A 111,213-nucleotide genomic window follows, 5' to 3' on the forward strand; every position below is an offset into this window, starting at 1 on the left:
CCGCGGCGACATCCCCTCGACGGCCCAGCCGTCCTTCACCGAGATGGAAGAAGCTCTGGCGGCGGCGCCGATGGACGCCTGACCCGCGACAAACACGGATCAATCACGCCCGATCTCCAGGGCTCACGAACGCGTGCGGGCCCGTCGCGCCACCCCGGCGCTTACGAAGAACAAGGGTTGCCGTCGCCCCTCTTGTCGCGTTACGCCTGTCGGCGGCGGGGTTTTCCGCCAATCCATGGATCTCAAAGAGGGTATGTCATGACTATCCGTCGCCTGATGATCGTCGCCGCCGGCCTGAGCGCCCTGTCGCTGGCCGCCTGCCAGAAACCTGCCGAGAAGAAGACCGAAGAAGCGGCTGCGGCCGCTGATGCCGCCGCCAATACGGCCGGGACCGCCGCCGACCAGGCCGCTATGGCCGCCAACCAGGCCGCCGGCGCCGCCACCGACGCCGCCGCTTCCGCCGGCGCCGCCAGTGAAAAAGCCGCCGACGCCGCCGGCGCCGCCATGACCGCGGCCCCCGCCGCCGAGAAGGCCCCCGAGAAGGCGCCCGCCAAACCCGCCTACTAAGCCGGTTCAGACGAACGCAAAGGGCCGCTTCGACATCCGTCGAGGCGGCCTTTTTTCATGGGCGTAACGCGAGTTCACGAACGCGTGAGAATTTCGCTTGCGGTTTCGCTCACGATCCCGTTATCTCCTCCCAGCGAGGATTCATGATCTCGCGGTTCCCTTCTGAAGGATAAAAACTATGCGCATCACCGCTCTGATCGCCGCTTCGGCCGCCGCTCTGGCCCTGGCTGCTTGCCAACCGGCCGCCACCGACAAGGCTGAAGACGCCGCTGCCGACGCCACGGACGCCGCTGCGACCGCTACGGACGCCGCCGCCACCGCCGACGCCGCCGCCACCGACGCTGCCGCCGCTGCTGGTGAAGCCGCTGCCGCCGCTCCGGCTGCTGACGCCGCTGCTGCTCCGGCCGCCGCTGCTCCGGCCGCTGCCGCTCCGGCTGCTGCTCACTAAGACTTACGTCTTGGATCGCGGCCTCCGGGTCGCGATGCGGAAAGGGGTCGCCTTCGGGCGGCCCCTTTTTTCGTGCGCGCTATCCAGTCGCGCCGGGGGCGGTTAAAGCCCGGCCATGGCCGATGAACTGCCCGACGACGTAACCGACAACGCCTCTCCCAAGCTGTTCTGGGCCGAGGACGGCTCGCCGCGCTCCGGCCGTTTCGGCGACGTCTATTTTTCCAGGGACGACGGCCTGGCCGAGACCCGCGCCGTCTTCCTCGAGGGCTGCGGCCTGCCCGAGGCCTGGGCCGGACGCGCTGACTTCACCGTCGCCGAACTGGGCTTCGGCACCGGGCTGAACATCGTGGCCCTGCTGGACCTGTGGCGCCGCGCCCGACCGGACCACGGCCGCCTGCACGTCTTCTCCATCGAAGGCTTCCCCCTGACCCGCGACGAGGCCGCGCGCGCCCTGGCCGCCTGGCCCGAACTGGCCGAGACCGCCGCCGCCGTTCTCGCCGTCTGGCCGGAAGGAACGCCCGGCTTCCACCGTCTCGACCTGCCGCAATGGAACGTCGCCGTCGATCTGGCCGTGGGCGACGTCCAATGGGCGTTGGCCCAATGGTCCGGCCCCGCCGACGCCTGGTTCCTGGACGGCTTTTCGCCCGCGCTGAACCCCGGCATGTGGTCGGCCGAGATCATGGCCCTGATCGCCGCCCGCTCCGCGCCCGGCGCGCGGGTCGCCACCTTCACCGTCGCCGGCGCCGTGCGGCGCGGTCTGGCCGAGCAGGGCTTCGTCGTCGAAAAGAAGCCCGGCCACGGCCGCAAGCGCGAACGGCTTGAAGCGCGCCTGCCCTCGCCGCCCCCCACGCCGGCGCCGCCGCGCCATGTCGCGGTGGTCGGCGCCGGGATCGCCGGGGCCTCGGTCGCGCGCGCCCTGATCGCCGGCGGGGCTCGCGTCACCGTCATCGAGGCCGACCGCCCCGGCGCGGGCGGCTCGGGCTTTCCCGCCGCCCTGGTGACGCCCCGCCTCGACGCCGGAGACGCGCTGATCGCCGGCTTCCACGCCCAGGCGCTGGAACGCGCCCGCACCCTCTACCGCGCCCTGCCCGAGGCGGTGATCGCCGAAGGCGTGCTGCAACTGGAACAAGCTCCGCGCGACGCCGTCCGCTTCGACAAGATCGCGGCCCAGGACCTGTGGCCGGTCGGCGCCATGACCCGGCTGGACGCCGCCGCCTGCGCCGAACGCCTGGGCGAGCCGGTCCAGACCGGCGGCTTGCTGATGCAGAGCGGGCTGGCGCTGCGGCCCTCGGCGGTGCTGGAACCGTGGCTGGCGGGCGCGGCGCGTCGGCAGGCGACCGTCGCCGTGGTCGAACGCGGCGAGGACGGCTGGCGGCTGCTGGACGGCGATGGCGAGCCCATCGTCGAGGCCGACGCCGTGGTGCTGACCGCGGGATGGGGCGTCGCCGCCCTCGCCGAAACGCCGCTCTCGCCCGTCGCCGGTCAGGCGGACTGGGTCGAGGGGCCGACGAGCGCGCCGACGGCCTGGGGCGGTTACGCCGCGCCCACCGGTTCGGGCCTGCTCTTCGGCGCGACCCACGAACGAGGCGTGACCGACGTCACGCCCGACGACGCAGGTTCGGCGCACAATCTGAGCGCCCTGGCGGCCGCCCGCCCGCATCTGGCCGAAGCCGTCGCCAGGGCCCCTGACCGTCAGCGTCGCAAGGCCGTGCGCGCCACCACGCCCGACCGCCTGCCGATTTCAGGCCGTCTGGAACACCATTCCGGACTGTTCATTCTGGGCGGCCTGGGGTCGCGCGGCTTCTGCGTCGCCCCCCTGCTGGGCGAGGATCTGGCGGCCCAGATTCTGGGCCGGCCTTCGCCCCTGCCACAGGCGGCCCGGCAACGACTGTCGCCTGCGCGTTTCGCGTCCGCCGAATGCAACCCCCAGGCCGGTTCGGACGCTTAGAAAGCCAAGGTTCATCATTCCGACAGTAGGAAACGCACAGCTTTCACGGAGCTCCCCCATGTCGCGCCTCATCCCTTTGCTTCTGGTCGCCGTTTCCGGCGTCGCCGCCCTGGCCGGGTGTGCTCCGACCACGTCGACCGAACGCGCGACATCGGTCGGCCCGGAACGCCAGTGCATGTTCCAGGATCAGATCCAGAGCTTCCGCATCCGCTCGCCGGATCAGACCATCTTCATTCGTGGATCGGGCAAGACGGTGTTCGAACTGGAGACGGCCGGCTATTGCCCCAACCTGGAAGACGCCATGGGACTGGCCTTCCTGCCGCAACGCGGACTGGATCGCCTGTGCACCGGCGACTGGACGATGGTCGTGCCCTCCGGCGCGACGCCCCCGGTCACGCCCTGCCGCGTCCGCATCGTCAAACGCCTGAGCGAGGCCGAGGTCGCGGCCCTGCCCGAGCGCGACCGCCCCTGACGACGGAATTTTCCTGCGCCCGCAGCCGGCGGATTACTTCGCGGTAATGGTGGCGTGCGAGGTTTGAGGACGCTTCACGCAAACGCTATGAAGCGTGGCTATCAAACTCGCGTCCGGCGCCGGACAGAAGGTTCGCGCCCTCCCTGCACCGACCCTTCAAGGATCCTCGCACGTGGCGAACACCCTTCGTATTCCGGGCGCCGCCCCGGCCCTGCTGCTGGCTGCGGCCGCCCTGGCTCTGACCGCCTGCGGCGGACACGGCGATGACAAGAAGAAGGCCGGCGACAAACCCTCCGGCGCCTCGCGCCAGACCGTCAGCGCGGCGACCGCCACCCTGACCGCCCTGCCCCGCGCCATCGTCGCCTCGGGCACGGTGTCGGCCTGGCAAGAAGTGCCTGTCGGCGCCGAGACCGGCGGCCTGACCGCCGTCGGCGTGTTTGTCGACGAAGGAACCTACGTCCGTCAGGGTCAGACCTTGGTCAAGCTGAACGACGCCCTGCTCCAGGCCCAGTTGCGTCAGCAGCAGGCGGCGGTCCAGACCGCCGAGGCCAACGCCGCCCGCGACGACGCCGCCCTGGCCCGCGCCCAGGAGCTGAAAACGCGCGGCTTCCTCAGCCAGGCTTCGCTGGACATCGCCCTGGCCAATCAGCGCGCCTCCCAGGCCAATCTCGCCGCGGCCCGCGCCTCCCTGTCGGAAACCCGCACCCGCCTGGCCCAGAGCGAGATCAAGGCGCCGGTCTCGGGCCTGATCATCAGCCGCAGCGTCACGCGCGGCCAGATCGTCTCGGCCGGAACCGAGCTGTTCCGCATGGTCCGCGACGGCCGGCTGGAACTGGACGCCCAGGTGCCGGAAACCGACCTGCCCGCCATCCGCGCGGGGCAAACGGCGACCGTCACGTCGAACGAAGGCCTGACGACCACCGGCACGGTCCGCATCGTCACGCCCCAGGTTGACGCCCAGACCCGGCTCGGCGTCGCCCGCATCACCCTGTCGCCTGCCAGCGGCCTGAAGACCGGCATGTTCGCCCGCGCCACCATCGACGCCGGCGCCCAGCCCGCGACCGTGGTGCCGACCGGCGCAGTCCTCTATCGCAACAACAAGGCCGGGGTCTTCGTGCTGGACGCCGACGCAGCGGCCCATTTCCGTCCCGTGACGGTGCTGTCGCGCCGCGACGACCAGACCTCGGTCAGCGGCGTCGAGCCCGGCGTCCGCGTCGTCGTTCAGGGCGCCGGCTTCCTGAACGACGGAGACAAGGTGACGGTTTCGACTGGACAGACGGTCCGGACGCCCGTCGTCACGGCCGCCCCGGCCAAGAAGTAAGGCCCGGCCATGAACCAGATCTCCTCCTGGGCCATCAAGAACCCCATCCCCATCATCCTGCTGTTCATCCTGCTGACGATCGGCGGGGTGATCGGCTTCATGGGGATGCGGATCAACAACAACCCCGACATCGACTTCCCCCTGGTCAACGTCACGGCCGTCCGCCCGGGCGCGGCGCCGAGCGAGATGGAGGTGCAGGTCACGCGGCTGATCGAGGACTCGCTGGCTGGCCTGTCCGGGGTGCGCCACATCACCTCCCAGATCACCGACGGCGTCTCCAACACCCAGATCGAGTTCGAACTGGGCACCGACACCGAACGCGCCACCAACGACGTGCGCAACGCCATGAGCGGCGTGCGCGCCTCCCTGCCCCAGGACATGCAGGAGCCGACGGTCCAGCGCATCGACATCACCGGCGACGCCCTGATCACCTATGTGGTCCGTTCGCCGACCATGTCGCCGGAACAGATCAGCTGGTTCATCGACAATGAGGTCAGCCGCTCGCTGCTGGCCCTGGGCGGCGTGGGCGAGGTCAACCGCTCCGGGGGCGTGGACCGCGAGATCCGCGTCGAACTGGACCCCGACCGCCTCGCCGCCTACGGCGTGACGGCAGCGGCGGTCAGCCAGGCCCTGACCAGCGTCAACACCGACCTGCCGGGCGGCCGCATCACCGTGGCGGGTTCTGAGCGCGCCATCCGCACCCTGGGCTCGGCCGGTTCGGTCGACCAGTTGCGCCAGACCCTGATCCCGCTCGGCGGCGGCCGCAACGTGCGCCTGGGCGACCTGGGCCGCGTCGAGGACAAATGGACCGAGCCGCGCCGCCTGGCCCGCTACAACGGCCAGGAAGCCGTGACCTTCAACTTCCTGCGCTCGCGCGAGGCCAGCGAGGTCAAGGTGGCCGAAAAGGTTCGCCGCGTCGTGGCCAAGATCGACGAGGCCCACCCGGAGCTGACCATCGAACAGGTCACTTCCAGCGTTAAGTATATCGAGGAAAGCTATGTCGCCTCGCTGGAGGCCCTGCTCCTCGGCGCGGTCCTGGCCGTCATCGCCGTCTTCATCTTCCTGCGCGACTGGCGGGCGACCCTGATCGCGGCGACCGCCATGCCGATGGCCCTGATCCCGACCTTCGCCATCCTGGGACCGCTGAACCAGTCGCTGAACGGGGTGACGCTGCTGGCGCTGTCGCTGACCATCGGCATCCTGGTCGATGACGCCATCGTCGAGATCGAAAACATCGTGCGCCATATGCGCGATGGGAAGACGCCCTATGACGCCTCGATGGAGGCTGCCGACGAGATCGGCCTGGCGGTCGTGGCCACCACCTCGACCATCATCGCCGTCTTCGCGCCCGTCGGCTTCATGCCCGGCATCATCGGGCAGTTCTTCAAGGCCTTCGCCCTGGCGGCCTGCGTCTCCGTCGCCTTCTCGCTGATCGTGGCGCGGACCCTGACGCCGCTGATGGCCGCCTATCTGCTGAAACACACCAAGCACGAAGACAAGGACCCCATGTGGATGCCCGGCTATCTGCGCGCGCTGCGCTGGTGCCTAGGCAACCGCTGGAAGGTGTTCGGCGGAGGCGCGGCTTTCCTCGTCGGCTCCATCGCCCTGGCGGTCGTCGCCCTGTCGTTCGAGTTCAGCCCCTCGGGCGACCAGTCGCGCGCCGCCTTCCAGATCGAACTGCCGCCCGGCGCCACCTTGCGCGAGACCGACGCCGTGGTTCAGCGCGTGACCCACGCGCTTGAGGACCGGCCCGAGGTCCTCTCGGTCTATGCCGCCATCGGCGGCCAGGACGTCAACAAGGCCAGCGTCTATGCCGACATGGTCAAGAAGGGCGAGCGCCGACTGAGCCAGCAGGAATTCGCCCGCGTAATGGTCGACCAGCTGAAGACCATCCCCGGCGCCCGCATCAGCGCCGGCATCGCCCAGCAGGGCGGCGGCCCCAGCGACGGCACCCGCTACACCTTCGCCATCCTGGGCGACAATCCCGTCGCCCTGAACGCCGCTGCCCGCAAGGTCGAGGAAGAGATGCGCGGCGTGCCCGGCCTGGCCAATGTGGTCAACACCGCCGCCATCGCCCGTCCCGAAATCATGGTCACGCCGCGCCCCGACGAGGCGGCCCTGGCCGGCGTCTCGACCGGGACCATCTCCCAGGCAGTGCGCGTCGCCACCCTGGGCGACGTCGATCAGAACCTGCCGAAATACAACCTCGGCGACCGTCAGGTGCCGATCCGGCTGCAACTGACCGAGAAGGCGCGCCAGGACCTGAACGTGCTCGAGACCCTGCGCGTCCCGACCGCCTCGGGCGCCGCCGTGCCGCTGAGCGCCGTGGCCGACATCGAGTTCGGCGCCGGCCCTGCCGCCGTCAGACGTCAGGACCGGTCGCGCATCGCCTCGATCACAGCCGAACTGGACGGCATCCGCACCGGCGAGGCCGCCCAACGGGTGCAGAAGCTGCCCTCGGTCCAGAAACTTCCCGAGGGCGTCCGCCAGGTTCCGGCAGGGGACGCCGAATTCATCCAGGAAATGATCACCGGCTTCGCCATCGCCTTCGGCACCGGCATCCTGCTGATGTATGCGGTTCTGGTCCTGCTGTTCAAAAGCTTCGCCTATCCGATCACCATCATGGCGGCCCTGCCCCTGGCCGTCGGCGGCGCCATCATCGGCCTGGTCGTGGGGCAATCCAGCTTCTCGATCTCGTCGCTGATCGGGGTGCTGATGCTGATGGGGATCGCGGCCAAGAACTCCATCCTTCTGGTCGACTATGTCGTCATGGCCGAGAAGAGCGGGATGACGCGCTTCGAAGCGATCATGGACGCCGCCCACAAGCGGGCGCGGCCCATCCTGATGACCACCTTCGCCATGGGGGCAGGCATGGTGCCCGTGGCCATCGGCTGGGGCGCCGACGTCGAGTTCCGCTCGCCCATGGCCATCGCCGTGCTGGGCGGTCTGATCTCCTCGACCTTCCTGTCCCTGCTCTACATCCCGGCCATCTTCACCATCATCGACGACGTCGCAGGCTGGGGCCGCCGCCGCATCGGCAAGGCCTTCGCCGGCCAGCGGCGACTGGCCGAAGACCCGCCCGTCACCACGGAATAATCGAGGGAAGGCCCGTGACGACAAGGCCCCCGGAGAGCGATCTCCGGGGGCTTTTTCATGGGCAGGACGTATGGCATGCGGGCGACCTCGGGTTCCAGGGCCTCACGACCGCAAAGAAAAAGGCGGACCGGATCGCTCCGGCCCGCCTCGCCTCTGCCCGAAGGCGGAGGATCGATCAGTATTTGATGCGCAGGGTCGCGCCGTAGGTGCGCGGCTGGCCCAGGAAGGCGTTGTAGGTCTGGGTGTCCAGCGCCGGGTTGAAATAGGTCCCGTTTGGCTGGAGCGTGGTCTGGAAGGCCGAGCCCTGAAGCGGGGCGTTGATGGCGACCTGAACATATTCCTCGTCCGTCAGGTTCTGGCCCCAGATGTCCAGCGCCCAACGCTGATTTTCCGCGCCCAGGGTGATGCGGCCGTTCAGCAGGGTCATGGAGTCCTGCATCTTGAAGGGCAGCAGGTCGGACCCGGTGTTGTAATCCGTCGTATACTTGGCCGACAGGTTGAAGCCCACCCTCAGGCCGGAACCGATCGAACGGTCGAACGCCACCGAACCCGTGGCCGACCATTCCGGCGCGAACGAGGCCCGCGCCCCCGGCAGCAGCGACAGCTGCGGGAAGTTGCCGGGATTGGTCAGGTCGGCGGCGGTGAAGCTGCCGTACTTGGTGTCGGTGTAGGTCAGGCCGCTGGTGAACGACAGGCCCTGGATCGGCGTGAACCAGACGAAGTCGGCGTCGAAGCCGTGCGACTTAAGCACAGGGATGGATTCGACCACGAAGGCCGTGCCCAGGAAGGTGTTGAGCTGGAAGTCTTCGAACTTCTGGTGGAAGTAGGTGACGTTGAGCAGGACGCTGCGGTTGAACAGGGTGTTCTTCAGACCCAGCTCATAGCTGTCGACCGTTTCGGCCGGGAAATACAGCGACGACGTCGGGGTCACGCCGTTCTGCACGCGGTCCAGATTGTAGCCGAACGACTTGTAGCCATGCGCGTAGGAGCCGTAGGCCATGACGCTGTCGTTGAAGCGATAGGCAGCCTTGATCGTGCCGGTGAACTCTCCTCCGGTGTTCTCTTCCGACAGAGTGCGATTGTCGAACAGCGGGTTGGCCCACGGCAGGCAGATGTTGCCGATAAGGCGCGGTCCGGTCGCGGGGCCGAAGACGCCCTGGATGGCGGCGGCGTTGGCCAAGGTCCCGCCGCAAGCCGCGCCGTTCGTGCCGACGTTGTCCTGCAACGCCAGCAACTGCTTGTGGTCCTGAGTGTACCGCAGGCCCAGGGTCAGATCGAGCTTGTCGGTCAGATGCACCGTGTTGTTGGTGAACAAGGCGAAGGATTCGGTGCCCTGGCTGTAATGGTCGCGCACGCCCTCGCCGACGCCGAAGCCCGGTCCGGTCGCGGCGGTCGCCCCCGAGGGCGTCATGCCGCCTGTCGCGAGGCAGCCGCTCAGGCCGGCGGCCGACTGGCCCGGCCGGCTGAAGCAGCCGATGTCGTTGGGGCTGACGGGGAAGACCGGATTGGCGGCGTTCAACTGCGACGAGAGCAGCAGGGACAGGAAGGGCGTATAGCCGGCTCCATACCAGTAGCTGTCGGCCCGGCTGATGTCCTCCTTGGTGAAGAAGGCGCCGAACAGCCAGTCCAGGCGGTCGGTGGAGCCAGCCAGGCGGAATTCCTGGGTCAGGTTGTCGAGCTTGAAACCATAGCTGCCGTCATTCTGGCGATAGAGCAGGTCGGCGGTGGTGTAGTCGAGGTCCATCCCGTTGACCCCCTCCCAGTTCCGCCAGGAGGTGATCGAGGTCAGGGTCGCGTTCCACGACGGGATGTCGATATTGGCCTCGGCCGAGAAGCCCATGTCTTTCATCTGCTGGCCGGTGCCGCGATTGGCGTAGGCCGTGCGCGAGAAGGGCAACGGGCCGAAGCCGGCGGCCGGCGGATGTTGTTGCCCACCGACGGCCGTGACGGCGCCATAGGTCGGGCCGGTGCGGAGCTGGGTGGTGACGCAGCAGTATTCGTCGCGCTTGGAATAGTCGGCGATCAGACGGATCGACACTTGGTCCGAGGGCAGGATCAGCAGTTGGCCGCGCGCGGTCCAGAAGTTCTGGTTCTGGTCGTCGGTCTCGGTGCGCGGACCGGCGCCGGTGATCACGTCGTAGAAGCCGTCACGCTCGCGCTTGGCCACATAGAGGCGGCCGGCGATCTGATCGGTGATCGGGCCGGTGACCGAGCCCGCCACGCCCCAGGCGTTGAAATTGCCGTAGGTCGCCTCGGCGTTGAAGCCCGGCGTGAAGGACGGCGCCTCGGTGATGATGTTGATGACGCCGGCCGAGGTGTTCTTGCCGAACAGGGTGCCCTGCGGCCCCTTCAGCACTTCGATGCGGCTCAGTTCGCCGAGGTCGCCGAAGCCGACGCCGTTACGCGAACGATAGACGCCATCGATGACCACGCCGACCGAGCTTTCCAGGCCCGGGTTGTCGCCGACCGTGCCGACGCCGCGGATGCGGGCCGTGGTCGAGGCTTCCGACTGGGTCGAGGTGACGGTCATGCCCGGCGTCAGGATCTGCAGATCCTTGATGTCGCGCACCCCGGCGCCGTGCAGTTGTTCCTGCGACAGGGTCGTGACCACGATCGGCACGTCCTGCAGGCTTTGCTCGCGCTTCTGGGCGGTGACGATGATGTCGTCGACCGTGGTCGGGCCTTCCTGGGCCGACGCGGCGCCGACGAAGCCGAACGCCACGGCGCCGACGACGGCGGCCGACGCGGTGCAGCGAAGAATTAGGTTGAAACGCATAAGGCGGCTCCCCGGCTCTATGGCCCGGCCGCCCGCGGCGACCGTGGCGATTCCTGTCCCAGTCGATCCGCGCTCATTGAACGACGCGAATTCTCCATGGCTTTGGGTAAGCTAAGCCTGAGACAGCGACAAGAAGCCGCCAAGCTGCGAACGGCGATTTCAGCCAACGCCGCTCTACGTGTGGCGGGAAAGCGACAAAAACCGGTTACGCAAGGTCAATATTACCGGCGTTCAGGACAATATTTTAGCAGATGACGCATCTTCTCTTTGCTGCTGACGCCGCCCGGCCAGGTTCAAAATCCCGGCTGCGACGAGGGCCGACAGCACTGATCCGCCGATCACGCCCAGTTTGACCTCGACCTGTTCGGGCGAATCCACGGCGCCGGGGAAGGCGAGGACGCCGATGAACAGGCTCATGGTGAAGCCGATGCCGCACAACAGGCTGACGCCGTAGAGCTGCAGCCAGCTGGCGCCCGAGGGCTTGGCGCCGATCTTCAGCTTGGCGGCCAGCCAGGCGGCGCCGAAGACGCCGATCTGCTTGCCGATGAACAGACCCAGGGCGATGGCGATGACCAGGGGCGCAAACGCCTGCTCCAGCGACAGACCGGCGAACGACACCCCCGCCTTGGCGAAGGCGAACAGCGGCAGGACCAGGAAGGCGACATAGGGGTGGAGGTCGTGCATGGCCTCCTTCAGCGGACTTTGCGAGGTTTCGCGGCGCGGTTCGACCGGCACGATCATGGCGAAGGCCACCGCGGTCAGCGAGGTCGACAGGCCGGACTGGACCGTCAGCCACCACACCGCCGCGAAGCCCAACACCCAGAAGGGCCCGGCCAGACGACGGCGGCCCAGAAGCGCGAAGGCGGCCAGCAGGCCCGCCACGCCCAGCAGCGGCAGCCACTGCACGCCCTGGCTGAACAGGACGGCGATCAGGGCGATGGCCCCCAGGTCGTCGACGATGGCCAGGGTCAGCAGGAAGACCCGCAGCGAACTGGGCAGGCCCTTGCCCACCACCGCGAAGACGGCCAGGGCGAAGGCGATGTCGGTGGCCAGGGGGATGGGCCAGCCCTGGCCCGGCCCGCCCAGCATCTGGGCGACGGCCAGATAGACCAGGCCGGGAACCGCCATCCCGCCGATGGCGGCGATGATCGGCAGGGCCAGCTTCTTGGGATTGCTCAGTTCGCCCTTGAGAATCTCGTATTTGATCTCCAGCCCGACCACGAGGAAGAAGACCGCCATCAGGCCTTCCTTGATCCAGTTGGAGATCGTCTCCTCCAGCCGCAGCGGGCCGACCTGAAGCACGTGGACGCTCTTCAGCCAGGCGTAATAGTCGCCGGCCCAGGGCGAGTTGGCGACGATCAGGGCCGCCAGGGCCGCCAGCCCGAGGGCGGCGCCCGAACCAGCTTCGGTCTTGAGAAATTCGAGGGTGGTTTTTCTGGCCACGGCGGTCTCCGAAATCAAAGGACTGTCGTGGCGTCAGGTTATCGACGGACGCCGGACCGGATTCGCCCGTCGGATGACGGCGCCGGCCTGGCCCCGACGCGCATTTGGCGAAGCGGGACCTGATCTCTGCCGTTGAAAATACGCGACCCAGCCCGCGATTCAACCCCGGCTTCGCGGTTGCGAAAGACGCTGCGAGCGCGCATCTGCCGACCATGCCCGTCTCCCCCGCCTATCGCCCCGACCCGCGCTTCATCGACCTCGGCCCCGACTACGGCGATCCGGTGCAGGCGGCGGACTTCCCCCAGACCATTCTGCGCGTCCGCAACGACCGGGCGGCGGCGAGCGTCGGGCTGGAGACGCTGACGGATGCGGAATGGCTGGCCCATTTCGGCCGTTTCCAGCCCCTGCCCGGCCAGCCCGCCCCCTTAGCCATGCGCTATCACGGCCATCAGTTCCGCACCTACAACCCCGACATCGGCGACGGGCGCGGGTTTCTGGCGGCGCAACTGCGCGAGATGGTCGGCACTCAAGCAGCGAGCGACCGCGTCGCGAGCGATAGCGCCCTTCCAGGCCGACTTCTCGATCTGGGCACAAAAGGCTCGGGCCAGACGCCCTGGTCGCGACACGCCGACGGGCGGCTGACGCTGAAGGGCGGAGTGCGCGAGGTGTTGGCCGCCGCCATGCTGGAAAGCCTGGGCGTGCCGACCTGCCGCATCCTGTCGCTGGTCGAGACCGGCGAAGCGCTGGAGCGTCACGACGAACCCTCGCCCACCCGCTCGGCCGTCATGGTGCGGCTGTCGCACAGCCATATTCGCTTCGGCACCTTCCAGCGCGCCGCCTATTACGGCCGCAAGGATCAGATCGAGGTCCTGCTGGAGCATGCCCGCAGCCTGTATCATCCGTCGGTCGCGACCGGCGACGCGCCGGGCTTCCTCGCCGCCGTGGTCGAGGCCTCGGCCCGGCTGACGGCGAAATGGATTTCCGCCGGCTTCGTCCACGGGGTGCTGAACACCGACAATCTGAACGTGACAGGCGAGAGCTTCGACTACGGGCCGTGGCGCTTCCTGCCCCACTACGAACCCGGCTTCACCGCCGCCTATTTCGACCGCGAGGGCCTCTACGCCTTCGCGCGTCAGCCCGAGGCCGTGTTCTGGAACCTGACCCAGCTGGCCGGCTGCCTGAAGCTGATCGCAGAGCCGCAGGTCGCCGCCCTGACCGAGGCGCTGAATGGTTTCGGTCCCGCCTATATCCGTCATCTGCGCGCCGCCTTCCTCAACCGCCTGGGGGTCAAGAGCCTGGGCGAGGCGGCGGACCAACGGCTGCTGGACGCGACCCTGGCCCTGGCGCGGGACAAGGGCGAGGCCCTGCGCTGGGAGCCCCTCTTCTTCGACTGGTTCGGCGGGTTCAGTTCCGGCGCGCGGGCGCTGGGCGGGCTGCGCGGCAAGACCTATCAGGGCGAGACTTTCGACGCCTTCCGCTTCGCCCTGCTGGAGCACGAGCCCGACCGGCCCGAACGGCTGGAGCATCCGATGTTCGCCGCCCCCGAGCCGGAAGAGATGCTGATCGACGAGGTCGAGGCCCTGTGGTCCGCCATCGAACAGGGCGACGACTGGGCGCCGCTGCATGCCAAGCTGACCCGCCTGGACGCCGCGCGGGACGCCTGGGCGTTCTAAGTCATCAATTGATGTCATCGACCGTTGACGAACGCTTTCGACCGGCCTAATGCCGTTTCGTGACCGGCGTTGGGTTACGAGAAATTGTGGTTTCAGCCACGTCTCCGCCGCAGGTCGCGCGTACCTCTGTTCACAGTTTTGTTACAGTTCCTTGAATCGGGAGCCAAGCAATCTGATCTAGTGACTGTTACCAATCAACCCCCTTGATGCGGCCATGACCTCCACCACCCTCTCTCCCCGTTCCCGCGCGAAAGCCGACTACCTGAACCTGACGCTGTGGACGTTCCAGGGTTGGATCGCGATGTTCTTCATCGCCGCCGGTTACGCCAAGCTGACCGAGTCGATGGAGAACCTGACGGTGCTGATGCACTGGCCAGCCATGGCCAGCGTCAGCTTCGTGCGCGGCCTGGGCATCGCCGAGATCGTATTGGCGGTCATGGTTCTGACGCCGCTGATCTCATGGCGCTTCGGCCGCCCCCTGCTGCTGACGGGGGCTGCAGGCCTTCTGGCGCTCGAGACCATCATGCTGGGCGTGCATGCTCTGAACCTGGACATCGGCTTGGCCCTGACCAACCTCTTCCTGATCGCCATCACGGCGCCGGTGCTGTGGTTCCGCCGCGCCTGATCGCCCGACAGATTTCCTCCCCGGATCGGCCGCGGCGGGCGCAAGCTCTCCGCGGCCGATTTGCGTTTGAGCGCCGCTCCCGCCGACGACGTTCACAAGTTGTCGAAGCGGACAGTGAGAAGCTTCCCTTTACGTCCGCGTCAAGTTATGTGTGACGTATGGCGACCGCTGACGATCACCGCACCTATTCCATCCGGCACCTGTGCCGCGAGTTCGGCGCCACCGCGCGCGCCCTCCGCTTCTATGAGGACAAGGGTCTGCTGACCCCTGCCCGCAAGGGCCAGACGCGCGTCTATGACGCCCGCGACCGCGCCCGACTGAAGCTGATCCTAAGGGGACGCCGCATCGGCTTCACCCTGCAGGAGATCCAGGAGATGCTGGATCTGTACGATCGCAAGGATCACAACGTCCATCAGATGGCAGTGGCTCTGCGTCGTCACCGCGCCCAGGTCGAGGCGCTGAAACAACAGCTCGAAGACATCGAAGGCGCCATCCAGACGGCCGAGGAGGCCTGCGCCTGGATGGAGTCCAAACTGGGCGAACACCGCCCCGACCTTCTGCCGGGAGCCGAGGAATACGCCACGCTGCTGAGCGAACGGCTCAACCCCGACACCCAGTTCCAGCCCTTCAAAGCGAGAGCCTGACCATGGCCTACAAGGCGCCTGTCCGCGACCTGTCCTTCGTCCTGCACGACGTGCTGGAGGTCGAACGCTACGCCAACCATTTCGCCGACGCCGACCTGTCGCGCGACCTGATCGACCAGATCATCGCGGAGGGCGGCAAGTTCGCCGAGGAGGTCATCGCCCCGATCAACCGTGCGGGCGATCAGGAAGGCTGCCATATCCAGGGCGACGTCGTCACCACGCCCAAGGGCTGGAAAGAAGCCTATCGCCAGATGGTCGAGGCCGGCTGGACCAGCCTGTCCTTCGGCACGGAATTCGGCGGCCAGGGTCTGCCCGCGATCGTGTCGATGGCGGTGGGCCAGTTCACGGCCGGCGCATCGGCCGCCTTCTCCATGTATCCCGGCCTGACGGGCGGCGCCTATCACGGCATCGAGGCCAGCGGGTCGGACGAGCTGAAGCAGAAATACCTGCCGAAGATGGCGACCGGCGAATGGACCGGCACCATGAACCTGACCGAGCCCCAGTGCGGCACCGACCTGGGCATGGTCCGCACCAAGGCTGCGCCGAACGGCGACGGCTCCTATTCGATCACCGGCCAGAAGATCTGGATTTCGGCGGGCGAGCACGACTTCGCCGACAACATCATCCACACCGTGCTGGCCCGCGTCGAAGGCGCGGTTCCGGGCATCAAGGGCCTGAGCCTGTTCGTGGTGCCGAAGTTCCTCGTGAACGACGACGGCTCCGTCGGCGAGCGCAACGGCGTGAGTTGCGCCGGCTTGGAGCACAAGATGGGCATCCACGGCAACGCCACCTGCGTCATGGCCTATGACAACGCCAAGGGCTGGCTGATCGGCGAAGAAGGCCGGGGCATGAACAACATGTTCGTGGTCATGAATGAGGCCCGCCTGGGCACCGGCCTGCAGGGCCTGGCCATCGGCGACGCCGCCTATCAAGCCGCCGTCGAGTTCGCCAACGACCGCCTGCAAGGCCGCGCCCTGACCGGCGCCAAGAATCCAGACGGCCCCGCCGACCCCATCATGGTCCACCCCGACGTGCGCCGGATGCTGCTGGAGTCGAAGGCTTTTGTCGAAGGCGGCCGCGCCTTCATCCTGTGGACCGCCCTGCAAGCCGACCTGCAGAAGTCCTCGGACGAGGCCACGGCGACCAAGGCCAAGGACTACATGGGCCTGATCACGCCCGTGCTGAAGGCCTACCTGACCGACAAGGGCTTCCACGTCGCCTCGCTGGCCATGCAGGTCCACGGCGGCTCGGGCTACACCGAGCACTTCCCCGCCTCGCAATATCTGCGCGATGCGCGGATCACCATGATCTACGAAGGCACCAACGGCATTCAGGCGCTCGACTTGGTGGGCCGCAAGCTGCCGTCGAACGGCGGCCGGGCCATCATGAGCTGGTTCGCCGACATCGACGCCTTCACAGCGGAGAACGGCGACGACGAGGCCATCAAGCCTTTCGTCGACGGCTTGGCCGACACCAAGAAGAAGCTGCAGGACGGCACCATGTGGCTGATGCAGAACGGCATGGCCAACCCCGACAACGCCGCCGCCGCCTCGACCGACTACCTGCACATCTTCGGCCTGACGGCCCTGGCCTATATGTGGGCGCAGATGGCCAAGGCCGCCCAAGCCAAGATCGCCGCCGGCGACGCCGATCCCTACTACCTCACCAAGCTGCAGACCGGCCGCTACTTCGTCGAACGCATCCTGCCCGACGCCGCCGCCCATCTGACCAAGATGAAGACCGGCGCCGAAGTGCTGATGCAGATGCCCGCCGAGGCCTTCTGATGAACCTGGCCCTCTCCCAATGGGAGAGGGCTTGAGCCTCCGAGAGCGAAGCGATCGGCAAGGCGAAAGGGTGAGGGGCGGCGTTCGCCGACTTCACGCACCGACCCTCATCCGGCCCTCCGGGCCACCTTCTCCCAGCGGGAGAAGGAAAGGAGTTGCCATGAACATCCTCAACGTCCCCGAACCCGATTTCATGCAGGACGAGGAGATCGTTCTCTTCTCCGACAGCGTCGGCAAATGGATCGACGAGCACGCGCCGCCCGAGAAGTTCCAGCAGTGGATCGCCAACTCGTCGGTGCCGCGTCAGTTGTGGAACGACGCGGGCGACGCGGGCCTTCTGGGCATCTCCCTGCCCGAGGAAGACGGCGGCATGGGCGGCGACTATCGCCATGAAGTCGTGCTGATGCGCCAACTGGGCTGGAAGGGCGCGGACCACTTCGGCATCAGTCTGCACAACGCCATCGTCATGCCCTACGTCTGGCATTATGGCACCGATGAGCAGAAGGCGCGCTGGCTGCCGCGTCTGGCCTCGGGCGAACTGGTCGGCGCCATCGCCATGACTGAGCCGGGCGCCGGGTCCGACCTGCAGGGCGTCAAGACCACCGCCATCAAGTCGGGCGACCACTACGTCCTGAACGGCTCCAAGACCTTCATCACCAACGGCCAGCTGGCCAACTTCATCATCGTCGTCGCCAAGACCGACCCGGCCGAGGGCGCCAAGGGCACCAGCCTGATCGTGGTCGAGACCGATGGCGCGGAAGGCTTCGAGCGCGGCCGCAACCTGCACAAGATCGGCATGGAGGCCAACGACACCTCCGAGCTCTTCTTCAACGACGTGAAGGTGCCGCTGGAGAACGTCATCGGCGGCGGCGAGGGCCAGGGCTTCGTCCAGCTGATGCAGCAGTTGCCGCAGGAACGCCTGAACATCGCCGTCCAGGGCGTGGCCGCCGCCGAGCGCGGGCTGGAGGCGACGCTCGACTACGTCAAGCAGCGCAAGGCGTTTGGGAAACGCGTCATCGACTTCCAGAACACCCAGTTCAAGCTGGCCGAGGTCAAGACCAAGCTGACCGTGGCCAAGGTCTTCGTCGACCACTGCATCGGCCTGCACCTGAAGGGCCAGTTGGACGCCGCCACGGCCTCCATGGCCAAATATTGGGTCACCGACATCCAGGGCGAGACCATCGACGAGATGCTTCAGCTCTTCGGCGGCTACGGCTACATGAACGAGTATCCGATCGCCCAGCTCTACAAGGACGCCCGTGTCCAGCGCATCTACGGCGGGACGAACGAGATCATGAAGCTGCTAATCGCGCGCACGCTGTAAAGTCATCCACTTTTCAAATCGGGGAGCATGCAATGTGGGAATGGCTGGCGGCGGCGGTCGTTTTACTCGGCGCCTTGTGGCTGTTGCCCCGGGCGGTAGGCGCAATGCAGGCGGACGCCCGGCGTCGCGGCGGCGGTGGCGGCATGGCCGGAGCAATGGTCGAACTGCAGAAATTCGTCAGCCCATCAACTGAACATGTGATTGAAGCGCGCAAGGAAAAGACGCAGGAGCAAGCGGGTCGGGGAAATCCTCCCGATGATGACACGCCCCAACGATGATCCGCCTCCACGTCACCTCCGACCTCGCCCCCGGCCTCGCCGTCGCCCCGACCCTCGACCAGTCGCGCTACCTGACCCAAGTGATGCGGCTGAAGGCGGGCGACGACCTGCTGGTCTTCAACGGCCGTCACGGCGAGTGGCGCGCCAGCGTCGCCGAGGTGCTGAAGAAGGGCGTCGTCCTGCGCGCCGAGGAGCAGGTGCGCGAGCAGACCCACGGCCCTGATCTGGAACTGATCGTCGCCGTAGTGAAGAAGGCCCGCGTCGAAACCATCGTCGAGAAGGCGACCGAACTGGGCGCCAAGCGGGTGCGTCTGGTCCTGACCCATCGCACCAACGCCGAGCGGCTTCGGCTGGACCGGCTGGACGCCATCGCCGAGGAGGCCGCCGAACAGACCGGGCGCCTGGACGTGCCGCCGGTCGATGACCCGGTCAAGCTGGACGCCCTGCTGGACGGCTGGGACGCCTCGCGCCGCCTGATGTTCTGCGACGAGACCGGCGGCGCGCCCGCCATGTCGGCTCTGGCGGCTGCTGGCGAACGTAAATGGGCCATCCTGATCGGTCCCGAGGGCGGTTTCTCGCCCGAAGAAGGCGCGCGTCTGCGCGCCCTGCCCTTCACCACCGCCGTCTCTCTCGGCCCGCGCATCCTGCGCGCCGACACCGCCGCCATCGCCGCCCTGACCCTGTGGCAGGCTGCGATCGGCGACTGGGAACGCTAGAAGTTTGCCTCTCCCCTCTTGAGCGAGGCCGTTTCGTCGCCCATCTAGCCGCGACAGCAGGGGTTACAGATGTCCGACACGGCGCCGCTTTCCAGAGATGACCTGATCCACGCCATGTCGAAGGGCGAGAAGCCCGCCGACCAGTGGCGCATCGGCACGGAGCACGAGAAGTTCGGCTTCGACAAATCCACCCTGCGCCGCCCCGCCTATGAGGGCGACAGCGGCATCCTGGCTATGCTGACCGGGCTGCAACGCTTTGGCTGGGCGCCGGTGGAAGAAGCCGGCCACGTCATCGCCCTGGAGCGCAAGAACGCCGAGGGCTTGACCGCCTCCATCAGCTTGGAGCCGGGCGGTCAGTTCGAGCTATCGGGCGCGCCGCTGCAGACCATCCACGACATCTGTTCGGAAACCGGCCAGCACCTGATGGAGGTGAAACAGGTGGCGGATCAGCTGAACCTCGGCTTCCTCGGCGCCGGCTTCGACCCCCTGTGGCGGCGCGAGGACATCCCCGTCATGCCCAAGGGTCGCTATGACATCATGCGCGCCTACATGCCCAAGCGGGGCACGCTGGGCCTCGACATGATGCTGCGCACCTGCACCATCCAGGCCAATCTCGACTTCGAATCCGAAGCCGACATGGTGATGAAGTTCCGCACCTCGCTGGCGCTTCAGCCCATCGCCACCGCCCTGTTCGCCTGTTCGCCCTTCATCGAGGGCAAGCCGACCGGCTTCCTGTCGGCGCGCGCCAACGTCTGGACCGACACCGACCCCGACCGCACGGGGATGCTGGACTTCGTCTTCGCCGACGGCTTCGGCTACGAGCGCTACGCCGACTACGCCCTGGACACCCCCATGTATTTCGCCAAGCGCGGCGAGACCTATGTCGACTTGTCGGGCCAGTCGTTCCGCGCCTTCATCGAGGGCAAGCTGGACGCCCTGCCCGGCGACCGCGCCACGGATAAGGACTGGGTCGACCACCTGACCACCCTCTTCCCCGAAGTCCGGCTGAAACAGTATCTTGAGATGCGTGGCGCCGACGGCGGCCCGTGGAGCCGGATCTGCGCCCTGCCCGCCCTGTGGGCCGGGATCCTGTACGATGCGCCGTCGCTCGCGGCGGCCTGGGACCTGTGCAAGGACTGGGACATCGCCGACCACGAGCGCCTGCGCCGCGACGTGACCCGTCTGGGCCTCAAGGCCGAGGTGGCGGGCCGCAGCGTGCGCGACATCGCCGTCGATCTGGTCGAGATCGCCAAGCACGGCCTGAAGAACCGCGCCCGCTTCAGCGGCGGCATGGTCGACGAGCGCGGCTATCTGTCGGAACTGGAAGACATCGCCGACAGCGGCGTGACCCCGGCCGACCGGCTGCTGGAGCTGTATCACGGCGAATGGCAGGGCGACGTCAGCCGCATCTATCGCGACTTCGCCTACTGAGACGCAAGGCGGCCTTAACCGACCCGGTCTAGACAGGGCGTCGAGTTCGTAAGGATCGCCCATGACTTTCGCCCCCGCCGCCGCCCCATCGCTGACGGGACAGCCGCAGCCGGCGCGCGACGTGGCGGCCGATCTGGCGACCTTTTTCGACGTGTCGCTGGACCTGCTGGTGATCCGCGATCTGGAGGGGTTCATCGTCCGGGCCAGCGCCTCATGGTTCCCTGCCCTGGGCTATCGGCCGGAAGATCTGGTCGGCCTCGCCATCCTGACTCTGGTTCATCCCGACGACCTGCCCGGCACCCACGACAGCGTGGTCGAGGTCGAGACTCGGGGGCCCGGCGCCCCGGTCCTGGGCCACATCAACCGCTACCGCCACCGCGACGGCCACTACGTCACCCTGGAGTGGCGCGCCCAGAGGTTCGGCGACCGCATCTACGCCGTGGCCCGCGACGTGACCGCCAAGATCGCCGCCGAACAGGCTCTGATCGAGGCCAAGGCCGCCGCCGAGGCCGCCAACCGGGCCAAGTCCGACTTCCTGGCCAATATGAGCCACGAGATCCGCACCCCGCTGAACGGCGTGATCGGCATCGTCGACGCCCTGTCGCGCACCCCGCTGTCGCCCGATCAGGCCGAGATGGTCGCCCTGATCGCCACTTCGGGCATCACTCTGGAGCGGCTGGTTTCGGACATGCTGGACGTGTCGCGGATCGAGGCCGGCAAGCTGGAGTTGGAACTGCGGCCCTTCGATCTGGACGAGGCCCTGGGCGCCCCTTTGGACACAATGCGGATGCGCGCCGAGGTCAAGGGACTGGCCTTCCATGTCGAGCGCGCCCCCCATGCGCGCGGCGCCTTCATCGGCGACAGCGTCCGCGTCGGCCAGATCCTGGGCAACCTATTGTCCAACGCCGTCAAATTCACCGCCGAAGGCTCCGTCTCTGTCCGCTTCGCCCTGAGCGAGGACGACGGCGCCCCGACCCTGCTGTCGTTCGAGATCGAGGACACGGGCGTCGGCTTCGACGCCGACCACGCCGCCCAGTTGTTCCAGCGCTTCTCCCAGGCCGACAGCAGCATCACGCGGCGCTTTGGCGGCACGGGGCTGGGCCTGTCGATCTGCCGCTCCCTGGTCGAGATGATGGGCGGGCGGATTGAGGGGGCCTCGACGCCCGGGGTCGGCAGCCGCTTCCGGGTCGAACTGCCCCTGCCCCGCGCCCATGGCTTCGAGCAAAGCGACATCGCCGTCGCCCCGCGACCGTCGCGGCCCTTGCGCGTCCTGCTGGCCGAGGACCATCCGATCAACCAGCGCCTGGTCCAGTTGATCCTGGCTGACCATACCAGCGAGCTGGTGATCGTGGACGACGGCGCCCAGGCCGTCGTCGCCTTCGAGACCCGGCCGTTCGACGTGGTGCTGATGGACATGCAGATGCCCGGCATGGACGGGCTGACGGCGACCCGCGCCATCCGCGCCCTTGAGGCCGCCCGCCCCGCAGCCCAGCGCACGCCGATCCTGATGCTGAGCGCCAACGCCATGGCCGAGCACCGCGACGCCGCCCGCGCCGCCGGCGCCGACCTGCACCTGGCCAAACCGGTCACCGCCCGCGACCTGCTGACCGCGCTGGCGATGCTGATCCCCGGCTGAGCCGCCTTAGAAGCCCGCCAGGAACCCGGCCACGTTGTCGCCCAGAGCGCCCACCGCATAGCCGCCTTCCATGACGATCAGGGTCGGTCGGCCGAGCGTGGCGATGCGCGCCGCCAGCTTCGGAAAGTCCTCGGTGGTCAGCTTGAAGTGCGAGATCGGGTCCTGCTCCCAGGTGTCGGCGCCGAACGACACCACCAGCAGCCCGGGGTCAAAGGCGGCGATCGCCTCCATCGCCCGGTCCAGCGCCGCCAGATAGGGCTCGGCAGTCGTGCCGCGCGGCAGCGGCAGGTTGAGGGTGGCGCCCTCGCCGTCGCCCTCGCCGTGCTCGTCCGCATGGCCCCAGAAGAAAGGATACTCGGTCCTCGGGTCGCCGTGGATCGAGGCGAAGAAGACTGAGCCGTCCTCCCAGAAGATGTCCTGGGTGCCGTTGCCGTGGTGGTAGTCCACGTCGAGGATCGCCACGCGGTCGATCCCGCCATCGCGTGCCGCCCGCGCGACGATGGCGGCGTTGTTCAGGTAGCAGTAGCCGCCCATGTAGTCGGCGCCGGCGTGGTGCCCCGGCGGACGGCACAGGGCGAAGGTCGCACGCTCGGTCCCCTCCAGCAGCGGCTGCAGCGCCGTCAGCGCCGTCTGCGCCGCCCAGTAGGCCGCGTCCCAGGTCTGGGCGGTGATCGGCGTCCCGGCGTCGTAGCTGAACCGGCCCAGCTGGGCGTCGATGCGGTCGAGGTTCAGCGGTCGGCGCCGCACCACGGGCCAGACGTAGCCTACGGCGTCGCCCTCACGGCCCGCGGCGATCCAGCGGGCGTGGGCGTGTTCAAGGAAGTCGAGATAGTCGGGCGCGTGCACCCGTTCCAGCGGCCCCCGGCCGAAGTCCCGGGCCGGCGCCAAGGGCCCAAGCCGCTCGCGCAACAGCAGGGCGCGCGACGGGGTCTCGTTATAGGCCGTCCAGCCGCCGTTGTGCATCTCCTGCGCCGGCGCGTGCGCCAGCTGCCGCTCGTCGAACACCTTGAACATCGGGGCCCCTCCGCCATTCCATCGTCGTCCTTCCCCACAAACGGACCAGAAACCGCCTAGGAAAGCCAGCCCGTCACCATGACCCGCAACGGGTTGGCCGGGTCGGACAGCAGCCGAGCGGTGATGGCCAGGGAGATGATCACCAGCAGGGGCCGGATCAAGCGCGGCCCGAACCGCATGGCGGCGTGCGACCCTAGCCGCCCGCCGACGAACTGGCCCACGGCCATGATGCCCGCCAGGGCCCAAACCACGTGCCCGCCGGCCGCCAGCACCACGATGCCGACGACATTGCTCATCAGGTTCAGCGCCTTGGTGTGCGCCGTCGCCCGCGTCAGCCCCATGCCCAGCAACATCACCAGACTGAGGGCGAAAAAGGAGCCCGTCCCCGGCCCGAAGAAGCCGTCGTAGAAACCGATCCCGCCCGCCACGAAGGCGTAGGCCAGGGGGGTCAGCCGGGCATGGGCGTCCTCGTCCGACGCCTTGGGACCGAACAGAAAATACAGGGCGATGCCGATCAGCAGCACCGGCAGCAGGATCATCAGCCAGCGCGTGTCCACCAGGGTCACGGCTACGGCCCCCAGCCCCGCGCCGACGCCGACCAGGATCAGCGGCCAGCGGATCAGGCGGAAATCCACCCGCCCCTTGCGCCAGAAATTCCACAGGGCGGAGGCCGTTCCGACGCTGCCCTGCACCTTGTTGGTGGCGATCGCCGCCACAGGGTTCAGCCCCACCGACAACAGGGCGGGCAGGGAAATCAGCCCCCCGCCACCCGCGATGGCATCGATGAAACCGGCGACTGCCGCCGCAAGACCCAACAGGCCGATGACTTCAGGCGTCAGGTCCAACACGCGCACAATACTCCAGCAACGGCGGCGCTATAGACCCCGCGGCCGGAAACCGCCACCGCGCCGACAGGCTTGGATGCGCGGTGGGGAAAAGCTCTATGGACCGCCCGCTGACTAATGTCGGGCTTCTGCGGCTGAGGGAATGGGCCCAATCCTGGCTACGATTGGAAAGCGTTATGTCGACGAACATTGTTCGTGTAACCTTGGCTTTACACGGCGAGCGTGACGCGCGTCGATGTCTTCCGGAGGAAATCCATGATGAAACTGGTTCTCCCGTTCGCGTTGGCCGGCCTGCTCACCCTGACCACGCCAGCCTTCGCCCAGAGTGCCTTCGACGGCGTGTGGAAGGTCGACCTCGCATCGGCCCAACTGCCGGACAAGCCCTACGTCCAGTCGCTCAAGGACGGGGTCTATACCTGCAGCTCTTGCGTGCCCGTCTATTCGATCCCGGCCGACGGCAAGATGCACAAGGTCGAGGGCTTCTCGTATTGGGACGAGACTTCGATGCGGATCGTGGACGGCCAGACGGTGGAGGAGGCCCAGAAGCTGCGCGGGCGGCCAGTGGCCACGTTCCGGAGCCAGGTCTCGGCCGACGGCGCTACGCTGATCACGACCTGGACGGACACCAGCGCGCCCGACGGCACGACCGGTTCCGGCGAAGGCACGATGAGCCGGATCGCCGCCGGCGCGACGGGCGCCCACGCGATTTCGGGGTCGTGGAAGAGCGAAGCCGTGTCCAGCGCCTCGGAGGCCAGCCTCACCGCGACCGTGCATCTGGCGGACGGCGTCTTCAGCTTCACGTCGGGGACCGGCTACCGCTATGAAGCTCGCCTCGGCGGCCCGGCGGTTCCGATCATCGGCGACCTGGCGGGGGCCACAGCGACCGTACGCCAACTGGCGGACGGGAGCATCGAAGAAGCCGAACACATCAACGGCGAGGCGACTTCGATAACGACCCTGACGCCGCCGGCGGACGGGGCGATGACGATCAAGTATGAAAGCCTGAAAGACGGCACGACCACGACCTACAAGGTGATCAGGCAATAGGCGTCTGTCGCCAGGGTTGATCGGAGAACGGCCCCGCCTGACGTCAGGCGGGGCCGCGTTCTTGTCGGGTCGACGCGACGAAGGTCCCCCAGGTCCGCTTCCCGTAGCGAAGGCTCGAAATTCCTGCGATCAAGGCCGGAGCAGGAGGACATCATGACGGGTGCGATCAGGATAGGCGTCGGCGGCTGGACCTTCGAGCCGTGGCGCGGAGTCTTCTATCCCGAGGGGCTGACGCAGAAGCGCGAGCTGGAGTTCGCCAGCCGGGCGCTGACCTCGATCGAGATCAACGGGACCTACTATTCCACCTTCAAGCCCGACAGCTGGATGAAGTGGCGCGACGAGACGCCGGACGGCTTCGTCTTTGCGGTCAAGGCCAGCCGGTTCTGCACCAACCGCAAGGTCCTGTCCGAGGGCGGCGAGAGCTTCGACCGCTTCCTGTCGCAGGGACTGACCCTGCTGGGCGACAAGCTGGGACCGATCAACTGGCAGTTCATGGGCACCAAGAAGTTCGACGCCGAGGACTTCGAGGGCTTCCTGAAGCTGCTGCCCCAGGAGAAGGACGGCGTGCGTCTGCGCCATGCCCTGGAGGTCCGCAACCCGACCTTCGCCTGTCAGGAATTCTATGACCTGGCCCGCCAGTACGGCGCGGCCATCGTCTATGCCGTCGATGACGAATCCCCGACCTGGCCGCAGATCGACGAGGCCACCGCCGACTTTACCTACGCCCGTCTGATGTCCAGCCGCGAGGACGAGCCGACTGGCATGACCTCGGCCGAACTGGACGCCGTGGCGGTCCAGACCCGCGAATGGGCCAGGCGCGGCGATGTCTTCGCCTACTTCATCTCGGGGGCGAAGGTGCGGAACCCCGCGGCGGCCCAGGCGCTGATCGCCAAACTCAAGGACTGAGCCTCATGGCCATCAAGACCCGCGCCTTCGCCGCCACCGCTGCTGACCAGCCGCTGGCCCCCTATAGCTTTGACCGGCGCGATCCGGGGCCGGACGATGTGGCGATCGAGATCAAATACTGCGGCGTCTGCCATTCCGACCTGCATGCGGTTCAGAACGACATGGGCGGGACCGTCTATCCCATCGTGCCGGGCCACGAGATCGCGGGCGTGATCACGGCGGTCGGCGCCAATGTCGTCCGCTTCAAGGAAGGCGACCGGGTCGGCGTCGGCTGCATGGTCGACAGTTGCCGCACCTGTTCCTCGTGCCAGTCGGGCGAGGAGCAATACTGCGTCCCCGGCCTGACCGGCACCTATGGCTCGCCGGACCCCAAGGGGGCGGCGGTCGGCCAGACCATGACCCAGGGCGGCTATTCCGACCACATCACGGTGGATCAGGCCTATATCCTGTCCATTCCCGACAGCCTGCCGCTGGATGCGGCCGCGCCCCTGCTGTGCGCCGGGATCACCACCTACAGCCCCTTGCGTCACTGGAAGGTTGGGCCGGGGTCCAAGGTGGCGGTCGTCGGCCTGGGCGGTCTGGGTCACATGGCCGTGAAGCTGGCCGTCGCCATGGGGGCCGAGGTCACCGTCCTGTCGACCTCGGATCGCAAGAAGGCCGACGCCGAACGGATGGGAGCCAGGCACTTCCTGATCAATTCCGACAAGGCGGCGATGAAGGCGGCGGGCGAGACGTTCGACCTGATCATCAACACGGTGTCCGCCACCCACGAGATCGCCCGCCACGTGGGCCTTTTGGCCCGCGACGGGACCATGGTCATGCTGGGCCTGACCACCGAGGGTCTGCCGATCTTCGCCCTGCCGCTGTTGTGGCGTCGCCGCAGCGTCGCCGGCAGCCTGATCGGCGGCATCCGCGAGACCCAGGAGATGCTCGATTTCTGCGCCCAGCACGGCATCGTCTGCGACATCGAAACCATAGCCCCGCATCAGATCAACGAGGCCTATGCGCGGATGGAGAAGTCCGACGTCCGTTATCGCTTCGTCATCGACATGGCCCAGATGGGTCAAGCCGCCTGACGGCGTCTTCTCGCGCAAGCCTTGCCAAGCTAAGGCTTGTTCCAGAGGGTAGGCTGACGTCCAAGCGGGCGTCGTCAGCACAGGGGAGCGGATCATGGCGCGAGTGGCTCTGGTGACCGGGGGAACCCGGGGCATAGGCAAGGCGATCGTCCAGCGGCTGAGGGAAGACGGCATGGCCGTCGCCGCGGGCTATTCCGGCAATGACGAAGCGGCGGCCGCCACGGCGCGCGAACTGGGCGTCATGGTGATCAAGGGCAATGTCGGCTCGTTCGCGGATTGCGAGCGCGCCGTGAAGGAGGTCGAGACCGAACTGGGTCCCATCGACATCTTGGTGAACAACGCCGGCATCACCCGCGACGGCTTCTTCCACAAGATGAGCGCGGACCAGTGGTCCGACGTGATCCGCGTCAACATGGACAGCGTCTTCAACATGACGCGTCAGGTGATCAACGGCATGCGCGACCGGGGCTTCGGCCGGATCGTCAACATCTCCTCGATCAACGGGCAGAAGGGCCAGATCGGCCAGACCAACTATTCCGCCGCCAAGGCCGGGATGATCGGCTTCACCAAGGCGCTGGCGCTGGAAAACGCGCGCAAGGGCGTGACCGTGAACTGCATCGCGCCGGGCTATATCGACACCGAAATGGTCGGAGCCATGGATCAAAAGGTGCTGGACGCCATCATCTCCCAGATCCCCGTTGGAAGACTCGGAAAAGGCGAGGAAATCGCCGACATGGTGTCGTGGCTGACCGGCGAGCGTGCCGGATATGTCACAGGCTGCACCCTGTCGCTGAACGGCGGCCAGTACCTGGTTGGCTAAGCCTGCTTCGCCCAAAATCCGCCGTTCGGGCGTTCCACCACTTTCCTCATGATGGGAACGGTCGAGGTCGAGGCGGAGAATCCGTCGTGCTTCGCCGTCGCGGCGCCGCGCGCCACGACGGTCGCGGGTCTGCGCCTGGACGCCGCCTGCCTGCTGGTGCTGGCCGCCTGCCTGACGGCGGGCGCCGCCGGCGCGGCCGAGGCTCAGACCCGCTCCAACGTCCAGGTCGAACAGAGTCGGGTGATCCGCGACCAGTCGGTGACCCGCACCCTGCCTCCGCCGGGACGCTATGTTTCCGAAGCCGGTCAGAGCTTCATGCTGGACCGTGCGGGCTCCCTGACCCTGCTGCGCTTTGAACGGTCGAGCGAGACCTGGGCCCTGCGCCCGTCTTCGGCCCCGCGCGGCGACACCATCTATCGCAACGACGCCGGGGAACAGGTGCTGCGCGTCACGGCCAGCGGCGGCGTCACCGTCTATACGAGCCGCAGTCCGGGCGGTTCGCCCGTGTCCCTGTCCGGTCCCGCCGCCAGCCTGGAGCCCCCCACCCTCGGCCCGGTGCAGATGTTCAATCTGATGACCCGCCGAAGCGGCGTGGTCAGCGAAGCCATGGGCCGGCTGGTCCGTATCAACGTCTTCGGCGAGGAATCCGAGGCCCTGTGCATCGAGGCCCTGATCGTCACCACCGACGCCGTGGTCCGCATCGCCCGCTCGCCCAGCGCCCGCCCCTTCCTGGAACGGCTGCGCAGCATCACCATCGTCGAAGGCTCGCGCGCCTCGGTCAGCTACGCCCAGGGCGACCTGCGTGTCGTCGTCGACCCCAAACGCGGCATCGCCGGCCGCCCCTCCTCGGCCCGCGTCATCCGTGCAGTGATCCCGCAGGACTGAGGCCGCCGCCTGCGCGGTCGGTTGCGGACGCCGGGAGGGTCCGCTTCCAGGCCCTCCACACGCCCGCTAGTGCGGCGAACACCTTGGTCATCCTAACCCGCTTGCCAAAGTCGCTTTCGGATATGCATGTTCTGCGTATGATCGATGCGCACACGTTGAACATACTAACCCATGTCGCGACCGGGGCCCTGGCCCTGCTCATTGGCCTTATACCGCTGTTCAGCCGCAAAGGCGGCCCGCTGCATCGCTGGTCTGGGCGAGCGACCGCAGGGCTGGGGCTGGTGGTTCTGTCCTGCGCGGTGCTGGCGGTGATCCTGTTCCAGCCGCCCGCCCCGCTGGTCGCCGCGACCCTCACGGCCGGCTATCAATATTTAAGCGGCCTGCGCAGCCTGTCGCTTACCCGTCGCGGGCCGCGCCTGCCGGACACGCTGCTTTCGATGCTGGGCGTGGGATTGGCCTTGCTCGTGGCGTTCCAGATGGGCCAAGGCGATGCCTCGTGGACCCCGGCCATCGGTTACTCGGCCATCGGCTACCTGCTCACGATGACCGCCTATGATCTCAGCCGCCCGCTGTGGGTCGGGGTTTGGTATCGCCGGGTTCGGCCGCTGGATCACGGCGTCAAGATGATCGGCTTCTACTTCGCCATGCTCTCGGCTGCCTCTGGCAACCTTCTGGCCGAGTGGCAGCCACTGAGCCAGGTCCTTCCTTCGGCCGTTGGCATGGCGGCGATAGTCGGTTTCATCATTTGGTACAGTCTGCGCCCTATCCGGCTCAGCCGCGCTGGCGCGCTTGGACGCCAAGGCTTCATCGCCTAGCCGCCCATCCCCTTGATGTCCTTGGCGGACACTCGCCCTACCCCGTGAACCCGTCCTTTGCGGCGCGCCGCGCGGCGAAGTCGGCGGCGTTCGCGGCGCGAAGGAAGGGGTTGAAGCGGCGCTCCAGACCGACGCGGGTCGGCACGGTCGGTTGGCCACGTTCGCGGGCGGCGAAGATCGCCTCGGCGTGGGTCTGCATTTCCGGCCGGTCATCCAGGCTGAGGGCGAAGCGGGCGTTGGCGGCGGTGTATTCGTGAGCGCAATAGAGGGTCGTCGATTCGGGCCAGGCCGCGATGCGGTTCAGACTGTCCCACATCTGGTCCGGCGTCCCTTCGAACAGCCGGCCGCAGCCGAGGGCGAACAGGGTGTCGCCGACGAAGGCCAGATCATCCTCGACCGACCGATAGACCACATGGTCCAGGGTATGGCCGGGCGTGACCATGACCTCCAACGCCGTCTGGCCCAGCATCACCACGTCGCCGTCGACCACGACGCGGTCCAGAGGCGCGGCGCGACGGACTTCCTCCGGTCCCACGATCTCGCAGCCGGTCTCGGCCTTCAGCCGTTCGTTGCCGCCCGTGTGGTCGGGGTGCCAGTGGGTGTTGAGGATCAGGTCCAGCCGGCCCCAGCCCGAGGCCGCCAGATCGGCGAGGATGGCCTCGGCGTCGGGCGTGTCCACAGTGGCGACCAGACCGGTCGCCTCGTCCCGAATCAGGAAGCCGTAATTGTCCGACAGACAGGAAAATTGGCGCACGGTCAGGGTCATGGACGCATCCTAGCAGCGGGGGCGGTCAACGGACTATAGTGCGTCCATGCGGCGCAGCATCGACGATCTTCGCACCTTCTACGGCGAGCCGACCGGCGCGCTGGTGCGGCGCATGCTGGCGCGGCGGCTGGACGACGCCTGGGGCGAGGCGACGGGCTGCGACGTTCTGGGCCTGGGCTACGCCACGCCCTGGCTGGGCGGCTTCGTCGGCGCGCGGCGGGTGATCGCCGCCATGCCGGGGGCGCAGGGGGCCGAGCAATGGGCGGCGGCGGGGCGAAACCGCACCCTGCTGGTGGATGAGAAACGCCTGCCCTTCGCCGCCGGCGCCTTCGACCGCATCCTGCTGGTCCATGCGCTGGAGGAGGCCGACGATCCCCTGGCCCTGCTGACCGAGGCGGTGCGGGCCCTGGCCCCCGCCGGACGGATCATTCTGGCCACGGCGGCGCGCGGGGGCCTCTGGGCGCGGGCGGAAACCACCCCCTTCGGCCATGGACGGCCCTTTACGCGCGGTCAGCTGGAGCGGCTGGTGCGCGAGGTCGGGCTGGAGCCCGCCGCCTGGTCGCAAGCCCTCTATGTCCCGCCGTGGCGCCTCCTTCTTCCCATGGCTGAGGGGTTCGAGCAGGTCGGAAGTCGGGTCTTCCCCGGCGCGGCGGGCCTGATCATGCTGGAGGCCACGCGTCAGGCCTATGCCCGGGTGCGGCCGCAGGGACTGGCCCAGGCGGTGCTGGCCGCGCGGCCGTCGCTGACGCCGTCGCCGGCTTCGCGCGACCACGGACCGCCCGCCCATGCGGCCCAAACCGCCCACGCCGCTATGGGCGCCGCGCCCAAACGGCCTTAAGGCGAGCCCCATGCAGCGACTGATCCTGATGCGCCACGCCAAGGCCGAGAAGACCGCCCCCGGCGGCGACATCGACCGCCCCCTGTCCAAGCATGGCCGCGACGACGCCCTGGCCATGGGCCGCGCCCTGGCGGAACGCGGTCTGCGCCCCGACACGGCCCTGGTGTCCAGCGCGCGTCGCACCCACGAAACCTGGGACGCGGTCAGCGAAGCCATGGGCGACGTCGAGGTGCATCTGCTTCCCTCCCTCTACAACGCCTCCACCGCAACGCTGCGCCGGGCGGTCGAAGCCGCCGAGGACGAGGCCGGCTGCCTGCTACTGGTGGCGCACAATCCGGGGGTGCATCAGCTGGCTGTCGAATATCTGATCGAGAGCGCGGCCTCGCCCAGCGTGCTGGACAAGATGAGCGGCGGCTTCCCCACCGGGGCGGCGGCCGTCTTCGCCGTCGATGTCGCCGGACGCCCTTCCTATGAGGGTTGGCTGACCCCGCACGACGTCGAAAAATGACCGCCGACCTGCCGACCACGGCCTTCAAGATCCTGAGCCGCGCCGATTGGCGCGCCGCCCTGGCCGAGGGCGGCTATGACGGTTCACCCGTCGACCATGCTGACGGCTATATCCACCTGTCCGCCGCCGACCAGTTGGCCGGCACCGCCGCCAAGCACTATGCGGGCCAGGACGACCTGATGCTGGTCGAGGTCGACCTGACGGCCCTGGGCGACGCCCTCGTCTGGGAACCGTCGCGCGGCGGGGCGTTGTTCCCCCACATCTACGGCCCCCTGCCCGTCGCGGCGACGCGGGGCGTGCGCGCCCTGTCGGTGACGGACGCGGGCGAGATGATCCTGAGCGAGACCCCATGAGCCTGACCGACCTCGGCGCCATCGCCCTGCGCCAGCTGGACCCCGAGACCGCGCACCGGTTGGCGATCCGCGCCCTTCAGGTCACGCCGCTTCCGACGCCGGGCGCCGACGATCCGATCCTGCGCACCCGTGTGGCCGGTCTGGACATGCCCAATCCCGTCGGTTTGGCGGCGGGCCTCGACAAGAACGGCGAGGCGCTGGAAGGCCTGTCGCGGCTCGGCTTCGGCGCGGTGGAATGCGGCTCGGTCACGCCGCGCGCTCAAGCCGGAAATCCCAAGCCGCGCCTGTTCCGCCTGGCGGAGGACCGGGCCGTCATCAACCGGATGGGCTTCAACAACGAGGGGCTGGAGCCCTTCGCCGCGCGTCTGGCCCATCGTCCCAAGCGCACGGCCATCGGCGCCAACCTGGGGGCCAACAAGGACACCGAGGACAAGGCGACGGACTATGTCGCGGGTCTGCGTCGTCTGGCGGGTCTGGCCGACTATTTCACCATCAACATCTCCTCGCCCAATACGCCGGGTCTGCGCGCGCTGCAGGGCCGCGAGGCGCTGGACGACCTGCTGGGCCGCATCCACGAGGCCCGCCCGACCGACGGCGCGCCGGTCTTCCTGAAGATCGCGCCCGACCTGATCGGCGAGGAGATCGGCATGATCGTCGAGGCGTCGCTGGCGCACGGCATCGACGCCCTGATCGTGTCCAACACCACGCTGGAACGGCCCGCCTCGCTGAGATCCGCCTTCGCGGGCGAGGCCGGCGGCCTGTCGGGCGCGCCGCTGAAACCCTTCGCGCTGAAGGCGCTGCAGGCCGCCGCCGAAGCCGCCGCCGGGCGGCTGCCGCTGATCGCGGTGGGCGGCATCGAGAGCGGCGAGGACGCCTTCGCCCGCATCCGCGCCGGCGCCTCGGCGGTCCAGGTCTATTCGGCCCTCATCTATGAAGGCCCCGGCCTGATCGGACGGATCAAACGGGACCTCGCCGCGCGTCTGCGCGCCGAGGGCTTCGCCGCTCTTTCCGAAGCGGTCGGTTCGGGCCGTTGACGGAGCATTAGGGCAAACCGCGCCATCATCGTCTCGATAGGCGGACTCCCGCCTGCTCGGAAGGACGCATGACGCAAATCGCCGCCGACGCCCTGACCGTATGGGCGCCCGCCATTCGCCAGCGACGCAAGTCGATGCTGCAACGCCTCGTCATGGGCGCGGCGACGGCATTGGTGTTCAGCCCGGTGCTGGGCTGGGGGCTCAGCACGGCCTGGCTGGCGATCTATTTCCTGATCCAGTTCGCCGAAGCGGCGATCTTCGCCCCCGTGGTGGCGGGCAAGGTCACGGCCCCCGCTGGATGGCGGGGCCTGTGCGGCGACCTAGTGCTGATCCTCAACGCCAGCTTCCTGGGCGTTCTGGCGATCCCGCTGTGGCTGATCGGGGGCCCGATGGGCGGCGTGGCGGCCGCCATCCTCCTTTCGGCCGGAACGGTCAACTCGGTGGTCATGTCGGCCGGATCCATGCGGGTCTTCGCCTGCACCGTGCTGCCGCAACTGGCCTATCTCGCCCTCACCCCGCTGTTCATGATTCAGTGGGGCGCGCCGCCGCATTTCGTCACCGCCGTCGCCATCGGCGTCCTGTCCTACACCGTCTTCTGCCTGAACACGCGCCAGCACATCTACCGCGTCGGCCTCGCCGAAAGCCGCGCGCGCCTGGACGCGGAGCGCAGGCGCGAAGAGGCGGAGACCGCCATGGCGGACCGCAGCGCCTTCCTGGCGGCTGTCGGCCACGACCTGCGCACGCCGATCAGCGCCATCCTGACGGGCGCCAACGAACTCGATATCGCCGCCAAGCCCGCCCTGGCCCGTCAACAGATCGCCCTGATCACCGACGCCGGCCTGATGATGAAGGCGATGCTGGACGATCTTCTGGATCACGCGCGGCTCGACGCCGGGCGGATGAATGTCGAGAGCCGCGATTTCGATCTGCGGCTGCTGCTGTCCCAGACGGCCCGCCTGTGGGCCGGACCGGCGCGCGCCAAGGGTCTGCGCCTGCGGATGGAGGGCGCTCGCCTCCTGCCCCGCATGGTGCGCGGCGACGCCATGCGGCTGCGTCAGGTGCTGAACAATCTGATCTCCAACGCGATGAAATTCACCGAGGCGGGTTCGATCACGCTCGACCTTCAGGCCTGGCCGGACGAACACGGCGCCCATGTACTGCTGATCAGCGTCGCCGACACCGGCCCCGGCATGAGCGCCGCCCAACTGGCCCGCCTGTTCACGCCCTTCGACCAGACGACGGACGGCGTCGCCGCCCTGTACGGCGGGTCGGGCCTGGGGCTGGCGATCAGCCGCGACCTGATCCAGCTGATGGGCGGACGGCTGACAGTGCGCAGCGCGCCCGGCGAAGGCTCCGTCTTCACCGTTTCCCTGGTCCTGCCGCGCGGCTCGGCCGCCGATATTCAAACCGTCCTGACGCCCCAAGCGCGAGGCCTAGTCGCCAAACCCCTGCCCCGAACGAGATCAGTCGCGGCTTCGCCTCCGGCTGCGGCAGAGCCGGAACCGCTCGCGGCCGTCGAACCTCCCGCCGAAGTCGAAGAGGCCGCCCAGCCGGACGACGGACGCCCGCTGCGGGTGCTGGTGGTGGACGACCACGCCATCAACCGACGCGCCATCCAGTTGATCCTCCAGTCGCTGGACTGCGAAATCACCATGGCCGAAGACGGGATGGCCGCGCTTCAGGCCTGCGAGGGCGCGCCCTTCGACGTCATCTTCATGGACGTGCGGATGCCCGAACTGGACGGCCGCGAAACCACGCGCCGCCTGCGCGCCGCCGGCGGGATCAACGCAGCGACGCCGGTCATCGCCGTCACCGCCGACACCGCGCCCGAGGACATCGCCGCCTGCACCGCCGCCGGGATGAACTATTTCGTGTCCAAGCCCCTGACGCCGGGCGCCCTGCTTCAAGCCCTGTCTCAGGTCCTGGAAGAAGCCGCTGTCGCCCCCGAGAGCGCGGCGGCCTGACCTCCGCTTCTAGTTGACGGCTTCGCCGCGGATCTCGGCCAGAAGAGCCTCGCCAAAGTCGGGCTCGCGCAGACGGCATTCCCACACCGTCACGACCCGCCAGCCCGCCGCCGTCAGTTCCGCCTCCACGCGGGCGTCGCGGGCGCGATTTCTGTCGATCTTGGCGATCCAGTAGTCCGCGTTGGTCTGGGGCTTTCGCGCGCCGCGCGGACAGTCGTGGCCGTGCCAGAAACAGCCGTGGACGAAGACGGCGAGCTTGCGCCCCTTCATCACCAGATCAGGCCGTCCGGGCAGGCCGCAGCCGCCCAGACGATAGCCGATCCCGGCGGCGCGCAGCATCCGCCGGACCTTCAGTTCGGGCGCGGTGTCGCGCCCCTTCACCCGACGCATGACCGCGCTGCGTTTTTCCGGGGTGAAGACGTCGGTCGTCATGGTTCAACCCATGACGGCCGGGATCACAGCTGGGCCAGCAGGTGTTCGGCCGTGGACACCTTGAACTCGCCGCCCTGTTCGATGTTCAGTTGGTCGACCACGCCGTCCTTCACCAGCATGGAGTAGCGCTGCGAACGCTCGCCCATGCCGAAGCCCTTGGCGTCCAGCGTCAGGCCGACGCTGCGGGTGAAGTCGCCGTTGCCGTCGGCCAGCATGACGATGTCGTCCGCGCCGTTGAGGCCATGGTCCTTGGCCCAGGCGCCCATGACGAAGGCGTCGTTGACAGACAGGCAGGCGACCGTGTCGACGCCCTTGGCCGCCAGGTCGGCGCGGTTGTCCGCGTAGCCCGGCAGGTGGCGGGCCGAGCAGGTCGGAGTGAAGGCGCCCGGCACGGCGAACAGGGCCACGGTCTTGCCCGCGAACAGTTCGCTGGTGGTGACCGGCTTGGGGCCGTCGGCGGTCATGGTGGTCAGGGTCGCGTCGGGGATGCGGTCGCCGATCTGGATAGTCATGCGGGGTCTCCGGGGCTGAAAGGCCCGGGGAATCCGGGCGGCGTTCAGATGCTCAGATAGAGAGGCTAACCGGGATCGCCAAGGCGGCTTCGTTCCATGTGCGCCTTGCGTCGGGGCCGCCGGACCCCGATGATAGAGGAATGACCGCCTTTTCCTCCCTGACCGGGCGTCTTCTGGTAGCCATGCCGGGCATCGACGACGACCGTTTCCGCCACGCCGTCATCCTGATCTGCGCCCACGACGACGAGCACGCCATGGGTCTGCGGCTGGACCAGCCGGCGCCGGGCGTCTCCCTGTCCGACGTGCTTCATAAGCTGGACACGCCGAACGCCGACGCCATGAAGGACCGCTCCGTGCTGATCGGCGGGCCGGTGGAACGCGAGCGCGGCTTCGTCCTGCACACCGACGACTGGACCAGCGAGGAGGACGTCACCCTGACCTTCGGCGACGGCCTGGCCATGACCGGCACGCGCGACGCCCTGAGCGCCATGACCGACGCCGAGGACGGACCGCGCCAGTCGATCCTGCTGCTGGGCTACGCCGGCTGGGGCGAAGGTCAGTTGGAGGAAGAGCTCAGCGAGAACGTCTGGCTGACCGCCGACGCCGATTCCGACCTGATCTTCGACGGCGACTATCAGACCAAGTGGAGCCGTGTCCTGGCGGGTCTCGGCGTCGACGCCGCCCGTTTGTCCGCTCAGAGCGGCCGCGCCTGACGGCCGGCCGCAGACGCTAGGCCGAGCGCGCCTTGATCGGCGCCGTGCCGTCGGCCAGCGACTCGTTCAGATAGACCTCGGCCTCCTGGGCCGGCAGGGCGGGCGCATAGCCGAAACCCTGGCCGTAGTGGCAACTGGCGTCCAACAGCAACCGCGCCAGCCCGGCGTTCTCCACCCCTTCGGCGACGACCTCGAGCGACAGGTCGCGGCCCAGGTTGACGACGGACTTGACGATCTTGGCCGACCCCTCGTCCTTGTCCATCGTCAGAACGAAGTAGCGGTCGATCTTGAGTGTGTCGAACGGCAGGCGGGCCAGATAGGACAGTGACGAGAACCCGGTGCCGAAATCGTCCAGCGCCAGACTGGCCCCGACCTCGCGCAGCCGGGTCAGGACCTCGGCGGCGTGCGCGGTGTCGCGCATGATGTCGCCCTCGGTGACCTCCAGCTTCAACGCGCCGCGCGGCAGCCCGGCCTCCTGGATGATGCGCGCCACGTCCTCGACCAGGTGCGGCCGCTCGATCTCGCCGACCGACAGGTTGACGCTGCAGAACAGCTTGCCCGCGCTGGGGTGGCGCTGCAGCCATTCCGCCAGTTGACGCGACGCCTGGGTCATCATCAGCAGACCCAGTTCGTTCATCAGGCCCATTTCATCGGCCAGGGTCAGGAACTCGTCCGGCGGCACCAGGCCGCGCCGGGGGTGACGCCAGCGCACCAGGGCCTCGAACCCGGCGACGGCCCCGGTGTTGAGGTTGACGATGGGCTGGTAGAAGGGCTCGACCTCACCGCGCACGAAGGCGTTGCGCAGATCCGCTTCCAGCGCCAGCCGTGACAGGCTGTCGGACTCCAGCGCCCGGCCATAGGCCGCCGCTCCGCCGCGCCCGGCCGTCTTGGCCTGCTCGACCGCCAGTTCGACCCGGCGCAGCAACTCGGCGGGATCGGGGGCATCCGGCCCGCCCTCGGCGGCCACAGCGCCGATGGAGACGGTGGGATAGATGTCGAAGCCGGCGACGCGCAGCGGTTGCTCCAACGCCTCGCGAACCCGGTCGCTGGCGCTCGTGCCCCCGCGACGGGTCAGGACGGCGAATTCGTCCTCGCCGATCCGCGCGGGCGAACATTCCTTCGAGAAAGCCCCCGACAGCCGCGAGCCCAGGGCCGACAGCACCAGATCGGCGCGCTCATGGCCCAGGGCCTCGTTCAGACGGCGCAGACGGTCGACGTCGGCCACCACCAGTTCGTAGTCGCCCGGCTCGGCCAGGGTCTCAGCGGCCCGAACCAGGAAGGTGCGCCGATCCAGCAGGCCGGTCAGCGTATCCCGGTCGGCCCCGGCGAACTTGGTTTCCAGGGCGACGACGCCCGCCGCGCGCAGCCCTTCCTCCAGCCAGACGCCGCGCCACAGGCAGGTCTCGCAGCCGCGCATGCGCAGGCGCACGGCGATTTCGGTCCCCTCGGCCTGGGGCTTGAGCAGGCGGTCGGCCAGGGCGCGGTCCTGGGGCATGGTCAGGGCGGTGAAGGCCGCGCCCGAACACTCGGGGGCCAGGGGTCCCAGGCCCAGGGACCGGGTCGCGCCGGTAAAGCGAATTTGGTCTTCGGACGGCGTCCAGATCCAAAGGGCGGCGTCAGCGGCGGCCAGCGCCTCGATCGCCGTCGTCGGGTCCCAGGTCAGCGCTCTGGATCGTGTGCTCAAAGCGATTCCCGAATCGAAGGACTGGACGCGACCGGGTCAGGGACGAACTCGTCCCGAATAACGCCGAACAACAGATGATCTGCCCATGCGCCGTTAATTTTCAAATAAGCTTTCGCCAGTCCCTCGTCCCGGAAGCCCGCCTTTTCCAGCACCCGGCGCGAGGCCTGATTGGACGGCACGCACGCCGCCTCGACCCGGTGCAGCCCCAGGGGCCCGAAGGCGAAGCTCAAAATCGCCCGCGCCGCCGCCGTGGCGATCCCCCGGCCCGCATAGGGTTGGCCGATCCAGTAGCCCAGCGTCCCGGTCTCGGCCACGCCGCGCCGGATGTTGGACAGGGTGATCGCCCCCATCAACGTCTCTTCTGCGGGGTCGAAAATGAACAGCGGCCAGGCCGTGCCCAGTTCCATCTCACGGGCATAGACCCCCAAACGGCGACGAAACGCCGCCCGGGTCAGATCGTCCTCGGCCCAGGCGGGCTCCCACGGCTGGAGATAGTCGCGCGAGCCGTCGCGCAGATCGGCCCATTCGGCATGGTCGGCTGGACGCGGCGGGCGCAGCAAGACCCCCTGTCCGTTCAGGACCGGTCCGGTCGCTTCCGCCATCCAGTCGAACAGGGCCATCGCGGCAGATTAGCGAGAAGCACCGCCGACGCCAGCCACGACTTAACTGGCCTTCAGTCGCGTGGCGAAGGCCGATCCCGCCGCCGCCGCTGCCTTGGGTCCCAGTACCGCCGTCGCCGCCAGACCCGCGCCCGCCAGCGCCCGGCCGACCTGACGCAGATCGTCGCCGGTCTGGGCCAGGATGCGGGCGGCGCTGTCCTCGGACGAGACCGGCGCGCCGAAGATCAGGGTCTGGGCGGCGTTGCGGCCGGCGCGGCTGGCGGGGCTTTCGTCGGCCATCCACAGCGTCGCATTCAGCACGGCCTTGGCGCGCGACAGTTCGGCGTCGCTCGGGCCCTTTTCGGCCAGGTCCAGCAGTTCGGCGGCGCAGACCTCGGCCAGCTCCACGGCCCGCTCGGCGGCGGCCCCGGCGTAGATGCCCAGCACCCCGGCGTCCTCATAGGCTTCCTGATAGGCGTCGATGGCGTAGGCCAGGCCCCGATCCTCGCGCGCGCTCTGGAACAGACGCGAGGCCATGCCGCCGCCGAGAATTTCGGTGAACAGACGCAGCGTCGGCAATCGCGGGTCCAGCGCCCCCATCGTCGGCAGTTGGAAGACCAGGTTGGCCTGTTCGATCTTTCGAGTCAGTCGAGCCTCGCCCCCGACGAAGACGGCGGGCGCCACGGGCTGGAGCCGGGTCGCGGCCTCCTGACCGAACCAGCGCTCGACCAGGGCCAGCAGTTCGCCCTCCTCGACCGCGCCCGAGACCGCCACCACCATCCGGTCGGGCGAATAGAGCTGGGCGCGCCACTGGGCCACGGCGGCGCGGTCGGCGGGGGCCAGGCTGGCGACGGTGCCGAGGATGGGCCGACCCAGCGACTGACCGGCGTAGGCCCGCGTCTGGGCCATTTCGAAGACGTGGTCGTCGGGGGTATCGAAGGCCTCGGCGATCTCCTGGGCCACGACGTCCTTCTCGCGGACGATCTCGGCGGGGTCGAGCGTGGGGCGGAAGACGAGGTCGGATACGATCTGCATGGCCAGGGGCAGCGAGCCGTGCAGGGCGCGAATTTCGAAACTGGTGCGCTCATAGCCGGTGGCGGCGTTGATCGAGCCGCCTTCGGCCTCGATCCGCTCCACGATGTCGCGCGCGCCCATGTCGCCGGCGCCCTTGAACACCAGATGCTCCAGCAGATGCGACCAGCCGGAGCGCGCCTCGTCCTCCATCCGCGCCCCGCCGCGCACGGCGACGGTCAGGGCGAAGGTGCGAAGGCCGGGCATGGGGTCGCAGACGACGCGGACGCCGTTGGACAGGGTGTGGAGGCGAGCGGTCAGGATTCTGTGTCCTTGCGGGTCATGCGGCGGCGCAGCAGCACCCCGTAGAAGGCGATCAGGGCGGCGGCGAGACCGAACCAGGTCAGGGCGTAGCCGAGGTGGTTGTTCGAGAAGGCGGCGGGGGGCGCCGAGGGCTGGAGCGCCTGCCAGCCGGGGTTGGTCGAGGTCGTGGCGAAGACGGTGAAGGGCGACACCGGCCCCTCGACCTTCAGCGAGCGGGCCATGGCCTCGGCGTCGCGGCCGTAGAAGCGGCCCTGGGCGGGCGGCGGGGTCAGGGCGCTGGGCGCAGGGGCGCGACGCAGGACGCCGGTGATCACGACCGGCATCGTGTCGTCGGCGTTCACCGGGGGCCGGGCTGAGACCTCAGCGGAGACGAAGCCGCGATCCACCAGCAGGGTCGGGCCGCCTTCAACCGGACAGGCGGAGACCAGACGCACGCCCGCGTCGCTGTTCTCGATCGACTGAAGCTCGACAAAGGACGCCGCCGACAGGCCGCGACAGCTCAGGATGACGCGGCGGAACTCGGGGTTCTCGACCTTCAGCGCCTCGGCCAGCGGCACGGGCGGCAGATCGGCGGCGGCCTCGGCCCCAGCGATCAGGCCCTCCTTCCACTGCATCCGCTGCACCTGCCAGACGCCGAGCGTCAGCAGGACGCCCAACAGAAGAACAGCGAGGACGGTCAGGACGACGGGGAAACGGGGACGAACGGCAGCAGTCATTTCGGGTCTCGGGTTCGCAGCATCTGAAGCGCCGTCATCAAGCCCTTGCCGGGCCGCATCAGGCCCAGAGCGAGGGCCGCGACCAGCGGCAGCCAGACGATCAGGTGCAGCCATATGGGGGGATGCCAGGCGATCTCCACCGCCAGGGCCGAGAAACCGACGATGAAGCCGACGATCTGCATGATGAAGGTGGCGGCGCCGTCCCCGGTCTCGACCGAGGCGAGGTCATAGCCGCAGTTCTCGCAGACAGGGCGGACCTTCAGAAAGCCCTGGAACAACCGCCCCTGGCCGCAGTTGGGGCAGCGGCCCCGAAGGCCGGCGCAGATTGCCTGACCGCCAAGCAAATCGGCGCGGGACTGTTCGTCCCGCGCCGCTTGAAGTGCAGTTCCTGGTTCGCTCAACTTCACCCGAAGGTGACGTAGACGAAGGCGAACAGGAAGAGCCAGACCACGTCCACGAAGTGCCAGTACCAGGCGGCGGCCTCGAAGCCGAAATGCTTCTGCGGGGTCATCTGCCCAGCCTGCAGACGCAGCAGGCAGACGGCCAGGAAGATGGTGCCGATGGCGACGTGGAAACCGTGGAAGCCCGTGGTCAGGAAGAAGATCGAACCATAGAGCTTCGAATGGGCGGCCGCTTCGCTGAAGAAGAAGTGCTCGTGCAGGATGTGGTGATACTCGTAAGCCTGAACGCCAGTGAACAGCACGCCCAGCAGGACGGTGATCAGCAGGCCGATTTTGGCGGCCTTGCGGTCGCCGACCTGCAGCGCGTGGTGCGCCCAGGTCACGGTCGTGCCCGACAGCAGCAGGATGACCGTGTTCAGCAGCGGCAGGCCCCACGGGTCCAGCAGCTCGACGCCCTTGGGCGGCCAGGTCTTCCAGGCGGCGGCGGTGTCCATCCAGTTGCCGATTTCCGGCGTCAGGGCGCGCGATTCATTGAAGATCGCCATGTCGAAGAACATCCAGAAGAAGGCGACGAAGAACATCACTTCCGAAGCGATGAACAGCACCATCCCGTAGCGCAGCCCGATCGAGACGACCGGGGTGTGGTCGCCCTTGCGGCTTTCCTTGATCACGTCCGACCACCAGCCGAACATGGCGTAGAGGACGCCGGCCAGACCGGCGAAGAAAACGTATTTCGTCCCGGCTTCCAGGCCGAACAGGCCCTTCATCCAGATGACCGCGCCGACGAACATGACCACGGCGGCCATGGACGAGATCAGCGGCCACGGGCTCGGGTCCACAAGGTGGTAGTCGTGATGCGGTTTTGCGTGCGCGTCGGCCATTCCAGGGTCTCTGAATTAAGGCGAGAGATCGTTATGACAGGGGCTATAGCGCCCGCTATCCGGCTTTGCCAGTAGCGGTTTCAACAGAAGCCGCCTGCTCGAAGCCCTTGGTGGGGAAGAAGGTGTAGCTGAGGGTGATTTCGCGCACCCCCTTCGACTCGGAATCCGTCGCCATCTCGGGCGCGACGAAATACTGGACCGGGAAGGCCTTGGTCTCGCCGGGCGCGATTTCCTGGCCCTCGAAGCAGAAGCACTGCAGCTTCTGGAAATAGGGACCGGCGCGTTCGGGCACGACGTTGTAGGCGGCCGTCGCGTGGATCGGCCGATCCGAGGTGTTGGTCACGTCGAAATAGGCCATGCCGGTCTCACCGATTCGCACCCGCTGGCTGACCTGCTCGGCCTTGAAGATCATCGGCAGGTCGCGGACATTGGTGTCGAAGCGGATCAGGACCGTCTGGTCCAGAACTTGGGTCGGCGCCGCCTCGGCCTTTTTCACCGTGCCGTCGAAGCCCGTCACCTGGCAGAAAAGGCGATACAGAGGCACGGCGGCGAAGGCCGCGCCCGTCATCCCCATGACCACGGCGGCGCAGATCAGGGCGACGAGGTTCTTGCGGTCCTTCACTGCGCAGGCTCCGCGACCGCCGCCTCCGGGGCGGGCGGAACGGGGGCCGGCAGGGCGGGATCGACGCGATCCAGCGCCGCCGCCGCTGCGGCCTCGGCCGCCTTGCGGGCCTCGGTGTTGCGCTGAAGGTTCACGACCGTGACGATGAAAACCAGGACGATGAAGCCGACCAGGCCTAGGGCGATGGCCACGTTGCGGCGCTTGCGCGCGCGCACTTGATCGTCGGTCAGCTTGATAAATTCAGGACGGGTCACGCGGTCAGGCTCCCAGGCCTGGCAACTGCTCGACCAGCAAGGCCGAGAACAGCGCCATCAGATACAGGATGGAGAAGGCGAACAGATTGCGGGCCGGTTTGGCCTCGGCGCGGACGTCATACAATGCGGCCTCTCGCCCCACAGCCTCGGCCTTGTCCGGCTGGTCGCCGGCGCGCGAACGCCACAGGCGGACCGCCAGGGCCAGGAAGAACAGGCCGCCGGCCACCGACACCGCCAGATAGACCACGCCGCCCAGGCCGAGGAAGGCCGGGGCGATGGCCACGGGCACGAAGATCAGGGTGTAGATCAGGATCTGCAGACGGGTCGACTTGGCGCCGCGCGCCACCGGCATCATGGGGATGCCCGCCTTGGCGTAATCGCCCGCCGAATAGAGGGCCAGCGCCCAGCTGTGCGGCGGGGTCCACAGGAAGATGATCAGGAAGAGCAGCCAGGCCTGCCACGGCGCCTGGCCCGTCACCGCCGCCCAGCCGATGACCGGCGGCAAGGCCCCGGCGGCGCCGCCGATGACGATGTTCTGGGGCGTCCGGCGCTTGAGCAGCAAGGTGTAGAAGCCGGCGTAATAGACGATGGTCAGGGCCAGCAGGCCGCCGGCCAGCCAGTTGGTCGTCATGCCCAGCAGCATGACCGAGAAGATCGACAGGATGACGCCGAACGCCATCGCGTCATTCTTCCGAACGCGGCCTGCAGCAACCGGACGGCCGCGCGTGCGCCGCATCAGGGCGTCGGTCTCGCCTTCCAGCGCCATGTTCAGGGCGCCGGCGGCCCCTGCCCCCACGGCGATGCACAGGACGGCGATGGCGGCCAGAAGCAAGTTGGGACGGCCCGGCGCGACCACCAGGCCGGTCACGGCGGTGAAGACCACCAGCGACATGACGCGCGGCTTCAGCAGCTGGAAGAAGTCTTCCGGCTGGGAGGTCGTGACGAGAGGAGCTTGACGGTCGGTCATGGTCATTAAAAGCCAAAGGCCGCCCTTCCGGTTACGAAAGGGCGGCCTCTCAAGGGTTATCCGGTTCGGATCAGTGGTTGTCCGCCTTGACCACCGGCAGTTCGTTGAACTGGTGGTGCGGCGGGGGCGACGAGAGAGTCCACTCCAGCGTGGTGGCGCCTTCGCCCCACGGATTGGCTTCGCCCTTGCGGCGACGGATCGCAGCTTCGGCCAGCATCACCAGGAAGACGCCGACGCCGACGATGGTGATCAGGTAGCCGATCGACGAGACCTGGTTCCAGTAGGTGAAAGCTTCCGGATAGTCGATGTAACGACGCGGCATGCCCTGCAGACCCAGGAAGTGCTGCGGGAAGAAGACGAGGTTCACGCCGACGAACATGATCCAGAAGTGGGTCGCGCCGAGGAACTCGTTGTACTTCACGCCGAACATCTTCTCGAACCAGTAGTAGAAGCCCGCGAAGATCGAGAAGATCGCGCCCAGCGACAGCACGTAGTGGAAGTGCGCCACGACGTAATAGGTGTCGTGCAGGCTGTAGTCGATGCCGGCGTTCGACAGGACGACGCCGGTCACGCCGCCGAGGGTGAAGAGGAAGATGAAGCCCATCGCCCACAGCATCGGCGTCTTGAAGCTGATGGAGCCGCCCCACATGGTGGCGATCCAGCTGAAGATTTTCACGCCGGTCGGCACGGCGATGATCATCGTCGCGGCCACGAAATAGGCGCGCAGGTTGATGCTCATGCCCACGGTGTACATGTGGTGCGCCCACACGATGAAGCCGATGAAGCCGATGGCGACCATGGCGTAGGCCATGGCGAGGTAGCCGAAGATCGGCTTCTTCGAGAAGGTCGAGACGATGTGCGAGATGATGCCGAAGCCCGGCAGGATCATGATGTAGACTTCGGGGTGACCGAAGAACCAGAACAGGTGCTGGTACATCACCGGGTCGCCGCCGCCGGCAGGATCGAAGAAGGAGGTGCCGAAGTTACGGTCCGTCAGCAGCATGGTGATGGCGCCCGCCAGAACCGGCAGCGACAGCAGCAGCAGGAAGGCCGTGATCAGCACGCCCCAGGCGAACAGCGGCATGCGGTGCAGGGTCATGCCCGGCGCGCGCATGTTGAAGATGGTGGTGATGAAGTTGATCGCGCCCAGGATCGACGAGGCGCCGGCGATGTGCAGCGAGAAGATCGCCAGGTCGAACGACGGCCCCGCGTGACCGATGGTGGAGAGCGGCGGATAAGCCGTCCAGCCGCCGCCGAAGCCCTTGCCCGGGCCACCGTCGACGAACATCGAGATGCACAGCAGGATGAAGCCCGCGACCAGCAGCCAGAACGAGACGTTGTTCATGCGCGGGAAAGCCATGTCCGGCGCCCCGATCATGATCGGCGTGAAGTAGTTGGCGAAGCCGCCCATGGTCGCCGGCATGACGACGAAGAAGACCATGATCAGGGCGTGGGCCGTGACCGTGACGTTATAGCCGTGCTTGGAGGCTTCGATCAGACCCAGTTGCTGGATGATCGTGCCTTCCTTGAACAGCTGGATGCCCGGCTCGGCCAGTTCCCAACGGATCAGGCCCGACAGGGCGCCGCCGATGAGACCGGTGAAGATGGCGAACATCAGGTACAGAAGACCGATGTCCTTGTGGTTGGTCGACAGGAACCAGCGGGTGAAGAAACCCGGCTTGTGATCGTGATGATCGTCGTGTGCTGCGGCAGCGGTGGCCATGATCGTGGGCTCTCGCGTCTCTATTACTGGGCGGCCGGCGCGACGGGCGCGGCAGCAGGGGCCGCGGGAGCGGCGGCGGTCGGGGCGGCGGCGGCCGGAGCGGCAACGGCGGCCGGTGCAGCCGCAGCGGCGGCGGCAGCAGCTTCGTCAGCCTTCTTCGTCATGGACCCGCCCTTGGAGGCGACCCAGGCGGCGAATTCGGCCTCGGAGACGACGTTGATCTGCATCGGCATGAAGGCGTGGTCGACGCCGCACAGCTCGGAGCACTGGCCATAATAGATGCCGGTCTTCTCGGCGTTGAACCAGGTCTCGTTGACGCGGCCCGGAACGGCGTCGGTCTTCAGACCAAAGGCCGGCAGTCCGACGGAGTGGATCACGTCAGAGGCCGTGACGAGAAGGCGCACGGTCTTGCCAACCGGCACGACCATCGGCTCGTCGGCGGCCAGGCGGTACAGGTGCGGCGGCGCCTTGTCCTCGGGCGTCATGTTCGAGATGTACTCGGCCACGCCCTGGTCGGGATATTCGTAGGCCCAGTTCCACTGGTTGCCGGTGACCTTAACCGTCAGGTCCGGATCCGGCATGTCGTGATAGGCAAACAGCAGGCGGAACGAGAACAGCGAGATGCCGACCAGGATCAGCACCGGCACCACGGTCCAGATGATTTCGACGACCGTGTTGTGGCTCCACTTGGCCGGAACCGGGTTCGAACGCTTGTTGTAGCGGATGGCGATCCAGATCAGCAGCGCCAGCACCAGGACGGTGATGGCGGTGATGACGGGCATCAGAACCCAGTCATGGAAGAAGATCGCTTCGTGCTTCAGCGGCGCTGCAGCGGGTTGCAGGCCGATACCGCCCGGGGTCGGTTGACCCAGCAGATCCTGCGCCCACGCCGGCGCAGCGACGAAGGCGGCAAGAGCGGTCGCGGCGACACCGCCTCCGATCCGCGCCATGGCTCGCGTGCCCATCCCCATTCGAGTCCTCATAAACCGTTTCGCAGCCGATGCTTGCGAGCAATTCGCAAACACCACCGGGTTCGTGCGGAACCTCGGCGTTTCAGGGCCGGTCCATATCGGCTCGGCTTGCGCTTGCCAAGCGATCAAGACGCGCAACACGACGCAGGAGAGGAAAGAACGGCGGATTAATTCGCTGTCATGTACCGACAGCTACCTTGCACCACACGATACCTTGCGATACCCATTCGTCATCACCGAAGGGAACGCCATGCCCGAATCCATCGACATCCAACTGAAGAAAGGCGTGCTGGGATTGTGCGTGCTGGCCCTGCTGGCCCGCTCCGACAGCTACGCCTACGAGATCGCCAGCCGCCTGTCCGACGCCATCGGCATGGGGGAAGGCACCATCTATCCGCTGATGCGGCGGATGCAGTCCGACGGTCTGGTCGAGACCTACATGGTCGAATCGTCCAGCGGGCCGTCACGCAAATACTATCGACTGACCGCCGCCGGTCGCGCCGCCCTGGAAGGCCAGACCAACGAATGGCGGGCCTTCGCCCAGGCGGTCGACGCCCTGGTGGCGGGAACCGCCTCGCACGACGAAACCATAGCGGCGGGCGCGCCGGTCGAACCGGCCGCCCTGACCGACCAATCCGCAGACGCTCAACGGGGAGCTGAACAATGAACCGCGCCGAATTCCTGGCCCGCCTGCAACGCGGACTGGTCGGCCTGCCGACGACGACGGCGGCCGAGATCATCAACGACTATGAAAGCCACTTCGCCGACGGCGCCGCCGCCGGCCGCACCGAGGCGCAGGTCGCCGAGGCCCTGGGCGACCCTGATCGCCTGGCCCGCGAGTTGAAGGCCGAGGCCAGCGCCAAGCGCTGGGGGCAGGAACAGACCGCCTCCTCCGCCGCCGGGGCCGTTTTCGGCATCCTCGGCCTGGGCGCCATCGACATTCTGATCCTGCTGCCCATTGCCCTGCCGGTGTTCGGCACGGTGCTGTCGATCCTGGTCGCCGGGATCGCGGTCTTCATAGTCGGCGGCTTCGTCCTGGTGGCCGGGCCGTTCATCGGCGCGCCGGGCGGCGCCCTGGCGGCGGCCCTGCTGGGCGTCGGCCTGATGGGGCTGGGCATCTTCATGGGCGGCCTGATGGCCCTGCTGACCAAATGGCTGATCGACGCCACGGTCTGGTACGCCCGCCTGCACTACCGCGTGGTCAAACCCGCGCTCGAACCTCAAGCCTGAACCAGGGAGACAAAGACATGATCCGCAATCTGCTCATCATCTCCGGCGCGGGCCTGATCCTGGCCGTCGTCGGCATCGGCGGCTCGTTCGCCGTCGGGGGCCGCGATCTGGCCCGGCACGACTGGACCTGGGAGGTTACCGACAACGACGGCAACGACGGCTTCAAGATCGAGCGCGGCGCCGTCTCGCCGGAGGTCACCCGCACCCTCGCCTGGACCGGCGACCAGCGGCTGGCCATCGATCTGACCGCCGACATCACATACGACCAGCAGGCTGGCGAACCCGGCGTCACCATAATTGGCCCCAAGACCGTCGTGGACCGCGTCCGGTTCGCCAACGGCCGCCTGACGATGGAGGGCGCCCCCAGGGGCGACCACGGCTACATCCGCTGGACCCGTATCGGCATCCAGGGGTGGAGCGAGACCGACGCGCTGAAGGTCGTCATCAAGGCGCCCTCGGTGAAGGCCTTTGACCTGTCGGGCCACACCCAACTGAACATCCGCGGCTACGACCAGCCGACGCTGGATCTGACCCTGACCGGCGCCTCTGACGTCAAGGCCCAGGGCAGGGCCGAGGCCGTGACCCTGGACATCTCGGGGGCCGGCAGCGCCGCACTGGAAGAACTGTTCGTCACCGACGCCAAACTGCGCGTCAGCGGCAGCGGCGACGCCGAAGTCGGCCCGACCGGCAAGGCCGAGATCGACGTCTCGGGCAGCGGCTCGGTCCGCCTGACCCGTCGCCCGGCCCAACTGCGTCAGGACATCAGCGGCTCGGGCGACGTCACCCAGGATTGATCGCCTTCTACCGATGGCGACCGTTCGGCCCCTTTCGCACCGTGAGAGGGGCCGTTTGGCGTCTGGAGCCCGTGACGTGGGCCAGTCGAGCGCCTATCTAGCCTGCATGACCGCAGTCGCCTCCCCCTCCCCCATTCTCGACGCTTCCGGCGTGGCCCCCGACGAGGCCCTGTCCATCCTGCAGACGGCGCTGGCCGGCGCGGACGACGGCGAGCTCTTCCTCGAAAAGACCGAGAGCGAATCCCTGGTCTTCGACGACGGACGCCTGAAGGGGGCCTCCTATGACGCGGTCGAGGGTTTCGGCCTGCGCGTGGTGGCGGGCGAGACCGCCGGCTACGCCCACGCCAACGAGATTTCCGCCGCCGCCATCCGCCGCGCCGCTGACAGCGCCTCGCTGGCCAAGCGCGGCTACGCCGGCAGCGCCGCCGAGGCCCCGCGCGCCACCAATCAGAAACTCTATGACGAGGTCGATCCCCTCGCCTCGCCCGGCTTCTCGGACAAGATCGAGCTGCTGTCGGAAATCGACGCCTGGGCCCGCGCCCGCGATCCGCGCGTGGTTCAGGTCTCGGCCTCCATCGTCGGAGAGCGCCGCGCGGTCGAGATCCTGCGCGCCGACGGCCGCCTGCTCAGTGACGTGCGGCCCCTGGTCCGCCTGAACGTCTCGGTCACGGTCGAGCGTGACGGCAAGCGCGAGAGCGCCTCGTCCGGGGCCGGCGGCCGTGCGGGCTTCGAGGCCTGGATCGCCCCCGACCGCTGGCAGGGCCAGATCGACGAGGCCCTGCGGCAGGCTCTGGTCAATCTGGACGCCATCGATTGCCCGGCGGGCGAGATGGACGTGGTCCTGGGCGCCGGCTGGCCCGGCGTCCTGCTGCATGAAGCCATCGGCCACGGCTTCGAGGGCGACTTCCACCGTAAGGGCTCGTCGGTCTTCAGCGGCAAGATGGGGCAACGTGTGGCCGCCCCCGGCGTGACCGTGGTGGACGACGGCTCCATCGCCGGACGTCGCGGCTCGCTGTCGTTCGACGACGAAGGCACCCCGACCTCGCGCACCGTCCTGATCGAGGACGGCATCATGGTCGGCCTGATGCACGACCGGCTGTCGGCGCGTCAGCTAAGCGCCCAGGCCACCGGCAACGGCCGCCGCCAGTCCTTCGCCCACATGCCCATGCCGCGCATGACCAACACCTTCATGGAGGCCGGCAAGGATTCGAAGGCCGACATGATCGCCTCGACCAAGCGCGGCCTTTACGCCGCCAATTTCGGCGGCGGCCAGGTGGACATCACCAACGGCAAGTTCGTCTTCCAGTGCACCGAGGCCTATCTGATCGAGGACGGCAAGATCACCGCCCCGGTGCGCGGCGCCACCCTGATCGGCGACGGAGCCACGGCCCTGACCCATATCCAGATGGTCGGCGACGACTTCGCCTTCGACCCCGGCGTCGGCACCTGCGGCAAGGCCGGTCAGGGCGTCCCTGTCGGCATCGGCCAGCCCAGCCTCAAGATCGGCGGCCTGACCGTGGGCGGCACGGCGGTTTAACCGTCCGCCGGTCCGACGGCGTCCTCTGGAATATCCTACTGAGCCCCGGCCCGCCACGGCGGTCCCGAGACATCGAGTCCCTGGGCCTGGAGCCGGTCCAATATTCCGTTCGTCTCGGCCAGCAGGTGAAGCGGCGCAACGGCCAGGGTGACGCCCGGCTGGCGTACGGCCTCGTCGATCGCCGCGTTCCAGCCCGAACGCAACCGCGCCTCAGGCCCCGCCGCGCCCCAGGGCCAACAGACGTTGATCGCCTTTTCCAAAGGCGAATTCAGCACAGCCTGAACGTCACGCCGCCGCCAGGCCTCGGCGCGCTGCGCAGCGCTTTCCGGCCCTGCCTCGGCCGCCGCTATGGTCGCCTCCATGCAGGGAACGTGGACCGAGGGCGGAGTGCTGATCAGCATTTCAATCATTTCATCGCCGTGCAGCACCCCGGTCGGTTCGACCTGTACGCGGCGCTTGCGGGCCGACGTCCGCACGACCTCGGCCGCCGCCCGGCTTCGCCGGACATATCCGGCGCGCTCCACCAGCAGTCGATCGGCGCTGACCGTCAGATTCACGCGGTTTTCGGTATCGTCCGCCAGCGCGATGAACCGAGCCTGCATTTCCGGCGACAGATAGTCGGCGCTGGTCTTGCCGTCCGCAAGCAGCATGGCCGATCGGGCCCTCCAGATCAGCCGGCCGATATCGGCGAAGGAAGCGCGTCTGGCCGGCGGGAACAGGACCCGGTCGGCGCCGTCCGCCGCTGCTTGCAGCGCTTCGGGCCGCCACTCCAGATCGCGCGGCAAGCCCTCGACCGCCCCGACCAGGATCAGAGCGTCGTCGCCGCGTCGCACATGCCAGATCGGCGCCTCGGCCCGCCGCGCGACCACGACGATCTCATCGACGGTCGTGGGGACGTCGGTCTGGGCCTGCGCCCCAGCCGCAAAGGCGAATATGGCGAACCCCAGCGCCCAAAACGCATCCCTGATACGCATGCGGTTCCCGCTCAATCCTACATCGCACATCGTTACGGCAAGGGTGCGCGCCCCGTCAAACCCGGCCTCAGCACTTCCACGATGGCCGCCGACGCTCGCGTCAGGCCGACCACAGGGGCTTTAGCCGCGCCGGTTCGTTCGCCCCTTCGGCCCTTCTACGCAGCAGAACGACGGGTCGGCTATAGAGGCTCAACGGTCGGTGAGCTTTGACATCCAGACCGGCTGGAACGCCGGCGGCGCGACCTGGAGCCGTAAGGTCTCGGCGGGCTCGGACCTCGCCCCGTTGCTGATTCTGCCTGCCAACCCGCCATGACCATTCTGCAATATACGACAAGTCATCCCTTCTTGCGTAACAACAATCACCCAAACTGAAATCTGACTAATCGGTAATGCTGTCCGATATTTAATCCACCTGTCCCGCTTGTAACTGGAGACACGACGCATGGGTCGTCAAACCTTTCGCCACGACCGAGGGAGAGGGACGACGCCATGACCAGGACCATTCTGCTGGCCACCACCGCCATGATCCTGGGCGCCGCCGCGCCCGCTCTGGCCGGCACGACGCCAGCGCGCCAGACGGCCGAGGCCCAGGATCAGGGCGTGCTGATCTTCACTCCGGACTTCTTCAAGGACGCTCGCCCCAATACGGCGCTGGACATGGTCAACCGCGTGCCAGGCTTCTCGGTCAACGACGGCGACGGCGCGCGGGGCTTTGAAGGCGCGGTCGGCAACATTCTGATCAACGGCGCCCGCCCCGCGTCCAAGAACGACACCGGCTCCAACGTACTGGGCCGCACCGTGGCCACCCAGGTCGAGCGCATCGAACTGGTCCGCGGCGGCGCTACCGGCATCGACATGCAGGGCTATTCAGTCGTCGCCAACGTCATCCTGAAGACCACCTCGAGCCGCGAACACATTGTGAGCTGGAACGCCAACCTGTTCGAGGGCGGCAGAGATCTGTTCGGCGGCGCCTATCAGTTCACCGCCCGCGAGGGCGACCGCACCTGGGGCGTGACCCTGAACGACGGCATCGGCATGAGCGACTCCAACGGCGCCGGTCGGGTGCGGCGGGTCGACCCCGATGGGTCGGTCCTGCGCGACGAGGCCTATTTCAACGACAATTTCGGCGGCAGTAATTCGATCCGCGGCAACTATTCCAGCCCCCTGCTGGGCGGCAAGATCGATCTGACCGCGCGTTACGGCGTCAACGACTGGCACTCGATCAGCCGACAGACGGCCCACGAGGTGCGACGCGACAACCTCTTCGACAACGACAACACCAGCGGCGAGGTCGGCGTGGTCTACAGCCGTCCGCTGAACGAGAAACTGAAGCTCGAAACCCGCTTCATCCACGAATTTTCCGATTTCGACGGCGTGTCGACCTCGCGCACGCATCTGAACGGCGCGGACAGCCCCGAACAGCTGTTCAGTTCGAACGGAAACTCGTCGGAGACGATCCTGCGCGGCCTGATCCGTTATGAGCGCTCGCCGGCGATGGATTTCGAGACCGGCGGCGAGATCGCCTACAACATGCTGGAAACGACCCAGGCCTATTCGGTCGGCGGCGTCGCCGTTCCCCTGCCCTCGGCCTCGGTCAAGGTCGAGGAGACGCGCGGCGAACTGTTCGGCAAGGCGACCTGGCGGATTAATCCCAAATGGACGCTGGAAAGCGGCCTGCGGCTGGAATCCTCGACCATCAGCCAGTCGGGCGACGCCTCCCAGGAAAAGAGCTTCTTCTTCGCCAAGCCCCGCCTGCTGGCGACCTGGACGCCCATGCCCAACAACCAGTTGCGTCTGCGTTTTGAACGTTCGGTCGGGCAACTGGACTTCAACGACTTCGCCGCCTCGGCCGAGTTCGCGGACGAAAATGTCAAGGGCGGCAACGTCAACCTGCAGCCCGAGCAGCGCTGGATCAGCGAACTGAGCTACGAAAAACGCTTCTGGGGCGAAGGCATCGTCAGCCTCGGTCTGCGCCACGACGAGATCATCGACGTCATCGACATCATTCCGCTGGACGGCGGCCTGTCGGCGGTCGGCAACATCGGCGACGGCTCCCTCGATCAGCTGGCGCTGAACGTCACCGTTCCGACGACCAAGCTCGGCCTGTCCGGCGGCAAGTTCGGTTTCCGCAACACCTGGAACAGAACCGAGGTCACCGATCCGACCACGGGCGAGACCCGGCCCATCTCGAACGTGCGCGCCTCCCAGGCGACCCTCACCTTCCAGCAGGACATCACCTCGTGGAAGCTGCAATGGGGCGGGGCCTGGATCCCGCTGCTGGGCCAGAGGGGGTTCCAGCCGGATCAGGTCTCGGGCTGGCGCGGCCGCGACTATTACGAGCTGTGGGCCGAGTACAAGCCGACCCCGACCCTGTCGATCCGCAGCCAGGTCAACATCTGGGACGACTTCAACGTCGAACGCACTGTCTTCTCCGACCGCGAGACCCGGCCCGTCGCCTTCGTCGAGAACCGCTTCATCGATCCGCGCACCTTCTACCAAATCCGCCTGCGCAAGACCTTCTGAGGACAACCAGAACCCCCGACCCGTCGCTCCCCCCGAAGGATGGACGGGAGGAACGGGGGCCTTCCCCGGAACAACTGAAAAGGGCGGCGCCTCTCGCGAGACGCCGCCCTTTCCTTCTTTACAGACTGGCCTTCGTTACAGACCGGCCTTCGTTGCAGAACTGGACCCTTACGGGTTCAGCGGCTGGGCGATGTTCTGGTCTTCCTGTCCCCGGTCCGTCAGATCGGGGCCGGGATGGCTGTTGGCGTTGTTGGCGCCGTTGGACCAGCCCTTGATGAAGAAGCTGACGACGATGAAGGCCGCGCCGATGGCGATGCCGCCCCAGCCCAGCTTCTCGAAGATGCCCAGCGAGGTGCGCAGCGCCAGACCCGGGTCCAGCACCTGACCGCCGACGGTCTCGGTGCCGGCCAGACCGGCGATCCAGCCGCCCACGAACTGGGCGATGGAGCTGGCCAGGAACCAGACGGCCATCATGAAGCTGACCACCGAAGGCATCGACAGCTTGGTGATCTCCGACAGGCCGACCGGCGACAGGAACAGCTCGCCCGTCGTGTGCAGCATGTAGAGCAGGCCCAGAAGCACGATCGGCATCTGGAAGGCCGAATTCGCCATGCCGGCGCCCCAGACCACGACCATGAAGCCGAGGCCGACCTGGATCAGGCCCAGGCCGAATTTCAGCGTCGGGTTCGGATCCATGCCGCGCTTGCCGAGGAAGGCCCACAGGGCCGCCATGATCGGCGCGAAGATCAGGATGAAGCCGGCGTTGAACGACTGGGTCTGGGCCGCGGTCACAGTGGCGTCGATCCAGAAGCCGGAAGGCGTGATGCCTGCCGCCGCCAGTTGCGCCGGGGTGCCCACGGTGACGCCGAACAGTTGGAAGGCCGTCGGCGTCAGGCTGAGGTCGACGTTACGGTCGGCGAACAGGTTCAGCGAGGTGCCGGCCTGTTCGAACAGGGTGAAGAAGACCACCGAGCCGAAGATCAGCACCACGGCCAGCATCATGCGCTCGCGTTGGGCGCGCGTCTGACAGACCTTGAGGATGACGTAGAGGATGAAGGCCAGGGAGGCGAGCGTGGCGACGGTCAGGACGCTGCCCACCAGGGCGTTGCGCTGGACCATGAACCAGACGATGCCGACGCCGAGAATGCTGAGGATGTAGATGCCCCATTCGCGGTTGATCGGCCCCAGCATCGGCGCCTTGAGCGCCTGCGGGTTCGGAGGCTCGCCCTTGCCCTGCAGCAGCGGCTTGCCGAGCACGAAGACCACCCAGCCCAGAGCCATGCCGACGCCGGCCAGGCCAAAGCCTGCCCACCAGCCGACGGTCTGACCCAGATAGCCGCACAGCACCGCGGCCCAGAAGGCGCCGAGGTTGATGCCGTAGTAGTAGAGGGTGAAGCCCGAGTCGCGACGCGGGTCGCCCTGCGGATACAACTGGCCGACGATGGTCGAGATGTTCGGCTTCAGAAAGCCGACGCCCATGATGATCAGCGACACCGCCAGATAGAAGACGTTGACGCCCGCCATGTCGCGGGTCGCTTCGATCTTGTACTCGCCGGCCGGGATCACGGTCGGCAGGGCGCCGCCCGTCGGCAGGCCTGCGACAGTCAGGCCGCCGCCTTCAGCCGGACCGAAGGCGTATTTCTTGCCGTCGACCACGATGCCGACGTCGCGCGCGGCGCCACGGCCTTCGGCCGCGATCTCATAGGTCTGACCGGCGTAGGTCAGGGTTTCGGTGGCGGGACGGCCTTCGAAGGCCATCATGCCGTGACCGGCGACCAGCAGCAGGGCGCCGAAGGCCACGGCCTTGCGCGTGCCGATGAAGCGGTCGGCCATGATGCCGCCCAGCAGCGGCAGCAGATAGACCAGCGACGTGTAGGAGCCGTAGGCCGACCCCGCCATGGCGTCGTCGAACAGGAAATGCTGCGTCAGGAAGAAGATCAGGATGCCGCGCATCCCGTAGTAGGAGAACCGCTCCCACATTTCCGCGAAGAACAGGATGATCAGTCCGCGCGGGTGGTGTTTCAGGATCTGCATCAGCACGGGCACGCCCGTGACGAAGGTGATGATCAGACCAATGGCGATGACGATGTTCATGAACGGTCCCCCCTGCGCCGGTTCCTGTCGATCGCCCGGGCGACGCCCCGTCGCGATTCACGCAAGCGCGCCCCAAGCGCGCCCCCTCCATCCGTCGTGCTCAACGGCAAACTCCATGCTCGACGCCCCCGACGGGCGCTAAAGCGCGCATAAGCAGCACGGCAGGCCGGCGCGAACAAGCGTTAACGCCGTGACCCGTCGCCGCGATGACGCATTTGTCAGGCCCTGAAATGCAGCTTTAGATTCTGCGACAGGGAAGGGGGCGACTCGAAGCTCGGCGGATTTGACGCCGACGGCGGCCCTTCGCGCTCGCAGGCCTAGGGCCGGGCCTTCAATTCGTCGCGGATTTCGGCCAGCAGGGCTTCGGTCGGGGTCGACGCGGGCGCTTGATCGCGACGCAGTTTGTTGATCGCCTTGACCAGCAGGAAGACGACGAAGGCCACGATCAGGAACTGGATCAGGGTGTTGATGAAGGCGCCGTACTGGATCGACACCTTCTCGATCGCCGGGGTGGCCGGGTTTTCCGGCACCAGCACCCATTCCAGCTTGGAGAAGTCGACCCTGCCCAGCAGCAGGCCGATGGGCGGCATGATCATCTGATCGACCAGACTGGTGACGATCTTGCCGAACGAGGCGCCGATGATGACGCCGACCGCCAGATCGACGACGTTGCCGCGCGCGGCGAATTCGCGAAACTCGGAAAACAGGCTCATCCTCGAATCTCCGTCAGGCGTCGCCAGAAGCGTTCAAACGCTCCCGAAGTTCCTTGCCGCTCTTGAAAAAGGGCACGGCCTTGGCGGGCACTTCCACGGTTTCGCCGGTGCGGGGATTGCGCCCGACGCGCGCGGGACGGCTGCGCACCGAAAAGGCGCCGAAGCCACGCAGTTCGACCCGGCCGCCGTCCGACAGGGCCTCGGTCATCTGGCCCAGGATGACGTTGACGACCCGCTCCACCTCGGCGTGGGTGAGGTGGATGTTCTCGGCCGCCAGCTTCTCGATCAGTTCAGACTTGATCATTCAGGCCCCCGCCCGTGGCTGTTTCAGATGCAGTCGCTTCCGCTCAGGCTCGCACCCTAACCGTCTGACGCCACAGGAAGAAAGGGGGTCGCGTCGATTAGGAGCGATTCTTACGGCCAAGCCCCGACATTGGCGCGGGTTCTTGCCCGCCACGCAAGAAAAAAGGCGGCTGGATCGCTCCAGCCGCCCCGTTTTCTGGTCGATAAGGAAGATTATTCCTTCGAACCGGCCTTTTCGCGAAGCGCGGCGCCCAGGATGTCTCCCAGCGAAGCGCCCGAGTCCGACGAACCGAACTGTTCGATGGCCTCGGCCTCGTCCTTCATTTCCAGCGCCTTGACCGACACCGAAACGCGGCGCGTGGCCTTGTCGATGCCCGTGATCATGGCGTCGATACGATCGCCGACGGCGAAGCGTTCCGGACGTTGCTCGTTGCGGTCGCGCGACAGGTCCGACTTGCGGACGAAGGCCGTGACCGGCGCATCGTCTTCACCGAACTTGACTTCGATGCCGCCGGTTTCGATCGACGTCACCGTGACGGTGAGCTGCTGGCCACGCTTGTAAACGTCGCCTTCCATCGGATCGCCGCCCAGCTGCTTGACGCCCAGCGAGACGCGTTCCTTCTCGATGTCGACGTCCAGCACCTTGGCCTTGATCGTTTCACCCTTGCGGTAACGCTGGATGGCTTCTTCGCCCGACACGTTCCAGTCCAGGTCCGACAGGTGGACCATGCCGTCGATGTCGTTGTCCAGGCCGACGAACAGGCCGAACTCGGTGGCGTTCTTGACTTCGCCTTCGACGGTCGAACCGATCGGGTGAGCCTCGACGAAGGCTTCCCACGGGTTGTTCTGGGCTTGCTTCAGGCCCAGCGAGATACGGCGCTTGGCGCTGTCGACGTCCAGGACGATGACTTCCACTTCCTGCGAGGTGGAGACGATCTTGCCCGGGTGGACGTTCTTCTTGGTCCAGGACATTTCCGAGACGTGGACCAGGCCTTCAACGCCGGCTTCCAGCTCAACGAACGCACCGTAGTCGGTGATGTTCGTGATGCGGCCCGTGTACTTGGCGTTGACCGGGTACTTGGCTTCGACGCCGTCCCACGGATCCGACTGCAGCTGCTTCATGCCGAGCGAGATGCGCTGGGTGTCCGGGTTGATCTTGACGATCTGGACCTTGACGGTGTCGCCGACGGCCAGGACTTGGCTCGGGTGCGAGACGCGCTTCCACGACATGTCGGTGACGTGCAGCAGGCCGTCGATGCCGCCCAGGTCAACGAACGCACCGTAGTCGGTGATGTTCTTGACGACGCCTTCGCGGACTTCACCCTCTTGCAGCTGGCCGACCAGCTCCGTGCGCTGTTCGGCGCGGGCTTCTTCCAGGATGGCGCGACGCGAGACGACGATGTTGCCGCGCGGACGGTCCATTTTCAGGATGGCGAAGGGTTGTTCCTTGCCCATCAGCGGGCCGACGTCGCGCACCGGGCGGATGTCGACTTGGCTGCCGGGCAGGAAGGCCGAGGCGCCGCCCAGGTCGACGGTGAAGCCGCCCTTGACGCGACCGACGATGGCGCCGTTGACCGGCTGACCTTCGGCGAAGACGACTTCCAGACGGGTCCAGGCTTCTTCGCGACGAGCCTTGTCGCGGCTGATGACCGCTTCACCCAGGGCGTTCTCGACGCGTTCCAGGTAGACTTCGACGTTGTCGCCGACCTTCGGGATGACAGCGCCTTCGCCGATGCCGAATTCGCGAGCCGGGATACGACCTTCGGTCTTCAGACCGACGTCGATGATCAGGATGTCTTTTTCGATGCCGACGACGCGGCCGTGAACAACCTGGCCTTCGCCAAGGTCGCGACCCTGAAGGGTTTCGTCGAGCAGCGCAGCGAAATCGTCACGCGAGGGGTTATGGGTGTCGGTCATATAGCTCTGGGGTTATGGCGCGCGACCAGGTGGTCCCGCACGGGTGGATAGACAGGGAAAGGGAAAGTCAGGTCGTCAGGACGCGAGGCCGGCGCAAGGGGCGCAAACAAATAAAGCCAGAGCGCCCGCGGAAGCCGAGGTCAGGAGCGTTGGATTTGTCCAGCGAGGTCTAAACCCCGGCCCGGACGCGCGCCGCCTCGACGATACGGCGGGCCGCATCGAAGGCGGCTTCTATACCCAGATCGGTCGTGTCCAGCAAGACCGCGTCCTCGGCCTGGACCATGGGGGCGGAATCTCGGCCCGAATCCCGCTCGTCGCGGCGGCGGATGTCCTCCAGCATGTCGGCGAAGGCGATGTCCTGCCCCCGCGCCGTCAGCTGACGCCAGCGGCGGTCGGCGCGGACCTCGGGGCTGGCCGTGACATAGAGCTTGGCGGCGGCGTCCGGGGCGATGACCGTGCCGATGTCGCGGCCGTCCAACACGGCCCCGCCGGACTGACGGGCGAAGTCCTGTTGCAGCTTCAGCAGGGCGGCGCGCACGCCGGGATGGCTGGCGACCCGGCTGGCCGCCTCGCCCGCGTCGCGCTCGGTCAGGCGAGCGTTGTCCGACAGGCCGACGATATCCAGTGACAAGGCTGCAGCCTCGGCCGCCTCGGCGTCGCCCAGGTCCTGACCCGCGTCCAGCACCGCCAGACCGACGGCGCGATACAGCAGGCCCGTATCCAGATGCGGCAGCCCGTAATGAGACGCCAAACGCGTAGCGATCGTCCCCTTGCCCGAGGCGGCGGGGCCGTCGACGGCGATGACCAGACCGGCGCTCACGCCGCGCCCTCCGACACCGAGGCGCCCAGGCCGTTCATCAGTGCGACGAAGCCGGGGAAGCTGGTGGCGATCATTTCCGGATCCAGTACCGAGACCGGCTGTTCGGCGGCCATGCCGAGGATCAGATGGCTCATGGCGATGCGGTGATCGTGGGCGGTGGCGACGGTCGCCCCGCCCTTCACTGCGCCCCCGGTGACGATGAAGCCCTCGGCCTCTTCTTCGACCGCGACGCCGCAGGCGGTCAGGCCGGCGACCATCAGGGCGATCCGGTCGCTTTCCTTGACCCGCATCTCGCCGATGCCGCGCATGACGGTGCGGCCCTCGGCATAGGCGGCGGTTGCGGCCAGGATCGGATATTCGTCGATCATCGAGGCGGCGCGGTCTTCCGGCACCACCACGCCCTTGAGCGCGGAATAACGGGCCGTGATGTCGCCGACATCCTCGCCCCCGCTCATACGGCGGTTAGAGATGGTCAGGTCGGCGCCCATGTCGATCCAGGCAGCAAACAGGCCGGTGCGCTGCGGGTTCAGCATGACGCCCTCGACCGTCACCTCAGAACCCGGAACGATCAGGGCCGCCGCCAGGGGGAAGGCCGCCGAGGACGGATCGCCCGGCACGGCCACGGCGGTTCCGGTCAGGCGTTGCCCGCCCTTCAGGCGAATGCACCAGCCCTCGCCTTCCTCGGTCACGTCCACCGTCGCCCCGAAGGCGCGCAGCATCCGCTCGGTGTGGTCGCGGCTCTTTTCCGGCTCGACCACGACGGTCTCGCCCGTCGCGTTCAGCCCAGCCAGCAGGATGGCCGACTTGATCTGAGCCGAGGCCACCGCCTGCACATACTCAATGCCGCTCAGACCGCCGCCACGCAGGGTCAGGGGCACGCGATCCTCGGCGCCGTTCCAGTCAAAGCGGGCGCCCATGTCGGCCAGCGGCCCGGTGACGCGCTTCATCGGTCGTTTGCGCAGCGAAGCGTCGCCGTCAAAGGTCGCGGTCAGGTCATAGCCGGCGGCGGCGCCCATCAGCAGCCGCACGCCGGTGCCGGCGTTGCCGCAATCGATGACCGAAGCCGGGCTGCGGAATCCGCCGCGCCCCGTCACCCGCCAGCGCCCGTCGCCCAGACGCTCGACGGTCGCGCCGAAGGCTTCGACCGCGCGGGCGGTGGCCAGGATGTCGTCGCCTTCCAGCAGACCCTCGATTTCGGTCACGCCTTCGGCCATGCCGCCGAGGATGAGCGAACGGTGCGACATCGACTTGTCGCCCGGCGCGCGGAGGACGCCTTTCAGGGCGGAAACGGGTCGCGCGGTAAGGGTCGAGGGGGCAGTCACCCGGCCAAAAACTCCGATTGTTCAGGAAACCCCGCGCTGGCGCGGATAAGAAGGCTTTTGACAGCGCCCCCCTTGGGTGGCAAGGGAGCCGACCGAATTCCGGAATTCAACTCCTGCCGAAGGTTTATCCCGTGGCCAATCCCGAACTGGGCCAAAAGCAGGTCTGCCCGAACTGCCAGGCCAAATTCTACGATCTGAACCGTCGCCCGGCGCACTGCCCCAAATGCGACGCCGAGTTCGATCCGCTTGAAGAAGCGATGCGCAACCGCCGCGTTCGCGGTCGCACCGGCCCCGGCTTCGCCGCCGACGAAGAGGCCGAGGATCAAGTCGCCGACAAGGCGAAGGACGCCGAAGACGAGGACGAGGAAGCTGAACCCTCGACCCCCGAAATCGACGAGGAAGGTCATGAGCCGATCCTGACCCCCGACGACGACGACGATGCTGAACCCAGCGCCGACGACGCCGGCATGGGCGCCTCGGACGGGGACGACGAAGACGCCCTGGCCGACGACGATGACGACTCGGTGCCCTTCATCGAAGACGAAGACGACGACTCGCTTGACGACGACATCGTCAAGCCGTCGCGCGACGACGACTGATACCAAGGGTCGGAAAAGTAAGCGGAAAAAAAGTTGTCAGAGCGGCTTGATCTCTCAAAAGGCCTGACATAGTTTCCGCCCCTCGCTGGGGACCACAATATCTCCGGCGAGGCCGACCGAAAGGTTCGGGGCTTTAGCTCAGTTGGTAGAGCGCTTGCATGGCATGCAAGAGGTCAGCGGTTCGACTCCGCTAAGCTCCACCATCGAAGGCCTCGCGGAACACCCGCGGGGCCTTCGTCCTATCTGCTCCGGTTCGCCGGGACGACGACATACCCAAGCCGCAAGGCGCGGGGCTTTAGCTCAGTTGGTAGAGCGCTTGCATGGCATGCAAGAGGTCAGCGGTTCGACTCCGCTAAGCTCCACCATCAAAGGCCTCGCGGAACCCCCGCGGGGCCTTTGTCCTGTCTGGCCGCTTCTTTCCGTCAGTCCTCGTCCATCGCCCGGAACATGGCCTCAGCCTCGTCGAAGCTGTCGTAGCTCAGTTGCTCGGGCGGGCGGACGATGACGAACCAGGACACGGCCCGCCCCGGCGCCAAGGTGCGCGTCTGCTGCCAGAAGCTGCGATCCGGCCGGGTCTGAAGCAGGGTCCATTCCCCCTCGCCTTTCGGCGGTTCGGGCTGAGATCGCGCGTCCATGTCGTCCTTCGTCCTGCCTGAACCCGCACACGACAACAGCGACGCTTGAGAGTCAAAGGCGTTGAAACGCCCCTCGGCGGCGCCGGACTGCCAATTTGTTCAGGCAAGGCGTATGGAACCCTCCATATCACCCATTCAGAGGCCTTATTCGCCCGTGAGCTCTTCGCTGACCGCATCCTCCGCCGAGGACCAAACCAAGACCCGCGCCATCGTCCCCGTGTCAATGCAGGGCTATGACGCCGACTTCCAGGCCTTCGCCGACGCGCTGGGCGCCTCGTTCGCTCGCTACGGCTTCGCCGTGATCGCCGACCACGGCCTGGACCAGCCGACGATCGACGCCGCCATCGCCGACGCCAAGGCCTTCTTCGCCCTGCCGGAAGACGTGAAGCGCCAGTACCACCAGGCCGGCACCGGCGGCGCCCGCGGCCTGACCCCCTTCGGCGTCGAAACCGCCAAGGGCGCGACCGTTCAGGATCTCAAGGAGTTCTGGCACGTCGGCCGCGAACTGCCGGCCGACCACCCCTATCGCAAATACATGCGCGACAACGTCTGGCCGACCGAGATCGAGGGCTTCAAGCCGCATCTCTATGGGATGTTCGAGGCCCTGGATCAGCTGGGCCGCAAGATCCTCAAGGCCATCGCCCGCTACATGAAGCTGGGCGACGACTATTTCGAGGACAAGGTCGAACTGGGCAACAGCGTCCTGCGCATGCTGCACTATCCGCCCGTCCCCGCCGACGCCCCGGGCGTGCGCGCGGGCGCCCATGAGGACATCAACGTCATCACCCTGCTGCTGGGCGCCGAAGAGGCCGGTCTGCAGCTGAAAGACGCCGACGGCGAGTGGCTGGACATCGCCCCCCCCGCCGGCGCCCTGGTGGTCAACATCGGCGACATGCTGCAACGCCTGACCAACCACGTCCTGCCGTCGACGACGCACCGCGTGGTCAACCCGGCCCCCGAGCGCCGCGGCTTCGCCCGCTATTCGACGCCCTTCTTCCTGCACTTTAACCCGGACTTCCCGATCGAGACCCTGCCGTCGACGATCACCCCGGAAAACCCGGACCGCTACGCCGGCAAGACCATCCTGGCCGAGGACTTCCTGATGGAACGCCTCAAGGAGATCCGCCTGATCTGACGGATCGGCGTAGTTCAGAACGAAGAAAGGGCCGGCGTTTCCGCCGGCCCTTTTTGTTTGCCGATCCCGTCGGCGTCAGCGCGCGATGCGCAACCGGGTGATGTCCCGCCCGATGGCCTTGAAGGCGTCCTTCAGGTCGGCGCCGCTGTTGGCGTTGTAGAAGTGGGTGGTCTTGTTGGTGGCGCAGGTCTCCAGCACCTCGATCGCCGTATCGACGCCCGCCCCGCCCCTGCTCGGATTGGAGCCGAGATTGAACCCCACAGTATAGACGATAACCTTCTGGTCCCGCATGGCGTTGCACAGCGAAACCGACTGCGAGAAGGCGTTACCATTGGTGGCGTTGCAGCTGATGTGGGTGTCGGCGCCGCCGCTGCCGTTACCGGCGTCACGCGCGATCGCATCCTTACAGAAAGGGGTATTGAACTCCCCGTCCGTCATCAGGATGACGACCTTCAGCGTCTTCTGCGGATTATAGGCCGCCGGCGCGCTGGCTCCGGTCCACAGAGACGAGAAGTTCGGAGACACTAGATACCAACCCCAGGCTAAGCCGATCTGACCCGCCGTCGAGCCGCCGGCAGCCAGCGCGTTGATCTTGGCCTTCAGGTCGGTTCGACTACTGGACAGGGGGATCACGCCGGCAGTCGGACAGGGATTGCCGTTCGACGTGGACGGATCGGTATAGCTGCGACCGACGCGCGCGCCGAGGGTCGGCGCCGCATCCGTATAGGCCTGCGCGCCCGTGCGTTCACTGGCGCAGTCGCTAACCGGATAGGTTGTCACGCCGCCGGATGCATTGTCGAAGCGATACCACTGACACCCCTGTTGAGCGCACCAAGCCCGACCGGCGCTAGTGTAGGCGCCGTAGCTGGCGGCCGAACCCCCGGTCGAGAAGCTGTTGGCGGTCACATTGCCCACCACCCAACTCTTCTTGTTCAGTTCGGTCATACCCTTCATTTCGTCGATCCAGACTGCCTGGCCGTTCAAGAGCCCGTGCCCGCTGGCGGTGACCACCACCGAGCAGTCCGACACCAGGCATTTCTGGATCGTGCCGTTCGACGAATAGCTGCTGTAGCCGGAGCTACTGACGGCGGTGCTTTGGCCCGGAATCCGCACCTGGAAGGTGTTGGTCTGAGAGTCCATGACCTCAAGCGCCCGGTCGTTCATCTGGGTCATGCCCTTGATGCCGCTGATCCAGACGTAGTCGCCGTTGGCGAAACCGTGGCCGTTGGAGGTGAAGACCGCCGGATTGGCTTTAGTGATGCCGCCTACGGTCTTGGCGACGCCCGTCTTCCATTGCGCGTTGGTGATCGAAACTGGCGCCGGAATGCTGCCCCGCGCGGCGTCGGCGTAGCCGCCCAGGTTTACCCCCACGGCGTAGGGCGCCAGGGCGACCTTCGAATAGAAGGGCGCCTGCTGATCCTGGACGACGATGTCGATCAGTTCGTTGGCCGCGGCCTTCAGATCCTTCAGCGGCTGCCCGCTCATCGACCCGGTGATGTCCAGCGCCATGGCCACCTCGACGTCGCGCGAGGCGCGCAGGACTTCGGAGTGGCTGCCGACCGGCAGGTAGTCGTCCATGAGCTTGCCGTAGGGCGGCAGGACGATGTTGGCGACGATGACCTTCACGTTGACGCGGGCGTCGGCGAGGATGCTGTTGCCCTGCAGCGTGAAGCTGGCCGTGTCCGTCGACCCCGTCTTGAAATAGGCCGGCATGTTGGCCTTCAGCGCGTCCAGCCCGATGCGGTTGAGGTTGACGTCGTCGGTGTATTTGGATCGCGCGGCGGCCAGGGCGGCGGCGTCCAGCGCATCCTGAAGATTGGCCTTCACCTTGGAGGCCTGGTGAATGTCGATGGCCCCCAGGGTGACCATGACCAGCATCGGCAGCACCAGGGCGAACATCATCGCCACATTGCCGCGCGTGCCCGCGACGAACCGCGCCGCGAAGGCTCGCGCGGCGCGCGTCAGCCGGTTCAATCCGCTCATCGCTCCGTTCGTCACCGTCTCGACCCCGCCTGCCATCGTCAGCGGACGCAGGTCCGCATTCCGCCGAACTGTGGCGTGGTTCGGTTAAGGGATGGCCCTATGGCGACGGTTAACGTCGGGTTTCAGCGGTCGACGCAGGCGTCCAACCCCGCCTCGCGCACCGTGCCCATGGCCGCCTGGACGCGACCGGCGCGGCCGCGGATATAGGGACCGGGATCGGCGGCCTGATAGCGGCGCGGACTGGGCAGGATGGCGGCCAGACGCGCCGCCTCGCGCGCCGTCAGGTTCTCGGCGCTCTTGTTGAACCAGTGGCGGGAAGCGGCCTCCGCGCCATAGACGCCCGGCGCCCATTCGATGACGTTCAGATAGACCTCCATGATCCGGCGCTTGCCCCAGGCGGCTTCGATCATGACGGTGTAGCCGGCCTCCAGACCTTTCCGCACCCAGTCGCGGCCGGGCCAGAGGAAGACGTTCTTGGCGGTCTGCTGGCTGATGGTCGAGCCGCCGCGGACCTTACCCGAGCCGCGCTGCTCGGCCCGCTCATTGGCCTTCAGCGCCTTCTGGATGGCCTCGACGTCAAAGCCGTGATGCTGACAGAAGCGCGCGTCCTCGGCGGCGATCACCGCCTCGACCAGACGCGGCGAGATATGATCCAGCGAGCGCCAGCGATAGTCCATGCCGTGACCCGCGACCGCCTGTTTGACCATCAGGATGGTGAAGAGCGGCGGCACGAAACGGTGCAGCACCACCCCGCCGATCGGGATCAGGGCCAGGATCAGCAGCAGGGTCAGCAGCGGGCGCCGCCTACGGGTCTTCGCACGGGTCATGCCGCCATCCTGCCCGAGGAAGGTTGAGAAATCACGGCCACGCTTAACCCACGTTCGTCATTCTCGGGTCTGTCCCGAGAATCCAGAGACGCGACGGCGCCGATGCTACGCCGCGGTTCGATCATCCGATGTCGAGTCTCTGGATCCCCGGCACAAGGCCGAGGATGACGCCCGAAGGGAGGGTGAAGACGATGGCGGCGAGATGGCGGATCAGAGCGAGACGACGCCCGCCTGACCGTCTTCGTCGGCCCAGGCGATGCGGGCCGCGCCGGAACTCATGGCCAGGGCGACGATGGGCGCGCCCTTCTCCTGCTTGATGAAGGCCAGCCCCTGCCCCGCCGGATCGGCCCACCAGATGCGGCCGTCGTCCAGCCCTGCGGCCAGTCGACCATGCTGTTCGGCGGCGGCGACCAGGGAAATCAGGGTCGTTTCGTCAAAGCCGATCTCGGTCGCCTCGCGCCCCATCGGCCCGTTGGCCCCGATAAAGGGCCACAGCACCACGCCTTGCGCGCCCGAGGTGGCCAGCAGCTGACCCTTGGCCATGAAGGCGAAGCTCTTCACCTTGGTCGGATAGCCGCCCATCCGCATGTTCTTCTGATCCTTCAACCGCCAGCCGTGCAGTTGCGCGTCCTGCATCGAGGTGACGACGAAGGCGCCGTCGGGCGAGAAACCGACGGCCAGATGCGAACCGGCCCATTTCAGCAGGACCGGCTGCTGCTGTTCGATCCGCGCATACCACAGCGCCGCCCCGCCATAGGTCGAGGTCGCCACTCGCCGTCCCTTGGGGTCGAAGGCCACGCCCGAGACGGTGCGCTCGTGCTGGAAGTCGCGACGGAAGACGGCGTCCTTGCTGTCGATCACCGACAGGGTGCGGCCCGCCGAGAAAGCAATCAGGCCGCTCTCGGCCGAGGCGGCGATGGAGTCGATCCACTGGCCCTTGGCCGTGGCCAGCAGGACCGTCTCGCCCTCGCGGCTCCACACCACCTTGCCGTCGTCGCCGCCGGTGACGACGCCCTCGCCCGAGGGGTGGACGGCGGCGCACAGGATGGCGCCGTCATGGACCTCGCTGCGGGCGCCGTTCTCGAAGCGCACCGAGCCGTCACCCAGGGCGAAAATCGCGCCCGTCTTGTCGAACAGGGCGGCGGTGACCTGGGCGTCGAAGGAGAAGGTCGTCATGGCGGCTCGCGGCGTGGAGAAGAGTCGGAAGCCACGCTCATAGCGCCGTCAAATCCCGATGTCCCGCCCGCAGACGGTCTCGGCTGCGGCGACTAGAAGGTGACCGACGCCTTCAACCCCGCCACCGTCACGTCCTTGCGGCCGTCCACGCCGCCGGGATCATGATAATACTGGATGTTCGGCCGCAGGACGAGCCAGGGGCTGGGATGCAGGCTGTAGTAGAGTTCGGCGGCGTATTCGGAATGCTGGACCGGCGGCCCTGCCGGATCCAGACGCTGCCCCTCGGCGACGCGGTCATTGATGTGGCTGCGGCCGACGCCGAAGCCGATGGCGTCCTCGGGATGACTGGCGAACGGCCCCTTGTAGAACAGTCCGCCGGCCAGATGCTGCTCGACGGTCGAGGTTTGCGCATCGGCCTGGACCAGATTCAGGAACAGGATCAGGCCGCGGTAGGGCGTGCCGTCGCTGGCGCTGCCCGTCACCTGTTGCTGAAGCAGGACATAGCCGCCGTAGCGTCCGTCCCGACGCAAGGGGGCGTCGCCGGTCAGCACGCGGGGCTGACGGTTGACGTCCAGCAGCACGTCGTCGCCGTCCACGCTGCTGTACCAGGCCCCGACCCGGTAGTTTCCCGGCAGACCTTCGGAGCCCAGTTTCGGCGTCCAGCCGACCTCGACCGGAACCACGACGCCCGTGGCCCCATTGAAATAGCCGATGGTGAAGGCGTTCTTCAGGTCTTTCGGATTGACCTGATAGACCCCGACCTGGGCATAACGGTCGCCGTCCTTGACGCGAAGCCGTGCGGCCCACTGGCTGATCGGCCAGTTGAACCAGTAGGACCCCGCCACCCTGCCCGGGACCGAACCGCAGAAACTCAGGTTCTGGAAGTAGCAGGAGAAGCCGCCGAAATCGTCGCTCTCGGGTATACGCCCGACCTTGAGCGCGGCGCGCCCGCCGGCGAACTCCTGTTCGTACCAGAACTGGGTCAGCCGCCAGGTCTCGCCCCGGCCGAAGATCTCCTGCGGCTGCAAGATCACGCCCAGGTCCGCCCGGGTGACCAGGTTGTCGCCGTAGCGATAGACCGCCGTCGCCTGGAAGGACCCGCCCTTGAGGCCGAACAGCTTTTCCATGTCGAGGCGTGCGCCGACGTCGAACTGGCCCGCCTCGGCGAAGGTGCGGCGGGTTCCGCCCGACAGATTGGCCGCGGATTCCGAAGACAGGCGGGCGTTGATCCGAACGCCCCGATCAAGCCATCGCGACCGCAGGCCGCCCCAGTCGCCGGTCAGTTCGGTCCGGGGGGCGCTTGGCGGCGGCGCGCTCTGGGTGTCGGCCTGCTCAAGCGGCTTATCCTGGCCCGCCGCCAAGGCGGTGGCGGGCGCGGCCATCAGCCACGCCACGACGACAAACCCTGCCCGCGCCATTGTGCGACCTCCAGCCGTCACCCTTGCCATGACACAAGACGCGGACCGGCTATCGGGTTGCATGGAGCGCGGGTTCAGAGCGCGGCCGAGGCAGGGGGAAAGCCGCGCCGTCAGCCCTTGTGTGCGCGCTGGCGAAGGTAGCGAAGAAACGTTCGGGACGTCTCATAACGCCCCGCCGGGCGCTGTCGCCTGTGAAGACCTGGCCCTATAGAGGCGCCCATGACCCTGCTGCTCATTCCCGGCTTCATGGCCGACGCCACCCTGTGGGACGCCATGACCGACGACCTGGCCCCGTTCGGGCCGCTGGTCGCTGTCGACCTGAGCCGGGGCGAGGACATCGAGACCATGGCCGCCGCCATCCTGGGCGACGCGCCGGACACCTTCGTCGCGGTCGGGTTTTCGATGGGCGGTTATGTGGCGCGGGAACTGGCGCGGATCGCGCCGGATCGGGTCACGGCCCTGATCCTGATCGCCACCTCGGCGCGCGGTGACACCGAGGATCTGATCCGCCAGCGCCGCTCGGCCCTGAAGGCCACGCCCAAGGCGTTCAAGGGCCTGAGCCGCCCGGCCATCGTCTCGTCGCTCCATCCCGATCTGGCCGGGGACGAAGCGATGATCGCGCGGGTGCGCGACATGGGCCTGCGGCTGGGCGGCGAGGTCTTCCATCGCCAGTCGGCCCTGGCACGGGCGGGTGATCTGGACCGGCTGAACGAGATCCGCCAGCCGACCCTGATCGTCGTCGCCGACGCCGACCGCCTGCGCGGCTCGGATGAGGCCGAGGAACTGCATCAAGGGATTGCGGGCTCGATGCTGGTTCACGTCGCCGACAGCGGACACATGATTCCGCTGGAGCAACCGAAGGCGCTGGCGAAGGTGATGACCGACTGGCTGGCGGGCTTGCCCGCCCTCTAGCCGCCTCCCCCGCGCCTTGATGCCGTCATCCCCGCGAAAGCGGGGACCCAGGCGGTAAGAGCGGGCTGACGTTGCGCCTCTGAAATGCGAACCGGCGCATAGGCGCCTGACGTCTGGATCCCCGCTTTCGCGGGGATCACGGCGGAGGGGGAGCAGCGCCGGTCAGTTCGGCTTATGCGTCTCGACCCAGCGTTGCGTCATCAGGTCGGGCGTGGCGTAGGCCTCCTGCAGCTCGACGCTCCAGTAGTTCAGCATGTCCAGCGCGATCATCGCGCCCGAGACGGCGCAGACCACATGGTCCCCGCCCTTGATGATCTCGAACTCGGGCGTGCCGTAGATGACCTTGGCCTCGACGCGGGCTCTGGGCGGCGGGTTCATGCGGCGCAGGCCTCGAACCCGGCCTTGAGCGCAGCCTCGTCCAGATCGCGGCCGATGAAGACGGCGCGGCTCCAGCGGCGTTCCTTGTCGCCCCAAGGCTTCTGCAGGTCGCCTTCCAGGATCATGTGCACGGCCTGGAAGACCAGGCGGCGGTCCTCGCCGTCCACGTCGATGATGCCCTTGGCGCGCAGGATGTTCTGACCCTGCTCGCCCAGCAGCTTGTCCAGCCAGGCGGTGAACTTGGCGCCGTTCAGCGGGCGGTCCAGCGTTAGGGAGATGCCCTTGATGTCGTCGTTGTGGGCGTGACCGCGCGGGCCGTGGTCGTGATGGTCGTGGTCGTGGCCGCAGTGCTCGTCATGCACGTGGTCATGGTCGTGGTCCCCGGCATGGTCATGCCCGTGGCCGCAGTCGGCGTCGTGGACATGGCCCTCGGCGCCGTGGGGCGGGTTCACGAAGTCGGGACGGACCTCGACGATGCGCTCCAGATCAAAGCCGTGCAGGCCCAGGATCTGATCCAGCGGCACATTGGCGCGCTCGGCGCGGATGATCGGGGCCAGCGGGTTCAGGGCGCGCAGACGGCGCTCGACCGCGGCCAGTTCATCCTCGGAGGCCAGATCGACCTTGTTCAGGATGATGCGGTCGGCGAAGGCCACCTGCTCGCGCGCTTCCTTGGAGTCGTCCAGACGCGCCATGACGTGCTTGGCGTCGACCAGGGCGGTGACGCTGTCCAGCTGGGTCTTGGCCTTAACCTCTTCATCGACGAAGAAGGTCTGTGCCACCGGGCCGGGATCGGCCAGACCAGTGGTCTCGACGATAATGGCGTCAAAGGCGGGCTTGCCCGGACGCTGGCGCTTCATCAGGCCCGAGACGACGCGGATCAGGTCGCCGCGCACCGTGCAGCAGACGCAGCCGTTGTTCATCTCGAACACGTCCTCGTCGGCGCCGACCACCAGGTCGTTGTCGATGCCGATCTCGCCGAACTCATTGACGATGACGGCGTAACGCTTGCCGTGATCCTCGGTGAGGATGCGGTTCAACAGGGTGGTCTTGCCGGCGCCGAGGTAGCCGGTGAGGACGGTGACGGGAGTCTTCTGGGTCATGGGCGGCTAGATGGAGCTTCAGGGGCGGAAAGGGAAGAGGTCTGCCCCCTTCCCCCTCGATGGGGGAAGGGTCGGGGATGGGGGTGAGGGCGCCGCCCTGTCCGACTAGGCGCGGGAGGCGGCGTCTCCCTCGCCGATCCTGAAACCGATCGGCTTCACCCCCGCCCAACCCTCCCCCATCGAGGGGGAGGGCTTTGGAGAGTTGAGCCCTCCTCACTCCTCAGCAGGTCGGGCAATCCGGCAAAGCGCCGCTTTCCAGTTGGAACGTCGTGTGGCTGATGCCGAAGCGACTGCGGGCCACCGCCTGCGCTTCTCCCAGCAGGGCGTCAGCGTCGGGCCGGTCGTGGACCAGATGCGCCGTCAGGGCCGTGTCCGTGGTCGACAGGCCCCAGATGTGCAGGTCATGCACCGCGCTGACGCCCGGCAGAGCCAGGAAGGCGTCGCGAACCTCGTCCACCTCGACCCCGTTCGGGGCGGCGTCCAGCGCCAGATTGACCGATTCCTTCAGGAGGCCCCAGGTCCCCAGCAGGATGACGATGACGATGCCCAGGCTGACCAGGGCGTCGATCACGGCCCAGCCGGTCAGCAGGATGACCGCTCCTGCGATGACCACGCCCAGCGACACCGCCGCGTCCGCCATCATGTGCAGATAGGCGCCGCGCACGTTCAGGTCCTTGTGCTGGTCCTTCATGAACAGCAGGGCCGTGCCCAGGTTGATGACGAAGCCTATGCCCGCTACCGCCATGATGACGCCGGACGCCACCGGCGCCGGCTCGGCCAGCCGCCGCACGGCCTCGAAGGCGATGGCCCCGCAGGCGAAGATCAGCAGCAGGGCGTTGCCCAGCGCCGCCAGCACCGTCGCCTTGCCATAGCCGTAGGTGCGCTTCGGTCCCGCCGCGCGTCGCGCCAGCCAAGCCGCGCCGCCGGCCATGGCCAGCCCCAGGACGTCGGACAGGTTGTGGCCCGCATCGGCCATCAGGGCCGCCGAATCGGCCCAGATTCCGGCCCCGAACTCGACGACCACGAAGGCCAGATTGACGATCAGGCCGAGGGCGTAGCGCCAGTCGCCGGTATCCACCGGCCCGTGATGGTGCCCGCCAATCCCGTGCGAATGGGAATGGCCGTGATCATGGTCATGAGAATGGTCGTGGTCGTGACTGTGGTCGTCGTGATCGTGGGCGTGCGCGTCGTGAGCCATGACGCGGACTCTAGTGCTGGTGCGTCAGGACGAGAAGCCCGATCACGATCAGGGCTACGCCCAGAATGGCGCCTTCGTAGCGCGCCCAGCGCTCCAGCCGCAGAATGGAATAGCCCGCGCTGGCCAGAGCCGACAGCAGGGTCATGCCCAGGACCGTGCCGAGCGCGAAACTGACGGTCAGCAGCCCCAGCGCCACCATCCCCTCCGTCGCCGACGACAGATAGATGGGCAGCAGCACCTCGCCCGGCGTCACCGCCATCATCAGCACCAGGCCCCAGAAGGCGGCGCGGTTCGACACCGCTGGCTCAGGCGCTTCCGCTTCCGGCCCCGTCGCGGTGAGCGGCTTCTGCAGCGAAGCGCGCGCCAGATAGAAGGCGCCGAACAGGAAGAGCAACGCCGCCGACAGATGCGGCAGCAGCCCGCCGATCCAGGCGTTCAGCGCCAGGCCGGCCGCCACGATCAACGACCCCACGATGGCGGTCGAGGCGATATGGGCCAGCCCCGCCGTCACGGCCACCGTCATCACGCGGGCGATGCTCCACCGCTGCGCCCGCCCCACCAGTACGAAGGGCAGCCAGTGGGTCGGCAGGGCCGCATGCAGAAAGGCCGCGACGAATCCCCCGCCCAGAAGCGAAATCAGAACCGGCTGCTGGAGATCGGGCGGCGACATTCCGGGGTTTCTATCCTGTTACTTTGTAACGGTCGAGAGGCCTGGCGAGGGAATCCGCCACGCTTACGCGGGCGTTCTTCTATTGCGGACAGCCGACAAATCAGGCCACATCCAAACCGCGACGCCGACTGTGCACGGGTTTTGGCCCTGCCGACCGCCCTTTCGCGTTGACTCTGGCTCGCCCTTCCGTATATGTCGCCGCTCTTCGCCCGCAGGGTTTCCCAGCGGGCGCATTCTTTTTTGCGTTCACGCTGAGGCTTCCAAATGTACGCGGTGATCAAGACCGGCGGAAAGCAGTACCGGGTTCAACCGGGCGATGTGATTGTTGTCGAGAAGCTCGACGGCGACGCTGGCGCTGCCGTCAATTTCGGTGAAGTCCTCATGCTGGGCGGCGACAAGGGTGTTACGGTCGGCGCTCCGCTGATCGACGGTGCGGCAGTCGCCGCAACCCTGGTCGAGACCCGCAAGGGTGAGAAGATCAAGATCTTCAAAAAGACCCGTCGTCAGGGCTATCGCCGCACGAACGGCCATCGTCAGATGGAAACCGTCCTGCGCATCACCGGCATCGAAGGCGCCGGCGAGAAAGCCAAATGGGACGGCACGGTCGACCTGATGACCAAGGCTGAAATCAACGCTCGCGCCCGTGGCCTCGCCCCGCGCGTTGAAGTTGAAGCCGAGGCCGCCCCGGCCAAGAAGGCTCCCGCCAAGAAAGCCGCCAAGGCTGAAGGCGCCGAAGCCTAAGATATTCACCGGCGCTGTCGCAGCGCCTAGCAGGACGAAGGTCGCGCTCACGTAGCCCGCAAGGGCGATGGCGCACCAAGGAAGAGGAGCAGACCAATGGCTCACAAGAAATCCGGTGGTTCGTCGCGTAACGGTCGCGACTCCGAGTCGAAGCGTCTTGGCGTGAAGAAGTATGGCGGCGAGCACGTGCTGGCCGGCAACATCCTCGTGCGTCAGCGCGGCACCACCTTCCACCCGGGCGACAACGTCGGCCTGGGCCGCGACCACACCCTGTTCGCCACGGCGACGGGTTCGGTGAAATTCACCACCAAACGTGGTGGCCGTTGTTACGTGTCGATTCTCGCGGCCAACGACGACGCTCAGGCTATGGCCGCCGAGTAACGCAAACTGGACCAAAATCCGGGATCGCGTTGCTCTTAGAAGCCGCGATCCGGACCAGGGAAAATATTCCGCGGGGAGTCTGGATCACCAGGCTCCCCGTTTGCGTTTCCCCGCCTCGCTGACCGCCCGAGCCCTGATGAACAAGGACGGCGGTCGCACCAGAGGGGCGTGACCCATGTGCATGATTGAAACTTCTCCCGTCGTCGAAACGCGGCGCCTCGTCCTGCGTGCGCCGGGCGCCCAGGACGTCAGCCGCATCGCGGCCCTGGCCAACGACCGTGACATCGCGCGCATGACCAAACGCATGCCCCACCCCTTCCATGTCCAGGACGCCGAGGAGTTCGTGCTGCACGTCGCCGCCCAGGACCCGAAGCGCGCCAATACCTTCATCATCGAGCACGAGGATTTGGGGCCTGTCGGCGTCATCGGCCTGTTCGAGGGCGAGGATAATGTGCCCGAGACCGGCTACTGGATCGGCCGCGACTTCTGGGGCCGGGGCTTCGCCACGGAGGCCCTGGAAGGGGCTCTGGTCTGGGCCTCGAAGCGGTGGAAGCGCCGCGCCCTTGTCGCTGGCCACTTCGCCGACAACCCCGCCTCGGGCCGGGTGCTGGAAAAGGCCGGCTTCCTCTACACGGGCGAGACCCGCCCGTCCTTCAGCCAGGCGCGCGGCGAGATCGCCGACACGCGGATGATGGTCTGGCTGGCCTGAGTCTGGCCTGAGCCCCGCCTGATCGCCGCCGTCCTCCCCGGGGCGGCGGCGCCCTGCCCTAATGCGGAAAGACCAGGGTGTAGAGCAGAGCCGCGCCCGACAGCCCCATGATCCCGAAGGTGAGCCAAACAAAGGTGCGCGACCACGGCCCGCCGCGCGAGCTCCCCATGATCGCCCCATTCCCGTTGATCCGCGCGATCACATACAACAGGGGCACGGCGGCGATCCCGTTGAACACCGCCGTATAGACCAGCGCCTTCATCGGATTGACGCCGATGAAGTTCAGTAACAGGCCGATCAGGGTCGCCACGGCGATAACGCCGTAAAAGCCGCGCGCGTCGCCCAGCTTGTTGGACAGCCCCTCCTTCCAGCCCAGGGCCTCGGACAGGGCGTAGGCCGCAGAGCCCGCCAGCACCGGAATCGCCAGCAGGCCCAGGCCGATCACCCCGACCGCGAACAGCACCTTGGCCGCCTGACCGGCGTCGGGGAAAGACTGAACCAGCGGCTCCAGCGCCTTGGCCGCATCGGCCGCCGTATGGATGTCCGTCACCCCGTTGCGGAACAGTACCGATGCCGTGGTCATGATGATGAACCACTGCACCAGTTCGGCCGCCACCATGCCCACCGTAGTGTCCAGCCGCATGTCCGACAGATAGCCCCGCGGCAGCACCGGCCGCCCGTTTTCGCCGACCGGGGTCTTGTGGTCCCACAGTTCCTCTACCTCCTGCGAGGCCTGCCAGAAGAACATATAGGGCGAGATCGAGGTGCCGAAGACGCCGGTGATGATAAACAGGAAGGAGGCCGTGAACTCGATGTGCGGCACGACCGTCGCATAGAGGATCTCCTGCCAGGGCTGGTCGATGATCAGGGCCGTGGCCGGATAGGCCAGCAGGGCCAGCGCCAGCCATTTCAGGAATTTGGCGTAGATGCGATAGCTGACGAACACCTCGAGCAGCAGGACCACGGTCGCCGTCAGCAGGGCCAGGGCCCAGATGGGCGCATGGACGACCAGGGCCGCCGACTCGGCCACGGCGCCGATGTCGGCGCCGATGTTGATGGTGTTGGCCGCCACCACCAGCAGCACGACGCCAACCAGCACCGTCCGCGAGTAATGCTGCTTGATGACCCCCGCCAGCCCCTGCCCTGTCACCGCGCCGATCCGGGCGCAGGCCTCCTGCACCGCCAGCAGCAGGGGAATCTGATAAAGGGCGGTCCACAGTTGGCCGTAGCCGAACTGCGCCCCGGTCTGGGAATAGGTGGCGATGCCGGAGGGGTCGTCGTCGGCGGCGCCGGTGATCAGGCCCGGCCCCAGGACCTTGAAGACCCGCAACAGATCGCGCTTGCGCGGCGCGGCGTCGTCCGGCTCGCCCGCAGGCTTCGGCTCAGGTTGCGGGAGCGGCGGCGTTTCGGACAATCATCACCTGCGAGGACCTGACTTCAACAACGCCAGCCTACGCTCAACGCTCCAGATGGAAAGAAGGCCGATACAGCCCCCGCAGGAACGCATCCCACGAGATCGACGATACGCGGACGATGGTCCGCCCGGCCGCATAGGGCGCGGAATTTCCGGGACTTTCGGACAGCTGAGCAGATTTTCCTGAAATCGGAAAAAAGCCTGTTGACCGCCTCCGGGGTCCCCCCTATTAGTCCGGCCCTCGGCGGGGCGACCCACCGGGCCCAGGTGGCGGAATTGGTAGACGCGCTGGCTTCAGGTGCCAGTGGCTTAACGGCCGTGGAGGTTCGAGTCCTCTCCTGGGCACCACATTCTCAAGCGGCGTCGTATCCCACGGATACGGCGCCGTTTGTCATTTCAGCCCTGCTTTCCTCATCTACAACGGCGAAGGTTGGCGCTGCGTCCTAGCGATAGCGCGCGGTTCGTCTATGTTGTCGTCCTGATCGACCACCCGAGTTTTCTGCCCATGACTGTTTACCTGCACGAAGGCGACCTGCCCGATGGCCTGGACCTGGGACCGGAGGTCGCGATCGATTCCGAGACCATGGGCCTGCGCTTCCGCCGCGACCCTTTGTGCGTAGTGCAGCTGTCGTCGGGCGACGGCGACGCCCATGTCGTGCGGCTGAACCGCCCCGGCTATGACTGCCCGAACCTGAAGCGGCTGCTGGCCGACCCGAAGGTGCTCAAGATCTTCCACTTCGGCCGGTTCGACATCGGCATGTTTGACCTGCACCTCGGCGTCGAGACGCGTCCGGTCTATTGCACCAAGATCGCCTCCAAGCTGGCCCGCACCTACACCGACCGTCACGGCCTCAAGGACGTGGCCAAGGAACTGGCCGGCGTGGACATGTCCAAGGCCCAGCAGAGCTCGGACTGGGGTTCGCCCGTCCTGTCGCAGGCCCAACTGGACTACGCGGCTTCGGACGTCCTCTACCTGCACGCCATCAAGGCCAAGCTCGATGTCATGCTGGAGCGCGAAGGCCGCGCCGAGCTGGCCCGCGCCTGCTTCGACTTTCTGCCCACCCGTTCGCGTCTCGACCTGGCCGGTTGGGACGAGACCGACATCTTCGCGCACGCCTGAGGAGCACCATGAGCGACCTCGACGCCCAGGAAGCGCGCAAGCGCGCCGACGAGGCCCGGGTCGCCCAGGCGGGCGAGCGCTGGCGCGCGCGCTCCAAGCGGGTGAAGCTGTATCGCCGCGTCCTGCCCATCCTCATCCTGACGCTGGCCGGCGGGGCCCTGACCTGGACCGTGTTCCGCACCGTCATGTCGGGGGTCGAGCGCAAGGCCAGCGAGACGCGCGAGATCCGCCTCGACAACCCCATGTTCCACGGCCAGGACGCCCAGGGCCGCTCCTTCGTCATCGGGGCCCAGGGCGCGATCCGCGATCCGGCCACCGGCTATTTCCGCCTTGTCGGCCCCCTGCTCCGCCTGAACCTCGGCGGGCGCAAGGTGACGGAACTGACGGCTGACGGCGGCACCTATATCGAGACCAGCCGCAAGGTGGTGATCGGGCCGAACGTGAAAATTTCGGACGGCGGCTCCGGCTTCGTCCTGACCACGCCGGAAGCCGTGGTCGACACCAATACGGGCGTGGTGACGGGCGACAAGGGCGTCCAGGGGCGCGGGCCTCTTGGAACCATCGATGCTTCGTCCTATGCGATCTATGATCAGGGCCAACGGGTCGTCTTCAGCGGCCAGGGCGAAAACAAGATGCGGGGCACCATCAACCCCGCGGGATCCGGCAGGTGACCATGTCCAAGTCGAACACCATGATCGCAGGCGCCGCCCTGCTGCTGGCCCTGACGGTCCCCGCGACTTCGGGCGCGCAGAGCACCTCTCCGATCGGAGCTGACGCCTCGAAGCAGCCAGTCCAGTACGGCGCCGACGGCGGCGAATACACGCCCAACGGCTTTTCCCTGCGCGGCCGGGCCGAACTGACGCAAGGCGGCAACCGCCTGCGCGCCGACGCCATCCACGGCGTCACGAGCAACGGCGACCTGAGCCGGGTCGAGGCGACGGGCAACGTCTATTTCGTCACCCCGGACCAGAGCATGCGCGGCGACCGCGCCGTCTATACGCTGGGCAACGCCGAGGTGGTGGTGACGGGCGACGTCATCCTGACCCAGGGCAAGAACGTCCTGAGCGGCAGCCGGCTCGTCTACAACGTCCGCACCGAGACGGCCCGCATGGAAGGCGGCGCCGGCCGCGTCCAGGGCGTCTTCTACCCGCAAGGGAACTGACCCCGCTTGGCGCGCAAGGAACTCTCCGCCCTCAACCTCGACCAGGCGGCCGCCGACGAAGCGCCGGCCCCCGAAGCCGCGGCCGGGGCCGCGCGCCACACGGGCCTGCGCGTCGAACACATCGCCCGCAGCTTCGGCCAGCGTCAGGTGGTCAAGGACGTCTCCCTGACCGTCCAGCGCGGCGAGGTCTGCGGCCTTCTGGGGCCCAACGGCGCCGGCAAGACCACCTGCTTCTACATGATCACCGGCCTGATCCCGGCCGACAGCGGTTCGATCTGGCTGGACGGCGAAGAGATTACCCAGCAGCCCATGTATCAGCGCGCCCGGATGGGTCTGGGCTATCTGGCGCAGGAAGCCTCCATCTTCCGCGGCATGACGGTCGAGCAGAACATCAAGGCCGTGGTCGAACTGCGCGAGAAGACCGCCGCCGGCGTCCGCGACGAGACGACCCGCCTGCTGGAAGAACTGCGCATCGACCATTTGCGCCACGCCCCGGCCACCGGCCTGTCGGGCGGCGAGCGTCGCCGCGTCGAGATCGCCCGCGCCCTGGCCGGCCGGCCCAGCTTCATGCTGCTGGACGAACCCTTCGCCGGCATCGACCCCCTGGCCATCGCCGACATCCGCCACGTGATCCGCTACCTGTCCAGCCAGGGCATCGGCGTGCTGATCACCGACCACAACGTGCGCGAGACCCTGGACATCATCGACCGCGTCTCGATCATCTCGGCCGGTTCGGTCCTGTTCGAAGGCACCGCCCACGAGGCCGTCAGCGATCCCGAAGTGCGCCGCGTCTATCTCGGCGAAATGTACGCCTGACGCCGAGACCTGCTGCCCGCCACGCCGAAGCCGTCACAATCCGTCTGCGCAAACCCTTGCCCCGCAAGGGATTGGCGTCCGCTCACGGCTCTATAGGTCGCAGGGCTGCGGGATCGACTAGGATCAGCGTCCTGGTCTTTGACATCGTCCTCCCGCCGCCTTCGCCCCCCTCACGCCGAAGCCACGCCGAAGCCGTCGCTCAGCCCCCGCCCCGCGCGACTCCCCATTGCACTCATTGCACCAATTGCACTGTTTTTTTCTGATGGCGCGGTGCAATGCGGCGCCCTCTCAGGCGATCCGCCGCCGACAGTCGGCTCGCCGTTCGCCAGACGTTAACGGCTATGCCGCACGATCCCAGCAAGAACCGGGCCAACGAGGCTTGTCGGAGGGATTGAAGCGCCGTGATCGGTCAGAGGCTTGAGGTCAGACAGGGTCAGGGGCTGGTCATCACGCCCCAGCTGCAGCAGGCGATCAAGCTGCTGCAGCTGTCGAATCTCGAGCTGGACGCCTTCGTCGAAGGCGAGCTGGAGCGGAATCCCCTGCTGCAACGCGACGAGGGCGAGGCGGGCGGCGAAGCCACCAGCGAACCTTCCGACGCCGCCGCCTCCTCAGACACTAGCGAACTGCAATTCACCGAACCCTCTGGCGAGGCCGAGCGCGCCATGGACGCCCGATCGGACGACCTCTACGACGACGCCTCGCCCGGCGACCGCGACGCCGACCGCAAGCGCGACGCGGGCGAGGTCGGCGAACAGCCCGGTCTGTCCGACTGGTCCCGCGCCGGCAGCGGCGGCGGCATGGACGGCGAAGGGATGGAGCGGCCGGACACCCGCGAAGCGACCCTGTGGGAGCATCTGCAGGCCCAGGCCTCGTCCGCCGGCTTCAGCGCCGCCGACCACGCCATCGCCCTGACCCTGATCGACGCCACCGACGAGGGCGGCTATCTGCGCGGCGAGTTGCAGGAGGTCGCCGACCGGCTGGGCGTCGATCTGGCGCGGATTGAAGCCGTTCTGGCCGTCTGCCACGGGTTCGAGCCGACTGGCGTCATGGCCCGTTCGGCCCCGGAATGCCTGAGGCTGCAGCTGATCGAGCGCAACCGCTTCGACCCGGCGATGGAAGCCCTGCTGGACAATCTGGAGCTTCTGGCCCGGCGCGACCTGCCAGCCCTGCGCAAGGTCTGCGGCGTCGACGCCGAGGACCTGAGCGACATGATCGCCGAACTGAAAGGACTGACGCCGCGCCCCGGCGCAGGCTTCGGCGGCGAACCGGCCCAGACTGTGGTGCCGGACGTCCATGTCCGTCCCGATCCGGCCGGCGGTTGGCGCGTCGAGCTGAACAGCGAGACCCTGCCCCGCATCCTGATGGACAAGCGCTATCACGGCGTGGTCGTCGCCGGCGCCCGGTCGGACACTGAAAAGGCCTTCGTCGCCGACTGCGCCGCCCAGGCCAGTTGGCTGGTCAAGTCGCTGGACCAGCGCGCCAAGACCATCCTCAAGGTCGCCTCCGAGATCGTGCGCCAGCAGGACGCCTTCCTGGCCTTCGGCGTGGAGTTCCTCCGCCCCCTGAACCTGAAGACCGTCGCCGACGCCATCGGCATGCACGAATCGACGGTCAGCCGCGTCACCTCGAATAAATATGTCGCCACCCCCCGCGGCGTGTTCGAGCTGAAATTTTTCTTCACCGCCGCCATTCAGTCGTCGGACGGCGGCGCCCTTCACTCGGCCGAGGCGGTGCGTCACCGGATCAAGGCGATGATCGACAGCGAGGCCGTCGACGGCGAGGTGCTGAGCGACGACCGGATTGTCGAAATCCTCAACGAGACCGGCATCGACATCGCCCGTCGGACCGTGGCGAAATACCGGGAAGCCCTGCGAATTCCGTCCTCTGTCCAGCGCCGACGGATGCTGAAGGCCGGCTGATCACCCTGCGACGAAGCGTCACCACAAATCGGTGATCGGCGTTGACACCAAACGCAACCCGTCGCGTTCTATGCCTATGCAGATCCAAGTCAGCGGCAAGCAAGTGGATGTCGGCGAAGCGCTAAGCTCGCGCATCTCCCAGGAACTCGAAGAGGGAGTCGGCAAGTATTTCGCCCGTGGCGGCGAAAACGCCGAGGTCGTGGTGTCCAAGGACCGCCACGGCTTCCGCGTCGATTGCTGGGTCCGTCTGGCCTCGGGCCAGTCACTGGTGACCACGGGCTTCGGCGGCGACGCCCAGGCGGCCTTCTCTGACAGTCTCGACAAGCTGGAGAAGCGCGTCCGTCGCTACAAGCGCCGGCTGAAAGACCATCACATCGGTCCCAAGGGCCTGTCGCCCGAGAAGACCGAGAACGCCGCCCGCGAAGTCGCCTCCCTGACCATTTTCCGTAATCCGGACACGGTCGAGGACGAGGCCTTCGGCGACGCCGGAGCGCCCGACGAGCCGCCGCCCGTCGGCATGGTCATCGCGGAAACCGAAGCGGAAATCCGCACCATCACCGTGGGTCGGGCCGTGCTCGAACTGGATATGACCGGCTATCCCATGGTCATGTTCCGCAACGCCGCGCACGGCGGCCTGTCCGTGGTCTATCGCCGTCCTGACGGCAATGTGGGCTGGGTCGACCCGGAACGCACGCTGAACGCCGCGAAGATCGGCAACGGCTCACGAGGCTGAGACTTTCATGCGGAGGGCGAAGGCGCTAGAAGACGCCTCGCCCTTCCGCCAATGTCGGGTTCGAGTTTCGGGGTCATCATGGACATCGCAGATTTGCTGTCGTCGGACGGGATCGTCCTGCGCGGCGGCGCGTCATCCAAACGCCAAGCCTTGCACGCCGTCGCCGAAGCCGCCGCCGCCGCGCTGGGCCTCGACGAAGGCCGGGCGCTGGAAGCGCTGCTGGAGCGTGAGGCTTTGGGCTCGACCGGCCTGGGCGCCGGCGTCGCCGTGCCCCACGCACGCATCAAGGGACTGGACCGCGTCTGCGCCGTCTTCGTCCGCCTCGACACGCCCGTGGCCTACGAGTCGGTGGATGATCGTCCGGTGGATCTGCTGTTCGCCCTGTTCGCCCCGCTGAACGCCGGGGCCGAGCACCTGCGGGCGCTGGCCGCCGTGTCGCGCGCCATGCGTTCGCCGGAGCTGCGCGAGCAACTGCGCCAGGCGCGCACCATCGACGCCGTCCGCGCCCTGTTCGTCAAGGATGTGCCGGCCACCGCCGCCTGAGCCGACCCGGCCCGCGCTCAAGCGGGCCGAACAGCCGTTAGCGCACCGAAATCAATGCACCGACACGGGCGCCAGTTCGTGGGCCATGGCGGCGGCGAAGGCGGTGTCGCGATCCAGCATGACCGCTAGACGTTCGCCGTCGGCGCCGTGAACGGCGTAGAGAATCTGCTCGGGATCGATCTCGACGCCCGGAGCTTCGATATGGGCGTCCACCATCACGTCCGACGCGCGGATGGCGCGCACATAGACAAGGTCTGGGGCGCCCAGACCCGCAAAATCTTTATTGGTCATAACAGGCGTCATAAGACCGCCTCCTTACGCTTGACTAAACGCCCGGCGAGCCGAGCGGTTCGACGACGGGATCAGCCCGTCGTGATGGGAATCCGGCGAATGTTCCGATCCTGTTCGGGGCGGACCAGATCGACGTGCAGCAGGCCGTGCTCCAGCCGCGCCTCGGCGACCTCCAGCCCGTCAGCCAGGACGAAGCTGCGCACGAAGCCGCGCGCCGCGATGCCGCGATGCAGGAAGGCCTGCTCGCCCTTGCCCGCGTCGTCGCGCTTGCCCGCTATGGTCAGTTGGCGGCCTTCCAGGGTGATGGCCAACTCCTCAGGCGCGAACCCGGCCACGGCCAGGCTGATGCGCACGCCCGCTTCGCCGCGCTGCTCGACATTATAGGGGGGATAGCTTTCAGCCGCGGCCTTGGCCGCCCGGTCGATCAGGGCGCGGGTATGATCGAACCCCAGCAGGAAGGGGCTGTCGAACAGGATGGTGCGCGTCGTCATGGGGCCCTCGCAAACAAGCGACCCGACCGTCCGCGTTCCCCCTGAAAGGCAAGAACGCCCGGCCGTTCGCAACAAATGGTTATGCGCGACGATCCGGTCAACGGTGCGGCTAGGCGCCGCAACCGTTCACGTGACATACAGGTTGGAGCCTTCAGTGTAGCGGCTGGTTTTTCGCGGCCCGCCCGCTCCCTCTCGCTCCCCTCTCCCTCTCCAAAGGATTTTTCATGCGCGCCAAGCTCATCGTCACCGGCGTCAGCCTCGTCGCCCTGCTGGGCGCGACCGCCTGCACCACGACCGACCCCTACAGCTCGACGCCGAACCGCAACAACACCGCGACCGGCGCCATCGCCGGCGCCCTGGGCGGCGCCGTTCTGGGCTATCTGACCAACACCTCCAGCGGCGAACAGGGCCGCAAGAACGCCCTGATCGGCGCCGGCGTGGGGGCCCTGGCCGGGGCCGGGGTCGGCCAGTACATGGACCGCCAGCAGCGCGCGTTGGAAGCCGAGCTTTCGGGCACCGGCGTCGGCGTGGCGCGTCAGGGCGACAACCTGGTGCTGCGCATGCCGTCCGACGTGACCTTCGCCAGCAGCCAGTCGAACCTCGACAGCCGCTTCCTGCCGGTCCTCGACGACGTCGCCCGCGTACTGAAGGAATACGATCGCTCGATGGTCGACGTCGTCGGCCACACCGATTCCTCGGGTGGCGACGGCATCAACCAGCCGCTGTCGGAGCGCCGCGCCTCATCGGTCGCCTCCTATCTGATGGATCACGGCGTGATCCGCGAACGCCTCTATGTCGCCGGCAACAGCTCGCGCAACCCGATCGCCGACAACAGCACCGTCGAAGGCAAGGCCAAGAACCGCCGCGTCGAGATCCTGATCCGCCCGTTCACGGGCTGATCCCACGACCACGGCCGCTGAAACTCAAAGGGCGGCGCTCACGCGCCGCCCTTTTTGCGTGTGTGAGCCTAGCGGGTGCTCTCGGGTCGCCCGATCGAGGTGTAGCGGAAGCCGCGCGCCTTCATGTCGTCGGGCCGATAGACGTTGCGCAGATCGACCATGACCGGCTGTTTCAGCAGCAGTTTGACCCGGTCCAGATCCAGGGCGCGGAACTGGTCCCACTCTGTCAGGATCACCACTACGTCAGCCCCCTCGACCGCGTCATAGGGGCCATCGCGGAAGACGACGCCGTCCAGCAGCTTGGCTGCCTCACCCATGCCTTCGGGGTCGAAGGCCTGAACCGTCGCCCCCATGGCGATCAGCGCCGGGGCCACATCCAGTGACGGGGCGTCGCGCATGTCGTCGGTGTTCGGCTTGAAGGTCAGGCCCAGCAGGGCGACGGTCTTACCCTTCAGGTCTGCGCCGCCGAGGGCGGCCGCAACGCGGTCCGCCATGGCCTTCTTGCGCGCGTCGTTGACCTCGACCGTCGTCTCGATGAGGCGCAGGGGCGCGCCCGCGTCGGTCGCCGTCCGCACCAGGGCCAGGGTGTCCTTGGGGAAGCAGGACCCGCCGTAGCCCGGCCCGGCGTGCAGGAATTTGGAGCCGATTCGGTTGTCCAGACCAATGCCCCGCGCCACCTGCTGCACATCCGCGCCCAGGCTTTCGCACAGGTCGGCCATCTCGTTGATGAAGGTGATCTTCAGCGCCAGGAAGGCATTGGCGGCGTATTTGGTCAGCTCCGACGTGCGCCGGCCGGTGAACAGAATCGGCGTCTCGTTGAGGTTTAGCGGACGGTAGAGCTCGGTCATGATGGGACGGGCGCGCTCGTCCTCGATCCCGACCACGACCCGGTCGGGGCGCTTGAAGTCACCGATGGCGGCGCCTTCGCGCAGGAATTCGGGATTGGAGACCACGGCGAAGTCGGCGTCGGGGCGACGGGCGCGGATGATGCGCTCGATCTCATCGCCGGTGCCGACTGGAACCGTCGACTTGGTGACGATGACCGTAAAGCCGTTGATCAGGTCGGCGATTTCTTCAGCGGCGGCGTAGACGTAGGAGAGGTCGGCGTGGCCGTCGCCGCGGCGCGACGGCGTGCCCACGGCGATGAAGACGGCGTCGGCCGTGCGAATGGCCTCGGCGCCGTCGAGGGCGAAGGACAGGCGGCTGTCACGGACGTTGGCGGCGACCAGATCCTCGAGCCCCGGCTCATAGATCGGCATCCGGCCGGCGTTCAACTGGTCGATCTTGGCCGCGTCCTTGTCGACGCAGGTCACGACATGGCCGAAGTCGGCGAAACAGGCCCCGGAAACAAGCCCGACGTAGCCGGTGCCGATCATTGCGACGCGCATACGGTCATCCTCTTGGTGCAGTCAGGTCGAAATAGCGCTCAAGCATGGCGTTTGCCAGTCGACCGGCGGGGCCGCGACCAAAGAAAAAGGGCGGTCGATCCGAATGGATCGACCGCCCTCAATCTTATCGACCTTCGAGGTCATCGGGACCGGCGCGAACCGGTCCCTCTGAGTCTTAGAAGTTGATGTCGACGGTGGCGCGACGGTTGAGCGGCTCGCGCACGCCGTCAGCCGTCGGCTTGGCCAGGCTGGTTTCACCCTTGCCGTCGAGGGCGATGACGCCGCCGTTGACGCCTTGAGCGACCAGGGCGTCCGCGACGGTGCGCGAACGACGGTTGGACAGGCCGAGGTTATAGGCGGCCGAACCCGAGGTGTCGGTGTAGCCGACGACCAAGACGCGGGTCGGAGCGCCCGACTTGGCGTAGTTGGCGGCTTGCGTCACCACCGAACGAGCTTCCGCCGTCAGGTCCGAGCGATCCCAGTCGAAGTAGACCACGAACTGACGCGCAGCCGGCTTGGCCGGAGGCGGCGGAGGCGGAGGCGGCGGCGGGGGCGGCGGGGGCGGCGGGGGCGGAGGCGGAGGCGGAGGCGGCGGGGGTGCCGCCGGCTCGGCGCCGAAGGCGTAGCGCAGGCCCAGGGTCACGGTGTGGCTCTGGTCGTAGTCGCCGGTCATTTCGCCGAAGGCGTTGGTCGCGGAGCTCGTGAAGGTTTTGAACTCAGCGTCGCCCGTCAGATAGCGGTAGGTCAGGTCGATGTTGGCGCGGTCGCTGAGCGACCAGGCCAGACCGGCGATCCCCTGAGCGGCGAACTTGGTCGAGCTGTCGTCAGCGGCGAAGGCCACGCCCGGGTTCTGACGCAGACGGCCGACGGTATTGACGTCAACGTGGTTGGCGCCGACGCCGAGACCGACGAAGGGACGGATGCCCCACGCCGAATAGCCGAAGTCATAGATGACGTTGGCCATCAGGGCGGTCGACTTGATGTCGCCGTCGGGCGAATAGCAGGGGCCGGTCGCCGGCGTGACATTGCACAGGCCCTGGGGACCCGAGACAGCGCGCACCTTGCCGATGTCGCCCGAGCGGTAGCCGCCTTCGAGCTCGACGCGCCAGTTCGGGTTGAAACGATAGCCGAGGCGAGCGAAGGCCGCCCAGCCGTTGTTCACTTCCCAGTTCCAGTTGGAACCGTTGAGCGACGACTCGGTGTTGATGTCGTCGATGATGTGGTAGCCGGCGTCGATTGCGCCGTACCAGCCGTCCGGCTCAGCCGAAGCGGCGCCCGCCGACAGGGCCAGAGCCACCGCCGCGCTGGATGCCAGGATCAAACTCTTGACGCGCATAGATGCGGCCCTCCGAGATTTTGTTGTTCGTGGACGACGGATACGTCGCCTACCCCACTCCCTATCAGCGTTGCCGTGGGTGGTCGAGCGACAAACGCCCGATTTACCGAAGGTTGCAACACACCGTGGCCGGAGGGCTACAGGGGTTTAACGGCACATTAAGATCAACAGACGCCTCGGATATGAGCTTGACCTGTCTTCCTGCCTGTCGTCCACATCCCCGACCGAACGCTCGGCCCCTCAGGATTTCATGACTTCTATCTGCATCGACGGCTTCAACCTGGCCCTGGCCAAGGGGACCGGCATCGCCACCTATGGGCGGAACCTGCTAGACGGCGCGCGCGCTGTCGGTTTCGGAACACAAGTTCTCTATGGACCGGGCGCGCGTCGACGCGACGACAATCTGCTAAACGAAACCGCCTTGGTCGACGCCGAACGACCGCCGCAACGCCTGAACCGCAGGCAGAAGATCCAGCGCTTCTCCGACACCTTCGCCTCGCGCTACGGCCGGACCGCGCATTCGATCCTGCCCTCGGGCGAGGTGATCTGGCCGGCGCGATCCGGCGGCCGTCCCGCCGCCGACCGGTTCTGGGCCGCGCGCGACCTGTTCAGCCACGCCAATCGCTGCTTCGCCGCCTACGGCAAGGAGACGCCGGTCTCGTTCGAGGCCACGGCCGAGGCGCCTGCGCCAGACGTCATGCACTGGACGGCGACCCTGCCGCTACACGCGCGCGGCGTTCCCAACATCTACACCATCCACGACCTCATCCCCCTGCGCCTGCCGCACACCACCCTGGACGACAAGGCGACCTATCGGGCGCTGTGCGAAACAATCGCCCGCCGTGCCGACCATATCGCCGTGGTGTCCGAGACGACCCGCCAGGACGTCATCCGCCTGCTGGGCGTGGACGAAGACCGGGTGACCAACACCTATCAGGCAGTGAGCCTCCCCGAAAAACTGACCTCCCGCAGTCAGGCGGACGTCACGACGGAACTGGAGGGCGTCTTCAACCTGGGCTGGAAGGGCTACTTCCTGCATTTCGGCGCCATCGAACCCAAGAAAAACCTGGGACGGATCGTCGAAGCCTATCTGGCGTCGGGCAGCCAGACGCCGCTGGTCATCATCGGCGGCCGGGCCTGGCTGGACGAGGGCGAGACCGCCCTCTTGAACCAGGTGAAGCGCGACGGCGGCCCCAGCGCCGACCGCATCCGCCAGTACGAATACATGCCCTTTTCCATGTTGATCAGCCTGATCCGGGGGGCCAAGGCGACGCTGTTCCCCTCGCTTTATGAAGGCTTCGGCCTGCCGGTGCTGGAATCCATGGCCCTGTCGACGGCGGTGCTGACCTCGACGGGCGGGTCGCTGCCTGAAGTGGCCGGCGACGCGTCCGTGATCGTCGATCCCTACGACGTTCAAGCCATCACGCGCGGCATCCAGGCGCTGGACGCCGACGAGGGCCTTCGCCTGGACCTGCAGACGCGCGGCGTCCTTCAGGCAGCGAAGTTCAGCCCGGAGGCCTATCAGACGCGCCTCACGGACCTCTATCGCAAGGTCGGGGTGTCGGCCGACTGACATGACCACCGCCCTCACCGCTCCTGACCGACTGACCCACCTCCAGCGACTGGAGGCCGAGAGCATCCACATCCTGCGCGAGGTGGCGGCCGAGTGCGCACGCCCGGTCCTGCTCTATTCGATCGGCAAGGATTCGGCGGCCCTGCTGCATCTGGCCCGCAAGGCCTTCTATCCGGCCCCCCCGCCCTTTCCCCTGCTCCACGTCGATACGACGTGGAAGTTCCGCGCCATGTACGAACTGCGCGACCGGATGGCGGCCGAAAGCGGCACGCGGCTTATCGTGCACCACAACCCCGAGGCCCAAGCCCAGGGCATCAATCCTTTCGACCACGGCTCGGCGGCCCACACAGACATGTGGAAGACGCAAGGACTGAAGCAGGCCCTGGACCTGCACGGCTTCGACGCCGCCATCGGCGGCGCGCGCCGCGACGAGGAGGCCAGCCGCGCCAAGGAGCGGATCTTCTCCTTTCGCGGCCCCGGCCACCGCTGGGACCCGCGCCGCCAGCGTCCCGAGTTGTGGAGTCTCTATAATGCGCGCGTCGCGCCTGGCGAGAGCATGCGGGTCTTCCCCCTGTCCAACTGGACCGAGATGGACGTGTGGGAATATGTGGCGCTGGAGAACATTCCTGTCGTGGACCTCTATTTCGCGGCTGAACGGCCTGTGGTCCGGCGCGACGGCGCCCTGATCGTGGTCGATGACGAACGGATGCGGCTCAATCCTGGCGAGACGCCCGAGATGATGTCCGTTCGGTTCCGCACCCTCGGTTGCTACCCTCTGTCCGGCGCGGTCGAGAGCGAGGCGGCGACGCTGGAGGCCGTCATCGCCGAGATGCGCGCCTCGCGCAGTTCCGAACGCCAGGGCCGGCTGATCGACCGCGACCAGGCGGGGTCGATGGAGAAGAAGAAGCAGGAGGGCTATTTTTGACCGCGACCCTGCCTCAGCCTCAGCGCGACCTGCTGCGCTTCATCACCTGCGGATCGGTGGACGACGGCAAGTCGACCCTGATCGGCCGCCTGCTGCATGACGCGGGCGCCGTGCCCGACGACCAGATCGCCGCCCTGAGCGACGCCGACGGCCGCCTCGACTTCTCCCTGCTGGTCGACGGCCTGCTGGCCGAGCGCGAACAAGGCATTACCATCGACGTCGCCTATTGCTACTTCTCGACGCCGCGTCGCCAGTTCATCGTCGCCGACACCCCGGGACATGAGCAGTACACCCGCAACATGGCGACCGGCGCCTCGACCGCCGACGCGGCCGTCGTCCTGGTCGATGCGCGCAAGGGCGTGCTGACCCAGACGCGGCGGCACAGCCACATCGTCTCCCTGCTGGGCGTGCGCCATGTTATCCTGGCCGTGACCAAGATGGACATGGTCGCCTGGTCGCAGGACGCATTTGAAGCCATCGCCGCCGACTACCTCGCCTTCGCCGAGGCCGCCGGCCTGCCGACGCCGACCGTCATTCCCGTCTCCGGGGTGAACGGCGACAACCTCGTCCGGCGCGGCGAGGCGGCTGAATGGTATGTAGGGCCGACCTTGCTGGAGGTGCTGGAAAACCTGCCGGCCCCCGTTGTCACGACCCGCCCCTTCCGCATGGCCGTCCAGGGCGTCAGCCGGCCGAACCTCGACTTCCGGGGCTATTCAGGCCGCATCGCCAGCGGCGCCGTCGCGGTCGGAGACGCGGTCGCCGTCTCGCCCTCGGGCGTGCGATCGCGCGTGGAGCGGATCGTGGTCCTGGGCGGCGACCTGCCATGGGCCCAGGCAGGCCAGTCCGTCACCCTGACATTCACCGACGAGATCGACGTGACGCGCGGCGACGTTCTGGCCGCCGCCGACGCGCCGCTGGAGGCCGCCGACCAGTTCGAAGCCACGCTCGTCTGGATGGCCGAGGCGGAGATGATTCCAGGCCGGGTCTATGATCTCAAGATCGGCGCCCGCACCATCGCCGCCCAGATCACCGACATTCGTCACCGCGTGAACGTCAACACCCAGGAAAAACTGTCGGCCCGCACCCTGGTTCTGAACGACATCGGCGTCTGCCACCTGTCGCTGGGCCAGGACGTCGCCTTCGAGCCCTATGCCGTCGACCGCGAATTGGGGGCCTTCATCCTCATCGACCGCATGACGCGGGCGACGGTCGGCGCGGGAATGATCCGCTTCGCCCTGCGCCGCGCCCACAACATCCATCGCCAGGCCATCCGGGTCGGCCGCGCCGAGCGCGCCGCCCTGAAGGGGCAAAAGGCCGCCGTCGTCTGGCTCACCGGCCTGTCGGGGTCGGGCAAGTCCACCATCGCCAATCGGATCGAGGAGCGGCTGACCGCCGAAGGGCGCCACGCCTATCTGATCGACGGCGACAATCTGCGTCATGGCCTCAGCCGCGACCTCGGCTTCACCGAGGCCGACCGGGTCGAGAACATCCGCCGCGCGGCCGAGGTCGCCAGGATGATGGCCGACGCCGGCCTGATCGTCCTGGTGTCGCTGATCTCGCCCTTCCGGGCCGAACGCCGCATGGTCCGCGAAATGATGCCGACCGACGAGTTCCTGGAAGTGTTCATCGACGCGCCGCTCGACGTGGTGGAGGCGCGCGACGTCAAGGGGCTCTACGCCAAGGCCCGGCGCGGCGAGATCGCCAACTTCACCGGCGTCAGCAGCCCCTACGAACCGCCGACCGAACCGGATCTGCACCTGCGGACCGACCGGATGACCGCCGAGGAGGCGGCGGAGGCCGTGATCGCGCGGCTGCGCGGGGATCTCAGGCCGGCTCCCTAATTTTTGGCACGCAATCAAGCGACCGGCGACCTTCGAAAAGGCGACGGAAGTTTCTCCGCAACCCGGCTGCGATCGCTTGCGCTTGCGACGGCGCGGAGTATGGTCGCGGCGTGATCGGCCAACGGTAAAGGCTGTTTCGCGATAGATTTCTCTCGCGCCCGGCGCGCCTCAAATGCCCTGATGTTCGAACCTCTCGTCCGCCATTTCAAAATCGTCGGCGCACTCATCATGCGTGAAATGGCGACGCGCTTCGGACGCGAAGGGCTGGGTTTTGCCTGGGTCGTCGGCGAGCCGTTGATCTTCTGCTTCGGCGTCATGGCGCTGTGGACCCTCACCAAGCCGCCCTATGAGCACGGCGTCCGCATCGCGCCCTTCGTCATGACCGGCTATATGTCGCTGATCCTGACCCGCCACATGATCGGCCTTCTGGGGGGCGCGCTCCAGGCCAACCTGGGCCTGCTCTATCATCGCCAGATCGCGCCGCTTCACATCTTCGCCGCTCGCATCGTGCTGGAGTTGGGCGGAGCCACGGCGGCTTTCTTCATCATCTATGTGGTGCTGCTCTGCCTCAAGCAGGTCGGGCTGCCGCATGACTATCTGCTGCTCTATGCTGGCTGGTTCCTGCTGGCGTGGATCTCCTGCGGCTTCGCGCTCATTCTCACCGGCCTGGCCATGCGCTATGAGACGTTCGAACGTGTCGTCGGCTTGATCAGCTACATTCTGATTCCGGTTTCCGGCGTCTTCTTCATGGTGTCGTGGCTGCCGCCGAGCGTTCGCCACCTGTATCTCTACGTCCCCTTCCCTCACGGGGTGGAGATGATCCGGGCGGGGGTCTTTGGGGAATTCATTCCGACCTACTACGATCCGCTCTATGCGCTCGCGGTGGGCACTGTTTTCAATATTCTGGGTCTGCTGCTGATCGCGGGCGCCCGGGACCGCATCTCGGTTGAATAGAGACATCGTCCGATCATGAATCACATCGCCCAGAAGACGAATGGCTGACACCAACCTGACCTATCTCGGCGCGGCGGATGAACCGCACGCCGCCCGTCCAGCCAAGCGCTCCTGGCGCAAGCGGCTGCCGTTGGGCTTCCTGATCGTGGTCGGGATCCCGACCCTCGTGAGCGGCATCTACTACGGCCTGATCGCCTCGCCGCGCTATGTGTCGGAATCCCATTTCGTGGTCCGTTCCGCCAGTTCCAACCAGCCAACGGGCCTGGGCATCGCCCTGCAGGGCGTGGGCATTTCCAGCGGCATGAACGACGCCTTCGCGGTCCATGAATACATGGCCTCGCGCGACAGCGTGAAGGCGCTGCAGAGCCGCTTCAATCTGAAGGCCATGCTGGACGGCTCGAAAATCGACTGGTTTTCGCGCTCGCCGCGCCCCTGGGAGGGCAAGAGCGAGGAAGCGCTCTACAAGGGCTTCAAGCGGTTCCTGACCGTCGGCTACGACGCCACGTCGGGCATCAGCACCGTGCGCGTGGAGGCCTTCACCGCCAAGGACGCCCAGGCCATCAACGCCGCCATGCTGGACAGCGGCGAGGCCCTGATCAACCGCCTCAACGAACGCTCCGCTGCCAACGCGGTCCGCGACGCCCGCGTGTCCTACGAACAGGCGCGCGGCGAACTGGCCGCGTCGCAGCAGGCCCTGACCGCGCTGCGCAACAGCGCCCAGTTCATCGATCCGCGCGCCGCCGTGACGGAATCGACCGGGGTCATCAGCGGCCTGCTGGTGACCATCGCCCAGCTGCGCGCCGATCGCGCGCAACTGGCGTCGGAGGCTCCGTCGAGCCCGCAACTGCCGGTCCTCGACAGCCGTATCGCCGCCTATGAGCGCCAGGTCGAAGAGGCCCGCGCCAAGGTCACCGGCGGCGCCTCGTCGCTGGCGCCCAAGGTCGGCGTCTATGAGGAACTGACGATGCGCCGCGAAATCGCGGACAAGGTCATGGCCCAGGCCACCGCCGCCCTGCTGACCGCCGAACAGGACGCCCGCCGCCAGAAACTGTATCTGGAGCGCATCGTCGCCCCCAGCGAACCGGACAAGCCGACCGAGCCGAAGCGCTGGCTGGCCCTGCTGACCATCTTCGCCTCGTCACTGCTGGTTTACGCCGTGGGCTGGCTCGTCTGGGCCGGCGTGCGGGAGCACAGGCAGGACTGATGCAGACCCCCGAGGCTCCGGGCCTGCGCGTCATCAACGTCGGAAAGACCTATCACGGCGCCGCCAAGCCCCTGTTCCAGAATATCAATTTCAACCTGGGCAAGTCGGGGCGGCTGGCGATTCTCGGCCGCAACGGTCAGGGCAAGTCGACCCTGATCAAGATGCTGGGCGGCGTGCTGCTGGAATCCGAGGGGCGTATCGAATGGCGGATGTCGTCGTCATGGCCGATCGGCTTCGGCGGCGGCTTCCAGGGCAGTCTGTCGGGCTTGGACAACGTCCGCTTCCTCGCTCGGCTCTATGACCGCGACTTCCGCGACATGCTGGCGCGGGTGGACGACTTCGCCGAACTGGGCAAGGCGCTGCGCGATCCGGTCAAACACTATTCCTCGGGCATGCGCGCGCGTCTGGCTTTCGGCCTGTCGCTGGCCATCGAGTTCGACTGCTATCTGATCGACGAACTGGTCGCGGTGGGCGACGCCCGCTTCCAGCGTAAATGCCAAGAGGCGCTGTTCGAGCACCGTGCCCACCGCGCCTTCCTGATGGCGTCCCATGACACCCATCTGATCGCCAGCTACTGCGATCAGGCCCTTATCATCGAGGGCGGCCAGGCCAAGATGTTCGACGACATCGACGAGGCGGTCGAGGTCTATACTTGGCTGCGCGCCGCGTGAGTCAGCCTCTCTCTTCGACCGCACGATGGATCGTCGTTCCGACCTTCCGCAACGACATCGCGTGGCGGGCCGCCGTGGTGGCCGCCGCCGCCGAGGCCGGACTGCGGCTGCATGATCTCGACGCCTTCCCCCAGGACGCGCCCCTAAGCGATCCAGGGACGGTCATCCTGACCGCCGACGCCCAGCGCGCGGTCGAGGCGGGCGTCACGGCCCTACATCTCGCCGGCCTGATCGCCGCCCCCGGCATGCGGCTCAGCGACGCGGACGACCCTGACGCGCCGCCGCCCCACATCGCGGTGCTGACGGACCTAATGGCCCGCACCGCCCTATTGCCGCCGGATCGACTGTTCCGCAGCGCCGACTTCGACGCCGGTCCGGTCGAGGTCCTGCCGGGCGTGAAGGTGCATCGGCCGGCGCCCGCCCCGACGGACACCCCTCTTTCGCCGCGCCTGCGCGCGGTGACGGAGGCGGTCGCCCTGCTGGACCCGGCCCGGCCCCAGGCGGTCTGGGCGCCCGAATTATTCAACTACGATTCCCGCACCGTGCCGGGCGGCGCCCGCGGCCAGCTGGATCTGACCGGCCGTCCGCGCTTCATGATCACCGGCCCCTACATCACCCTGCCGCCGGGCCGCTGGCGGGCGACCTACCGCCTGACCTTCGACGCCAAGGGCAGCCGTCCGCGTTTCCGTGTCGACTGGGGCAGTCAGACCGACTTCATCTCTAAGGAATTCACGCCCGGTCGCGCCGGAGTGTTCGAGATCGTCCAGGAGTACGACTGGACCGAGCGCGCGCCTTGCGAACTGCGAATCATCGTTCTGGAAGGGGTGTTCGACGGCCGGATGACCTTTAGCGGCGCCCAGATCAGCCGGGTCGGCTAGAACGTTCCCAGACGGGCCAACCCCTTGGAATCGGCGACCAGCGGCGCCCACCAGACCTCGTTGTCGAGGTACCAGCGCACGGTCCGCTCCAGCCCTTCGACGAAACCGACCTCCGGCGTCCAGCCCAGTTCCTGGCGGATCAGGCCCGCGTCGATGGCGTAGCGGCGGTCGTGGCCGGGCCGATCCGCGACCATCTGGATTCGCTCCGCATGTCCACGACCGTCCGCAGCGGGCCGGAGCCGGTCCAGCACGTCGCAGAGGGCGTGGACCAGTTGCAGGTTGGTGCGTTCGGCGTCGCCGCCGACGGCATAGGTCTGGCCCGGCGACCCGCGCTCCAGGATGTCGGCTAGGGCGCGGGCGTGGTCGTCGACGAACAGCCAGTCGCGCACGTTGCGGCCGTCGCCATAGACCGGCAGGGTCTCGCCGCGCAGCGCGCGCAGGATCATGGTCGGGATCAGCTTCTCGGGAAACTGCCGGGCGCCGTAGTTGTTCGAGCAGTTGCTGATGATTGTCGGCAGGCCGAAGGTGTGGCCCCAGGCCCGGACCAGATGATCCGACGCCGCCTTGGACGCCGCATAGGGCGAGCGCGGGTCATAGGGGCTGGTCTCCGAGAACCGCCCTTCGTCGCCCAGAGATCCGAACACCTCATCGGTCGAGACATGCAGGAAGCGGAAGGCGTCACGCGCCGGGCCCGATAGTCCGCGCCACGTCGCCAGCGCCTGATCCAGCAGCACCTGGGTCCCCACAACATTGGTGCGGACGAAGACGGCGGGGCCGTCGATCGAACGGTCGACATGAGTCTCGGCGGCCAGATGGACCACGGCCTCGGGGCGGAAGTCAGCGGAGACGGCGGCGACGGCGACCGGATCGGCGATGTCAGCGCGCACGAAGCTGTAGGCGGGATCCCCTTCGAGTTCGGCCAGCGAGGCCTCGACCCCGGCATAGGTCAGCAAGTCCAGAACGTGGACCTCATGGCCGCGCCCCAGCAGTTCCCGCGCCAGGGCCGAACCGATGAAGCCGGCGCCGCCGGTAAGCAGTATCCGCACGATGCTCTCCTTGGCCGCCGACCGGACCGAGCTAGCCGCTAAACTTGGCCAGGTCCACGACCGACAGGGTCATCGGCGTCTCACCGGTGAAGGGCGTGTCCAGATCGCGCAGGCGCGGCCAGCAACGGTCGCGATCGGCCAGGACGGCGTCACCCGCCGCGACGGGCCAGGCGATCTTCAGGTCCGGGTCGTCCCAGGCCAGCCCCGCCTCATGCGCGGGCGCATAGGGAGCGGAGACCTTGTAGATCACCTCGGTCCCCGGCTGCAGGGTGACGAAGCCGTGGGCGAAACAGGGCGGCACAAACAGCTGGTCGCCCGTCTCCGCCGACAGTTCCACTGCATGATGCATCCCGAAGGTCGGCGAACCGGCGCGCAGGTCCACCACCATGTCGAGAATGGCGCCGCGCACGCAGCGCACCAGCTTGGCCTGGGCGTAGGGCGGGCGCTGGAAATGCAGCCCCCGGATCACGCCCGCCGGTTCGGAGCGCGAATGATTGTCCTGAACGAAGTCGCAATCGATCCCGGCGGCGCGGAAACGCCCGCGCGACCAGGTCTCGGAAAACCAGCCCCTGTCGTCTCCGTGGCGCGGCGTCCGCACCAGGATCACGCCTCCCGTCACGATCCCGCCGGGTCGGCCGGAGCGTCGTTCGACGCCGCCTGGGCGGTCATCAGCGTATAGGCCCGATCCAGCGCCTCGTTGCGCACGAACAGGAGGCGAGCCTGCGCCGGTTCGCGCTCATAGCCGCCCGGCGTCGATCCCCCGTTCAACGGCGCGCCATAGAAGATATGCGCCCCGATCTGGCGCACCCGCGCCAGCTGCTGTCCCCACGACGGGCGGACGTAGTTGGCGTGATAATTGACCGAATTCTTGGGCAACTGGCTGGAAGACCGCCCTTCATAGACCTCGCGGGCGATGCGCTCGGCGCGGGCCCAGGCCACGGGATTGACGGCGCGCCGCCCGATCGAGCCGTCGCAGGTGAAGGTGAACTGGCAGGTCCGGCTGTTGCGCTGATAGACGACCTCGCAGACCCGCTTGGGATAGGCGCGGTGACGCGAGCGGTTCAGCACCACCTCGGCGACCGCCGCCTGACCTTCTTCGCTCTCGTTGCGCGCCTCGTAATAGATGGCCTGGGTCAGGCATTCGAGATCATTGTCCGGCACGCGGGGCGGCGTCTTCAGATCCAGATAGGGCGACGTATAGCCGACGCGGCGAGGCCCCGAGGCGGCAGACGCATAGGCGGGCGGGGCGAAGGTCGAGGCTGGCTCGGCCCGCGACGGGCGACGGACGCCGGGGCCACGACGCGGCGCGGGCGGAGCGTCGGTCAGACGAACGCCCCTGCCCTCCTTGACCATGGTCTGCAGGCGGGCGTTCAGACGCGTGCGACGATCATGGTCGCTTTCGACCGGCGCTTCGGCGACGGCGGGGGCATAGGCGGGGATCGGCTTGACCGCGCCGGCTTCGGCCTGGGCGAAGGGGACGTGATTGGTCAGGCCCGCCCAGACGGCGCACCCCAATCCTCCTGCAATCAGCACCGAGGCGACGCCGCGCATCATCCCCCCCAAAGTTTCACGATCTGCATAACAGCCGGGGCCGTCAGCGCCAAGCTGAGGCGTAATCTGGACCGATTGGCAGGCGGCGCGGGAAGCCCTATCAAGGCTCCATAATGCAGACCGCCAGCCGCGCCGGCTTTTCCCTGATCGAAGCCCTGGTCGTCCTGGCGATCGGCGGCATGGCGCTGGCCGTCATCTTCTCAATCGGGATCAAGGCCGGCGACACCGGCTTTTCGCTGGGCCGGCGCGCCATGTCGGTGGCCGACGCCGACGTGGCGATCAGCGACCTGCGCAGCATCATCCGCAGCCTCAGCCTGCGCCCGCCCGCCACCATCGTCGAAGGCGTCGACCTGCCCATCGTCGCCGGTCCGGAGCGGCTGGAGGCCGACGCGGTGATGGAGCGGGCCACCGGCTGCGCGCCCCAGGGCTGGGCCGGACGCCTCACCCTGACCATCGAGACCCAGGGCGCGGAACGGGTGCTGATGTGCCAAGCGGGACCGCGTAAGACGCCGATCTTGACCCTGCCGCGCGGCGCACCCGCCGCCTTCTCCTATTCGCCCGACGGCGCGACCTGGACCCCCTCATTCGAGACGCCGCGCGGCGCGCCGGTCAGCATGGAGAATTTCCGCAGCCAGAGCCTGTGGGTGCGCCTGAACGGCGGGCCGAAGATGGACATCGTGGACCTGGTCTATTCCGGCCAGCCCGCCCTGTGGATGCGGCCCAGTGCGGAGTTCTGAGGTCATGCGCCGCGACGGCTTCGCCCTGCCGGCCGTCCTGGCGGTCACGGGCGTGGTGACGCTGATCTTCCTGGTGGCGATAACGGCGCTGGCCAGTCTGACGGCCGAGGCGGCGTCGGCGCGGGTGCGGGTGCGTTTCCTGCAACGTGCCCTGACCGCCGAGGCGACCCTGTCCTACATGGCGGCGACCGAGCCGATGCGGGCCTACGGGTTCGGGGTTAACGACGCGCGCGGTTTCATGGACCTGGCCCAGACCGATGCCCCGGCCAATCTGTCGGGCGCGGCCGTCGAGCCGGTCCGGCTCGACGGCCGCGCCTATCTGATGGACGTGGACGGGCCTCTGGTGGTGCGGATGCGCGACCAGGCGGGCATGATCAACATGGCCATGCTGTACGGCCAGCCCTATGAGCGCCTGATGGAGCGGATCGGCGTGAACGCCGACCTGCGCCAGGAGATGATTGCCCGCTATCAGGACTACGTCGACACCGACGACCTGAAACAGCCGAACGGGGCCGAGCGTCGCGACTACCCCGACGGAGGGCCAGCCAATCGTCGTCTGATGCGTCCGGCCGAATGGCTGTCGATCCTCGGCGCCCGCGAGGCCGTCGACAAGCGCCGCTGGCGCGCACTGCGCGACGATCTGGCGGCCGATCCCATGTCCGCATCGATCAACGTCAACACCGCCAGCCCAGCCGTGCTCGCCATCCTGTTCGGCATGAGCGAGGCCCAGGCCCAGGCCCTGATCCGGGCGCGCGAGCAGGCGCCTTTGACCTCTCTCGCCGACATCGCCAATGTGACGGGAATGCCGTTCGGCGACGATTTCGAGCGTATCTACACCTATCCGTCCGGCGCGACGGTCTTCACCATTCGCGACACCCGTTCGGCCTGGACATACCGGGCGCGGCTGGCGCTGACGCCCTCCGGCCTTGAGCAACCGCTCTGGATCGATCAGACTGAACTTACAGAGGCCCCTCGCCGGGCCGTGGCCGACACATCCAATGCAACTCGACTTCCTTACGCCCCGCGTTGAGCGGCTTAACGCCGATGGCGCCATAGACGTCGTCCACCCCGGCGGCGCCCTGGGCCGAGTGCTGCGTCGGCCGGTGCTGCTGCTGGCCCGCGATCTGTGCGCCTTTGGCCTGTTCCAGACCGCCGCCCTACCGCGCGGCCGTCGGCGTCAGGCCGCCACCCTGCATGCCCGCGTGGCGGCGCCCTATGTCCGATCGGGCTCAGCGTTAAGCAAGGCCGGCGACGACTTCGGCGTCTGGTGGTGGGACGCCGACCGCGTCGACACCCTGCTGGCGTCCCGCGCCGTGACCGCCCGCCCTCTGATCAGTCCCGAGACCCTGGCCCAGCCGCGCGGCGAGGGCTGGCGCATCGTCCGCCTCAAGCTCGGCTACGAGGCCCAGCTGTGGCGCGGCAAGGCCCTGGTCGCCTCGGCCTGGCGCCGCGAGCGCTATGACGTCGCCGCCTGGTCGGCCTTCGTGCGGCTGCAGCGCGCCGCCGAGACCGCGCCGGAAAACCCGCCCGCTCCGGCCGACCTGCCCATCGCCTTCGACAACCGCGATGCCTTCGCCCTGGCCCCGGTCGAGCTGACGCGCGAGCAGCTGGCCCTGGTGGTCGGCGGCGGCGCGGCCTTCGCCTCGCTGTCCTTCGGCGCCTTCCTGTTCGGCCAGGGCTATCAACTGTCCAATGACACGGATCAGGTCGAGGTCAAGACGGCCGAAATCCGCGCCGCCACGCCGCGCGCCGCCGCCGTGCGCAATCTGGACGCCAGCCAGAAGAAGCTGATCGCCTATCGCCGCATCGAGGCGCAGACCAGTCCGCTGAGCGCCGCCGGCGCCGCCATCGGCATCCTGGCCTTTCACGAGCTGACGCCCACGTCGCTGAACGCCGAGGCTGAGACGCTCAGCTTCGCCCTGCCCTACGCCGCCCTCGGCAAGGTCGCGGCCCTAGTCGACGACCTGGAGAGCTCGGGCTATTTCCACGACGTCCAGCCGCGCACCGACGGCACCGCCCAGACCCTGACGCTGGAAATGAAGGTGCGCGAGGCGGCGCCGCCGCTAACCCCGGAACCCTGAGCCCTAAGAGGCGGCGCGCTTCTTGACCCGAGCGGCCTGCAACCGGATGAACCGGCAGGTGCCGTCGTCAGTGCGGAGGGTCATGACCACCCGATCCTGATTGATCAGATTGGCGCTGACGGTCGAACAACCGCCGCCCTCGGCGATGTCCAGCGCGGGCGCGAGCGTGTAGCGCCACGGCGCGCGCAACTCGAGCAGCCGATCGTCCTCGGTTTTCGGCATGGAGGGATCGACGATCCGCAGCGGCTCACCCGTGCGGTTCGCCTCGCGCCGAAGATCGGAAACCTGGCGCTGGAACTCGAAGAAGACCGCGTGCGACGTGGTCTGGTCCAGCATCCGGGCCGTGGACGGCATGATGATGGCGGTGCTCAGGGCGAAGATCGCCAGCACCACCAGCACTTCGATCAGGGTGTAGCCGCCCCTGGAAGGCGGGGGCGGCATGGGATCAGCGGGCCTGATCGGAACTGACATCGGCGTTGACGCCCTGGCCGCCTTCGGCGCCGTCGGCGCCATAGCTGATGACGCGCGCGCGGTTGTCGGGAGCGACGTCGCTTGAGGCCGGCGCGGCAGGGGCGACATAGATGTAGGGGCGCGCCCAGGGATCGGACGGCAGGGCCTTGTCCAGATAGGGGCCCGACCAGCCGGGCACCTGTTCGGCGTTGGCCTGCATCAGCAGCCCCAAGCCTTCCTGCTCGGTCGGCAGGCGGCCGATGTCTAGACGCATGGTCTCCAGCGCGGCTTCCAGCGAGCGGATCTGCAGGCGGGCGGTCTGGGTCTTGGACTTGTCCAGTTGCGCGAACAGACGCGGCCCCACGACCGCCGCGATCAGGGCGATGATCGACAGGACGACGAGGATCTCGAGCAGGCTGTAGCCTTCACGAGATTGACGGCCGCGCTGATGCGACGAGGCCACGATCAGCGAAAAACAGTGACGGAGACGGGAACGGTCGCGGTGCATCAAACGATCGCCTTGGATTTCTAAGCTGTTATGGGCTTTTAACGGTTGCTATAGCTCAGGGCTCATGGGGGGTCGATGCGAAATGCAGACCCGTGCGCCGCAACACTGAAACGGGACGCGTCTTGCAGGGCTTCTTCGCTGACATGGTCGCTTCGACGCGCGCGTCGATCGAGACGCTGAAGGACCGGCTGCGCCGCACCACGATGCGCGAGCGCGTCCTGCTGGGCGGACTGGTTCTGGGCGCCGCCGTCTATGCCCCTGTCGCCGCGCTGGAATGGCGCACCACCCAGGCCGACCGCTACATCGACGCCCTGACCGAACAATCGACCGCCCGACTGACCGCCAACGCCGCGCGCCGCATCGCCGCCGGCGCCGCCGACCGTCTGGCGCTGGAGGACATGAACGGCTGGGGCTTCGAGGCGAGCAACACCGCCGTGGCCCAGGTCCTGATCGAACAGAGGCTGCTGGAAGCCGCCACCGCGACCGGCCTGCCCAATCCGCGCATCACCACCAACGCCAAGGTCGAGGCCATCGGTCCGACCCAATGGCTGGAAGCCGAGGTTCAGGCGGACCTGCGCTGGGGCCCCGCCTTCGCCTTCCTCGACACGCTCGGCGAATGGCCCGAGGGCTTCCGCGTGACAGCCTTCCGCTATGAGATCACCCCGCCCAACCCGCTGCTGATCGGCGCCGACGCGCCCCCGCCCAGCGGCAAGCTGCGTATCGGCCTGGCCTTCCCTGTGCGGATTTCCAGTGCGGGAGCGGCGTCATGAAGCGGTTGCTGTGGCTGGCCCCGCCGCTGGTCCTGGCGCTGGCCTTCCTGACCGGCGCCGCCTATCCTGGCCGTCCGGAGGAGCCGCCCGCCGTGGTGCGCGGCCAGTCGGCGCACTCTGGGGCGGCGTTGCGTCCCGGCGAGAGCGCCGTGGGCGCTGTGGCCTTCCTGAAGACGCTGCGGTCCGACCCCCCGCCTCCGCCCCCGCCCCCCCCCCCGCCGCCGCCTCCGCCCCCCCCGCCGCCGCCCGACGTGGCCGCGACCTTCCGTGCGGCGCTGCGCGGCGTCGAGCGCGACCCGACCACGGGCCGTCAGCGCGTCCTGATCAGCGACGCCTCGGGCGGCGTCTCGACCCTCAATGAGGGCGGGCGCTTCGGCGAGGGCTGGCGCATCAAAAACATTTCGGCGGAAGCCGTGACCCTGGCCAAGGGACGCGAGACGCGCGTCGTCCGGGTGTTCGGTTGAGTATCGAGGAGAATGGCATGACGAACCTGACCGCGGGTCCCTCCGCCTTCCGGCGCCCTGCTGCGACCGCCCTGCGTCGTGCGGGCCTGCGCGCCGCCGTCTGTCTGGCGCCCATGGTCATCCTGGCGGGCTGCGCCGCCTTCCCCGAGATGAATACGATGGTGTCGCGGCCCGATACGCGGGTCGAAGGCGCGTCGCAGGACGGATTGATCGGCAGCGGCGTCGCCGTGGACCGCGGCTCGCGCGCCCAGACAGGCACCCTGGCCATTCCCGGCCCGGTCGCCCCGGCGGGGCCCACCCGCCTGCCCGCCACGCCCGAGCAGATCGCGGCCCTAGTCTCGGACGAGACGGTGGACGCCAATCTGTCGCCCCAGTCGATCCCGCAGTTCGCCGCCACCGTCTTCGGCGGCGTGCTCAAGGTGCCGTTCACCCTAGCCCCCGACGTCGCCGCCCGCAGCGAGGTCATCGCCGGCGGCAGCGGCGGCCCGATCAGCAAGCGCGCCCTGTTCAGCCTGACCCAGCAGGCGCTGAAGCAGTACGGCGTCGAGGTCTATGTCGATGGCGGCTTCGTCACCGTCGGCGCCACGCCGCAAGGCGGCACGGCCCTAGAGGTCAACCGCAGCCGCGCCCCCTCATCCACGGCGGGGCGGGTGGTGCAGTTCTATACCGTCCAGACCATCGAGGTGAACGCGCTACAGAGCCTGCTGCAGGACCTCTATCCCAATCTGGCCGGTGCCCGGATCACGCCCGACCAGTTGAACAACAGCCTGATCATCTCCGGCTCCGGCCGGGAAGTGGCCCAGGTGGTCCGCGCCCTGCGCGAGATCGATCAGCCCCGCTTCGCCGGCGCCGAGGTGCTGCGCATCGAGCCCTCCTTCTGGGCCACCGACGCCCTGGCTGGCGCCCTGGAGCAGGTGCTGACGACCGAGGGCTATGTCGTGTCGCGTCAGGCCCCGGCGGGCCGCGCCCTGGTCATCCTGTCCTTCCCGACCGCCAACCAGATTCTGATCTTCGGTCGCGATCCCGAGGTCCTGGGCCGCGCCCGCTACTGGGCCGAAACCATGGACCAGCCGGCCGCTCTCGGCGACAAGGCCTCGACCTTCGTCTACCAGGTCAAGAACACCGACGCCGCCTCTCTCGGTCAGTTGGCCATGGGCCAGGCGCCGACGGTGGCCCAGCCTCGCGCCCCGGTCGGCGTTCCCGGCACGCCGCCCGCCCCGATGAACGGCTCCATCGCCGGTCAAGGCGCGAACGCCCAGCAGGGCGCCGGCGGCCCGGGCGGGCAGTACATGAACGGGCGGGTGCTGACCGACCCTATCGGCAACCGCATCATCTTCACCGGCACGGCGAGCGAGTTCGCCCAGTTGCGCGGCCTGCTGACGACGCTGGACACCCCGGCGCCCCAGGTGGTGATCGAGGTCATGATCGCCGAGGTCACCCTGAGCGACAACACCAGCCTAGGCGTCCAGTTGTTCGGAAGGGATGTGCGCGGCGACGGCGTGCTGAGCGGCGGCACCGAGGGCATCGAACTCGGCGGGGGCGGCCTGTTGATGAGCTTCATCGGGCCGGAGTTCCGCGCCCGGCTGAACGCCCAGGCCTCGAACAACCGCGTCAACATCCTGCAGCGCCCGCAACTGGTCGCCCGCAGCGGAGGCACAGCGCGCTTCCAGGTCGGCACCGACGTGCCGATCATCACCTCGCAGCGCGCCACCAACATCCAGGTCGGCGGCGACAGCGACATCCTGCAAAGCGTCCAGTACCGCCAGACCGGCGTGATCCTGGACCTGCAGCCCGTGGTCTATGGCGATCGGGTCGACATCACCATCAGCCAGGAAATCTCGGAGGTCGGCAAGTCGACCAACAGCGCCATCGCCAGCCCGCCGATCCTGAACCGCAGCCTGACCACCCAGATCGCCATCACCGACGGCTGGACCGGGGTTCTGGGCGGCCTGATCAGCAACAACTACTCCAAGGTCAACGACGGCATCCCCTTCTTCAAGGATATTCCGCTCATCGGTTCGGCCTTCCAGAGCAATTCCGTGACGGGAAACCGCACCGAACTGCTGATCCTGATCACGCCGCACGTGCTGCGCGGCGATGAGGACATGGCCGACTATGCGGACCGCTACGCCAGCGACATGAACGCCGCCTTCCGCACCGGCCGCGGCTGGTCCTATACGCTGACGCCCTTCAATGTCGGCTTTGGGGTGCGCGGGATCGGCTTCGACCTGCCGGCGCCGAATCGCCCGTCGGATCGTCGCGCCGCGGAGGCGCCGGTCGCCGCAGCACCTGCACCCGCCGTCGCATCCACCGTCACGGTTACGCCGCCGCCCGTCGAGCCTGCGGCCGACTAAGGCTTCAGCCTTCTGACTGCAGCCGTCGCCAACCCAGGCGGTCGAACACCAGGGGCGCCGGGGGCCGCCCCTGCGCCCGCTCGACGCCGACCGTGACCTGAAACAGTTGCACTTCGAAGGCGCCGTCGCCCGCCGGGAAGCCCGCATTGCTGCGGCGTTCGCTCTTGGGCTCGGCCGACCAGACCACGACATCGCCGCCCGGCACTTCGATCCGCCCTTGCGGTTGCGCCATCGGATTAAGGTTGCGGGTCAGGGCCAGGGCGTTCTCCTGCGCCGCCACCTGTTCGATGGCCAGGGCCGCGCGCTGCTGACTGCGCGTCATCTGAATCTGCAGCTCGAAGATGGCCATCAGCGTCATCGAGGCGATGGCCAGGGCCACCAGGGCCTCGATCAGGCTGAAGCCGTCGCGCCCCCGCGCGGCCATCCGCATCAGACGACGCCTTCGTAAACGCTGGACAGGGCCAGAACCAGCGACAGGGCCACGAAGCCGACGACGATGGAGATGATGCCGATGGCCATGGGTTCCAGCAGGGCCGTCATCCGCTTCATCCGGTCGCGCAGCCGCGCCTCGTAGTTGTCGGCCATAAAACCGAACATGACGCCGATCGCCCCGGATTTTTGACCCGCGCGTAGCAGGCTGAGGTCCATCGCCTCCAGCCTGGTGTGCGCGCCCAGCGAGGCGTCCAGCGTCATGCCGGCGCGCAGGTCGCTGTCCAGCAGGTCGAGTCCCTGGCGGAAGGGGCCGATTGGCACCGCCGCCCGCGCCAGCGCCGCCGCCGACAGCAGAGGCACGCCGTTGTTCAGCGCAAAGGCCGTCAGCCGCGCCCAGGACGCGACCTCGCGCGCCTGGATCACCGCGCCGACGACAGGCAGACCGTGGGCGACGGTATAGGCCCGCTCGCGAAACGCCTTGTTCGAGACGATGAAGACGATGGCCGCGACCAGAAGGGCCGCACCGATGCCGACCACGCCCAGATTGGCGTTGGCGAACTCGCCGGTCTCCAGCACCCAGCGCGACATGGCGGGGATGTTCTCGCGGTCGTCGCCGATCATGGTGGCGAAGCGCGGCACCACCTGGGTGAAGATGAAGCCAATGGCGGCGACGCCCGCGAAGCCGAGGAAGCCCGGATAGGTCATGGCGTTGGCGAAGTCGCGCTGCAGCCGGTCCTCATAGGCCATCTGCTCGGCGGCCTCCTTCAGCACGTCGGCGATGCGGCCCGAGGCCTCGCCCACGCGGGCCATGGCGTAGACGTAGTCGGGGAAGCCGGGGACGTGCTCCTCCAACGCGTCGCCCAGCGAATCGCCGCGCCGCAGGGCGCCGATGGCGGCCTGGAACTGGCGCTTGCCCTTGCGGGCCTGCATCCCTTGCGCGACCGTATCCAGCGCCTCCAGCAGGGAGACGCCGGCTTCCAGCATCAGCGCCATCTGACGCAAGACCAACACCCGCTCGCCAGTGCGCAGGCCCCGCTCGCGGCCCTCGGCCTTGGCGGCGGCGGCGGGCTTGATGCGCACGACGGTCAATCCGTCGGCGGCCAGACGGCGCATGGCCACGGCCTCGTCGGCCGCGCCGATCAGGCCCTTGACCATCCGTCCGTCGCGACCAGCGGCTTCGTACCGGAATGTCAGTTGGTCGGTCATCCTACAGCCGGCGGAAACAGGCCATCCGCTGTCCGCGCGGATGGTCCCACTCCCCGATCGGCTCGAACGCCCAGACCGACGGATCGACCGTCCAGGTCAGGTCGCTCAGGCGGTAGTGGTAGGGGTCCTGGTAGTCGTAGGTCGTGACGCCGCCGCCCGGCTGGGCCAGCGGCGCGAACAGGTCCTGACCGTCCAGGCACTCGAAATAGGTGGCGAAGAACCGCCCGCCCGAGGCCATGTGCGGCGCCAGATTGTGCAGGCAGCGGCGCAGGTGGTTCAGCGGCAGGTGGGTGAAGACCGACTGGGCGATGGCGAAATCCATCGGCTGGCTCAGGAAGTCGAAGCCGAAGTCGTCGTTGACGCCGAAATGGCTCCACGGAACCTTGGCGCGCTGATCTTCGGTCAGCTCCTGCTCATAGCCGGCGCGAATCAGGGATTCGTTCAGGTCCGAGCCGAAATAGCGGTCGGCCTCAAGATATTCGACCGCCCGCGCGCCGAGGCGCAGCGAGCCGCAGCCGACGTCGAGCAGGCGGTGATGCGGCTGCATTCCCTGGCGGATCAGGAACCGCATCTGCAGGTCGCCGATCTCGTCCCACAGGCCGCCGATCACCTCGCGGTGACGGCCGTCGCGCACGCCGGCGCTGACGGCTTCCTGATCGTAGTAGCCGCTATGGGACACTGGACGCTCCTTCGGCACCGGCGATGCGATAGACTTCGGTCAGGGCCGTCTCGCCGCGACGGGCCTTCAGATAGCCGTCGTCGGCGAAGCTGAGGAAGCCCTCGCTGCGCGCGGCGGCGGTCAGTTGATCCTCGTCAGCCGAGGCGCGCATGCCGGCGATCAGGGCCGGCGACATGGGGGCCAGCTCATAGACGCCGACGCGGCCGCGGAAGCCGCTGCCGCCACACTTGGCGCAGCCGACGGGCTCGCGCCAGGCGGCGGGTTCGCGCTTGGCGACGGCGCGCAGATGGGCGGGGATCGCCATCTCGTGGATCTTGGCCTCGGCCGAGGTCGAGGGCCGGGCGCAGTCGTCGCACAGACGCCTGATCAGCCGCTGGCCCGCCACGCCGCGCATGACGTCGGCCAGCAGATAGTCCTCGATGCCCAGGTCGAGCAGGCGCGGAATGGCGGCCAGAGCGGTGTTGGTGTGGACGGTCGAGATGACCATGTGGCCGGTCAGGGCGGCCTGGACGGCGATTCGCGCCGTCTCGGGGTCGCGGATTTCGCCGATCATGATGACGTCGGGGTCCTGACGCAGGATGGAGCGCAGGCCGGCGGCGAACGTCAGGCCGATCTCGGCGCGCACCCGCACCTGGATCACGCCGGGCAGGTCCAGTTCGACCGGGTCCTCGACGGTGATGATCTTGCGCTCGCCGTCGTTGAGATGGGTCAGCAGGCGATAGATGGTCGTGGTCTTGCCCGAGCCGGTCGGGCCGGTGATCAGGAAGACGCCGTTGGGGTGTTCAGCCAACCGCAGGAAGCCGGCTTCCTGTTCGGCGCTGACGCCCAGTTCGGACAGTTGCGGCAGACGGCTGGTCTTGCCCAGCAGACGCAGGACGATCGATTCGCCCCAAGAGCACGGCAGGGACGAGACGCGCAGGTCGACCTCCTGGCCAGAGACGCGGATCGACTGACGCCCGTCCTGCGGCAGGCGGCGCTCGCCGATATCCATGCCGCTGAGCAGCTTGATGCGCGAGCAGACGGCGTCGAAGTTGGAGCGCGGCGCGCTGCGGGCCGTGGTCAGGACGCCGTCGATCCGCATGCGGACCAGGAAGCGGTCCTCATAGGGTTCGACGTGAACGTCCGAGGCGCGACGCGTCAGGGCTTCGGCGAAGACGGCGTTGACGAAGTCGATGGTCGGCGCTTCCTGCGCCAGTTCGCGCAGGCGGGCGGCGTCGGCGCCGGCCCCGCCCAGCCCGGCGTCGAGCGTCGGGGCGTGGTCGCGGCTGATGTCCTCCGTCAGCGCCTCGATCAGCGAGCGTTGCGCCAGCAGGAAGACGACGGGTTCCGCCGTCGCCTGGGCGATTCGCTCGCCCAGGGCGGGGTCCATCGGCTGGACGGCGGCGCAGAGGATGCGCGAAGCGCCGCCTTCTTCGCCTTCCGACGCGTCCTCGCGCCAGGCCACGGCCTCGCGTTCGGCCCACCAGCCCAGGGGCGAGCGGATTTCGTCGAGGAAGGCGGAGATTCGCGCCGGCGCCGGGCCGTCCTCGGGCGCGAGCACCGGCAGGTTCAGCAGTTCGGACAGGACGTCGAGAAGCTGGGCTTCCGACAGGGCCCCGAGGCGCACCAGATTGAGCCCGATCAGGCCGCCGTTCTGCGCCTGCAGCGACAGGGCGTTGGCGATGTCGGCGGGGCGCACCAGGCCGCGCTCGACCAGAACCTCGCCCAGACGACGCCGGGCGGGGCTGAGATGGGCGGCGGCGGACGGGTTCACGCGGGGATGCTCCGGCGACAAAAGGGGCGCGGCGAAAGCCTTAGCCCTGAATCTCGGGCATCAGGCCCAGGACGACCGAGCGCATGTTGGTGCTTTCGGGGGCCATGGCGCGGAGGAACAGCAGGGTGTTTCCAGCAGCTTCGCGGAAGGTGAAGCTGGAGGTGTCGAAGGCGCAGTTCTCGAAGCGCGGCGGCTGACCGCCATCGTAGTTCAGGACGGCGTCCTTGAACTGGATATTGCGGAAGGTGTTGCCGTCGAGAACGACATCACCGGTCAGGGTCTGATCTTTGAAAACGGCCACGAGGCTCTCCGACTGAAACAGGTCCAAGTGATAGCCGCTGATCCCCCTGTGGCGCAAAAGAAAAGGGGAGGGCTTTCGCCCTCCCCTTCCTTTGATCGACTGAGACCGAAGTCTTAGTTGGTCGGCTCGTAGCCGAAGCCGCTGCCCGCGACGTCGTTACGACCCAGCGAGACTTCCGACAGGGCGCCGTTGACGGTGCTCTGAACGAAACGACGCGTGATCAGGTCGGTGGCGAGGCCTTCGACGGTGATGCGGATGTCGCCGCGGCCGAAGTCGGCGCCCAGGGTCGTCTGCAGCGAGGCGCTGGTCAGGACCAGTTCACCGCCGGCGGGGATCGAGGTAGCCAGCGGCACCAGGGTGGCGCTAGCGGGGATGCCCTTGGAGCTGGTCAGCAGTTCCAGCGAGACAGCGCCGGTAGCCGCGATGCTCTTGTTGGCGATGCGGATGACGGTGTTGCTGGTCGAGGTCTTGGCCAGGGTGTCCGAAGCGACCCACGGGATCAGGTAGGAGGTGCCTTCACGCGTGATCGGCTGCAGCGCGGCCGGGCCGAAGGCCGGGATCGCGTTGTAGGTCGAAGTCGGGGTCAGGACGACCGAAGCGGTGTAGTTCGAGCCGCTGATCACCGGGGTGCCCTTGGCCAGCACAGCCGTGACGGGGTAGCTGCCGGTCACCGGCGTCAGATCCGTGGTGGCCGTAGCCGTGCCCGTGGTGCCCGACAGCACAGCTGCCTTCGAGAAGCCCGGACCAGTAACCGACAGGTTCACCGAAGCCAGATCGCCCTTGATGGTGATCGCAGCCTTGGATGCAGCGTTAGCGGCAACCTTCGTGGCCGTGGCGATACCCTCGTAGAGGTTGACGTCGGTCGCGATGTCGATGGTGCCCAGTGCAACGTCGCCCGTCAGAGCCTTGAAGCCCGACTTCAGCGTAGCCGAGGTCGCCGTGGTGTCGGCAGTGAACTTGACGTCGAACGCCTTGGCGAACGAGATCAGATCAGTCGTCTTGGTGGCGGTGGTCGCCGTGCCGCCGTCAATGGCGGTGCCCAGTTCGGTGGTCAGGTTCGTCGTGACGTTGACGTTGCTGGTGCCGTTCAGAACGACCGGAAGAGCGATGTGGATCGCGTTCACGTCATCGCAGCCAGCCAGGCTGGAAACGAGGAAGGTCACCGAGCTGGCGGCCGCGCCGCCGCCGGTCGAAACCGTGGTGGTCGGAGCGCACTTGAGGTTGGTGACGATGGCGCCGGCGGTGACTTGTTTGCCGAAGGTAGCGCCGCCGGTCAGGGCGACGGTCAGCAGAGCGTTGCCCGAGGGCAGGATGGCGCCCGTCGACGGCGTCAGGGCGAGACCGACAACACCGGCAGCGTTACCGGCCGCATCCAGCTTCACTTCGCTGGCGATCGTACGGGCGGCAGTGACATTTGCACCCGTGACCGTCGTGGCCGTCAGCGTGCTGGCGTTGGCGGCACCGGCGATGGCCAGCGTAGTCAGCGCTGCGGCGCTGAGGATGGATTGCTTCTTCATAAACTCCCCCTGGGGATTTGAGATCTGATCGTTTTAAGGCGCCATGGTGGCAGGAAGGACTCAAGAAGGGGAAGAATCTCCTTCCTGCGACCATGCCTCGGCTAGGCCTTACTAGCGCGCGCCTCACAAGGCCGTCAACCGACATGTGGTTTAAACCGGGCGAATGTTCGGCAAGTTAACACGAAGTAAATTCGGGGCTTAGCGGATATTGTGTCAGGGATGTGAAGCTGAGCAGGAAAGCCTAGCCCCGTTTT

111 protein-coding genes and 3 tRNA genes (2 of these 114 running past the window's edge) are annotated in these 111,213 nt (G+C 67.5%); 63 read left to right on the forward strand and 51 right to left on the reverse strand.

What is annotated here, in order from left to right:
* The 7 genes from motA to AB4Y68_RS03730 form a co-directional block, all read left to right on the forward strand.
* Positions 1-82, forward strand: partial view of a flagellar motor stator protein MotA gene (motA, locus tag AB4Y68_RS03700; RefSeq protein WP_441454162.1) — the 3' portion only. 788 nt of this gene lie to the left of the window's left edge; the window shows 82 of its 870 coding nt (coding positions 789-870); its start codon lies off the left edge, out of view; the stop codon is at positions 80-82.
* A 176-nt stretch (positions 83-258) separates the two neighbouring features.
* The gene (locus AB4Y68_RS03705) at positions 259-567 is read left to right on the forward strand and encodes a hypothetical protein (RefSeq protein WP_441454163.1); all 309 of its coding nucleotides are present in this window, start codon (positions 259-261) and stop codon (positions 565-567) included.
* 178 nt (positions 568-745) lie between these two features.
* The gene (locus tag AB4Y68_RS03710) at positions 746-1,015 is read left to right on the forward strand and encodes a hypothetical protein (RefSeq protein WP_441454164.1); all 270 of its coding nucleotides are present in this window, start codon (positions 746-748) and stop codon (positions 1,013-1,015) included.
* Between the two features lie 115 nt (positions 1,016-1,130).
* Positions 1,131-2,963, forward strand: a complete 1,833-nt coding sequence (gene mnmC / locus AB4Y68_RS03715; protein ID WP_441454165.1) for an FAD-dependent 5-carboxymethylaminomethyl-2-thiouridine(34) oxidoreductase MnmC — start codon at positions 1,131-1,133, stop codon at positions 2,961-2,963.
* Positions 2,964-3,021: 58 nt separating this feature from the next.
* Positions 3,022-3,435 (forward strand): DUF6491 family protein, encoded by a 414-nt coding sequence (locus AB4Y68_RS03720; RefSeq protein ID WP_441454166.1) that lies wholly within the window; start codon positions 3,022-3,024, stop codon positions 3,433-3,435.
* A gap of 172 nt (positions 3,436-3,607) precedes the next feature.
* On the forward strand, positions 3,608-4,756 hold the full coding sequence (locus AB4Y68_RS03725; protein ID WP_441454167.1) for an efflux RND transporter periplasmic adaptor subunit: 1,149 nt from the start codon (positions 3,608-3,610) through the stop codon (positions 4,754-4,756).
* A gap of 9 nt (positions 4,757-4,765) precedes the next feature.
* Positions 4,766-7,852 (forward strand): efflux RND transporter permease subunit, encoded by a 3,087-nt coding sequence (locus tag AB4Y68_RS03730; protein ID WP_441454168.1) that lies wholly within the window; start codon positions 4,766-4,768, stop codon positions 7,850-7,852.
* Between the two features lie 175 nt (positions 7,853-8,027).
* Here AB4Y68_RS03730 and AB4Y68_RS03735 read toward each other — a convergent pair whose 3' ends face one another.
* Positions 8,028-10,628: a TonB-dependent receptor gene (locus AB4Y68_RS03735; protein WP_441454169.1), complete on the reverse strand. Its 2,601-nt coding sequence runs from the start codon at positions 10,626-10,628 to the stop codon at positions 8,028-8,030.
* A gap of 231 nt (positions 10,629-10,859) precedes the next feature.
* Positions 10,860-12,071 carry a Na+/H+ antiporter NhaA gene (nhaA, locus tag AB4Y68_RS03740; protein WP_441454170.1) on the reverse strand — a complete coding sequence of 404 codons (1,212 nt, stop codon included), beginning with the start codon at positions 12,069-12,071 and terminating at the stop codon, positions 10,860-10,862.
* Positions 12,072-12,283: 212 nt separating this feature from the next.
* Here nhaA and AB4Y68_RS03745 point away from each other — a divergent pair, with 212 nt between their 5' ends.
* The 9 genes from AB4Y68_RS03745 (at position 12,284) to AB4Y68_RS03785 (ending at position 22,182) form a co-directional block, all read left to right on the forward strand.
* Positions 12,284-13,744 carry a protein adenylyltransferase SelO family protein gene (locus tag AB4Y68_RS03745; RefSeq protein WP_441454171.1) on the forward strand — a complete coding sequence of 487 codons (1,461 nt, stop codon included), beginning with the start codon at positions 12,284-12,286 and terminating at the stop codon, positions 13,742-13,744.
* A gap of 214 nt (positions 13,745-13,958) precedes the next feature.
* The gene (locus AB4Y68_RS03750) at positions 13,959-14,369 is read left to right on the forward strand and encodes a DoxX family protein (protein WP_441454172.1); all 411 of its coding nucleotides are present in this window, start codon (positions 13,959-13,961) and stop codon (positions 14,367-14,369) included.
* 158 nt (positions 14,370-14,527) lie between these two features.
* Complete coding sequence (locus AB4Y68_RS03755; protein ID WP_441454173.1) at positions 14,528-15,013, forward strand: MerR family transcriptional regulator; 486 nt, start codon at positions 14,528-14,530, stop codon at positions 15,011-15,013.
* A 2-nt stretch (positions 15,014-15,015) separates the two neighbouring features.
* Entirely contained in the window at positions 15,016-16,797 is a 1,782-nt protein-coding gene (locus AB4Y68_RS03760) for an acyl-CoA dehydrogenase C-terminal domain-containing protein (protein WP_441454174.1), read from the forward strand.
* A 160-nt stretch (positions 16,798-16,957) separates the two neighbouring features.
* Positions 16,958-18,121: an acyl-CoA dehydrogenase family protein gene (locus AB4Y68_RS03765; RefSeq protein WP_441454175.1), complete on the forward strand. Its 1,164-nt coding sequence runs from the start codon at positions 16,958-16,960 to the stop codon at positions 18,119-18,121.
* Between the two features lie 32 nt (positions 18,122-18,153).
* On the forward strand, positions 18,154-18,399 hold the full coding sequence (locus tag AB4Y68_RS03770) for a hypothetical protein (RefSeq protein ID WP_441454176.1): 246 nt from the start codon (positions 18,154-18,156) through the stop codon (positions 18,397-18,399).
* A complete protein-coding gene (locus AB4Y68_RS03775; protein ID WP_441454177.1) occupies positions 18,396-19,115 on the forward strand; it encodes a 16S rRNA (uracil(1498)-N(3))-methyltransferase in 720 nt (239 codons plus the stop codon). Before AB4Y68_RS03770 ends, AB4Y68_RS03775 begins: the two co-directional genes overlap by 4 nt.
* Before the next feature lie 69 nt (positions 19,116-19,184).
* Positions 19,185-20,546, forward strand: coding sequence for a glutamate--cysteine ligase (locus tag AB4Y68_RS03780; RefSeq protein WP_441454178.1), 1,362 nt, complete (start codon positions 19,185-19,187; stop codon positions 20,544-20,546).
* A 61-nt stretch (positions 20,547-20,607) separates the two neighbouring features.
* A complete protein-coding gene (locus AB4Y68_RS03785; RefSeq protein WP_441454179.1) occupies positions 20,608-22,182 on the forward strand; it encodes an ATP-binding protein in 1,575 nt (524 codons plus the stop codon).
* Positions 22,183-22,188: 6 nt separating this feature from the next.
* Here AB4Y68_RS03785 and AB4Y68_RS03790 read toward each other — a convergent pair whose 3' ends face one another.
* Positions 22,189-23,196, reverse strand: a complete 1,008-nt coding sequence (locus AB4Y68_RS03790) for a histone deacetylase family protein (RefSeq protein WP_441454180.1) — start codon at positions 23,194-23,196, stop codon at positions 22,189-22,191.
* A 56-nt stretch (positions 23,197-23,252) separates the two neighbouring features.
* Positions 23,253-24,044, reverse strand: a complete 792-nt coding sequence (locus AB4Y68_RS03795; protein ID WP_441454181.1) for a TSUP family transporter — start codon at positions 24,042-24,044, stop codon at positions 23,253-23,255.
* Between the two features lie 255 nt (positions 24,045-24,299).
* On the opposite strand from AB4Y68_RS03795, the gene AB4Y68_RS03800 reads away from it, so the two are divergent.
* The 6 genes from AB4Y68_RS03800 (at position 24,300) to AB4Y68_RS03825 (ending at position 29,590) form a co-directional block, all read left to right on the forward strand.
* Positions 24,300-25,088, forward strand: a complete 789-nt coding sequence (locus AB4Y68_RS03800) for a hypothetical protein (protein WP_441454182.1) — start codon at positions 24,300-24,302, stop codon at positions 25,086-25,088.
* A gap of 153 nt (positions 25,089-25,241) precedes the next feature.
* Positions 25,242-25,994, forward strand: a complete 753-nt coding sequence (locus AB4Y68_RS03805; protein WP_441454183.1) for a DUF72 domain-containing protein — start codon at positions 25,242-25,244, stop codon at positions 25,992-25,994.
* Positions 25,995-25,999: 5 nt separating this feature from the next.
* Complete coding sequence (locus tag AB4Y68_RS03810) at positions 26,000-27,070, forward strand: NAD(P)-dependent alcohol dehydrogenase (protein WP_441454184.1); 1,071 nt, start codon at positions 26,000-26,002, stop codon at positions 27,068-27,070.
* 94 nt (positions 27,071-27,164) lie between these two features.
* Entirely contained in the window at positions 27,165-27,890 is a 726-nt protein-coding gene (gene phbB, locus AB4Y68_RS03815; RefSeq protein WP_441454185.1) for an acetoacetyl-CoA reductase, read from the forward strand.
* A 48-nt stretch (positions 27,891-27,938) separates the two neighbouring features.
* A complete protein-coding gene (locus tag AB4Y68_RS03820; protein WP_441454186.1) occupies positions 27,939-28,775 on the forward strand; it encodes a DUF4908 domain-containing protein in 837 nt (278 codons plus the stop codon).
* Between the two features lie 137 nt (positions 28,776-28,912).
* Positions 28,913-29,590, forward strand: a complete 678-nt coding sequence (locus AB4Y68_RS03825; protein ID WP_441454187.1) for a hypothetical protein — start codon at positions 28,913-28,915, stop codon at positions 29,588-29,590.
* A gap of 37 nt (positions 29,591-29,627) precedes the next feature.
* Here the strand turns inward: AB4Y68_RS03825 and gloB are convergent, their stop codons facing one another.
* Positions 29,628-30,356 (reverse strand): hydroxyacylglutathione hydrolase, encoded by a 729-nt coding sequence (gene gloB / locus AB4Y68_RS03830; protein WP_441454188.1) that lies wholly within the window; start codon positions 30,354-30,356, stop codon positions 29,628-29,630.
* Between the two features lie 46 nt (positions 30,357-30,402).
* On the opposite strand from gloB, the gene AB4Y68_RS03835 reads away from it, so the two are divergent.
* From AB4Y68_RS03835 to AB4Y68_RS03855, 5 genes are all read left to right on the forward strand, one after another.
* Positions 30,403-31,194 (forward strand): class I SAM-dependent methyltransferase, encoded by a 792-nt coding sequence (locus tag AB4Y68_RS03835; protein ID WP_441454189.1) that lies wholly within the window; start codon positions 30,403-30,405, stop codon positions 31,192-31,194.
* A 10-nt stretch (positions 31,195-31,204) separates the two neighbouring features.
* Positions 31,205-31,702 (forward strand): SixA phosphatase family protein, encoded by a 498-nt coding sequence (locus tag AB4Y68_RS03840; RefSeq protein WP_441454190.1) that lies wholly within the window; start codon positions 31,205-31,207, stop codon positions 31,700-31,702.
* Positions 31,699-32,055 carry a DUF952 domain-containing protein gene (locus AB4Y68_RS03845; protein ID WP_441454191.1) on the forward strand — a complete coding sequence of 119 codons (357 nt, stop codon included), beginning with the start codon at positions 31,699-31,701 and terminating at the stop codon, positions 32,053-32,055. Before AB4Y68_RS03840 ends, AB4Y68_RS03845 begins: the two co-directional genes overlap by 4 nt.
* Positions 32,052-33,089, forward strand: coding sequence for a quinone-dependent dihydroorotate dehydrogenase (locus AB4Y68_RS03850; protein ID WP_441454192.1), 1,038 nt, complete (start codon positions 32,052-32,054; stop codon positions 33,087-33,089). The genes AB4Y68_RS03845 and AB4Y68_RS03850 overlap by 4 nt, the downstream gene beginning before the upstream one ends.
* 68 nt (positions 33,090-33,157) lie before the next feature.
* A complete protein-coding gene (locus tag AB4Y68_RS03855) occupies positions 33,158-35,053 on the forward strand; it encodes an ATP-binding protein (RefSeq protein ID WP_441454193.1) in 1,896 nt (631 codons plus the stop codon).
* Positions 35,054-35,062: 9 nt separating this feature from the next.
* Here AB4Y68_RS03855 and AB4Y68_RS03860 read toward each other — a convergent pair whose 3' ends face one another.
* Together AB4Y68_RS03860 and AB4Y68_RS03865 are read right to left on the reverse strand one after the other, a co-directional pair.
* The gene (locus AB4Y68_RS03860) at positions 35,063-35,485 is read right to left on the reverse strand and encodes a very short patch repair endonuclease (protein ID WP_441454194.1); all 423 of its coding nucleotides are present in this window, start codon (positions 35,483-35,485) and stop codon (positions 35,063-35,065) included.
* A 23-nt stretch (positions 35,486-35,508) separates the two neighbouring features.
* On the reverse strand, positions 35,509-35,997 hold the full coding sequence (locus AB4Y68_RS03865; RefSeq protein ID WP_441454195.1) for a peroxiredoxin: 489 nt from the start codon (positions 35,995-35,997) through the stop codon (positions 35,509-35,511).
* Between the two features lie 140 nt (positions 35,998-36,137).
* Here AB4Y68_RS03865 and AB4Y68_RS03870 point away from each other — a divergent pair, with 140 nt between their 5' ends.
* On the forward strand, positions 36,138-36,710 hold the full coding sequence (locus AB4Y68_RS03870) for a YqgE/AlgH family protein (RefSeq protein WP_441454196.1): 573 nt from the start codon (positions 36,138-36,140) through the stop codon (positions 36,708-36,710).
* 16 nt (positions 36,711-36,726) lie between these two features.
* Here AB4Y68_RS03870 and AB4Y68_RS03875 read toward each other — a convergent pair whose 3' ends face one another.
* From AB4Y68_RS03875 to coxB, 11 genes are all read right to left on the reverse strand, one after another.
* Positions 36,727-38,394, reverse strand: coding sequence for a putative bifunctional diguanylate cyclase/phosphodiesterase (locus AB4Y68_RS03875; RefSeq protein ID WP_441454197.1), 1,668 nt, complete (start codon positions 38,392-38,394; stop codon positions 36,727-36,729).
* Positions 38,391-39,014 carry a GNAT family N-acetyltransferase gene (locus AB4Y68_RS03880; RefSeq protein WP_441454198.1) on the reverse strand — a complete coding sequence of 208 codons (624 nt, stop codon included), beginning with the start codon at positions 39,012-39,014 and terminating at the stop codon, positions 38,391-38,393. The genes AB4Y68_RS03875 and AB4Y68_RS03880 overlap by 4 nt, the downstream gene beginning before the upstream one ends.
* A 42-nt stretch (positions 39,015-39,056) precedes the next feature.
* Positions 39,057-40,271, reverse strand: coding sequence for a M16 family metallopeptidase (locus AB4Y68_RS03885; RefSeq protein WP_441454199.1), 1,215 nt, complete (start codon positions 40,269-40,271; stop codon positions 39,057-39,059).
* A gap of 50 nt (positions 40,272-40,321) precedes the next feature.
* The gene (locus tag AB4Y68_RS03890) at positions 40,322-41,044 is read right to left on the reverse strand and encodes an SURF1 family protein (RefSeq protein WP_441454200.1); all 723 of its coding nucleotides are present in this window, start codon (positions 41,042-41,044) and stop codon (positions 40,322-40,324) included.
* Complete coding sequence (locus tag AB4Y68_RS03895; protein ID WP_441454201.1) at positions 41,041-41,388, reverse strand: DUF983 domain-containing protein; 348 nt, start codon at positions 41,386-41,388, stop codon at positions 41,041-41,043. The genes AB4Y68_RS03890 and AB4Y68_RS03895 overlap by 4 nt, the downstream gene beginning before the upstream one ends.
* A gap of 59 nt (positions 41,389-41,447) precedes the next feature.
* Positions 41,448-42,326 (reverse strand): cytochrome c oxidase subunit 3, encoded by an 879-nt coding sequence (locus AB4Y68_RS03900; protein WP_441454202.1) that lies wholly within the window; start codon positions 42,324-42,326, stop codon positions 41,448-41,450.
* A 55-nt stretch (positions 42,327-42,381) separates the two neighbouring features.
* On the reverse strand, positions 42,382-42,948 hold the full coding sequence (locus tag AB4Y68_RS03905) for a cytochrome c oxidase assembly protein (protein ID WP_441454203.1): 567 nt from the start codon (positions 42,946-42,948) through the stop codon (positions 42,382-42,384).
* Positions 42,945-43,202: a hypothetical protein gene (locus AB4Y68_RS03910; RefSeq protein ID WP_441454204.1), complete on the reverse strand. Its 258-nt coding sequence runs from the start codon at positions 43,200-43,202 to the stop codon at positions 42,945-42,947. The genes AB4Y68_RS03905 and AB4Y68_RS03910 overlap by 4 nt, the downstream gene beginning before the upstream one ends.
* Before the next feature lie 4 nt (positions 43,203-43,206).
* Positions 43,207-44,175 carry a heme o synthase gene (locus AB4Y68_RS03915; RefSeq protein WP_441454205.1) on the reverse strand — a complete coding sequence of 323 codons (969 nt, stop codon included), beginning with the start codon at positions 44,173-44,175 and terminating at the stop codon, positions 43,207-43,209.
* Between the two features lie 64 nt (positions 44,176-44,239).
* A complete protein-coding gene (gene ctaD / locus AB4Y68_RS03920) occupies positions 44,240-45,892 on the reverse strand; it encodes a cytochrome c oxidase subunit I (RefSeq protein WP_441454206.1) in 1,653 nt (550 codons plus the stop codon).
* Positions 45,893-45,915: 23 nt separating this feature from the next.
* On the reverse strand, positions 45,916-46,863 hold the full coding sequence (gene coxB / locus AB4Y68_RS03925) for a cytochrome c oxidase subunit II (RefSeq protein ID WP_441454207.1): 948 nt from the start codon (positions 46,861-46,863) through the stop codon (positions 45,916-45,918).
* 250 nt (positions 46,864-47,113) lie between these two features.
* Between coxB and AB4Y68_RS03930 the strand changes: the two genes are divergently transcribed.
* From AB4Y68_RS03930 to tldD, 4 genes are all read left to right on the forward strand, one after another.
* A complete protein-coding gene (locus AB4Y68_RS03930) occupies positions 47,114-47,530 on the forward strand; it encodes a PadR family transcriptional regulator (protein ID WP_441454208.1) in 417 nt (138 codons plus the stop codon).
* Positions 47,527-48,093, forward strand: a complete 567-nt coding sequence (locus AB4Y68_RS03935; RefSeq protein WP_441454209.1) for a DUF1700 domain-containing protein — start codon at positions 47,527-47,529, stop codon at positions 48,091-48,093. The genes AB4Y68_RS03930 and AB4Y68_RS03935 overlap by 4 nt, the downstream gene beginning before the upstream one ends.
* Positions 48,094-48,110: 17 nt before the next feature.
* Entirely contained in the window at positions 48,111-48,887 is a 777-nt protein-coding gene (locus tag AB4Y68_RS03940) for a GIN domain-containing protein (protein ID WP_441454210.1), read from the forward strand.
* Positions 48,888-48,993: 106 nt separating this feature from the next.
* A complete protein-coding gene (tldD, locus tag AB4Y68_RS03945; protein ID WP_441454433.1) occupies positions 48,994-50,424 on the forward strand; it encodes a metalloprotease TldD in 1,431 nt (476 codons plus the stop codon).
* A 35-nt stretch (positions 50,425-50,459) separates the two neighbouring features.
* Here tldD and AB4Y68_RS03950 read toward each other — a convergent pair whose 3' ends face one another.
* On the reverse strand, positions 50,460-51,398 hold the full coding sequence (locus AB4Y68_RS03950) for a TraB/GumN family protein (protein WP_441454211.1): 939 nt from the start codon (positions 51,396-51,398) through the stop codon (positions 50,460-50,462).
* 489 nt (positions 51,399-51,887) lie between these two features.
* Here AB4Y68_RS03950 and AB4Y68_RS03955 point away from each other — a divergent pair, with 489 nt between their 5' ends.
* On the forward strand, positions 51,888-53,921 hold the full coding sequence (locus tag AB4Y68_RS03955) for a TonB-dependent receptor plug domain-containing protein (protein WP_441454212.1): 2,034 nt from the start codon (positions 51,888-51,890) through the stop codon (positions 53,919-53,921).
* 168 nt (positions 53,922-54,089) lie between these two features.
* Here AB4Y68_RS03955 and AB4Y68_RS03960 read toward each other — a convergent pair whose 3' ends face one another.
* The 6 genes from AB4Y68_RS03960 to aroA form a co-directional block, all read right to left on the reverse strand.
* Complete coding sequence (locus AB4Y68_RS03960) at positions 54,090-56,015, reverse strand: peptide MFS transporter (protein ID WP_441454213.1); 1,926 nt, start codon at positions 56,013-56,015, stop codon at positions 54,090-54,092.
* Between the two features lie 317 nt (positions 56,016-56,332).
* The gene (gene mscL / locus AB4Y68_RS03965; protein ID WP_441454214.1) at positions 56,333-56,728 is read right to left on the reverse strand and encodes a large-conductance mechanosensitive channel protein MscL; all 396 of its coding nucleotides are present in this window, start codon (positions 56,726-56,728) and stop codon (positions 56,333-56,335) included.
* Between the two features lie 13 nt (positions 56,729-56,741).
* Complete coding sequence (locus AB4Y68_RS03970; protein WP_105562595.1) at positions 56,742-57,032, reverse strand: integration host factor subunit beta; 291 nt, start codon at positions 57,030-57,032, stop codon at positions 56,742-56,744.
* A gap of 212 nt (positions 57,033-57,244) precedes the next feature.
* Positions 57,245-58,948: a 30S ribosomal protein S1 gene (rpsA, locus tag AB4Y68_RS03975; RefSeq protein WP_441454215.1), complete on the reverse strand. Its 1,704-nt coding sequence runs from the start codon at positions 58,946-58,948 to the stop codon at positions 57,245-57,247.
* Positions 58,949-59,117: 169 nt separating this feature from the next.
* Positions 59,118-59,768, reverse strand: coding sequence for a (d)CMP kinase (cmk, locus tag AB4Y68_RS03980; RefSeq protein ID WP_441454216.1), 651 nt, complete (start codon positions 59,766-59,768; stop codon positions 59,118-59,120).
* On the reverse strand, positions 59,765-61,090 hold the full coding sequence (aroA, locus tag AB4Y68_RS03985) for a 3-phosphoshikimate 1-carboxyvinyltransferase (RefSeq protein WP_441454217.1): 1,326 nt from the start codon (positions 61,088-61,090) through the stop codon (positions 59,765-59,767). Before aroA ends, cmk begins: the two co-directional genes overlap by 4 nt.
* A 131-nt stretch (positions 61,091-61,221) precedes the next feature.
* On the opposite strand from aroA, the gene AB4Y68_RS03990 reads away from it, so the two are divergent.
* From AB4Y68_RS03990 to AB4Y68_RS04000, 3 genes are all read left to right on the forward strand, one after another.
* Positions 61,222-61,689: a TIGR02300 family protein gene (locus AB4Y68_RS03990; protein WP_441454218.1), complete on the forward strand. Its 468-nt coding sequence runs from the start codon at positions 61,222-61,224 to the stop codon at positions 61,687-61,689.
* A gap of 127 nt (positions 61,690-61,816) precedes the next feature.
* Positions 61,817-61,892 (forward strand) — tRNA-Ala (locus tag AB4Y68_RS03995).
* Between the two features lie 86 nt (positions 61,893-61,978).
* Positions 61,979-62,054: transfer RNA gene (locus tag AB4Y68_RS04000), tRNA-Ala, on the forward strand.
* A 57-nt stretch (positions 62,055-62,111) separates the two neighbouring features.
* On the opposite strand, the gene AB4Y68_RS04005 is transcribed toward AB4Y68_RS04000, so the two are convergent.
* Entirely contained in the window at positions 62,112-62,324 is a 213-nt protein-coding gene (locus AB4Y68_RS04005) for a hypothetical protein (RefSeq protein ID WP_441454219.1), read from the reverse strand.
* Positions 62,325-62,547: 223 nt separating this feature from the next.
* On the opposite strand from AB4Y68_RS04005, the gene AB4Y68_RS04010 reads away from it, so the two are divergent.
* Positions 62,548-63,459, forward strand: coding sequence for an isopenicillin N synthase family dioxygenase (locus AB4Y68_RS04010; RefSeq protein ID WP_441454434.1), 912 nt, complete (start codon positions 62,548-62,550; stop codon positions 63,457-63,459).
* A gap of 75 nt (positions 63,460-63,534) precedes the next feature.
* On the opposite strand, the gene AB4Y68_RS04015 is transcribed toward AB4Y68_RS04010, so the two are convergent.
* The 4 genes from AB4Y68_RS04015 to AB4Y68_RS04030 all read right to left on the reverse strand — a co-directional run bounded on the left by AB4Y68_RS04015 (position 63,535) and on the right by AB4Y68_RS04030 (position 68,863).
* On the reverse strand, positions 63,535-65,442 hold the full coding sequence (locus tag AB4Y68_RS04015) for a ubiquitin-activating E1 FCCH domain-containing protein (RefSeq protein ID WP_441454220.1): 1,908 nt from the start codon (positions 65,440-65,442) through the stop codon (positions 63,535-63,537).
* A 122-nt stretch (positions 65,443-65,564) separates the two neighbouring features.
* The gene (gene mtgA, locus AB4Y68_RS04020; protein WP_441454221.1) at positions 65,565-66,269 is read right to left on the reverse strand and encodes a monofunctional biosynthetic peptidoglycan transglycosylase; all 705 of its coding nucleotides are present in this window, start codon (positions 66,267-66,269) and stop codon (positions 65,565-65,567) included.
* Positions 66,270-66,479: 210 nt separating this feature from the next.
* Positions 66,480-67,445, reverse strand: a complete 966-nt coding sequence (locus tag AB4Y68_RS04025; RefSeq protein ID WP_441454222.1) for a WD40 repeat domain-containing protein — start codon at positions 67,443-67,445, stop codon at positions 66,480-66,482.
* Between the two features lie 92 nt (positions 67,446-67,537).
* A complete protein-coding gene (locus AB4Y68_RS04030; protein ID WP_441454223.1) occupies positions 67,538-68,863 on the reverse strand; it encodes a carbohydrate porin in 1,326 nt (441 codons plus the stop codon).
* 219 nt (positions 68,864-69,082) lie between these two features.
* Here AB4Y68_RS04030 and AB4Y68_RS04035 point away from each other — a divergent pair, with 219 nt between their 5' ends.
* Positions 69,083-69,775, forward strand: a complete 693-nt coding sequence (locus tag AB4Y68_RS04035; RefSeq protein ID WP_441454224.1) for an alpha/beta fold hydrolase — start codon at positions 69,083-69,085, stop codon at positions 69,773-69,775.
* A 162-nt stretch (positions 69,776-69,937) separates the two neighbouring features.
* Here AB4Y68_RS04035 and AB4Y68_RS04040 read toward each other — a convergent pair whose 3' ends face one another.
* The 4 genes from AB4Y68_RS04040 to AB4Y68_RS04055 all read right to left on the reverse strand — a co-directional run bounded on the left by AB4Y68_RS04040 (position 69,938) and on the right by AB4Y68_RS04055 (position 73,121).
* Positions 69,938-70,153: a DUF2093 domain-containing protein gene (locus tag AB4Y68_RS04040; protein WP_441454225.1), complete on the reverse strand. Its 216-nt coding sequence runs from the start codon at positions 70,151-70,153 to the stop codon at positions 69,938-69,940.
* Entirely contained in the window at positions 70,150-71,253 is a 1,104-nt protein-coding gene (locus AB4Y68_RS04045) for a CobW family GTP-binding protein (protein ID WP_441454226.1), read from the reverse strand. The genes AB4Y68_RS04040 and AB4Y68_RS04045 overlap by 4 nt, the downstream gene beginning before the upstream one ends.
* 220 nt (positions 71,254-71,473) lie before the next feature.
* Positions 71,474-72,451 (reverse strand): cation diffusion facilitator family transporter, encoded by a 978-nt coding sequence (locus AB4Y68_RS04050; protein WP_441454227.1) that lies wholly within the window; start codon positions 72,449-72,451, stop codon positions 71,474-71,476.
* 10 nt (positions 72,452-72,461) lie between these two features.
* Positions 72,462-73,121 (reverse strand): hypothetical protein, encoded by a 660-nt coding sequence (locus AB4Y68_RS04055; RefSeq protein WP_441454228.1) that lies wholly within the window; start codon positions 73,119-73,121, stop codon positions 72,462-72,464.
* A 264-nt stretch (positions 73,122-73,385) separates the two neighbouring features.
* On the opposite strand from AB4Y68_RS04055, the gene rplU reads away from it, so the two are divergent.
* The 3 genes from rplU (at position 73,386) to AB4Y68_RS04070 (ending at position 74,952) form a co-directional block, all read left to right on the forward strand.
* Positions 73,386-73,862 (forward strand): 50S ribosomal protein L21, encoded by a 477-nt coding sequence (gene rplU / locus AB4Y68_RS04060; protein WP_441454229.1) that lies wholly within the window; start codon positions 73,386-73,388, stop codon positions 73,860-73,862.
* A 96-nt stretch (positions 73,863-73,958) separates the two neighbouring features.
* A complete protein-coding gene (gene rpmA, locus AB4Y68_RS04065; protein WP_441454230.1) occupies positions 73,959-74,243 on the forward strand; it encodes a 50S ribosomal protein L27 in 285 nt (94 codons plus the stop codon).
* A 175-nt stretch (positions 74,244-74,418) separates the two neighbouring features.
* On the forward strand, positions 74,419-74,952 hold the full coding sequence (locus AB4Y68_RS04070; RefSeq protein WP_441454231.1) for a GNAT family N-acetyltransferase: 534 nt from the start codon (positions 74,419-74,421) through the stop codon (positions 74,950-74,952).
* Positions 74,953-75,010: 58 nt separating this feature from the next.
* Here the strand turns inward: AB4Y68_RS04070 and AB4Y68_RS04075 are convergent, their stop codons facing one another.
* Positions 75,011-76,366, reverse strand: a complete 1,356-nt coding sequence (locus AB4Y68_RS04075) for an NRAMP family divalent metal transporter (RefSeq protein WP_441454232.1) — start codon at positions 76,364-76,366, stop codon at positions 75,011-75,013.
* A gap of 261 nt (positions 76,367-76,627) precedes the next feature.
* On the opposite strand from AB4Y68_RS04075, the gene AB4Y68_RS04080 reads away from it, so the two are divergent.
* From AB4Y68_RS04080 to AB4Y68_RS04115, 8 genes are all read left to right on the forward strand, one after another.
* Positions 76,628-76,714: transfer RNA gene (locus AB4Y68_RS04080), tRNA-Leu, on the forward strand.
* A 157-nt stretch (positions 76,715-76,871) separates the two neighbouring features.
* Positions 76,872-77,486: a ribonuclease D gene (locus tag AB4Y68_RS04085; RefSeq protein WP_441454233.1), complete on the forward strand. Its 615-nt coding sequence runs from the start codon at positions 76,872-76,874 to the stop codon at positions 77,484-77,486.
* 8 nt (positions 77,487-77,494) lie between these two features.
* The gene (gene lptC / locus AB4Y68_RS04090) at positions 77,495-78,157 is read left to right on the forward strand and encodes an LPS export ABC transporter periplasmic protein LptC (RefSeq protein WP_441454234.1); all 663 of its coding nucleotides are present in this window, start codon (positions 77,495-77,497) and stop codon (positions 78,155-78,157) included.
* Between the two features lie 2 nt (positions 78,158-78,159).
* Complete coding sequence (locus AB4Y68_RS04095) at positions 78,160-78,648, forward strand: LptA/OstA family protein (protein ID WP_441454435.1); 489 nt, start codon at positions 78,160-78,162, stop codon at positions 78,646-78,648.
* A gap of 6 nt (positions 78,649-78,654) precedes the next feature.
* Entirely contained in the window at positions 78,655-79,464 is an 810-nt protein-coding gene (gene lptB / locus AB4Y68_RS04100) for an LPS export ABC transporter ATP-binding protein (RefSeq protein WP_441454235.1), read from the forward strand.
* 401 nt (positions 79,465-79,865) lie between these two features.
* Entirely contained in the window at positions 79,866-81,383 is a 1,518-nt protein-coding gene (gene rpoN, locus AB4Y68_RS04105; RefSeq protein WP_441454236.1) for an RNA polymerase factor sigma-54, read from the forward strand.
* A gap of 76 nt (positions 81,384-81,459) precedes the next feature.
* A complete protein-coding gene (gene hpf / locus AB4Y68_RS04110) occupies positions 81,460-82,116 on the forward strand; it encodes a ribosome hibernation-promoting factor, HPF/YfiA family (RefSeq protein WP_441454237.1) in 657 nt (218 codons plus the stop codon).
* A gap of 78 nt (positions 82,117-82,194) precedes the next feature.
* Positions 82,195-82,659, forward strand: a complete 465-nt coding sequence (locus AB4Y68_RS04115) for a PTS sugar transporter subunit IIA (RefSeq protein ID WP_441454238.1) — start codon at positions 82,195-82,197, stop codon at positions 82,657-82,659.
* 51 nt (positions 82,660-82,710) lie between these two features.
* Here AB4Y68_RS04115 and AB4Y68_RS04120 read toward each other — a convergent pair whose 3' ends face one another.
* Complete coding sequence (locus AB4Y68_RS04120) at positions 82,711-82,962, reverse strand: DUF1150 family protein (RefSeq protein WP_441454239.1); 252 nt, start codon at positions 82,960-82,962, stop codon at positions 82,711-82,713.
* 59 nt (positions 82,963-83,021) lie between these two features.
* The gene (locus tag AB4Y68_RS04125; protein WP_441454240.1) at positions 83,022-83,441 is read right to left on the reverse strand and encodes an Hsp20 family protein; all 420 of its coding nucleotides are present in this window, start codon (positions 83,439-83,441) and stop codon (positions 83,022-83,024) included.
* A gap of 224 nt (positions 83,442-83,665) precedes the next feature.
* On the opposite strand from AB4Y68_RS04125, the gene AB4Y68_RS04130 reads away from it, so the two are divergent.
* Positions 83,666-84,340 (forward strand): OmpA family protein, encoded by a 675-nt coding sequence (locus tag AB4Y68_RS04130; protein ID WP_441454241.1) that lies wholly within the window; start codon positions 83,666-83,668, stop codon positions 84,338-84,340.
* Positions 84,341-84,408: 68 nt separating this feature from the next.
* On the opposite strand, the gene AB4Y68_RS04135 is transcribed toward AB4Y68_RS04130, so the two are convergent.
* Positions 84,409-85,728, reverse strand: a complete 1,320-nt coding sequence (locus tag AB4Y68_RS04135) for a UDP-glucose dehydrogenase family protein (RefSeq protein WP_441454242.1) — start codon at positions 85,726-85,728, stop codon at positions 84,409-84,411.
* 175 nt (positions 85,729-85,903) lie between these two features.
* Positions 85,904-87,064, reverse strand: a complete 1,161-nt coding sequence (locus tag AB4Y68_RS04140; RefSeq protein ID WP_441454243.1) for an OmpA family protein — start codon at positions 87,062-87,064, stop codon at positions 85,904-85,906.
* A gap of 250 nt (positions 87,065-87,314) precedes the next feature.
* Here AB4Y68_RS04140 and AB4Y68_RS04145 point away from each other — a divergent pair, with 250 nt between their 5' ends.
* The 7 genes from AB4Y68_RS04145 (at position 87,315) to AB4Y68_RS04175 (ending at position 95,110) form a co-directional block, all read left to right on the forward strand.
* Positions 87,315-88,637 carry a glycosyltransferase family 4 protein gene (locus AB4Y68_RS04145; protein ID WP_441454244.1) on the forward strand — a complete coding sequence of 441 codons (1,323 nt, stop codon included), beginning with the start codon at positions 87,315-87,317 and terminating at the stop codon, positions 88,635-88,637.
* A gap of 1 nt (position 88,638) precedes the next feature.
* Positions 88,639-89,562: a sulfate adenylyltransferase subunit CysD gene (gene cysD / locus AB4Y68_RS04150; RefSeq protein ID WP_441454245.1), complete on the forward strand. Its 924-nt coding sequence runs from the start codon at positions 88,639-88,641 to the stop codon at positions 89,560-89,562.
* On the forward strand, positions 89,559-91,403 hold the full coding sequence (gene cysC, locus AB4Y68_RS04155) for an adenylyl-sulfate kinase (RefSeq protein ID WP_441454246.1): 1,845 nt from the start codon (positions 89,559-89,561) through the stop codon (positions 91,401-91,403). Before cysD ends, cysC begins: the two co-directional genes overlap by 4 nt.
* A gap of 180 nt (positions 91,404-91,583) precedes the next feature.
* Positions 91,584-92,357 carry an ABC transporter permease gene (locus tag AB4Y68_RS04160; RefSeq protein ID WP_441454247.1) on the forward strand — a complete coding sequence of 258 codons (774 nt, stop codon included), beginning with the start codon at positions 91,584-91,586 and terminating at the stop codon, positions 92,355-92,357.
* Between the two features lie 40 nt (positions 92,358-92,397).
* Entirely contained in the window at positions 92,398-93,561 is a 1,164-nt protein-coding gene (locus AB4Y68_RS04165; RefSeq protein ID WP_441454248.1) for a chain-length determining protein, read from the forward strand.
* Complete coding sequence (locus AB4Y68_RS04170; RefSeq protein ID WP_441454249.1) at positions 93,561-94,232, forward strand: ABC transporter ATP-binding protein; 672 nt, start codon at positions 93,561-93,563, stop codon at positions 94,230-94,232. The genes AB4Y68_RS04165 and AB4Y68_RS04170 overlap by 1 nt, the downstream gene beginning before the upstream one ends.
* A complete protein-coding gene (locus AB4Y68_RS04175; protein ID WP_441454250.1) occupies positions 94,229-95,110 on the forward strand; it encodes a hypothetical protein in 882 nt (293 codons plus the stop codon). Before AB4Y68_RS04170 ends, AB4Y68_RS04175 begins: the two co-directional genes overlap by 4 nt.
* Here the strand turns inward: AB4Y68_RS04175 and rfbB are convergent.
* Genes rfbB through AB4Y68_RS04190 form a run of 3 tightly spaced genes read right to left on the reverse strand, consistent with a single transcriptional unit; the run spans position 95,107 to position 97,707 of the window.
* Positions 95,107-96,156 carry a dTDP-glucose 4,6-dehydratase gene (gene rfbB, locus AB4Y68_RS04180; RefSeq protein WP_441454251.1) on the reverse strand — a complete coding sequence of 350 codons (1,050 nt, stop codon included), beginning with the start codon at positions 96,154-96,156 and terminating at the stop codon, positions 95,107-95,109. The two genes, AB4Y68_RS04175 and rfbB, sit on opposite strands and share 4 nt — an antisense overlap.
* 31 nt (positions 96,157-96,187) lie before the next feature.
* Positions 96,188-96,775, reverse strand: a complete 588-nt coding sequence (gene rfbC / locus AB4Y68_RS04185) for a dTDP-4-dehydrorhamnose 3,5-epimerase (protein WP_441454252.1) — start codon at positions 96,773-96,775, stop codon at positions 96,188-96,190.
* Positions 96,772-97,707: a cell wall hydrolase gene (locus AB4Y68_RS04190; protein ID WP_441454253.1), complete on the reverse strand. Its 936-nt coding sequence runs from the start codon at positions 97,705-97,707 to the stop codon at positions 96,772-96,774. The genes rfbC and AB4Y68_RS04190 overlap by 4 nt, the downstream gene beginning before the upstream one ends.
* Positions 97,708-97,820: 113 nt before the next feature.
* Between AB4Y68_RS04190 and AB4Y68_RS04195 the strand changes: the two genes are divergently transcribed.
* Genes AB4Y68_RS04195 through AB4Y68_RS04205 form a run of 3 tightly spaced genes read left to right on the forward strand, consistent with a single transcriptional unit; the run spans position 97,821 to position 100,525 of the window.
* Entirely contained in the window at positions 97,821-98,444 is a 624-nt protein-coding gene (locus AB4Y68_RS04195; RefSeq protein WP_441454254.1) for a prepilin-type N-terminal cleavage/methylation domain-containing protein, read from the forward strand.
* Positions 98,431-99,474 carry a general secretion pathway protein GspK gene (locus AB4Y68_RS04200; RefSeq protein ID WP_441454255.1) on the forward strand — a complete coding sequence of 348 codons (1,044 nt, stop codon included), beginning with the start codon at positions 98,431-98,433 and terminating at the stop codon, positions 99,472-99,474. The genes AB4Y68_RS04195 and AB4Y68_RS04200 overlap by 14 nt, the downstream gene beginning before the upstream one ends.
* Positions 99,443-100,525: a hypothetical protein gene (locus AB4Y68_RS04205; RefSeq protein ID WP_441454256.1), complete on the forward strand. Its 1,083-nt coding sequence runs from the start codon at positions 99,443-99,445 to the stop codon at positions 100,523-100,525. Before AB4Y68_RS04200 ends, AB4Y68_RS04205 begins: the two co-directional genes overlap by 32 nt.
* A gap of 3 nt (positions 100,526-100,528) precedes the next feature.
* Here AB4Y68_RS04205 and AB4Y68_RS04210 read toward each other — a convergent pair whose 3' ends face one another.
* Together AB4Y68_RS04210 and gspG are read right to left on the reverse strand one after the other, a co-directional pair.
* Positions 100,529-100,996 (reverse strand): pilus assembly FimT family protein, encoded by a 468-nt coding sequence (locus tag AB4Y68_RS04210; protein WP_441454257.1) that lies wholly within the window; start codon positions 100,994-100,996, stop codon positions 100,529-100,531.
* Complete coding sequence (gene gspG, locus AB4Y68_RS04215) at positions 100,971-101,438, reverse strand: type II secretion system major pseudopilin GspG (RefSeq protein WP_441454258.1); 468 nt, start codon at positions 101,436-101,438, stop codon at positions 100,971-100,973. The genes AB4Y68_RS04210 and gspG overlap by 26 nt, the downstream gene beginning before the upstream one ends.
* A 137-nt stretch (positions 101,439-101,575) precedes the next feature.
* Between gspG and AB4Y68_RS04220 the strand changes: the two genes are divergently transcribed.
* Genes AB4Y68_RS04220 through AB4Y68_RS04230 form a run of 3 tightly spaced genes read left to right on the forward strand, consistent with a single transcriptional unit; the run spans position 101,576 to position 105,071 of the window.
* The gene (locus AB4Y68_RS04220; RefSeq protein ID WP_441454259.1) at positions 101,576-102,253 is read left to right on the forward strand and encodes a hypothetical protein; all 678 of its coding nucleotides are present in this window, start codon (positions 101,576-101,578) and stop codon (positions 102,251-102,253) included.
* A complete protein-coding gene (locus AB4Y68_RS04225; protein WP_441454260.1) occupies positions 102,250-102,717 on the forward strand; it encodes a hypothetical protein in 468 nt (155 codons plus the stop codon). Before AB4Y68_RS04220 ends, AB4Y68_RS04225 begins: the two co-directional genes overlap by 4 nt.
* Before the next feature lie 17 nt (positions 102,718-102,734).
* Positions 102,735-105,071, forward strand: coding sequence for a secretin N-terminal domain-containing protein (locus tag AB4Y68_RS04230; protein ID WP_441454261.1), 2,337 nt, complete (start codon positions 102,735-102,737; stop codon positions 105,069-105,071).
* Positions 105,072-105,075: 4 nt separating this feature from the next.
* Here the strand turns inward: AB4Y68_RS04230 and AB4Y68_RS04235 are convergent, their stop codons facing one another.
* The 7 genes from AB4Y68_RS04235 to AB4Y68_RS04265 form a co-directional block, all read right to left on the reverse strand.
* Positions 105,076-105,501, reverse strand: coding sequence for a type IV pilus modification PilV family protein (locus tag AB4Y68_RS04235; RefSeq protein ID WP_441454262.1), 426 nt, complete (start codon positions 105,499-105,501; stop codon positions 105,076-105,078).
* Positions 105,501-106,709 carry a type II secretion system F family protein gene (locus AB4Y68_RS04240; RefSeq protein ID WP_441454263.1) on the reverse strand — a complete coding sequence of 403 codons (1,209 nt, stop codon included), beginning with the start codon at positions 106,707-106,709 and terminating at the stop codon, positions 105,501-105,503. The genes AB4Y68_RS04235 and AB4Y68_RS04240 overlap by 1 nt, the downstream gene beginning before the upstream one ends.
* 1 nt (position 106,710) lies before the next feature.
* A complete protein-coding gene (locus AB4Y68_RS04245) occupies positions 106,711-107,388 on the reverse strand; it encodes a class I SAM-dependent methyltransferase (protein WP_441454264.1) in 678 nt (225 codons plus the stop codon).
* On the reverse strand, positions 107,378-109,141 hold the full coding sequence (locus AB4Y68_RS04250) for a GspE/PulE family protein (protein ID WP_441454265.1): 1,764 nt from the start codon (positions 109,139-109,141) through the stop codon (positions 107,378-107,380). The genes AB4Y68_RS04245 and AB4Y68_RS04250 overlap by 11 nt, the downstream gene beginning before the upstream one ends.
* Positions 109,142-109,181: 40 nt before the next feature.
* Entirely contained in the window at positions 109,182-109,442 is a 261-nt protein-coding gene (locus AB4Y68_RS04255; RefSeq protein WP_441454266.1) for a hypothetical protein, read from the reverse strand.
* Between the two features lie 113 nt (positions 109,443-109,555).
* A complete protein-coding gene (locus tag AB4Y68_RS04260; protein WP_441454267.1) occupies positions 109,556-110,959 on the reverse strand; it encodes a hypothetical protein in 1,404 nt (467 codons plus the stop codon).
* A 241-nt stretch (positions 110,960-111,200) separates the two neighbouring features.
* Positions 111,201-111,213, reverse strand: partial view of a class I SAM-dependent methyltransferase gene (locus AB4Y68_RS04265; protein ID WP_441454268.1) — the end only. The gene runs 1,556 nt beyond the window's last position; 13 of the gene's 1,569 nt are visible here — the last part of the coding sequence; the start codon falls outside the window, past its right edge; it ends in the stop codon at positions 111,201-111,203.

This window comes from Brevundimonas sp. 2YAF1 (genome assembly GCF_052114745.1).
Taxonomy (GTDB): Bacteria; Pseudomonadota; Alphaproteobacteria; order Caulobacterales; family Caulobacteraceae; genus Brevundimonas.

What these genes read in the sequence shown, in the direction of transcription:
- AB4Y68_RS03765 (WP_441454175.1), top strand. Translation starts at nt 16,958, where the DNA reads ATGAACATCCTCAACGTCCCCGAACCCGATTTCATGCAGGACGAGGAG.
- gloB (WP_441454188.1), bottom strand. Translation starts at nt 30,356, where the DNA reads ATGACCCTGACCGTGCGCCAATTTTCCTGTCTGTCGGACAATTACGGC.
- AB4Y68_RS04005 (WP_441454219.1), bottom strand. Translation starts at nt 62,324, where the DNA reads ATGGACGCGCGATCTCAGCCCGAACCGCCGAAAGGCGAGGGGGAATGG.
- AB4Y68_RS04195 (WP_441454254.1), top strand. Translation starts at nt 97,821, where the DNA reads ATGCAGACCGCCAGCCGCGCCGGCTTTTCCCTGATCGAAGCCCTGGTC.
- AB4Y68_RS04095 (WP_441454435.1), top strand. Translation starts at nt 78,160, where the DNA reads ATGTCCAAGTCGAACACCATGATCGCAGGCGCCGCCCTGCTGCTGGCC.
- AB4Y68_RS04190 (WP_441454253.1), bottom strand. Translation starts at nt 97,707, where the DNA reads ATGCGCGGCGTCGCCTCGGTGCTGATTGCAGGAGGATTGGGGTGCGCC.
- AB4Y68_RS04170 (WP_441454249.1), top strand. Translation starts at nt 93,561, where the DNA reads ATGCAGACCCCCGAGGCTCCGGGCCTGCGCGTCATCAACGTCGGAAAG.
- AB4Y68_RS03710 (WP_441454164.1), top strand. Translation starts at nt 746, where the DNA reads ATGCGCATCACCGCTCTGATCGCCGCTTCGGCCGCCGCTCTGGCCCTG.
- cysD (WP_441454245.1), top strand. Translation starts at nt 88,639, where the DNA reads ATGACCACCGCCCTCACCGCTCCTGACCGACTGACCCACCTCCAGCGA.
- AB4Y68_RS03890 (WP_441454200.1), bottom strand. Translation starts at nt 41,044, where the DNA reads ATGACTGCTGCCGTTCGTCCCCGTTTCCCCGTCGTCCTGACCGTCCTC.
- AB4Y68_RS04235 (WP_441454262.1), bottom strand. Translation starts at nt 105,501, where the DNA reads ATGCGGATGGCCGCGCGGGGGCGCGACGGCTTCAGCCTGATCGAGGCC.
- rpmA (WP_441454230.1), top strand. Translation starts at nt 73,959, where the DNA reads ATGGCTCACAAGAAATCCGGTGGTTCGTCGCGTAACGGTCGCGACTCC.
- AB4Y68_RS03845 (WP_441454191.1), top strand. Translation starts at nt 31,699, where the DNA reads ATGACCGCCGACCTGCCGACCACGGCCTTCAAGATCCTGAGCCGCGCC.
- AB4Y68_RS04045 (WP_441454226.1), bottom strand. Translation starts at nt 71,253, where the DNA reads ATGACCCAGAAGACTCCCGTCACCGTCCTCACCGGCTACCTCGGCGCC.
- AB4Y68_RS03805 (WP_441454183.1), top strand. Translation starts at nt 25,242, where the DNA reads ATGACGGGTGCGATCAGGATAGGCGTCGGCGGCTGGACCTTCGAGCCG.
- AB4Y68_RS03835 (WP_441454189.1), top strand. Translation starts at nt 30,403, where the DNA reads ATGCGGCGCAGCATCGACGATCTTCGCACCTTCTACGGCGAGCCGACC.
- AB4Y68_RS03955 (WP_441454212.1), top strand. Translation starts at nt 51,888, where the DNA reads ATGACCAGGACCATTCTGCTGGCCACCACCGCCATGATCCTGGGCGCC.
- AB4Y68_RS04140 (WP_441454243.1), bottom strand. Translation starts at nt 87,064, where the DNA reads ATGCGCGTCAAGAGTTTGATCCTGGCATCCAGCGCGGCGGTGGCTCTG.
- hpf (WP_441454237.1), top strand. Translation starts at nt 81,460, where the DNA reads ATGCAGATCCAAGTCAGCGGCAAGCAAGTGGATGTCGGCGAAGCGCTA.
- AB4Y68_RS04070 (WP_441454231.1), top strand. Translation starts at nt 74,419, where the DNA reads ATGTGCATGATTGAAACTTCTCCCGTCGTCGAAACGCGGCGCCTCGTC.
- phbB (WP_441454185.1), top strand. Translation starts at nt 27,165, where the DNA reads ATGGCGCGAGTGGCTCTGGTGACCGGGGGAACCCGGGGCATAGGCAAG.
- AB4Y68_RS03745 (WP_441454171.1), top strand. Translation starts at nt 12,284, where the DNA reads ATGCCCGTCTCCCCCGCCTATCGCCCCGACCCGCGCTTCATCGACCTC.
- AB4Y68_RS03900 (WP_441454202.1), bottom strand. Translation starts at nt 42,326, where the DNA reads ATGGCCGACGCGCACGCAAAACCGCATCACGACTACCACCTTGTGGAC.
- AB4Y68_RS03960 (WP_441454213.1), bottom strand. Translation starts at nt 56,015, where the DNA reads ATGAACATCGTCATCGCCATTGGTCTGATCATCACCTTCGTCACGGGC.
- AB4Y68_RS03705 (WP_441454163.1), top strand. Translation starts at nt 259, where the DNA reads ATGACTATCCGTCGCCTGATGATCGTCGCCGCCGGCCTGAGCGCCCTG.
- AB4Y68_RS03860 (WP_441454194.1), bottom strand. Translation starts at nt 35,485, where the DNA reads ATGACGACCGACGTCTTCACCCCGGAAAAACGCAGCGCGGTCATGCGT.
- AB4Y68_RS04240 (WP_441454263.1), bottom strand. Translation starts at nt 106,709, where the DNA reads ATGACCGACCAACTGACATTCCGGTACGAAGCCGCTGGTCGCGACGGA.
- AB4Y68_RS04135 (WP_441454242.1), bottom strand. Translation starts at nt 85,728, where the DNA reads ATGCGCGTCGCAATGATCGGCACCGGCTACGTCGGGCTTGTTTCCGGG.
- AB4Y68_RS03870 (WP_441454196.1), top strand. Translation starts at nt 36,138, where the DNA reads ATGACCGCCTTTTCCTCCCTGACCGGGCGTCTTCTGGTAGCCATGCCG.
- AB4Y68_RS03865 (WP_441454195.1), bottom strand. Translation starts at nt 35,997, where the DNA reads ATGACTATCCAGATCGGCGACCGCATCCCCGACGCGACCCTGACCACC.
- AB4Y68_RS03950 (WP_441454211.1), bottom strand. Translation starts at nt 51,398, where the DNA reads ATGCGTATCAGGGATGCGTTTTGGGCGCTGGGGTTCGCCATATTCGCC.
- AB4Y68_RS04205 (WP_441454256.1), top strand. Translation starts at nt 99,443, where the DNA reads ATGCAACTCGACTTCCTTACGCCCCGCGTTGAGCGGCTTAACGCCGAT.
- rpsA (WP_441454215.1), bottom strand. Translation starts at nt 58,948, where the DNA reads ATGACCGACACCCATAACCCCTCGCGTGACGATTTCGCTGCGCTGCTC.
- AB4Y68_RS04030 (WP_441454223.1), bottom strand. Translation starts at nt 68,863, where the DNA reads ATGGCGCGGGCAGGGTTTGTCGTCGTGGCGTGGCTGATGGCCGCGCCC.
- AB4Y68_RS03885 (WP_441454199.1), bottom strand. Translation starts at nt 40,271, where the DNA reads ATGCCCGGCCTTCGCACCTTCGCCCTGACCGTCGCCGTGCGCGGCGGG.
- AB4Y68_RS04145 (WP_441454244.1), top strand. Translation starts at nt 87,315, where the DNA reads ATGACTTCTATCTGCATCGACGGCTTCAACCTGGCCCTGGCCAAGGGG.
- coxB (WP_441454207.1), bottom strand. Translation starts at nt 46,863, where the DNA reads ATGGGGATGGGCACGCGAGCCATGGCGCGGATCGGAGGCGGTGTCGCC.
- AB4Y68_RS03770 (WP_441454176.1), top strand. Translation starts at nt 18,154, where the DNA reads ATGTGGGAATGGCTGGCGGCGGCGGTCGTTTTACTCGGCGCCTTGTGG.
- AB4Y68_RS03800 (WP_441454182.1), top strand. Translation starts at nt 24,300, where the DNA reads ATGAAACTGGTTCTCCCGTTCGCGTTGGCCGGCCTGCTCACCCTGACC.
- AB4Y68_RS04040 (WP_441454225.1), bottom strand. Translation starts at nt 70,153, where the DNA reads ATGAACCCGCCGCCCAGAGCCCGCGTCGAGGCCAAGGTCATCTACGGC.
- AB4Y68_RS04055 (WP_441454228.1), bottom strand. Translation starts at nt 73,121, where the DNA reads ATGTCGCCGCCCGATCTCCAGCAGCCGGTTCTGATTTCGCTTCTGGGC.
- mscL (WP_441454214.1), bottom strand. Translation starts at nt 56,728, where the DNA reads ATGAGCCTGTTTTCCGAGTTTCGCGAATTCGCCGCGCGCGGCAACGTC.
- AB4Y68_RS03730 (WP_441454168.1), top strand. Translation starts at nt 4,766, where the DNA reads ATGAACCAGATCTCCTCCTGGGCCATCAAGAACCCCATCCCCATCATC.
- AB4Y68_RS04025 (WP_441454222.1), bottom strand. Translation starts at nt 67,445, where the DNA reads ATGACGACCTTCTCCTTCGACGCCCAGGTCACCGCCGCCCTGTTCGAC.
- AB4Y68_RS03820 (WP_441454186.1), top strand. Translation starts at nt 27,939, where the DNA reads ATGATGGGAACGGTCGAGGTCGAGGCGGAGAATCCGTCGTGCTTCGCC.
- AB4Y68_RS04260 (WP_441454267.1), bottom strand. Translation starts at nt 110,959, where the DNA reads ATGAAGAAGCAATCCATCCTCAGCGCCGCAGCGCTGACTACGCTGGCC.
- AB4Y68_RS04035 (WP_441454224.1), top strand. Translation starts at nt 69,083, where the DNA reads ATGACCCTGCTGCTCATTCCCGGCTTCATGGCCGACGCCACCCTGTGG.
- AB4Y68_RS04130 (WP_441454241.1), top strand. Translation starts at nt 83,666, where the DNA reads ATGCGCGCCAAGCTCATCGTCACCGGCGTCAGCCTCGTCGCCCTGCTG.
- AB4Y68_RS03970 (WP_105562595.1), bottom strand. Translation starts at nt 57,032, where the DNA reads ATGATCAAGTCTGAACTGATCGAGAAGCTGGCGGCCGAGAACATCCAC.
- AB4Y68_RS04125 (WP_441454240.1), bottom strand. Translation starts at nt 83,441, where the DNA reads ATGACGACGCGCACCATCCTGTTCGACAGCCCCTTCCTGCTGGGGTTC.
- AB4Y68_RS04165 (WP_441454248.1), top strand. Translation starts at nt 92,398, where the DNA reads ATGGCTGACACCAACCTGACCTATCTCGGCGCGGCGGATGAACCGCAC.
- AB4Y68_RS04010 (WP_441454434.1), top strand. Translation starts at nt 62,548, where the DNA reads ATGCAGGGCTATGACGCCGACTTCCAGGCCTTCGCCGACGCGCTGGGC.
- AB4Y68_RS03855 (WP_441454193.1), top strand. Translation starts at nt 33,158, where the DNA reads ATGACGCAAATCGCCGCCGACGCCCTGACCGTATGGGCGCCCGCCATT.
- rplU (WP_441454229.1), top strand. Translation starts at nt 73,386, where the DNA reads ATGTACGCGGTGATCAAGACCGGCGGAAAGCAGTACCGGGTTCAACCG.
- AB4Y68_RS03880 (WP_441454198.1), bottom strand. Translation starts at nt 39,014, where the DNA reads ATGGCCCTGTTCGACTGGATGGCGGAAGCGACCGGACCGGTCCTGAAC.
- mnmC (WP_441454165.1), top strand. Translation starts at nt 1,131, where the DNA reads ATGGCCGATGAACTGCCCGACGACGTAACCGACAACGCCTCTCCCAAG.
- tldD (WP_441454433.1), top strand. Translation starts at nt 48,994, where the DNA reads ATGACCGCAGTCGCCTCCCCCTCCCCCATTCTCGACGCTTCCGGCGTG.
- AB4Y68_RS04230 (WP_441454261.1), top strand. Translation starts at nt 102,735, where the DNA reads ATGACGAACCTGACCGCGGGTCCCTCCGCCTTCCGGCGCCCTGCTGCG.
- AB4Y68_RS04120 (WP_441454239.1), bottom strand. Translation starts at nt 82,962, where the DNA reads ATGACGCCTGTTATGACCAATAAAGATTTTGCGGGTCTGGGCGCCCCA.
- AB4Y68_RS04050 (WP_441454227.1), bottom strand. Translation starts at nt 72,451, where the DNA reads ATGGCTCACGACGCGCACGCCCACGATCACGACGACCACAGTCACGAC.
- AB4Y68_RS03790 (WP_441454180.1), bottom strand. Translation starts at nt 23,196, where the DNA reads ATGTTCAAGGTGTTCGACGAGCGGCAGCTGGCGCACGCGCCGGCGCAG.
- AB4Y68_RS04225 (WP_441454260.1), top strand. Translation starts at nt 102,250, where the DNA reads ATGAAGCGGTTGCTGTGGCTGGCCCCGCCGCTGGTCCTGGCGCTGGCC.
- AB4Y68_RS04015 (WP_441454220.1), bottom strand. Translation starts at nt 65,442, where the DNA reads ATGAGCGGATTGAACCGGCTGACGCGCGCCGCGCGAGCCTTCGCGGCG.
- AB4Y68_RS03780 (WP_441454178.1), top strand. Translation starts at nt 19,185, where the DNA reads ATGTCCGACACGGCGCCGCTTTCCAGAGATGACCTGATCCACGCCATG.
- AB4Y68_RS03735 (WP_441454169.1), bottom strand. Translation starts at nt 10,628, where the DNA reads ATGCGTTTCAACCTAATTCTTCGCTGCACCGCGTCGGCCGCCGTCGTC.
- ctaD (WP_441454206.1), bottom strand. Translation starts at nt 45,892, where the DNA reads ATGGCCACCGCTGCCGCAGCACACGACGATCATCACGATCACAAGCCG.
- AB4Y68_RS04085 (WP_441454233.1), top strand. Translation starts at nt 76,872, where the DNA reads ATGACTGTTTACCTGCACGAAGGCGACCTGCCCGATGGCCTGGACCTG.
- AB4Y68_RS04115 (WP_441454238.1), top strand. Translation starts at nt 82,195, where the DNA reads ATGGACATCGCAGATTTGCTGTCGTCGGACGGGATCGTCCTGCGCGGC.
- AB4Y68_RS03750 (WP_441454172.1), top strand. Translation starts at nt 13,959, where the DNA reads ATGACCTCCACCACCCTCTCTCCCCGTTCCCGCGCGAAAGCCGACTAC.
- AB4Y68_RS03810 (WP_441454184.1), top strand. Translation starts at nt 26,000, where the DNA reads ATGGCCATCAAGACCCGCGCCTTCGCCGCCACCGCTGCTGACCAGCCG.
- AB4Y68_RS04210 (WP_441454257.1), bottom strand. Translation starts at nt 100,996, where the DNA reads ATGTCAGTTCCGATCAGGCCCGCTGATCCCATGCCGCCCCCGCCTTCC.
- AB4Y68_RS03720 (WP_441454166.1), top strand. Translation starts at nt 3,022, where the DNA reads ATGTCGCGCCTCATCCCTTTGCTTCTGGTCGCCGTTTCCGGCGTCGCC.
- AB4Y68_RS03930 (WP_441454208.1), top strand. Translation starts at nt 47,114, where the DNA reads ATGCCCGAATCCATCGACATCCAACTGAAGAAAGGCGTGCTGGGATTG.
- AB4Y68_RS03840 (WP_441454190.1), top strand. Translation starts at nt 31,205, where the DNA reads ATGCAGCGACTGATCCTGATGCGCCACGCCAAGGCCGAGAAGACCGCC.
- AB4Y68_RS03935 (WP_441454209.1), top strand. Translation starts at nt 47,527, where the DNA reads ATGAACCGCGCCGAATTCCTGGCCCGCCTGCAACGCGGACTGGTCGGC.
- AB4Y68_RS03825 (WP_441454187.1), top strand. Translation starts at nt 28,913, where the DNA reads ATGATCGATGCGCACACGTTGAACATACTAACCCATGTCGCGACCGGG.
- AB4Y68_RS03915 (WP_441454205.1), bottom strand. Translation starts at nt 44,175, where the DNA reads ATGACCATGACCGACCGTCAAGCTCCTCTCGTCACGACCTCCCAGCCG.
- AB4Y68_RS03755 (WP_441454173.1), top strand. Translation starts at nt 14,528, where the DNA reads ATGGCGACCGCTGACGATCACCGCACCTATTCCATCCGGCACCTGTGC.
- lptC (WP_441454234.1), top strand. Translation starts at nt 77,495, where the DNA reads ATGAGCGACCTCGACGCCCAGGAAGCGCGCAAGCGCGCCGACGAGGCC.
- AB4Y68_RS03940 (WP_441454210.1), top strand. Translation starts at nt 48,111, where the DNA reads ATGATCCGCAATCTGCTCATCATCTCCGGCGCGGGCCTGATCCTGGCC.
- AB4Y68_RS03785 (WP_441454179.1), top strand. Translation starts at nt 20,608, where the DNA reads ATGACTTTCGCCCCCGCCGCCGCCCCATCGCTGACGGGACAGCCGCAG.
- AB4Y68_RS03760 (WP_441454174.1), top strand. Translation starts at nt 15,016, where the DNA reads ATGGCCTACAAGGCGCCTGTCCGCGACCTGTCCTTCGTCCTGCACGAC.
- AB4Y68_RS04160 (WP_441454247.1), top strand. Translation starts at nt 91,584, where the DNA reads ATGTTCGAACCTCTCGTCCGCCATTTCAAAATCGTCGGCGCACTCATC.
- mtgA (WP_441454221.1), bottom strand. Translation starts at nt 66,269, where the DNA reads ATGACCCGTGCGAAGACCCGTAGGCGGCGCCCGCTGCTGACCCTGCTG.
- AB4Y68_RS03775 (WP_441454177.1), top strand. Translation starts at nt 18,396, where the DNA reads ATGATCCGCCTCCACGTCACCTCCGACCTCGCCCCCGGCCTCGCCGTC.
- AB4Y68_RS03850 (WP_441454192.1), top strand. Translation starts at nt 32,052, where the DNA reads ATGAGCCTGACCGACCTCGGCGCCATCGCCCTGCGCCAGCTGGACCCC.